The 115,343-nt window shown below is 72.3% G+C and carries 56 protein-coding genes (1 of these 56 running past the window's edge); 25 read left to right on the top strand and 31 right to left on the bottom strand.

The annotated features are described in order from the left end of the window. A protein-coding gene (locus M8I34_RS19820; protein ID WP_250050766.1) for a right-handed parallel beta-helix repeat-containing protein crosses the window boundary here: on the bottom strand, positions 1-1,234 show its 5' portion. It extends 473 nt beyond the left edge of the window; the window shows 1,234 of its 1,707 coding nt (coding positions 1-1,234); its start codon is at positions 1,232-1,234; its stop codon lies off the left edge, out of view. A gap of 272 nt (positions 1,235-1,506) precedes the next feature. Between M8I34_RS19820 and M8I34_RS19815 the strand changes: the two genes are divergently transcribed. Continuing rightward, complete coding sequence (locus M8I34_RS19815; RefSeq protein ID WP_250050765.1) at positions 1,507-2,034, top strand: GNAT family N-acetyltransferase; 528 nt, start codon at positions 1,507-1,509, stop codon at positions 2,032-2,034. 132 nt (positions 2,035-2,166) lie between these two features. On the opposite strand, the gene M8I34_RS19810 is transcribed toward M8I34_RS19815, so the two are convergent. The 3 genes from M8I34_RS19810 to M8I34_RS19800 all read right to left on the bottom strand — a co-directional run bounded on the left by M8I34_RS19810 (position 2,167) and on the right by M8I34_RS19800 (position 6,303). Further along, complete coding sequence (locus tag M8I34_RS19810) at positions 2,167-2,715, bottom strand: FABP family protein (protein ID WP_250050764.1); 549 nt, start codon at positions 2,713-2,715, stop codon at positions 2,167-2,169. Positions 2,716-3,071: 356 nt separating this feature from the next. Next, entirely contained in the window at positions 3,072-3,863 is a 792-nt protein-coding gene (locus tag M8I34_RS19805) for an alpha/beta fold hydrolase (protein WP_250050763.1), read from the bottom strand. Between the two features lie 148 nt (positions 3,864-4,011). Then, positions 4,012-6,303: a transporter substrate-binding domain-containing protein gene (locus tag M8I34_RS19800; protein WP_250050762.1), complete on the bottom strand. Its 2,292-nt coding sequence runs from the start codon at positions 6,301-6,303 to the stop codon at positions 4,012-4,014. 784 nt (positions 6,304-7,087) lie between these two features. Here M8I34_RS19800 and M8I34_RS19795 point away from each other — a divergent pair. The 3 genes from M8I34_RS19795 (at position 7,088) to M8I34_RS19785 (ending at position 9,427) form a co-directional block, all read left to right on the top strand. Next, positions 7,088-7,414, top strand: a complete 327-nt coding sequence (locus M8I34_RS19795) for a plasmid stabilization protein (RefSeq protein ID WP_250050761.1) — start codon at positions 7,088-7,090, stop codon at positions 7,412-7,414. A gap of 91 nt (positions 7,415-7,505) precedes the next feature. Further along, positions 7,506-8,645, top strand: a complete 1,140-nt coding sequence (locus M8I34_RS19790; RefSeq protein ID WP_250050760.1) for a PP2C family protein-serine/threonine phosphatase — start codon at positions 7,506-7,508, stop codon at positions 8,643-8,645. Between the two features lie 341 nt (positions 8,646-8,986). Next, positions 8,987-9,427, top strand: a complete 441-nt coding sequence (locus tag M8I34_RS19785; protein ID WP_250050759.1) for a hypothetical protein — start codon at positions 8,987-8,989, stop codon at positions 9,425-9,427. A 360-nt stretch (positions 9,428-9,787) separates the two neighbouring features. On the opposite strand, the gene M8I34_RS19780 is transcribed toward M8I34_RS19785, so the two are convergent. Both M8I34_RS19780 and M8I34_RS19775 read right to left on the bottom strand, forming a co-directional pair. Continuing rightward, positions 9,788-9,988, bottom strand: coding sequence for a hypothetical protein (locus tag M8I34_RS19780; RefSeq protein WP_250050758.1), 201 nt, complete (start codon positions 9,986-9,988; stop codon positions 9,788-9,790). Between the two features lie 437 nt (positions 9,989-10,425). Then, complete coding sequence (locus M8I34_RS19775) at positions 10,426-11,298, bottom strand: polysaccharide deacetylase family protein (RefSeq protein WP_250050757.1); 873 nt, start codon at positions 11,296-11,298, stop codon at positions 10,426-10,428. 188 nt (positions 11,299-11,486) lie between these two features. Here M8I34_RS19775 and M8I34_RS19770 point away from each other — a divergent pair, with 188 nt between their 5' ends. Both M8I34_RS19770 and M8I34_RS19765 read left to right on the top strand, forming a co-directional pair. Then, the gene (locus M8I34_RS19770; protein ID WP_250050756.1) at positions 11,487-11,900 is read left to right on the top strand and encodes a MerR family transcriptional regulator; all 414 of its coding nucleotides are present in this window, start codon (positions 11,487-11,489) and stop codon (positions 11,898-11,900) included. Between the two features lie 616 nt (positions 11,901-12,516). Beyond that, the gene (locus M8I34_RS19765; RefSeq protein ID WP_250050755.1) at positions 12,517-15,420 is read left to right on the top strand and encodes a BTAD domain-containing putative transcriptional regulator; all 2,904 of its coding nucleotides are present in this window, start codon (positions 12,517-12,519) and stop codon (positions 15,418-15,420) included. A gap of 65 nt (positions 15,421-15,485) precedes the next feature. Here the strand turns inward: M8I34_RS19765 and M8I34_RS19760 are convergent, their stop codons facing one another. The 6 genes from M8I34_RS19760 to M8I34_RS19735 all read right to left on the bottom strand — a co-directional run bounded on the left by M8I34_RS19760 (position 15,486) and on the right by M8I34_RS19735 (position 27,517). Beyond that, positions 15,486-21,560, bottom strand: coding sequence for a non-ribosomal peptide synthetase (locus M8I34_RS19760; protein ID WP_250050754.1), 6,075 nt, complete (start codon positions 21,558-21,560; stop codon positions 15,486-15,488). A gap of 29 nt (positions 21,561-21,589) precedes the next feature. Beyond that, positions 21,590-21,796: an MbtH family protein gene (locus M8I34_RS19755; RefSeq protein ID WP_234341304.1), complete on the bottom strand. Its 207-nt coding sequence runs from the start codon at positions 21,794-21,796 to the stop codon at positions 21,590-21,592. Positions 21,797-21,892: 96 nt separating this feature from the next. Continuing rightward, on the bottom strand, positions 21,893-22,669 hold the full coding sequence (locus tag M8I34_RS19750) for a thioesterase II family protein (protein WP_250050753.1): 777 nt from the start codon (positions 22,667-22,669) through the stop codon (positions 21,893-21,895). Between the two features lie 172 nt (positions 22,670-22,841). Then, on the bottom strand, positions 22,842-24,659 hold the full coding sequence (locus tag M8I34_RS19745; protein ID WP_250050752.1) for a non-ribosomal peptide synthetase: 1,818 nt from the start codon (positions 24,657-24,659) through the stop codon (positions 22,842-22,844). Continuing rightward, complete coding sequence (locus M8I34_RS19740; RefSeq protein WP_250050751.1) at positions 24,656-25,690, bottom strand: TauD/TfdA family dioxygenase; 1,035 nt, start codon at positions 25,688-25,690, stop codon at positions 24,656-24,658. The genes M8I34_RS19745 and M8I34_RS19740 overlap by 4 nt, the downstream gene beginning before the upstream one ends. A 537-nt stretch (positions 25,691-26,227) precedes the next feature. Further along, positions 26,228-27,517 carry an MFS transporter gene (locus M8I34_RS19735; RefSeq protein ID WP_250050750.1) on the bottom strand — a complete coding sequence of 430 codons (1,290 nt, stop codon included), beginning with the start codon at positions 27,515-27,517 and terminating at the stop codon, positions 26,228-26,230. 94 nt (positions 27,518-27,611) lie between these two features. Here M8I34_RS19735 and M8I34_RS19730 point away from each other — a divergent pair, with 94 nt between their 5' ends. Beyond that, positions 27,612-28,628 (top strand): LuxR family transcriptional regulator, encoded by a 1,017-nt coding sequence (locus M8I34_RS19730; RefSeq protein WP_250050749.1) that lies wholly within the window; start codon positions 27,612-27,614, stop codon positions 28,626-28,628. Positions 28,629-28,647: 19 nt separating this feature from the next. Here M8I34_RS19730 and M8I34_RS19725 read toward each other — a convergent pair whose 3' ends face one another. Beyond that, the gene (locus tag M8I34_RS19725) at positions 28,648-29,940 is read right to left on the bottom strand and encodes a condensation domain-containing protein (RefSeq protein ID WP_250050748.1); all 1,293 of its coding nucleotides are present in this window, start codon (positions 29,938-29,940) and stop codon (positions 28,648-28,650) included. A 228-nt stretch (positions 29,941-30,168) separates the two neighbouring features. Between M8I34_RS19725 and M8I34_RS19720 the strand changes: the two genes are divergently transcribed. Beyond that, complete coding sequence (locus tag M8I34_RS19720; RefSeq protein ID WP_250050747.1) at positions 30,169-30,996, top strand: hypothetical protein; 828 nt, start codon at positions 30,169-30,171, stop codon at positions 30,994-30,996. Positions 30,997-31,121: 125 nt separating this feature from the next. Here the strand turns inward: M8I34_RS19720 and M8I34_RS19715 are convergent, their stop codons facing one another. Both M8I34_RS19715 and M8I34_RS19710 read right to left on the bottom strand, forming a co-directional pair. Further along, positions 31,122-33,320: a hypothetical protein gene (locus tag M8I34_RS19715; RefSeq protein WP_250050746.1), complete on the bottom strand. Its 2,199-nt coding sequence runs from the start codon at positions 33,318-33,320 to the stop codon at positions 31,122-31,124. A gap of 141 nt (positions 33,321-33,461) precedes the next feature. Next, positions 33,462-35,936, bottom strand: a complete 2,475-nt coding sequence (locus M8I34_RS19710; RefSeq protein ID WP_250050745.1) for a SpoIIE family protein phosphatase — start codon at positions 35,934-35,936, stop codon at positions 33,462-33,464. 254 nt (positions 35,937-36,190) lie between these two features. Here M8I34_RS19710 and M8I34_RS19705 point away from each other — a divergent pair, with 254 nt between their 5' ends. Both M8I34_RS19705 and M8I34_RS19700 read left to right on the top strand, forming a co-directional pair. Then, positions 36,191-37,411: a cytochrome P450 gene (locus tag M8I34_RS19705; RefSeq protein WP_250050744.1), complete on the top strand. Its 1,221-nt coding sequence runs from the start codon at positions 36,191-36,193 to the stop codon at positions 37,409-37,411. A gap of 59 nt (positions 37,412-37,470) precedes the next feature. Further along, positions 37,471-38,091, top strand: a complete 621-nt coding sequence (locus M8I34_RS19700) for a TetR/AcrR family transcriptional regulator (RefSeq protein ID WP_250050776.1) — start codon at positions 37,471-37,473, stop codon at positions 38,089-38,091. A gap of 134 nt (positions 38,092-38,225) precedes the next feature. Here M8I34_RS19700 and M8I34_RS19695 read toward each other — a convergent pair whose 3' ends face one another. After that, complete coding sequence (locus tag M8I34_RS19695) at positions 38,226-39,092, bottom strand: dienelactone hydrolase family protein (protein WP_250050743.1); 867 nt, start codon at positions 39,090-39,092, stop codon at positions 38,226-38,228. A 209-nt stretch (positions 39,093-39,301) separates the two neighbouring features. Next, positions 39,302-39,874 (bottom strand): TetR/AcrR family transcriptional regulator, encoded by a 573-nt coding sequence (locus tag M8I34_RS19690; protein ID WP_250050742.1) that lies wholly within the window; start codon positions 39,872-39,874, stop codon positions 39,302-39,304. A 130-nt stretch (positions 39,875-40,004) separates the two neighbouring features. On the opposite strand from M8I34_RS19690, the gene M8I34_RS19685 reads away from it, so the two are divergent. Then, positions 40,005-40,796 carry an SDR family oxidoreductase gene (locus M8I34_RS19685; RefSeq protein WP_244416602.1) on the top strand — a complete coding sequence of 264 codons (792 nt, stop codon included), beginning with the start codon at positions 40,005-40,007 and terminating at the stop codon, positions 40,794-40,796. A gap of 123 nt (positions 40,797-40,919) precedes the next feature. On the opposite strand, the gene M8I34_RS19680 is transcribed toward M8I34_RS19685, so the two are convergent. Beyond that, positions 40,920-41,723, bottom strand: a complete 804-nt coding sequence (locus tag M8I34_RS19680) for a lysozyme (RefSeq protein WP_374210944.1) — start codon at positions 41,721-41,723, stop codon at positions 40,920-40,922. Between the two features lie 490 nt (positions 41,724-42,213). On the opposite strand from M8I34_RS19680, the gene M8I34_RS19675 reads away from it, so the two are divergent. The 3 genes from M8I34_RS19675 to M8I34_RS19665 all read left to right on the top strand — a co-directional run bounded on the left by M8I34_RS19675 (position 42,214) and on the right by M8I34_RS19665 (position 47,812). Beyond that, on the top strand, positions 42,214-43,542 hold the full coding sequence (locus M8I34_RS19675; protein WP_250050740.1) for a DUF3103 family protein: 1,329 nt from the start codon (positions 42,214-42,216) through the stop codon (positions 43,540-43,542). A 322-nt stretch (positions 43,543-43,864) separates the two neighbouring features. Continuing rightward, positions 43,865-44,923 carry an alcohol dehydrogenase catalytic domain-containing protein gene (locus tag M8I34_RS19670; RefSeq protein ID WP_250050739.1) on the top strand — a complete coding sequence of 353 codons (1,059 nt, stop codon included), beginning with the start codon at positions 43,865-43,867 and terminating at the stop codon, positions 44,921-44,923. Positions 44,924-45,181: 258 nt separating this feature from the next. Next, positions 45,182-47,812 carry a LuxR family transcriptional regulator gene (locus M8I34_RS19665; RefSeq protein WP_250050738.1) on the top strand — a complete coding sequence of 877 codons (2,631 nt, stop codon included), beginning with the start codon at positions 45,182-45,184 and terminating at the stop codon, positions 47,810-47,812. 136 nt (positions 47,813-47,948) lie between these two features. On the opposite strand, the gene M8I34_RS19660 is transcribed toward M8I34_RS19665, so the two are convergent. After that, a complete protein-coding gene (locus tag M8I34_RS19660; RefSeq protein ID WP_250050737.1) occupies positions 47,949-48,665 on the bottom strand; it encodes an FCD domain-containing protein in 717 nt (238 codons plus the stop codon). A 330-nt stretch (positions 48,666-48,995) separates the two neighbouring features. Here M8I34_RS19660 and M8I34_RS19655 point away from each other — a divergent pair, with 330 nt between their 5' ends. Next, a complete protein-coding gene (locus M8I34_RS19655) occupies positions 48,996-51,626 on the top strand; it encodes a helix-turn-helix transcriptional regulator (protein WP_250050736.1) in 2,631 nt (876 codons plus the stop codon). Positions 51,627-51,871: 245 nt separating this feature from the next. Here M8I34_RS19655 and M8I34_RS19650 read toward each other — a convergent pair whose 3' ends face one another. Further along, positions 51,872-54,655: a LuxR family transcriptional regulator gene (locus tag M8I34_RS19650; RefSeq protein WP_250050735.1), complete on the bottom strand. Its 2,784-nt coding sequence runs from the start codon at positions 54,653-54,655 to the stop codon at positions 51,872-51,874. 237 nt (positions 54,656-54,892) lie between these two features. On the opposite strand from M8I34_RS19650, the gene M8I34_RS19645 reads away from it, so the two are divergent. Further along, positions 54,893-55,423, top strand: coding sequence for a hypothetical protein (locus M8I34_RS19645; RefSeq protein ID WP_250050734.1), 531 nt, complete (start codon positions 54,893-54,895; stop codon positions 55,421-55,423). Between the two features lie 236 nt (positions 55,424-55,659). Further along, on the top strand, positions 55,660-55,818 hold the full coding sequence (locus tag M8I34_RS41935) for a hypothetical protein (protein WP_250050733.1): 159 nt from the start codon (positions 55,660-55,662) through the stop codon (positions 55,816-55,818). Between the two features lie 13 nt (positions 55,819-55,831). Here M8I34_RS41935 and M8I34_RS19635 read toward each other — a convergent pair whose 3' ends face one another. Then, positions 55,832-56,755: a helix-turn-helix transcriptional regulator gene (locus tag M8I34_RS19635; protein ID WP_250050732.1), complete on the bottom strand. Its 924-nt coding sequence runs from the start codon at positions 56,753-56,755 to the stop codon at positions 55,832-55,834. A gap of 208 nt (positions 56,756-56,963) precedes the next feature. Between M8I34_RS19635 and M8I34_RS19630 the strand changes: the two genes are divergently transcribed. After that, positions 56,964-57,815 carry an oxidoreductase gene (locus M8I34_RS19630; RefSeq protein WP_250050731.1) on the top strand — a complete coding sequence of 284 codons (852 nt, stop codon included), beginning with the start codon at positions 56,964-56,966 and terminating at the stop codon, positions 57,813-57,815. A 283-nt stretch (positions 57,816-58,098) separates the two neighbouring features. Here the strand turns inward: M8I34_RS19630 and M8I34_RS19625 are convergent, their stop codons facing one another. Then, positions 58,099-59,184, bottom strand: coding sequence for a DUF5937 family protein (locus tag M8I34_RS19625; RefSeq protein WP_250050730.1), 1,086 nt, complete (start codon positions 59,182-59,184; stop codon positions 58,099-58,101). A gap of 169 nt (positions 59,185-59,353) precedes the next feature. Here M8I34_RS19625 and M8I34_RS19620 point away from each other — a divergent pair, with 169 nt between their 5' ends. Then, on the top strand, positions 59,354-60,610 hold the full coding sequence (locus M8I34_RS19620) for an MFS transporter (RefSeq protein ID WP_250050729.1): 1,257 nt from the start codon (positions 59,354-59,356) through the stop codon (positions 60,608-60,610). 15 nt (positions 60,611-60,625) lie between these two features. On the opposite strand, the gene M8I34_RS19615 is transcribed toward M8I34_RS19620, so the two are convergent. Further along, positions 60,626-61,108, bottom strand: a complete 483-nt coding sequence (locus tag M8I34_RS19615; RefSeq protein WP_244416592.1) for a hypothetical protein — start codon at positions 61,106-61,108, stop codon at positions 60,626-60,628. A 268-nt stretch (positions 61,109-61,376) separates the two neighbouring features. On the opposite strand from M8I34_RS19615, the gene M8I34_RS19610 reads away from it, so the two are divergent. The 4 genes from M8I34_RS19610 (at position 61,377) to M8I34_RS19595 (ending at position 68,251) form a co-directional block, all read left to right on the top strand. Continuing rightward, positions 61,377-62,132 (top strand): dienelactone hydrolase family protein, encoded by a 756-nt coding sequence (locus M8I34_RS19610; protein ID WP_250050728.1) that lies wholly within the window; start codon positions 61,377-61,379, stop codon positions 62,130-62,132. Between the two features lie 621 nt (positions 62,133-62,753). Then, positions 62,754-64,232, top strand: a complete 1,479-nt coding sequence (locus M8I34_RS19605) for a Dyp-type peroxidase (RefSeq protein WP_250050727.1) — start codon at positions 62,754-62,756, stop codon at positions 64,230-64,232. 6 nt (positions 64,233-64,238) lie between these two features. Beyond that, entirely contained in the window at positions 64,239-66,368 is a 2,130-nt protein-coding gene (locus M8I34_RS19600) for an FAD-dependent oxidoreductase (protein WP_250050726.1), read from the top strand. After that, complete coding sequence (locus M8I34_RS19595; RefSeq protein WP_250050725.1) at positions 66,365-68,251, top strand: alpha-keto acid decarboxylase family protein; 1,887 nt, start codon at positions 66,365-66,367, stop codon at positions 68,249-68,251. Before M8I34_RS19600 ends, M8I34_RS19595 begins: the two co-directional genes overlap by 4 nt. A gap of 257 nt (positions 68,252-68,508) precedes the next feature. Here M8I34_RS19595 and M8I34_RS19590 read toward each other — a convergent pair whose 3' ends face one another. The 7 genes from M8I34_RS19590 to M8I34_RS41340 form a co-directional block, all read right to left on the bottom strand. After that, positions 68,509-69,093 carry a GNAT family N-acetyltransferase gene (locus tag M8I34_RS19590; protein WP_250050724.1) on the bottom strand — a complete coding sequence of 195 codons (585 nt, stop codon included), beginning with the start codon at positions 69,091-69,093 and terminating at the stop codon, positions 68,509-68,511. A gap of 624 nt (positions 69,094-69,717) precedes the next feature. Further along, the gene (locus M8I34_RS19585; RefSeq protein ID WP_030077941.1) at positions 69,718-69,921 is read right to left on the bottom strand and encodes an MbtH family NRPS accessory protein; all 204 of its coding nucleotides are present in this window, start codon (positions 69,919-69,921) and stop codon (positions 69,718-69,720) included. A 281-nt stretch (positions 69,922-70,202) separates the two neighbouring features. Continuing rightward, on the bottom strand, positions 70,203-90,275 hold the full coding sequence (locus M8I34_RS19580) for a non-ribosomal peptide synthase/polyketide synthase (protein ID WP_250050723.1): 20,073 nt from the start codon (positions 90,273-90,275) through the stop codon (positions 70,203-70,205). 11 nt (positions 90,276-90,286) lie between these two features. Further along, positions 90,287-108,922 (bottom strand): non-ribosomal peptide synthetase, encoded by an 18,636-nt coding sequence (locus M8I34_RS19575; protein WP_250050722.1) that lies wholly within the window; start codon positions 108,920-108,922, stop codon positions 90,287-90,289. A gap of 156 nt (positions 108,923-109,078) precedes the next feature. Further along, positions 109,079-110,434 carry a serine hydrolase gene (locus tag M8I34_RS19570; RefSeq protein WP_250050721.1) on the bottom strand — a complete coding sequence of 452 codons (1,356 nt, stop codon included), beginning with the start codon at positions 110,432-110,434 and terminating at the stop codon, positions 109,079-109,081. Positions 110,435-110,614: 180 nt separating this feature from the next. Next, positions 110,615-111,823: a cytochrome P450 gene (locus tag M8I34_RS19565; RefSeq protein WP_250050720.1), complete on the bottom strand. Its 1,209-nt coding sequence runs from the start codon at positions 111,821-111,823 to the stop codon at positions 110,615-110,617. 1,190 nt (positions 111,824-113,013) lie between these two features. Then, on the bottom strand, positions 113,014-113,145 hold the full coding sequence (locus tag M8I34_RS41340; protein WP_284050535.1) for a hypothetical protein: 132 nt from the start codon (positions 113,143-113,145) through the stop codon (positions 113,014-113,016). 481 nt (positions 113,146-113,626) lie between these two features. Between M8I34_RS41340 and M8I34_RS41930 the strand changes: the two genes are divergently transcribed. Next, positions 113,627-114,124, top strand: a complete 498-nt coding sequence (locus M8I34_RS41930; RefSeq protein ID WP_329180008.1) for an STAS domain-containing protein — start codon at positions 113,627-113,629, stop codon at positions 114,122-114,124. A 189-nt stretch (positions 114,125-114,313) separates the two neighbouring features. Here M8I34_RS41930 and M8I34_RS19555 read toward each other — a convergent pair whose 3' ends face one another. Further along, positions 114,314-114,628: a hypothetical protein gene (locus M8I34_RS19555; RefSeq protein WP_250050719.1), complete on the bottom strand. Its 315-nt coding sequence runs from the start codon at positions 114,626-114,628 to the stop codon at positions 114,314-114,316. 285 nt (positions 114,629-114,913) lie between these two features. Between M8I34_RS19555 and M8I34_RS19550 the strand changes: the two genes are divergently transcribed. After that, positions 114,914-115,267 (top strand): hypothetical protein, encoded by a 354-nt coding sequence (locus M8I34_RS19550; protein ID WP_250050718.1) that lies wholly within the window; start codon positions 114,914-114,916, stop codon positions 115,265-115,267. Positions 115,268-115,343: the final 76 nt, after the last annotated feature.

Genomic DNA, 115,343 nt, shown 5'->3' with positions numbered 1-115,343 from the left:
CGCCGACGCCGAAGCCCAGCACTCCGCGCTCCGCCGCCACGCCCTTGAGCGTGACCCGGGACTGACCGAGGACGGCCACCGCGGCCATGTCGAAGTCACGGAACCCCGCGTCGGTGACCTCGGCCGTCGTGCCTCCGTTGCCCCGGGTCTCCACGCCCGACGGACAGCGCTCCACACGGACTTGCTCGAACACGGCCCTGGACTCGTCGAGGACCCGCAGTGCGGTACCCGTCAGGTCCTCGATGTCCACCCGGGTGAAGCGGCCTCTGGCGGCGTCGGTGACGGCAATACCGACGTTGCCTCGCGCAATGCGGCAGCCGTGGACCTCCGGAGCGCCGCCCTTGGTCGAGAACACCGCGACATTGCCCGCGTCGAGGACCTCGCAGTCCTCGAACCTGCCACGTCCTGACGTCTGGACGTTGATGCCGGTATCGCGGCACTCTGTGAACGCGCAGCCGCGCACCACCGGGTCGGCACCACTCGCCACTCCGATCCCATGTTCCGCATCGGTGACGCGCGTGCCGTCCACGGAGCCCCTGGACTGCTCGATGAACATGACTGCCTCCGCGTGCACGGCGTTGATCACGCAGCCGCTCACGGAGAGCTCCGCCCGCGTGTCCGCCATGAGGGCCGCCTTCCCGGTGCCGGTCAGCTCGCACCCGGTGACCTGGGCCCGCGCATCGCTGACGCGCACGCCGTGGATCCGGCTGCCCCCGATCCAGCTGTCACGGACCGAGACATCGGCGCCTTCGATCACCGCGACGGCATTGTCGGCGGCGTCGGTGAACCGGCACCGTTCGACGAGCCCGCCGGATCCGGAGAAGAGGGTCCGGCCATAAAGGATCACGCTGTCCCGCAGCGTCACGGAGGTGTTCGGCCTCGCGTGCACGCTGACGCCCTTGTGCGCACGGACCTCCGAGTGTTCGAGCGTGAGCGTTCCCGCATGACAGCCGACAACGTCGGCATCCCGTCCGATCAGCACGAGGCCGTGCACACGAACCGCCCCGAAGGCGTCGAGGACGGCACCGCTGGGCCGGCTCACCACCACGGAGCCCAGGCCGCCGATCGCGGCCAACTGGACCTCGCCGCGGACCGTGAGCGCCTCCTCGTAGCGGCCGGGCGCGATCTCGACCAGCGCCGCTCGGCCCCGTCCGGCCGCAGCGGCGAGAGCAGACGTGATGTTGGCGTAAGCACGACGACCACCACCCGGCGAGACCAAGTACTTCGCGACCATTCCCGCCTTCTCCCCCACGCCGCTCGCTTGGAGCCGCCGATGCTACCCGAGCAGCTGAACGGCGGCGGCTACTCAGCACGTTGACGCCGACCATGGCCCGCTGGACGCCCCCTACCCCGCCGCCGGGATCCTGTCCAGCCTGCCCGAACCGACAATTGCCGCCTTCGTGCACGGCGGGGCGGGGAGGGGCGGGGCTGCAGAGCCTGGCGCGCAGGAGGGCTGAGGACGAGGACTTGGAACCGGAGCCCTCTGAATTCGGCGTCGTACAGCTCATGAGCGACAGCATGCGAGTGCGAGAGGCATCGACCGAGGATGTGGAAGCGATGACGGATATCCACACCAGAGCCCGCAGTGCCTACTACACCGTGGGCGGGGTGGCCGCAGAGGAACTGGCCGACGTGGCTGCACGTGACAAGCGGAAGGACAGGTGGGCAAGGGTTGTTCGGTCGCCGGACATGACCGCACTGTGCGCGGAGGGCCGGGAAGGCAGGGTGGTAGGAGCCCTCGCGATGGGACCGCCGAAGGACGCGGACGTCGACGCCTCGGTCTACCGGCAGTTGTTCCAGATCCACGTCCATCCGGACGCTTGGGGACGCGGGGCAGGCGGTGCGCTGCACAGCGCATTCACCGACAGGGTGGTGGCGGGCGGGTTCGCCAGTGGGGTTTTGGAGGTGTGGGAGGCCAACGTCCGGGCCCGGAAGTTCTACGTCAAGCACGGCTGGGGTGCGGACGGCGGGCGACGGCCCGGGCCCGGAGGAGCCGACTACGTGCGGATGCGATTGCGATTGCGATTCGGCTGAAGGGAAGGGACGTCTCTGCTTGGCTCCCGTCCCGCAGCCGGCGCCGGCGCCGAAGTCAGACCCGCACCCGCAGACCCGGCCCGGCAGCCCCGGCCCGCGCATCCGCACCAGCGCACGTACCCCTGGCGCGGCCTAGCTGCCGGCCCCCCGTCGGAGTTGGGCCGAAAGGTGGTGTTGCAGCGGCTGGCCGACGGCCGCGAGGTCGTGGACGAAGGTGAGTGTGTCCTCGTCGGTCAGGGTGTAGCGGCGGCGGGTGGCGTTGACCTCCTTGGCGGTGGGAGCGAGAGCCACCTCATGGGTGGTGAGGTCGACCACGCCGTCGCCGGCACGGCCGACCGAGATCTCCGCGATGCCGGTGGGCTGGGTGATCAATGCCTCCACCCGCCCATCGGGCTGTAGCCGCCACCAGCCGCTCTCCCGGGCCGACGGCCGCAGCGGGGTGTCGTCGGCATCGAGCAGCCAGGCGCGCGCCTCGTAGTGGAGGAAAGGACGCCCGTCGTGGCTGAAGGTGACCTCCTGCGCGTACGTGAACTCCTCGGCCAGCGTCGGGTACCCGCCACGGCCCCGGCCGGCCCAGGTGCCCAGGAGCCCGGTCACCGGCGCGAGCAGTGCGTGCGGCGCAGGTGCTTCGTCCGGCCGCAAGGCGTCGGGATACGGGTGTTTCGGGGCGTGGTCGGACATGAGGTGCGCTCCTGGGTCGAGGCCGGTAACGAGTGGAAGCCTAGGGCGTCGATCCACCGGCGCGCCGGGCAGCGGAGGGCGCGCCACGCGGTTACTGCCGTACGCACATCCCCGTTCAGAGCTTCGCCACCGCCACGGACAATGCGGCCCGGACGCTCTGCCAACGTGCCCACGGCGGCCTCAACGGCCTCACCCCGAACGAGTGGCACTCCTACCTCCCCGCCCTCGCCGCCCTCCCTACCGCGCCACCTGCTGCACCCGGTTACTGAACCCTCGGGCGATGAGGGCTGGTCACGGCGTTCCGCGGGCAACTCACTCGCCCGGTCCGGCAACCGTCAGGCGCCTGGCCCGCCTCCCTAGCCGTTCAGCAGACTGCGGAGGTGGTTTGCGACGGCTACGGGCTGTTCCGTCGGCGCATCGTGCCCGGACATCACCTCTGTCAGGCGGCTTCCTGTGATGCCTTGTGCGAGAGCGGTGGAGTGGTCGGGAGTGACGAGGATGTCGTGGGACGCGGCGATCACCAGGGTGGGAACGCTGAGCTCTCGCAGTTCGGCCCGGACGTCGATGCGCAGGGCGAGGTTGATGTGCTGCCGCGTGCCGGGCGGCAGAGCGGCAGCGGTCTCCCTGGCCAGACGGCCGAGCTCCGAGGTGTCCAGCTGGTCGAGCGCGGCCGGGCCGCAGGAGAGCTGAAGGAGGTATCGGCCCAGCAAGGTGGGCTCGGCGTCCATCAGTTGTTGCCAGTTGTGCAGGGCCAGACGCAGCCGGGTGTCGGGGCGGGCGAAGCCGGTCAGCAGGGCCAGCGCGGTGACCTCGGCAGGGTGGCGTACGGCATGCCGTACGGCGATGGCGCTGCCCATGGAGTATCCGACGACCGCATAGCGTTCGAGTCCGGCCTGTGCGGCCGTCAGGGCAATGCTGTCGGCGAGGGCGTCCAGTTGGAGGGGCCCCTCGGGCAGGGCACTGTCGCCCGAACCCGGGTTGTCGATCAGGAGAACCCGGTGGTGTGCGGCCAGTTGTTCGGGGAGGCTGCCCCAACTGGTGGCGCCGCTCCCTCCTGCACCGTGGACCAGGACCACGGGGCTGCCCTGGCCCTGTTCGGTGTAGTGCAGAACGGCAGGGCGCTCGGCGGGGACGGCTGCGTCGGGCACGGGGGTCTCCTTTGTCCGGGGCGGGCCGGGCAGGCCGGTTCCACCGTAGGTGCCGACCGCTCCGTACGAGCAACCAGGTCAGGGGCCGGCTGAACACTTCCCGACGGCCGTACCGCCGCGGCGCCCACCCGGAGCGGCCCCGGCCGCCCTACGAGCCCCCGTTGACGACCGCCCGCTTCACCGCGCAGTCCCCGACGCGCCACTTCTTGAGGATCTTCCCGTACTCGCCGTTCCTGATGAGGCGGTCCAGGGCTTCCCGTACGGCGTCGCGCAGGGCCGTGTTGGTCTTGGCGACCGCTACACCGTAGGGGATTGGTTCGAGCTGCTTCCCGCTGAGTTCGAGGGCGGTGCCGCCTGCGCGGGTCACGGCGGTGTGGGCCGCGACCGGGAAGTCGTCGAGACAGGCCACGGACCGGCCCTTGGCGACATCGTCGTAGACCTCAGCCGGCGAGTCGAACTCCCGGATCTTCGCCTTCTTGGTGACCTGCCGGTTCACCTCGTCCAGGTAGTCACGGGCGAGCGTGCCGCGCTGGACGGCGACGCTCCTGCCGGACAGGTCCTCGGGGGCCTTGACGCCCTCCGGGTTGCCCTTGCGGACGACGAGCACGAGCCCGGCCTCGAAGTAGTCGACCAGGTCGACGCCGCTGCCGGTCTTCGTGCCGTCCGTGCGCCCCTCCTGACGCTCCTTGGTGTCGGCCATCGCGGACATGACCAGGTCGAAGCGGTTCACGTGCAGGCCGGTGAGGAGGGCGTCGAAGGTGGCGTTCACGAACGTGACGCGCAGGCCCAGCTCACGGCCGAGGGCGTGCGCGAGGTCGATGTCGAGACCGGCGGGCCGGCCGTCCCTGACGAACTCCATGGGCGGGTAGGCGATGTCCGAGCCGATGGTGACGATGCCCTTGTCGCGCAGCTCCTTCGGCAACCGGCCGGACGGGCTCCCGATGGCTGAAGGGTTCCCGCCCGGCTTGGAACCGCCGGACGGTTTCCTGCCGCCGCCGGGTTTGCCCCCGTCGCTCGTGCTGCCGCCGTCCCCGCCGTCCGGCTGAAGCGTCCAGGCCAGGGCCCCGCCACCGACTCCGACCCCGACGACGGACAGCGCGGCGAGCAGACGGCGTCGGCTCGGCCCCGGGGAGATGGGCTGCCCAGGGGACGCGGGTTGCTCAGGGGACACGGTCTGCCCAGGGGAAGCGGTCTGCCCAGGAGAGTGCGGAGGCCGGTTCGGCGGGACGGCGTACGGCCCCAGTGGCGGAGCGGGACTGTGGCGCTCCTGCGGCGGAGTGGCAAGGGCGGGGCCATACCCCTCCGGGGACGGAGTGGCGAGGGCGGGGCCGTACGGGCCCGGGGACGGAGTAGTGGCGGGCTGCGGAGGCGCGGGGGTGCCCGCGGGCGGCGACACCTCGTCGTACGACAGCGGGGGCGGTGCGCCATCCGCCGTCGTACGGGTCGGCAGCCGGTCGTAGGGGACGTCGGCGGGCCCCTCGGCCGGGGAACGCAGCTCGAACATGTCCGGGGACCTGGGATCGCTGAGCTGCGCGGACAGACGGCGGAGCGCTACGGCGACGGGGTCCGGCAGCCAGTCGCCGTAGGGGCCAGGTGCGCCCACCCGCTCCATGAGGGCGGGCAGAGCGGGCCGCCGCTCCGGCTCCTTCGCCAGACAGGCCGCCGCCAACTCCCGCAGACTGTCCGGGAGTTCGTCGAGCCGCGGCTCCTCGTGCACGGTGCGGTACATGAGGACCTGCGGATCGGCGTTCCCGTAGGGGCCGCCGCCCGTCGCCGCGTACACGATCACCCCGCCCAGCGCGAACACATCCGCCGCGCCCGTGACCTTGGGACCCGTCATGACGAGTTGCTCGGGCGCCATGAACCCCGGGGTGCCGAGGGCGGTGCCGGTAGTCGTCAGGGCCGTGTCCGCGGCGGAGTGCGCAATGCCGAAGTCGATGACGCGCGGGCCCTCGGCGGTGAGCAGGATGTTCGACGGCTTGAGGTCGCGGTGCACCAGTCCGTGCGCGTGCACCGCCGTCAGGGCGTGCAGCAGGCCCGCCGTCAGCAGTCGCACCGCGCGCTCGGGCAGCGGCCCGCAGTCGTGCACGGCATCGGTCAGCGAGACACCCGGCACGTACTCGGTTGCCATCCAGGGCACGTCGTCGTGTGGCGCGGCATCGACCACCGGCGCCACGAACGGTCCGCCCACCTGCTGGGCGGCGGATACCTCCCTGGCGAAACGAGCACGGAAGCCCCGGTCGTCGGCGAGTTCGGAGCGCGCGGTCTTCACCGCCACCGGCCGCCCGTCCGCCGCGCGGCCGAGATAGACCCGTCCCATGCCGCCGCCACCGAGCAGCCCGATGATCCGGAACGGGCCGATCTGCTGCGGATCATGCTTCGCCAGCGGTCGCACCAATACCCCCACCCGTGCCAGCAGTTGTCCGACACCATTCTGCACGGGCCCGGATGCTCCGGCGGAGGCTATTTGGCGATGATGCCGGGCGGTGATGCCGGGCGGTGGCCGGGGGGACGCCATGTCCAAGGAGGCACGCGATTCCCGCGCACGCTCCCGTCCCCGGCCCCGTCCCCGGGCGCCCCGTGCCCCGCGATCCGCCAGGCCCGCACCGGCACGACGTCGCCGACACGAAGTCGCCGGCACGACGCCCCGGCGCCCTCCGCCGCCCTCCGCCGCCCTCCGCCGCCCTCCGCCGCCGCGAGGTCGTACCTGGCCCGCACGTCGTGCGGCACGGACACCCCGATTTACTTTCAGCGCGAGGGCGTCACGGTCACCGGCGCACACGCACCTCCGCCGGTCTCCCGGCCGCTCCACCGGTCTCCCGGGCATCGCCCCGCACCCGGCATGCACCTGGGGATCTGGGGATGGCGGACATCTGATGCTGTCTGATGCCTCTGACGCCGTCTGATGTCGGTTGCCCGCCACACCATGACCCGATCGGCGGAATGCGTCGGCGCCGAGGACGGCGTCCTGGCTACCGCCCGCACGATCGCCCACGTCAGCGGGGATTCCCTGCCGACCGCGGCACCGAAACCCTCCCGAACGGTGGCAGGCGCAGGCGACCGCCGCGCCGGGTGGTCAGTGCGACGTGCCGGTCCTGTCGTGTCGCGTCCGGCGGCGTTTGGGAGTGGAGTGGGAGTGCACGCCCGTGAGCTGGAACATGCGCCGGCCGCGGGCGCGCCGCACATCGCCGAGACCGACAGCACAGCGACCGAGGAGCTGCATCATGCCTGCTGGGGCGAGCAAGAAACGCGAGCGGCAGTACGAGCACATCAAGGAGAACGCCAAGGAGCACGGGGTCTCCGAACGCCGCGCGAAGGAGATGGCCGCGCGTACCGTCAACAAGGAACGTGCACGCTCCGGCGAGGCGAGGTCCGCGAGCAAGACCTCCACCCGCGACCCCAAATCCGCCCCGCAACGCGGCGGCGAACGCTCCCACAGCGGGCCTCAGGGCCCCACCAGGGACCAGTTGTACGAAGAGGCCAGGAAGAAGAACGTCGACGGCCGCTCGTCCATGAACAAGGAGCAGCTGCGCAGGGCCGTCGGACGCTGATTTCACCCGCGATGTCGGCCGTTTGGCCGCTGTGGAGTGTCACCGCGGACAGCTCCGCTGTCGCGGGCCTGCCGGAGGGCAGAATGGCCTGATGAGGGTGTTGCCGGTGTTGTCCCAGGTACGCCGTTGGGTTCCCGCCGTGGTGATCGCTCTCGCGGCGTTGGTAGATCTGCTGACACCTCCTTCGGTGTCGTCCACTCCCCTGCTGGCCGTGGCGCCGGTGACGGCAGCTTCGCTGCTCAGCCCGGCGGGCATCATCACCATCGGCATTACGGCGATGGCCGTGCAGGCGGGCCTGGCGTTCGTCGACGGGTCCTACGCCTGGCAGGGCGACGCGGCCGTCCAGATCACCCTGGCGGCCGTCACCGCACTCGCCGTCGGCCTGAACCGGTCCCTGCGCACCCAGCACGTCAGCGCCAGCCGGGCCCGCTATGCCGCGGAGGTGGCCCAGCGCGCCGTGCTGCCCACACCTCCGAGCCGGCTGGGGGACCTGCGGATCGCCGCCCGCTATGTGCCGGCCGAGGACATGGCGCTGATCGGCGGCGATCTCTACGTGATGCAGGAGACGCCGTTCGGGGTGCGCGCCATGGTCGGCGATGTGCGGGGCAAGGGCCTGTCCGCCGTCACGGCGGTCAGCGTCGACATCGGGGTCTTCCGCTACGCAGCCGACCACGAGCCCGACCTGCCCGCGCTGGTGAACTGCATGGAGGAGGCCCTAATGCGCGAAAGCCAGCGCCGGGAGGGCCTGGACGCGACCGAGGGGTTCACCACAGCACTGATCGTGCAGTTCTCCCCTGACCTGGACCAGGTCCATATCGTCAACCGCGGCCATCCCGCCCCTCTGCTGCTGCACGCGGACGGCCGAGCACGCGTGCTGGCACCGGAGGAGGAAGCACCGCCCCTGGGCATCGCAGCCCTGGGGCCCTGGACGTCACCGGTGGAGACGCACCCGTTCCCGCCCGGGTCCATGCTGTTGTGCTTCACCGACGGCGTCACCGAGGCCCGCGACCCTGCCGGCACCTTCTACGACCCCGCGCAGCGGATCCCCCACATGGTGCAGTCCTATCTGCGCCAGACCAGCCATTTCCCGGAACCCTCGACGGTCCTCGATCTTCTGGCCCGCGACGTCAGCCGTCACAGCGGCGGCGCCCCCCAGGACGACCAGGCGCTCCTCGCCCTGCACCGGCCCCCGCCGCAACAGGATCTCCTCGCCCGTCCCCTCGGACAGTAACCACCGGCCGCCGAGCTCTTTGGCGCCGCGTGGGCGCCATGCGGTCTGCGGCGCCATGCGGTCGGGGGTGCCATGCGGCCGGCGGCGCTCTGCGGTCAGGTCGGCGGCGCTCTGCGGATCCAGGCCCCCTGCCGATCCGGGTGCCTGCGGATCCGGCCTCCTGCGGGAACGGAGAGGGAGAAGGGGGCACCGGCCCGACCCGGTCCCGCAGCAGCCTGGACGAGCCGCCCGGGGGCAGCGGCCGGCGTGACTTCCCGGACGGGAGGGCCATCGGCGTGCTGTCCCGTGGTACACGCGAGCCGCACACCCTGAGTCGGGGCGGATCGAAGTAGAAAGTCCGCATGCATGACAGTGACCAGTCGGCAGCCACCGGGCCTGATCCGGTGCTGTGCGACCTGTGCGGAGTAGCCGCCCCTCCTGCCTCACAGCTCTTCAGCCTGGTGCCGGACTCTTCCGTCATCCACCCCTACGATCCGGAGCAGGACGGCCTGCGACGACTCGTGGCCTGCGGCCCCGATCACCTCGGCGAGCTCCGGCAGCAATACCGGCAACGTCCGTACGTCAAGGAAGAGCTCTGGGCCGGCAAAATCGGCCGTGCCCTCGGCTCCCAGCCGGATCTCGACGAAGAAGAGCTGGCCGAGGTGACGGGCCTGAACTTCCTTCAGATCGAGCGCACCCTGACCTGGGAGAGCGAACGCTTCCTGAGCGATCAGACCCCACCGGGCGATCATGAACGGCCAGGAGACACCCCCGGCACGACGGACGACAAAAGCACAGGCTGACGCCGGCCACCGGCCTTCTCACCACGTATACGTCATCGCCGCCACCGGCCACGTGCTCCCACCGACCGTGTGCACCCACCGGCCGCGTGCACCCACCGGCCGCGTGCCCTCACCGGCCGCGTGCGCTCACAGGCACCACCGACCTCGCAAAGCCAGGGCCGGACGGTCGGACCGGGGTGATGCAGGCCTCAGCCCGGACGCCTTGCGGCCTTTTGCGGCCTTTTGCGGCCTTCCGGAATATCGGCGCTATCGACGCTTCCGTCCGGCAACGCCGCTCGCTGCGCGTCCAGTTCAGGGGGCCGAGCATGACGCCCGCACGGACCGGCTCGAAGGTTCAGGGGCCGGCCGAACCGCTCCGTCTCAGTTCGTCCGACGGGACCGGCTGGAGGCGCTTGCGGCACGGGAGGAGGTGGCAGGCATCTCGAACTCGTCCTCCGGGTCGGCTTCGACGTAATTGTCCCCGTAGGCCGGTTCGATGAAGACGTTGGCGTAGTCGGGCTTTGCGGGACGAGGGACATGGGCAGCGACCTCGTTGTGCTGCTGCGGTGCTGAAGGGGACATGAGGTTCCTTGGTGTTTTACGGCTGTAAGCGGTGGTCAGGCTGCGATGGGTGGCTCGGTCGGGCCCACCTCGGCGAGGGTCTGGATGCGGTGCGGGCCGGCCATCACGTCGGGGCCGATGCCGCCCAGATGTCGGCGAGGTGCAGCTTCGCCGACGTGGCCGTGGAGACGATGCTCTCGGGCCCGTCCGGTGGGACGTCGTACCGGGTGTCAGTGTCGGCGAGGGGCTGTGAATCGCTCCAGATCCTCTATTCGATGATCATGTTACGTGATCGGGCTCGGCAAAGCGCGTCAGACGACGCATGGGGTGAGCCCTCCCACGTTCGGATGGGCGGACCGCAGGCCCGGTGCTCTCCGCGCGAGTGACTTCGCGAGGCGTTTCGAGGAGGCGGCCCCGGTGAGCGTAGCGCGGGAGACGCTCGTGGGGCGCATCGGCGGTCAGACTGTTTCCGGTGCCGTGGTAGCAGCGTAGTGCTCGGCGATCTCGTCGCTGGTCGTGAGCCACACCCCCGGGTGGTTGGCGATGTACTCGAGCGCCTGGTCCAGGTACCTGTGCCGGAAGGGCTGGTTGATGACGAACGGGTGCAGGACCAGCGACATCACGCGACCACTGCCCTCCGCATCGGCGTAGAGCTGGTCGAGCTGATCTTTGACGAGCTGGAGGAAGTCCGGGCCGCTCAGGCTCTTGCCGACGAACAGCTGGACGTCGTTGACCTCGATGGAATAGGGCACGCTCAGCATGCCCGGCACGTTCAATCGGTAGGGCTGATCGTCGTTGGCCCAGTCGAGCACGTAGTCCAGGCCCAGCTCGGCGAGCAGCTCGGGCGTGCGGAAGGTCTCGGTGAGCGCCGGGCCCAGCCAGCCGCGCGGCTTGCGTCCGGTCGCCTTCTCGATGGTGCCGATCACCTCGGCCAGGTAGGAGCGCTCCTCTTCGGGGGACATACCGGCCTGGAGGACGGAGTTGTTCTTGCCGTGGGCGGCCCAGACCCAGTCCCGTTCCCGGCCCGCTCGGATGATCTGCGGGTAGCGCTCGGCAACGTCGGAATTGAGCATCACACTTGCGCGCATCCGGTGCCGGTCGAGGCTCTCGATCAGCCGCCAGATGCCCACCCGGGGCCCGTAGTCGCGCCAGCCGTAGTTCAGTGGGTCGGGTGCCAGAGCCTTGGTATCGGGAAAGATGCTCGTCGAGGGGCGGTCGATCCGGTAATGCTCAACGTTCAGCCCGACGTAGAAGGCGATCCGCGCGCCGTTCGGCCAGCGGATCGGTTCGCGCTCGATGATGGGGCTGTAGTCGAAGAGTTGATTGTCCATCAGTTCTCGGTTCACATCTCTCGTGACGGTTGAACACTGCGGTGGGGTAGTGGGGTTGGGCATCGGCGTTCAGCCCTGCGATGGGCCCCTGTGGGATGCGGTGGGGCCCTGCGGGCTGCGGCGCATGTGTATCGTCGAACCCTCACATTGATGAGAATGTCAATGCGGTGATAGGTGAGGTGGGCCATATGCGCATCGGAGAGCTGTCGGACCGCACCGGCACCCCCCGCCGGCTGTTGCGCTACTACGAGGAACAGGGCCTGATCGCCGCCGGTCGCAGCGCCAACGGCTACCGCGACTACGACGAACGCTTCGTCGACCGGGTCCTACAGATCAGAGGGCTGCTCAACGCCGGACTGCCGACGCGCATCATCAAGCAGATCCTGCCCTGCCTCGACAAACCCCGGGCCATCTACTTCCCCGATGCCACACCGGAAATGATCGCCACGCTGACACACGAACGGGACAGGATGACCGACCGCATCCGGTGCCTGACCCGCAACCGTGACGCGATCGGCGAGTACCTCGACGCGGTGCTGGACTACAACCGTGCCGATGCTGAGGTCGCGGCATCCGCAGAGCCGTCATCCGACAGGCTCTAGCAGCCTGGCGCACACCGATCCGGTTCAAGGGAGGCGGGCCCACACTCCGATCGGTGCCGACGAGGCGGAACCGGGCGCCGGGTCGTTAGCGGGACATCAGCCGGGCGTGAGCCAAACGCCAGCGGGCCCGGCCAGGCTGGTGTCACAGCGGGAAAGCGACTTTGCGAGGCCGGCACGATCACACGGGGGAACCTCAACATGCGCGCATCAGGTCGTCCCAGGCGTCCACCGGCACCGGAGACGGCGCTTCCGGTTCCGGCTCGCAGGCCGGCTCCGGCCAGGTGACCACCGTCGGGTCCACTCCGCCGTGAACCTCTTCACCGACGGCGCGGCCACTCACACCTGTGGGCGTCAGCCGGTGCCGTAGTGGTCCGCGACAACGGTTTTTCGGTGGGCATTCAACCCTGCTCGTGCGTCCCGGCACGGCAACACCGGCTTTCTATCGGTTAGTTGGTATACAGGAGCAATGTCACACTTATCCGCACTACACGGAGTGGCCCACCTCCGGCTGCTCGGTCCCGTCGAATATGTTTCGGCTGACGGAACGGCAGGACGGCCCGGAGCGCCGGGGCCACAGGCCGTGCTGGCGGCGCTGGCGCTCCGTGCGGGGACCCTGGTGACGATCGACCAGCTGGTGGACGGTCTGTACGACGATGATCCGCCTGCCTCCGCCCGCCGAGTGATCGTGAACTACGTCCATCGGCTGCGGACATACCTCGACCGTGCGCACGCCGCGGGCGGGGAGGGCGGCGCCGTTGCGGGTGGAGACGGTGGGGCCACGGTGATCGGGACCATGGCGGACGGCTACGTGCTGCGACTGCCGGCCGAGCGTGTCGACGCTCTGCTGTTCGGCCAACTCACGCTGCGGGCCAGGCGTGCGGCCGCGCAGGGCGATGCCGCGTACGCCGCATCCGTCCTGAAGGGGGCACTCGGTATGTGGCAGGGCCCGGCGCTGGCCGGGCTCCCCGGGCCCTACGCACAGGAACAGCGCCGGGCGCTGGCCGAACAGCGGGCCTCGGCGACGGAGCACCACTTGGAGGTGTCGCTGGCGTGCGGGCGGCACGAGGAGGTGGTGCCGGAGATCCTGTGCGCCCTGGAGGCCTATCCGTACCGGGAGCGGCTGCACGGTGCGCTGATGCTGGCCCTGTACCGGTCGGGGCGGAGCGCCGATGCGCTGCTGGCCTACGATCATGCCCGCCAGGTACTCGCGGACGAGATGGGCATCGATACGGGCCCCGCCCTCGACGAGCTGCACGCCGCGGTTCTGGCGGGTGACCGGACTCTGTTGGCGGTTCCTGATACGGCGAGGGTCACTGCCGCCCCGGCCGACGTGCAGGTGCGGCCGGCCGTCCCCGCGCTGGGGGTGCCCGCCCAGTTGCCGGCCGTACCGTGCGACTTCACCGGGCGGCACGAGGAGGTCTGCACGCTGGTCGCCGCGCTCAGCGGGCATGCCGCGCACCCCGTCGCGGTCATCACAGGGATGGGCGGCGTCGGCAAGACCGCACTGGCGCTGCGCACCGCGCATGCGGTCACGGGGTCCTTCCCCGACGGCCAGTTGTACGCCGAACTGCGCGCACCGTGCGGAGCCCCTGGTGACCCGGCCGACGTTCTGGCCGGTTTCCTGACCGCACTGGGCGTGCCGCACGAGCGCCTGCCGGCTTCGGTGAGCGACCGCGCGGCACTGTTCCGCACCCTGCTGTCGGACCGTGCCGTGCTGGTGGTGCTGGACAACGCCGCCGGCGTCGCCCAGGTCGAACCGCTGCTGCCCGGCGCCGACCAGTGCGCGGTACTGGTCACCGCCCGTGAGCTGGCGGCGCTGCCGGCCGCCGTCAAGGTGTCACTGAAGGGCCTCGGACCCCACGATTCCGTGGAGCTGATCGGCAAGGTGGCCGGTATCCGGCGGATCGAGGAGGAGCCGGACGCCGTCGCGGCACTCGCCGCCGCCAGCGGCTATCTGCCGCTGGCGCTGCGGGCGATCGGCGCTCGGCTCGCGCTGCGGCCGTCCTGGCCCGTCGCCACACTGCTGTCCCGGATGTCCGACCAGGCCAGGCTGCTCGGCGAACTGCGGGTGGGTGAGCTGACGGTCGAGGCGGTGTTCGAGCAGTCGTACGCGCAGCTCTCCCCGCAGCGGGCCCGGGCATTTCTGGAATTGTCCCTTCCGCACTGCGTCGAGTTCGGTGTGAAGGGTGCCGCCGCGGTTCTCGAACTGCCGGAGCGGGAGGCGGAGGACGTACTGGAAGCCCTGGTCGACGCGGTACTCCTGGAGACCCGCGCACCGGGCCGTTACCGCTACCACGATCTGGTCGGGGCGTACGCGCGGGCTACGGCCCGAGTGGCGCTGGCCGAGGAGGAGCGCCGCCATGTGATGCGCCGGGCGGCCGACTTCCTGTGTGCCAGTGTCGCCGGAGCGGTCCTGGCGACCCAGCCGCTCGCCGGCCGGCTGACCGCTGAGCTGCGGCCCCGGCGGTCGGCGGGCGAGGACGTGGGGACCGGTCAGGAGGCGATGCGGTGGATACGGGGCGCGCTGCCCACCGTGGCCGCGGTGGCGGAGCAGGTGGCCGGCAGCGGAGACCCGGAGGCGGTGGCACTCGCCGTCGACGGGCTGATGCTGGCCCCCTGCTTCGAGGAGACCGTGCCCCTCGGGACGCTGGCGCCGGCGGCCACCGCTCTGGTGCGGTCCGCGGTGGCGTACTGCGACGAGGACGTGGTGGGCACGGCTCATTACGCGGCCGGGGTGATCCTCAAGAAGCACTCCTCGCTCGACTGCCTCGACCGCTCACGGGCGCACCTGCTGAAGGCGCTGGAGATCTTCGGTGATTCTCCCGCGCCCGCCGAGGGCCACCGGCCCTTCCTGACGGTTCTCTTCACCCATGCGATGCTGGCCCAACTCGATGCCATGCGCGCCGACTTCACCTCGGCCCGCGCCCATGCGGAGCGGTCGGTGGAGATGGCGGTGGTCACCGGCGACCAGGGGCTGGTCACACGGCGGCGCACCCTCCTGCTCCAGATCCGCGCCCAGGACCCCGACGGCAGGAGGGACCTGGCCCGGATCCGCGAGCAGTGCCGGGAGCTGGCCGGTCTGCTGACCTGCGGCAATGACGTGAAGTGGCTGATCCGGGTGATGACGACGGAGGCGGACACCCTGCTGTACGGCGGCCGGCCCGCACAGGCGGCCGCGCTCTACCGCCAGGTGTTGCAACGCACCCGGACCAGCGGCCATGCCAGGAACGAGACCGAGTGCCTGTACCGGCTCGCCGAGGCACTCCTGCTGACCGGCGACACCCATGCCGCCGTCGACCATGCGCGGCAGGCCCTGCAAGGCGCTCAACTCGCCCAGGAACACCTGCTGATGGCGCGCAGCCACCAGGCTCTCGGCAGGTCCCTTCAGGCCGTCCGGGCGGAGCGGGCCGTCCGGGCCGGGCAGGAGGACGGGGAAGCGGCGGATCATCTGGAGAAGGCCGCGGAACTGTACCGGGTTCTCGGTCTCCCTACGGGTTCCGGGGCTGCCGTCGGTCACTGACCTCGTCCCGCCCGGACACCGCTGGGGGTCCGGGCGGGACGCGATCAGCTGCGCTGTGTGTGACCTCACTCCCTGTGCCCGGCCAGCCAGTTGGCCAGCACCGGGCCGATCTGCGCGAGCTGTTCGGGACGGGTCAGCTCGCCGTGCGTGCCACGTACGGGCGTGACGGCGAGCCGGCCCGTCACGTGGGGCCGCCACGCCTGCGGCCGCCGCATGCCCGGGGCCCAGCCCTCGGTGGCCTCGAAGAACAGCACATCACCCCGGAACGAGCGCGGAACGAATCCGCTCTGGAGGCGACTGTTGCGGGCGAACACCCGGACCATGGCCGCCAGGCCCTGTTCCCCGAGCAGGGCGAGCGGGCCGGCCGTGGAGTCCGCCTGGTGCCCGAGGGAGTCGAACAGGGCCTGCCGCAGTTCTTCCGCGTCCTGTGCGTCGTTCCCGTGCGTCCCGGGTCCGCTCTTCTTCGCCCTTCCCTTGCCGTGACCGTCGACGGTCAGGCTCGACGGGTAACTGTCCATCAGTACCAGCGAGTTGACCTTCCGCCCGGCCTCCTGGAGCCGTACCGCCATCTCATGGGCGACCACCCCGCCGAAGGACCAGCCGAGGAGCGAGAGGGGGCCGTCCGGCTGTAGCGACCTGATCTGCGCGAGGTAGGCCTCCACCATCTCCGTCATGCTTTCCGGAGCCGCATCGGGCTCGGTGAGCCCGTGTGCCTGGAGGCCGTACACGGGCTGGTCGGGTGCCAGGTGGCGGAGCAGCCCGGAGTACACCCAGCTGATTCCGGCCGCCGGGTGGACGCAGAAGAGCGGCTCGGGGGGTGTGGCGCCCCGTGTACGGGACGGCGTGGCCGCCCGGCGTACGGAGCGCAGCGGGAGCAGGACGGCGAGGGAGTCGTCGGGCGTGTCCTGGGAGAGCCGGTCGGCGAGTCCGGCGACGGTGGGGGCATCGAACAGGGTCCTGATGCCGAGCTCGGCGCCGAGCACCGACCGCGCCCTGGCGATCAGCCGGGTGGCGAGCATCGAGTGGCCGCCCAGGGCGAAGAAGTCGTCGTCGATGCCCACGTCGGGCGCTCCGAGGACCTCGGCGAACAGCCCGCACAGCAGCTCCTCGCGCACCGTTCGCGGGCCTCGGCGGTGCTCCGCCGTCCCGTCACCCGGTGCCGGCAGCATCCGCCGGTCGAGCTTTCCGCGCGAGGTCAGCGGCAGGGCGTCCAGGAACACGAAGGACGAGGGCACCATGTGGCGGGGCAGTGCCGCCGTGGCGAGGCGGCGCAGCTCCCGGGCGTCCGCCCGGTCCTGCTCCGTGGGAACCACATAGGCGACCAGCTTGCGCTCCCCCGGCCGGTCCTCCCGGACGATCACGGTCACCTGGCGGACCGCGTCGTGTCCGGCGAGCACCGACTCCACCTCGCCGGGTTCGATCCGGAAGCCGCGGACCTTCACCTGGTCGTCGGTGCGGCCCACGTATTCCAGGACACCGTCGGCGCTCCAGCGCGCCAGGTCCCCGGTCCGGTACATGCGCTCCCCCGGCTCTCCGAACGGGCAGGCCACGAACCGCTGTGCCGTCAGCCCCGGCCGGCCCAGGTAGCCGCGGGCCGTCCCCGCTCCGGCCAGATACAGTTCGCCGACCACCCCGGCGGGCAGGGGCCGCAGGCCCGCGTCGAGGACGTACATACGGTTGTTGCCGATCGGCCGGCCGATCAGCGGCCGCTCGTGTTCCGCCGCCGCGCCGAGCGACACGTACACGGTGCACTCCGTCGGGCCGTAGGAGTTGAAGCCCTCGGTCCCGGAAGTGGCGCGGAGTTCGCTCCACAGCGCCTGGTCGACGGCCTCGCCGCCGAGCTCGACGATGCGCGGTTGCGAGGGCTGCCCTGCCGACAGCATGCCCGCCGTCATCAGCTGCCGGCAGTACGTCGGCGAGATCTCCATGTAGTCGATGCCCGCTGCGCCGATGTACTCGACCATCGCCTCCGGGTCGCGGCGGACCTCGTCGTGCACGAGGTGCAGTTCATGGCCGCCCAGCAGCCACAGGACCGGTTCCCAGGAGGAGTCGAAGGTCAGCGGTCCGGTCACCAGGGCACGGAACCGGTGGTCCCCGGCGGCCGCCACCTGAGGCGCGAACACCGCGAAGTGGGCGTGGAACAGGTTGCTGAGATTGCGGTGCTCCACGGCCACCCCCTTCGGCCGGCCCGTCGAACCCGAGGTGTAGATGACGTAGGCGAGATGGTCCGGGCGCAGCGGTACAGGCCGGTCCGCAGGGTGCGGGTCGACCGGCGCGTACCGGCTGAGGGACTGGAGCATGGCGGGGTCGTCGAGGACCAGCACCTCAAGAGAGGGGTCGGCCCCCGGACGGAGCCGGGCCGCGTTCTCCCTGTCGGTCAGCAGGAAGGACGGCGCGGCGTCCGCCAGCATCAGGGCGATCCGCTCCGCGGGGTACTCCACGTCCATGGGCACGTAGCAGCAGCCCGCCTTGAGCGCGGCCAGCAGCGCGACGATGTGCTCGCCGGCCCGTGGGAGCAAGGTGGCCACTCGCTGTTCCGGCCGGATGCCCTGGCTGATCAACAGCCAGGCCAGCCGGTTCGCACGGGCGTTCAGCTCACGGAAGGTCAGGGTGCCGTCGGCGTCGACCACCGCCGTGGCATCGGGGCTGTTCCGTACCTGTTCCTCGAAGATCTCGTGCACCGGCCGGTCGTCCGGCAGCGGAAGAGCGGTGTCGTTCCACCGGGAGAGGATGCGGACCCGCTCCTGCGGGGAGAGCAGTTCCATCGCGCCGATGGGAGTGTCCGGGGCGGCGCCGGCGGTGGTGAGGAGGCGCAGCAGCCGCTGGGTCAGGGCCTCGGCGGTGGCACGTTCGAACAGGTCGGCCGAGTAGTGCAACAGGCCGTCGACACCGCCGGGGCTGCCGTTTGCGCCGTGCCGTTCGGTGAAGGTGAAGTCGAGGTCGAATTTGGTGGGGGCGGTGTCGAGGGGTTGGGGAGTGATGGTGGTGCCGGGGAGGTCAAGGGTGCCTTCGGCGTTGTTCTGGAGGACGAGCATCGTCTGGAAGAGGGGGTGGCGGGCGGCGCTCCGGTCCGGATTCAGCTTCTCCACCAGCTGCTCGAAGGGCAGATCCTGGTGGGCGAACGCCGCCAGGTCGCCTTCCCGGGTCCGGGCGAGCAGCTCACCGAACGACGGATCACCCGAGGTATCCGTCCGCAGCACCAGCGTATTGACGAAGAACCCGACGATATCGTCCAACGCCTGATCCGTCCGGCCCGCCGTCGCCGTACCCAACGGGATGTCCGTACCGGCCCCCAGCCGCGTCAGCAGCGCCGCCAACCCCGCCTGAAGCACCATGAACAACGTCGCACCACGCTCACGCGCCAGCGACTCAAGACGCCCATGGAGGCCGGCGGGCAGCTCGAAGCGTATGAGGCCGCCGGAGTGGGTGGGCTGGGACGGACGGGGCCGGTCGGTGGGGAGAACGAGTTCCTGTGGAAGATCCCCCAGGGCCCCGGCCCAGAATTCGGCCTGCTCCTTGCCCACGTCCGCCAGCAGCTCACGCTGCCACAGCGTGTAATCCGCGTACTGGACCGCCAGTGCCTCCCACACAGGAGCACTGCCGGTGAGGCGGGCGTGATAAGCCATGGACAAGTCATGTAGGAGAGGCACCAGCGACCAGCCGTCGCTGGCGATGTGGTGCAACGTCAACAGCAGTACATGCTCATCGGGTGCGGCCGTGAACAGCGTGACCCGTAGGGGAAGTTCCTCGGCGAGGTCGAAGGGTGTGAAGGCCGCGGCGTGGAAGCGGGCGGAGATCTCGTCGGCGGGGCACGGCACCACGGTGACCTCGACGGCGGCCTCGTCGGGGGCGAGCAACTGCTGGCGCGGTTCGCCGTCGTGCGCGGGGAAGACCGTGCGCAGCGCCTCATGGCGCCCGACCACGTCGTTGACAGCGGACTGGAGGGCGTCCACGTCCACCGGGCCCCGCAGGTGGAAGGCGAACGGCGCGTTATAGGTCGGGCTCTGCTCCAGACGGTCCAGGAACCACAGCCGCTGCTGCGCGAACGACAGCGGCACCACCGCCGGCCGCGCCCGCGCCGTGACCGCCGGCCGGGCCGCGGCCCCCTCGGCCAGCAGTTCCGCCAGCCCCGCGGCCGTCGGGGACCCGAAGAACTCCCTGACGCCCAGCTCCACGCCCAGCACCGAACGGATCCGGCTCAGCAGTCGAGTGGCCAGCAGCGAATGGCCGCCCAGGGCGAAGAAGTTGTCCGCCACCCCCACCGTCGGCACACCCAACACCTGGGCGAACAGCTGACACAGCACCTCCTCCCGCGCCGACCGCGGACCACGCTCGCCCCTCCCGGCCCGTCCGGGGCCGTCCCCGGCCGTCGCACCGGCACCCGCGGCACCGTCAGGGTCGGACGCGCGGCGGGCGGGGAGACGATGCCCGGCCGTCCGGTCCAGCAATGCCCGCTCCTGTGCCCGTGACGCGAAGATCTCCAGCGAACCGATGGCGGTGTCCGGCGCGTCCGCTGCGGCGCCGAGAACGCGGATGAGGAGGCCGGTCAGGGTCTCCGCGGTGGTGCGGTCGAACAGATCGGTGGCGAACTGGAGGATGCCGGACATGCCCAGGGGGCGTTCGTCGGCGTCCCGCTCCTCCGTGAAGCTCCAGCCGAGGTCGAATTTGGAGGGGGCGGTGTCGAGGGGTTGGGGGGTGATGGTGGTGCCGGGGAAGTCGAGAGTGCCCTCGGCATTGTTCTGGAGGACGAGCATGGTCTGGAAGAGGGGATGCCGGGCGCTGCTCCGGTCCGGATTCAGCCTCTCCACCAGCTGCTCGAAGGGCAGATCCTGGTGGGCGAACGCCGCCAGGTCGCCTTCCCGGGTCCGGGCGAGCAGCTCACCGAACGACGGATCACCCGAGGTATCCGTCCGCAGCACCAGCGTATTGACGAAGAACCCGACGATATCGTCCAACGCCTGATCCGTCCGGCCCGCCGTCGCCGTACCCAACGGGATGTCCGTACCGGCCCCCAGCCGCGTCAGCAGCGCCGCCAACCCCGCCTGAAGCACCATGAACAACGTCGCACCACGCTCACGCGCCAGCGACTCAAGACGCCCATGGAGGCCGGCGGGCAGCTCGAAGCGTATGAGGCCGCCGGAGTGGGTGGGCTGCGGGGGACGCGGCCGGTCGGTCGGAAGCGCCAGCTCCTGCGGAAGGTCCTGGAGCGCCTCGGCCCAGAAATCCGCCTGCTGCCCACCCACCTCCGCCAGAAGCTCACGCTGCCACAGCGTGTAATCCGCGTACTGGACCGCCAGCGCCTCCCACGTCGGCGCGGTTCCGGTGCGGCGGGCGCGATAGGCGGCCGACAGATCGCGCAGCAATGGAGCTTCCGACCAGCCGTCGCTGGCGATGTGATGCAACGTCAACAGCAGTACGTGCTCATCGGGTGCGACCGTGAACAGCGAGACGCGCAAGGGCAGTTCGACCGCCAGGTCGAAGGGGGCGAACGCCGCGTCATGGAAGAGGGCGGCCAGCTCCTCGGCGGCACACGGCACCGCCGCCACCTTCACCGTCGCGTGCTCCGGTGCCAGGATGTCCTGGAAAGGCTCGTCGTCGCGGACGGGGAAGACCGTGCGCAGCGCCTCATGGCGCCCGACCACGTCGTTGACGGCGGACTGGAGGGCGTCCACGTCCACCGGGCCCCGCACCCGGAAGGCGAACGGTGCGTGGTAGGTCGGGCTTCGTTCGAGACGGTCCAGGAACCACAGCCGCCGCTGCGCGAACGACAGCGGCACCACCGCCGGCCGCGCCCGCGCCGTCACCGCCGGCCGGGCCGCGGCCCCCTCGGCGAGCAGATCCGCCAGCCCCGCCACGGTCGGCGAACCGAACAGCTCGCGGACGCCCAGCTCCACACCCAGCACCGAACGGATCCGGCTCAGGAGCTGGGCGGCCCTCAGCGAATGGCCGCCCAGGGCGAAGAAGTTGTCCGCCACCCCCACCGTCGGCACACCCAGCACCTGGGCGAACAGCTGACACAGCACCTCCTCCCGAGCCGTCCGCGGGCCACGCTCGCCCCTCCCGGCCCGTCCGGGGCCGTCCCCGGACGGGATTGTGGCGTCGGTCTGCTCCGCGACCGCGGGGCTCTGCGCTTGCGTCATGGTGCTCCTTCCTTGGAGACGGAGAGGGGTCAGTTGCCGGCGGCGGGCTGCGGCGACAGATCGCGCCAGTGCTCCTCGATGTGGTCGAGGCAGGCCTGATATCCGTCGGCGCCCCGGGTCACCGTCCAGCCCTGCGGAGGTGCCAGGTGCGACGGCCAGAGGGAGTGCTGGTGGTGCTGGTTGACCAGGACGAGATAGGTGCCGTCGACGTCTTCGAAGGGGTGCGTGTGCGTCACGGGGAATGTCCTTTCAGGTGGCATGGAGCGGTGTGGGGCGGAGCGGGGCGCGCGAGGGGCCATGACGGAGGAGCGGACGGGTCCCGTCCGGCGGGCTCAGACTGCGACGTGTGATGCCGGTGCGGTGAGCGGTGCGATGCGGGTCGGCAGCTGCCGCCAGATCTCCGGGGTGTAGAAGTGCCCGCCGGGCAGCACATCGTGGCGGTACGCACCGCGTGCGACCCGGCGCCACTGGTTTCCGGCGTCCGGCTCGATGACGTCGTCGTCCGTCGCGGAGAGCATCTGGACGGGCAGGCCCACCGTGGTCCCCGGCCGGCACCGGAACGTGTCACGGACCCGGATGTCCGCACGCATCAGCTCCACGGCCATCTCCTGGAGTCCCGGGTCCGCAAGGACGTGTTCGGGCATCAGGCCGTTGGTGCGCATCCAGTCCAGCAGCTCGCCGTCGGTGTCCTGGCGCGCCGGGAACATGTCCCGTGGAGTCAGTCCGCGGTCGGGTGCGTTGCACGAGGAGACGACCAGCGCCTCCGGTGCCGGGCCGGCCGCATCCTCGATCCGCGCCGCGACGTCGAAGGCCATCCATCCGCCCATGCTGTGGCCGAACAGGACGTACGGCCCGTCGGCCGCGGAGAGCACGGCGGCGGTGGCGTCCGCGGCGAGTTCCTCCCAGTCGGCCGCGTACGGCTCCAGGAAGCGCCCCTCCCGGCCGGGGTAGCAGATGGCGGACAGGGCCACCTCGGCGGGCAGGCTGTCGCTCCAGGAGTGGTACGGCCCGGTGCCGCCGCCGCAGAAGCCCAGGCAGACGAGCGTGCGCACGGTGTGGTGGTCCGGTGGTTTGATCGGGATGACGGTGGTGTCCTGAGGTCCGGCCATCGTGGCCCTCTCCCTGTCTGTGTGGAGGCTCGGTGGTGTCTCTTCGGCGTCTCTGTGACGTCTGTGGGGTGACGGATCGCGGTGTCCGCGCAGGCGACGCGGTGACACGGTGGCGCGCGGTGTTCGCGGCGGCGCGCGGTGTTCGCGGTGGCCGCCGGAGGATGCCGGCCCGTCAGCGGCCGGCGCGCAGGCTCCCGACGTGCCGCGCCAGATCCCTCAGCCGCGGATGGCGGTAGACCTCACGGGCCGACATGGCGACCCCCAGCTGCTTCTTCAGCCGGGCCACGACACGCAGGGCGATCAGCGAATGGCCACCCATGGCGAAGAAGTCGTCGTCGGCCCGGATGTGCTCACGGCCGAGGACCTCGGACCATACGGCCGCGATCAGCGTCTCGGCCTCGCCCTCCGGAGCGCTGTCCGGGGTCGCCGAGGCCGGTTCGGGCGCGGGCAGGGCGGCGAGATCGACCTTGCCGTTCACGGTCAGCGGCATCGCGTCGAGTGCGAGGTAGGCGGTCGGGAGCATGAACTGCGGCAGCACGGCGGCCAGATGCGCGCGGAGCGTCCCGGGAGTGGCGGTGCCGGTGGCAGGCGTGTCGCCCGCGGCACCTGTCGCCGCAACGTAGTACGCGGCGAGCTGTTCACCGGCGGCTGTGTCCCTGTGCAGCGTGACCACGGCGGCCGCCACGCCCGGATGCGTTGTCAGCGCGGCCTCGATGTCGCCCAACTCCACCCGGTATCCGCGGAGTTTGACCTGACGGTCGCTGCGTCCCCGGTATTCCAGGGAGTTGTCGGGGCGCCGTCGCACCAGGTCTCCCGTGCGGTACATCCGCGTGCCGTCGGCGGCGAACGGGTCGGCGACGAACCGCTTGGCGGTGAGCGCGGGCCGGTTCACGTAACCGACGGCCAGCTGCCGTCCGGCGAGGTAGAGCTCGCCCTCCTCGCCGAACGGCACCGGCCGCAGCGCGGCGTCGAGGACGTGGGACCGTATTCCCGGCAGGGGACGTCCGATGTGCGGAGCGGAGTCCTCGATCCAGGAAGCGGTGGCGTCCACCGTGCACTCGGTGGGGCCGTAGAGATTGACCGCTTCGAGACGCCGGGCGTCGTGTGCGGCCGCCAGCTCCCGCCAGGTACCCTCCGGCACCGGCTCGCCGCCCATGAACAGCCGGAGCGGTCGTCCCTCGGTGGAGCGTACGAGCAGGTCGTCGCGGAGCAACGGCCAGTGCGACGGGGTCAGGTCGAGGTCGTGCACCCCGTGCTCGTCCAGGACCGCCCGCAGCAGGGCCGGGTCGGTGCGTTCCTCCTCCCCCAGGACGACCACGGTGTCGCCCCGGCACACCCGTGCCCACTGCTGGACCGAGGCGTCGAAGGAGACGCTGGCGTTCCAGGCGACGACCCGGTGCCGCTGGTCGTAGAGGCCCGCCTCCTCCAGCCCGGCGACCAGTGCCGCCACCGCGCCCCGGGTGGTTTCGACGCCCTTCGGTACGCCCGTGGAGCCGGAGGTGTAGATGACGTACGCCGGGGCCTGAGCGGAGACCGGTACGGGCGGCGCCGGAGTGTGCTCCGGGGCCTCCGGAGGGGGCACGACCGGAACGGGGCGGACACCTTCCGGCCACACCGGCGCGTCGCTTCCGCCGGTCAGCACCACGTCGATGCCCGCGTCGCGGACCATCGCATGCAGGCGTTCCTGTGGATATGCGGGGTCGAGCGGTACGTAAGCGGCGCCGGTCCGCCAGACGGCGAGCAGCGCGACGACGAGGTCGGTGCCCCGGGGCAGGCTGATCCCGATCCGCCGGCCGGGCGCGGCCCCGTGGCCGGCCAGCACTCCCGCCAACCGGGCGGTGTGCCGGTCGAGTTCGGCGAAGGTGAGCGCACCGTGATGGCTGACCGCGATCCGGTCCGGGGTCGCCGCGACGGCCTGCTGGAAGCGGGTCAGCAGATCGACGGCGTGGCCCGGTGCGGTGCGACGGGGGTCTTCGAGGAGTTCGGTCATGCTGCCCGCTCCTCTCCCGGGGCGGGCGGCACGGTGGGCCGGCAGCCCGCGAGGGCGACGGGTTCGCCCATCGCGACGACGATGCGGCGGTCGCCGCGGAAGGGGTCGCGGCCATGGGTGGCCAGCACGTTGTCGACGAGCAGCACATCGCCCGGCTGCCAGGTCTCGCGCACCGTCGCGCCCTCGTAGGCGGCGTTGATGGTGTCGAGTTCGCCGCGCGTCAGCGGCACGCCGTCGCCGAGGCCGGTCTCGAAGGGCAGCCCGTCCGGCCCGAATTCGTCGAGCAGTGCCTCCCGGATCTCCTCGTCCAGCGACCAGGAGTTCCAGAAGGCCATGTGGTTGAACCAGACCTCCTCCCCCGTCTGCGGATGCCGGATGATCCCGGGCCGCAGTTGCCGCGTACGCAGTCCGTCCGAGGCGTCCCATGCGCAGGAGATGAGATTGTCCGCGCAGTACTTCTCGGCCTGCTCCCGGGTGTCGGCGGCGAACGCGGTGCGCCAGTCCAGGGAGATGTGCTCGGAGTAGTTGCGGGTCAGCAACCAGCCGGCCGAGCGCATCCGCTCGACGAGCGGGGAGGGTATCCGGCGGAGCACTTCGCGGCAGTCGGCGACCGGTGTCGCGCCGCCCTCCTCCGGCGCCGTCAGACAGGAGAACAGCAGCAGACCGGGGAAAGTCAGTGTGTAGCTGTTCTCGTTGTGCATACGGATCGGCTGGTTGGGCGGGAGATCGGTGGAGGAGTAGACGTCGTTCCCGTAGCTGCTGCGGGGGGTGGCCTTCTCACGGTAGGGAGTGCGGCGGGGCACCAGGACGTCGCGTACCTTCGCGAAGTCCTCGACGTCACGGACCGGGAGGCCCCGCAGGTACACCGCACCGTGCCGGTGCAGTGCCGTGCGCAGCTCCGCGTGGACCGAAGTCAGCCACTCACCTGCCTCGGCGGCGTCGGCGAACCGGGGGACGTGTGCCATCGCCGGCTTACCGGGTTCGAGGGTCCAGGCGGGGGGTCCCGCGGTGGTGGACCGGGAAGAGCTCATGGTTGTGCGCTGCCTCTCGTGTCGTTGTTGACGGATGTCCTCGGACGCTGATCGGGGGAGGTCACCCCCATCCGGTGTCGTTCCGGATCTCGGACGGGCGGGGCATGTTCTGCGCGGGGCCGGAGAGCGGGAACATGGAATTCCTTTCACGTCATGCGGAAGGGGCGGACGGTTCCGCGGGGGCATCGGTGCGGTACGCCGAATCGGCGCCGGAGTCGGCTCGGTTCACCGGACGCGGCACGGTCCGTCCCGCGTCCTGCGCACAGGACGTGCTGCCGAAATGCGCTGCGGAATTGCTCCGGACCCGGGTGCCGGTCGCAATTTCCGGCCGTGCCGACGCGTTTCACGTTGTCATCGGGAAAGGCATGCACCAAGAGCGTTCGGGGAGGGTGTTCATGCCTGTCGCATAAAGGAGAGGGGACAAAAGGGGCATCCGTGGTGGTGGGTCCGCGGCGGCCGGCGCCCGTCGACGCGGCATCGACGAGCCCGAACGGACACGGCCGAGGGGCACGGACGAGGGGCACCGCCGTCGTCCGGTCAGCTCGGTTCGGCCTCGCCGGTGGGCAGGTCGCGGCGGGAGCGGATCGGGGACCACAAAAGGATCAACGCGGCCAGCGGCATGCCTGCGGTCAGCAGCCACATCGTCGGCCGCACCCCCAACAGCGTGCCGAGGCCACCGGCGAGGAGCGCGCCCAGCGGCAGGGTTCCGTAGTTGAGGAACGCCGAGCAGGCAGTCACCCGGCCGAGCACACCGGAGGGGCAATACCCCTGGATGAAGCCTGCCTTGATGATGTTTCCCGCCACCACGCCGAGCGCGGCAGCACCGTAGCCGACGACGAAGAACGCCAGTCCGGCGCCGTCACGGGTGAGCGCCATCAGCGGGGCGAGGGCGGGCACACCCAGCTCGAACAGCAGCAGGGCCCGAGCGGTGCCGAGCCGGGCCGCACTCCGGCGCACCAGCAGCGCGCCCAGGACGCCCCCTGCGCCGCCGAGGCCCACCAGCGCCCCCACCGCGCCGGAGGACAGCCCGATGTCCCGCACCAGGAAGACGACGAGCAGGGCCTGGCAGCCCCCCAGGGCGAGGTTCGAGGTGGCTCCGAAGAGGGTGAGGCTGCGCAGATACGGATCGTGGGCGACCAGCCGCACCCCCTCCCGTACGTCCCCGAGCAGCGGCGCGCGGCGCCTTGACCGGGAGGCCGCTGCCGGCGGCTCGCGGTGCCGGATGCGGCCTATGCACAGGAAGGAGACCAGGAAGGTCGCCGCGTTCGTCAGCATGCCGTCGACCGCCCCGGCGGCCTGTGCGATCAGGCCGCCGGACCCCATACCGGCGATCTGCGCCGCGGCGGCGCTTCCGTGCAGCTTCGCGTTGCCCTCGGCCTGGTCCGGGGCGCTGAGCAGGGTGGGGAGGTAGGCGGTGTACGCGGTCTGGAAGAAGACGGCTGCCGAGCCCACCAGCAGGGCGACCAGCAGCAGCTGACCGATGCCGAGCACACCGAACCATGCGGCAACCGGCACGCTCAGGAACAGTGCGCACGAGACGGCGTCGCAGACCAGCATGACCGTGCGGCGGCGCAGCCGGTCCACCCAGACTCCGGCGGGCAGCCCGATGACGAGCCAGGGCAGCCAGGTCGCGGCGTTGAGCAGGCTCACCGCGAAGGTTCCGGCGTGCAGCACGGAGACGGCGGCCAGCGGCAGCAGCACACCCGTGACGGACACGCCGAACTTGCCCGCGGTCTCCCCGTACCACAGCTGCCGGAAGTCCCGGTGACGGCGTAACAGTCCGCCGCCCGCGCGGAACGCCGCCCGGTGCCCGGTCTTCACCGGCACGGGGAGGCGCCCGTCTGCTCCATGTTGACTGACTGTTGATCAAGCATGTCTAGCGTGCCTTCCGATCGGGGGATATCTCTGATGGGGCTGAGGGATGATGAATACGTCAGAACCACTGGGACGAATTGAGCTGAGCGAGGAAGCGGCGCGCGTATTCGGCTACGCCGCCCAGCGCGCCGTATGCGGCATCGAGGAACTCACCGCCGTGGGACTCGACAGTGCGGACGCGGAACGAGCGGTGAAGGAACTCGTGGAAATGCGATTACTCTGCCGCGCCGAAGGAGCGGCCGGCCGGTTGACCGTGGTGCCGCCCCGGACCGCCGCGGACCGGTTGCTGCGTCCCTTGGAGCGCCATGTGCGGGAACGCCATGAGGAGATCGAGCGGCTCCGCGAGACGTTCGCCTCGCTGCTCCCTGCCTACGAGTCGGGGCGGGCGCGTCGTTCGGACGCCGAGCCGATCGAGCTGCTCACCGACCTGAGGACCGTCCAGGAGACCATCGAGGAGTTGACGATCGGCGCCCGGCAGGAGGTGCTCACCGCCCAGCCGGGCGGTGCCCGTTCCGCCCGCGCGCTCCATGAGGCGGATGAGCGGGACCGGCGGATGCTCACGCGCGGCGTCCAGATGCGCACCCTCTACCAGCATCCTGCCCGCTACGACCAGCCGACGGTCGACCACGTCCGGCGCGTGATGAACCTCGGAGCGGAGGTGCGGACGCGGACCGACGGCCTGTGCCGGCTGCTGGTCTTCGACCACCGCGTGGCCCTGCTGGGGCTGCGGGACGACCCGGAGGCGGCCCTGCTGGTGCGCGAGCCGCATGTCGTGCACTACATACGGGTGTTCTTCGACTGTCTGTGGCGCGATGCCTCGCTCTTCCCGGTCAGTTTCGACTCGGCCGCTGCCGTCCGGATCTCCGGCGAGATCCAGGAGTCGATCGTCGCCATGCTGTCGGAGGGGCTGGAGGACAAGTCGATCGCGCGGCGCCTGGGGATGTCCGTACGCAGCTGTCAGCGCCACGCCTCGGAAATCATGAAGGCGGTCGGCGCGAAGAGCCGGTTCCAGGCCGGGTATGCGCTCGGGCGGCTGCACGCCGCCGCGCGGGACCGGGAGTGAGCCGGGGGTCGCCCGCACGTCACCGGAGCCGGCCCAGGGCTCGTACGGGGAGGCCAGGATCCACACCGGCCAGTTCGCGTACGAGCCCGCCGAGGCCCTCGGCGTGCCGGGCTGCTTCCTCCGCCGTGTAGTTGGCCGGGTTCGCTTCCACGCACACGCTGGTGCCGGCGTGCTCGGAGTGCACGTCGAAGTACAGGCCGAGGTCCGGGATGGGCCCGGTGACCAGTGTGCGTACCACGCCGGTGGCCGGCCCGAAGCGCAGATCGCGGTCGAAGTTGACGATATTGACCACCGGTCCGACGCTGTGGTGCTCCGGCGCCGCGGCGAGCGTGCGCCGGAACTCCTCGTAGCGGTAACGGTGGTGGCGCAGCGCCTGCCCGATCTGACGGCCCGTCCGCCGGAAGGTGTCGGTCACCGACCGCTCCGGCTCCACGGGCACCCGGAACGGCAGGAGGTTCGCCATCGGGGCGACGACATTGCGGAGCAGGCGGGTGGGCCGGCTCGTCGCGGAACAGCCGAAGGTCACCTCGTCGGCGCCGGTGACCTGCCACAGATAGAGGGCGGCGGCGGTGATCAGGAAGCGCGCGGTGGACACCTCCAGCCGCTCGCTCCGGGCTTGGACTGCGTCGACCACCTGCCTTGGCAGATGGTGGCTGTACTGCAAGGTGACGGGTGCGGGCGGAGCGTCCGCCCGGAGCCGGCCGGTGGCCGGCCAGTCGAGGGCGACCTTCTCCCAGAAATCCCGGTCGGCCGCATACAGCCGGCCGGCCCGGTAGGCACGGTCGTGCTCGACGGCGGCCGTGACCGGCGCGAAGGGGTTGGGTTCGCAGGGGGCACCGGTGTACATCGCGTGGTAGAGGGCCGCGGTCCTGCGGGCGACGGCGGCGGTTCCATGGCCGTCCGTGATGATGTGGTGGAAACGGCGGTACCAGAAGTGGCGGTCCCCCGATACCTTGATCAGGGCACCGGCCAGCAGAGAACCACAGGTCAGGTCGACCGGACGGGCCATCTCGGCGCGCATCCAGGCCACCGCTTCCGCGTCGGGGTCGGGCCGCTCACTCATGTCGAGGACCTCGAAGGACCATTCCGCGGGCGCCAGTTCCTGGTAGGGCGTGCCGTCAGTGGCGACGAGGAACCGTGCGCCGAGCGATCCCGCTTCGTCCACGGCGGTGCGGGCGGCGGCTTCTAGGAGCGTCGCGTCGACGGCGCCGGTGATTTCGTAGTAGTCACCCACGTTGTAGACCGGACTGCCCGGTTCGAGCACCTGCGATATCCAGATCTCCAGTTGCCCCGCGGTCAAAGGGGATTGCACGTTTCCGCTCCAGAGGTCTCGGGAACCGTTGTCCGCCCAGACTGGCAGCCGCGCCGGGCACCGCACAGGCCGTGCCGGGGGTGGTGTCTGCGCCAGTCGTGGACCCGAGGGGGCGTGGACCCGAGGGGGCGTGGACCCGAGGGGGCGTGGACCCGAGGGGGCGTGGACCCGAGGGGGCGTGGCGCCTCCCGCTCCGCGCCCCGAGAAACACGGGCGCATACTCGGGTGGTGAACATCGAGGACGCGGAACACGCTCGGCGCTGGTTGGCAACGCAAGGGGTGACCCAGGTCGGCAACGAGGTATGGGCCGAGCACGGAGCGCCTGAGATCTCACTGACACCGAACGAGGTGGCACACACCTGGACAAGTGCAGCGCTGCACGACCCCGACCTCGATGCGGCCGCCCGGCTGCGCCTCGCCTTCGGCCTTCTGGACTTGCTGGACGAGTACTGGGTGACGACTGAGATCGGCTTCGCGCTCAAGGACGAAGAAGAACAGGACCCGCTGCCGGCCGAGGCGTTCTGGGGCGGCTACCGGCAACGGTTGGAGGCTGCCGAGGAGCCCGAGGCGGTGACCTACTCGCTCTGGGTCGACTGGTTCGAGGACCGGGCCACGGCGGAAGCCGCCTTCGCCGAGGTGCTGGGCAACGACTTCGCGGAGCTGTCTGCCCGTTCTCTGCTCTCCGAAGCAGCCGAGGGCCCGCTGTGCCGCCGTGCTCAGCGCGTTCTCGCAGCCTCCGGCCCCGTGCCCTGGCCGGTCAAACACGCTGCCTACCGAACGGCGGCAACGGTCCCTGCGCTCCACACCGCGCTGTTCCAGGGCATCCTGCACAGCTACCATGATCTTTACGGAGATCTCGAACCCCGTGCGGCACTTGCTCTGTTGCGGCGGCTGGACCTTCCGCCGGGCACCGAACACCTCTCCGCGCTCTGCGCGGTTCTGGAGGCGGGCCACACGAACCACTACCTCGCCCCGAAAGCCTGGCAGTCCGGGCCCGGGCCCGTACAGCGGCTGATGCGAAGGTTCCGCCGGATGGTCGCGCCCGGGACGCGCTGACCGAGTTTGCGTGCGGTCGGCGCGCGTCCTGGAGGCAACGTCGAGGGCGAGGAAAGCGAAGGGACTAGTTCAAGGAGTGTGAGAAGGAAGCCCCTTCATGGCCTCGCCACGATGAACGATAACAGTCAGGCCGGGATCAGGTCGCGCAGATTTTCGGGCGTGAGGATCCGGGAATCCGGATGCAGACCCTCCGGGCGTTCCAGGCCTATGTAGGTGACCGGGCCCTCCGGGAGACTCTTGCCGTCCCACGGTGTCACGGTCGTGGCGTCGTCGGCCATCAGGTCGACGAGGTACCGGACCGTGAGGTAATCGCGCTCGACGATGCCGCGCAGCAACGTGGCGACCGACACCTGGTTTCCCTCGACCCGGTTGGCCTTCGGGGACCCCTTGAGGTGCAGGTGCAGCCACTTGGCGCGCCAGCGGCCGTCGCTCCCGCGCAGGAACGCCAGCGGAAGTGCGACCCTGCCCGGACCACGCAGCTCCGACTTCAGCCGTACGGTGCGCGGTTCGAACGGACGGCCCTGCTGGGCGGCGTCGCGCAACATGAAGCCGAAGAACGACTCCTCGACGTCTTCGAAGCCCTCCCCCGAGAAGACGTTCACCTGCGGGACGATGAACGTGCCGCGGACGGCGCCCATGCGCAGGTTGATGAACTCCGAGGCGCCCGCGGGCGCCTCGGTGATGTCGCCGGAGTGCTCGCCTTCGACCTCCGTCAGGGCGGTGTAGGACAGCCAGGACAGGGTCGAGTAGTCGGCGTCGAGCATCAGCGCCGACAGGTCGTAGTCCGTGGTCCGCTCTGCCTGCTTCCAGTAGACGAAGAAGCGCAGCAGTTCGCCGTCGACCGGCGAGACCGAGCCGCGGGGCAGCACACCGAGGCCGGACGCGGCCGCCTTGCCGCTGAGGGGAAGCGCGACATCGAGGACGTCGGGGTCGATCAGCAGCCGGCCGGGCGCCGGCAGACGGCGGCTGATTTCGGCGTCCAGGGCGGAGATCAGCCGCTTGCGTCCTTCGGGCAGCACGGGCGGCCGGTCGTCGGGGGCGACCCAGGCGCGGCCGAGGCGGTTGACGAAGACGCGGCGCTCGCCGGTCTCCTCGGGCCGGTTGTGGAGGTGTTCGCGCACCGACAGGACGACCCGGCCGGAGACCCGTGGGGCGACCTGCTCGGCGGCGGCCACGACGGCGCCGCGCTCCTCCTCGGTGAGGGCCATACGCAGCAGCCGGTCCAGGGCGCGGAAGAGTTTGCCGGGCGCGGCCCTCAGGAGCTCCACGGCTCCGGTGATGTCGTGCATCCCGAGCAGTTCCTCGACGCGGCTGTCGAAGGAGCGGGCCCGCCGCTCGCCCCGGGCCACGGCGAACACCGCGGCGGCGTGCGGCCATCGCGGGTACTCGTGCGGGTGGAGACGTTCGCCGAGGCGCTTGAACGGCTCGCGGTGCGCCTGTACGTCGGCGAGCTTGGCTGGGGCCGTGGTGACGAGCCCGTCGAGCGCCGCGAGCAGGGCGCGGCGCACCGGGCGCGAGAGGGCCCTGAAGCGGGTCGGTTCCTGGAGGGTCACGTCGCCTTCCGACAGCGCGCAGGCCAGGCGGAGCACGTCGGTGACGGTGTCCACCAGGAGGTCCGCGCCGACGCCCAGGCGGGCTTGGTTGATCAGGGCGCGGTTCTCGCGGATCGGGATCGCCTCGGGCTGCGGACCGTGTACGCAGTGTCCGGCGAGCACCCGCAGATCCGCCAGGTCGTCAGCGCCCAGCGGGGTGGTGCTGCCGGCCAGGGCCAGGTACAGCGCCGTGACCTCGTCGTCCAGAGGGCCGCCCAGGTGCAGCACTGTCATCCGGTCGCCCGCTGCCGCGATCAGTTCGTCGTGGGCGGCGAGCATCTCGGCATAGGTGTGGCGGTAGTTGCCGTAGGACGGCAGGGTGAGCAGGTCCACCACACCGCTGCGGAGCTGGGCAACCGTCCGTGCACGGGAGGCGTCCTCGGTCAGCGCCTCGACGATGCACTGCATCCAGAAGGCGAACGTGTCGGGCACGTTGGCCGGGAAGTCGATGAAGTAGACGTTGTGCTGGACGTGGTCCCCGGTCATCTCGCGGACGGTACGCAGCGTGCGCACCGCGATGTCGACCACCGCCCCGTCGGACAGCCCCGACAGACGCTCCAGCAGGTCCGCCGAGAGTTTGCAGCCCACCGACATCAGGGCGGCGTCGAACTGCCGCGCCGCGACGCCACCGTCCCCGTCGGCTCCTGCGGGTCCTGCGGGTCCTGCGGGTCCTGCGGGAAAGGGGAGGCGGTAGGTGTGCCGGATAACCAGTGATTCGAGACTGTGTCCCATTCCGGCATGATCGCAGAGCCACGGGGGCCGGCGCATAGGGGTTTCGGGTGGCGGCCCCCGTGCCGTGCACGACCGGGATGCATCCGACGGTGGACGGTGTACGGACCGGCGGGGCCGGCTGGCCGGGTGCCCTGGGGCCTGTCAACAGGCCTCCGTGTCACCGCCCTTGGCTTCGGTGAGGAGCAGGGCGATGTCGTCGGCACGGTGGGAGGATCGCCGGGCGTGACGCAGGAGCCGGTCGGCGAGGTCGTCCAGGTTGTCGGCACGGGTGTGGGCCAGGGACGTCCGCAGCCGGTCGATGCCCACGTCGATGTCGGTGCCGCGCTCCTCGACCAGGCCGTCGGTGTAGAGGGCGAGGACGGAGCCGGGCGGGAGGTCGACCGGGGTCTGCGGATAGGCGCTGCCGTGGTCCACGCCGAGAAGGGGGCCGACCTCCAGGTCGAGCACCTCGGTGGTCCCGTCGGGGTGGCGGAGCAGCGGCGGCGGGTGGCCGGCGCGGACGGCGTACGCGCGGTGGCCGCCGGGTTCGAGATGGAGGTAGCAGCAGCTGGCGAGGAGGCCGGCATCGAGGTCGATGAGGGTGTGGTTGGCGCCTGCCAGTACGTTGCCCGGCGAGTGGCCGACCGCCGCGAAGGCCCGTACGGCGCTGCGCAGTTGGGCCATGGTGGCCGCGGCGGGGATGCTGTGCCCCTCGACGTCCCCGATGACCAGGGACACGCCGTCGGCGGTGCGGATGACGTCGTACCAGTCGCCGCCGATGTCCATGCCGCTGGTTCCGGGCAGGTAGCGGGCGGTGGTGCGGATGTCGCGGAGTACGGGCAGCCGGTGCGGCAGCAGGGCCCGTTGGAGGCCGCGGGCGAGGGCGAACTCCTCGTCGTAGAGCCGTGCTCGTTCCAGGGCCTGGGCGATCAGTCCGGCGAGCGCGGTCAGGACGCCGCGGTCCTTGGTCGTGAACTGATGGACCTCGTCGAAGCCGAGCACGCAGGTGCCGACGGGACGGCTGGAGGCGATCAGCGGCAGGTACGCCCAGGAGCTCACCTCGCCCACGGGGATGCCCGGATAGCCCTGGGAGAGGTCCTGCTGCGACTCGATGAACAGCGGGACACCGGAGGTCAGGGTCTCCGTGCCGGGCAGGTGGGCGTGCAGCGGCATGCCCTCCAGCCAGTCGAGGAAGCCCTGGTGGTGGCCGGCGTGGAAGATCAGGTGCATCGCGCCGTCACGGACCACGTAGAGGGCCAGTTGCTGGCCGCCGAAGGCCGGGAGGAGCTGGTCGGCGACGACTTCGCAGACTTCGCGAGCGGTGACCGCCTCGGTCAGCGCGCTGCCCAACTGCAAGACGTGGTACATGACGCCCAGGCGCGCCGGTGTGGCGGCCGCAGGTGCCGGCGTGGCCGCCGCGGCCTGCGGTGCCGGGGCCGAGGGAGGCTGTCCGACGGGGACGGCCCGGCCGGTCACGCCGTCCGCGCCCGGATGGAGGGAGAAGGCCAGCCACTGGTCGGGCGGGCGGCAGGCGAGGAAGGAAGCCGGCGTCTGCGAGATCATCACGGACCGGTACCGGTCCTCGAAGGCGGGGTCGGCCAGCCACGGCAGGACGTCCCACAGACACTGCCCGAGCAGGGCCTCGCCAGGTAGGCCGAGCAGTTGCCCCAGGCTGCGGTTGGCGTAGGCGACCCGCCCGTCCGGGGCGAGGGAGAACAGCCCGTCCCGCAGCCGCTCGGCAGCCACGGCAGCCGCACGGCCGGCTCGCGCATCGATGACCACACCGACCAGATGGCGACCCGCCCGCTCTTCTCCCCTCTTCGGGACATGGCCCCACAACTCCACGGTGCTGTACCGCTCGCCGCCCTCCCCCTCGCGTATGCGCAGGGACCGCGCCGTGCACCGGCCTTCGGCGGCGGCCACGCGGGCCACGGCCCGGAAGGCGGCGCGGTCGCCGGGATGGAGGCGGGAAGCGAGCGTCTCCGCCCGGTCGTCGAAGACTCCGGGGTCGATACCGAAGATCGCGCAGAGTTCGTCGTCCCCGGTGAGGGTGCCGGTGAGAAGGTCCCAGTCGAACAAGCCGGCCCGCACCGAGGGGGCGGAGGGGGCCGGGGTCTCGACGGGGACCGCCTGCGGGTCGCAGTCGAGGGGATCGCCGGTACGGGCCCGGAGGGCCGCCAGGGAGGCGCCGAGCCGGTTGGCGATGGCCCGCAGCTGACGGCGCCCGCTCTTGGACAGCGTGTCACTGCCGTGTGGTGCCGCCCATACGACCGCCAGCGCCCCGAACGTCTCCCCGCCCGCGCCCACCGGTACGGAGCAGGAGCCGAAGGCGTAGGGCAGGGCCACCGCGAGCTGGGGATACCGGCGCGCCGTCTCATCGGCGCCGGCCAGGTGGATCGTGCGTCCGGAGCGGAACGCCGCGGCGACCGGAATCGGGCTGCTGACCGCAATACGGCGCCAGCCGCCCAGCAGGGACGGTGGCGCCCCGCAGCTCGCGGCGAGCACGATCGAACGGCGGTCGCGGGAGCGGAGAAAGATGCTCCCGGCGTACGCGCCCGACGCGTCCACGGCCTTGACGGCGGCCGCTGCCAGCATGTCCTCACGCTCCGCCGTCGCGTCCACGGACAACCCGCCCATGTTCCCAGTGTGCGCAGTGCCGGGCCCGTCGGCCCGATGGTCACTCAGCGCGACTTCATGGTTACTGGAATGCCGCCGCAGCCGGAGCGGCCAAGGGCCGGCCCCACCAGCCTCAGCCCCGACGCACCCCAGGCGACGCATGGAGCACTGCACTGCCCGCGGATTCGTAAGTCAGTCGATTGACTTACGACGGCTGGTTCGTTTGACTGCGGTACACACAGCCCGCCCGCATCGCTGAGCCCTGGAGGCCGTACGTGACCGAAGTCCGGGACACGGAGTCGTTGAGCTACCCGATCACCGCTCCGTCGGCGCTGGAGCCACCGGAGCAGTGGGCTGAGCTGCGGCGGACATGCCCGGTGGCGCGGGTGACGTTGCCGAGCGGCGACGAGGCCGCGCTGCTGACCCGGTACCGCGACGTCAAGGCAGCGCTCGCCGACCCGCGCCTGAGCCGCGAGGGGCTGGCCTCGCCCGGCGCCGCCCGCGTGGCGGCCGGTGACTCGGAAGGCATCTTCAGCAGCCCGATGGCGAAGGCGCTCAATGCCGAGGGCCACGAGCGGTGGCGGCGCATGGTCGGCAAGTGGTTCACGGCGAAGCGGATGTCGGCGCTGCGGCCGGCCATGGAGGCGATGGCCGACCAGCTCATCGACGAGATGCTGGAACGCGGCCGGCCGGCGGACCTGGTGACGCACCTGGCGTTTCCCCTCCCGGTGTTCGTGATCTGCCGCATGCTCGGCGTACCGGAGGGCGACCGGGACAGGTTCAAGAGCTGGTCCGACACCTTCTTGAACATGACCCGGTACACGCGAGCCGAGACGGAGGCCGCGCATCAGGACTTCGCCGGGTACATGTCCGGCCTGATCGCCGACAAGCGCGCACAGCCGGGAGACGACCTTCTCAGCCTTCTCCTGGACGGCGCCGATGCCGAGGGCGAGCCGATGTCGGAAGCCGGGCTGGTGGCCACCGGGCAGGCGCTGCTGCTCGCCGGCCATGAGACCACCGCGGGCTTCCTCGCCATGATGGTGGCGCATCTGCTGGCCGACCGTCGGCGCTGGGAGCGGTTGCTGGCCGAACCCTCGCTGGTCCGCCGAGCGGTGGAGGAGGTGCTCCGGTTCGACCCGAACGGCAGCGGCTTCGGCATGCTCCGGTACGTGCACGAGGACACCGAGCTCTCCGGCGGCGTGGTACCCCGTGGCACCACGGTGGTGTGCAGCATGGCCGCAGCCAACCGCGACGAGAGCGCCTGGGAGGGCGCGGACGACATGGACCTGGACCGCAGCCCCAACCCGCACCTCACCTTCGGTACGGGTCCGCACTCCTGCCTGGGCCAGCCGCTGGCCCGAACCGAGTTGCAGGCCGTGCTCACCGTCCTGCTGCGCCGGCTGCCCACCCTCGATCTCGGCGTCGCCGCCGAGGACCTGCGCCGCCACGAGGGGCTGCTGACCACCCCGCTGCGCGAACTGCCGGTGACGTGGTGAGCGGCGGCAGCGGCAGGACCGCCAGGGCCGACCGCCTCGCGGAGACCCGTGAGGCGATCATGTCGTCCGCGGAGCGGCTCTTCGCCGAGCACGGACTGTCCGCCGTGTCGAGCCGTCAGATCGGCGAGGCGGCGGGGCAGGGCAACGTCACCGCCGTCAGTTATCACTTCGGCGGCAAGCCCGGCCTGGTACGCGCCATCATGGTCAAGCACGGCGAGGCCGTCGACCGGATCCGGCAGCGGTACGTCGACGAGATCGGCGAGAGCCACGATGTCCGGGACTGGGTCGGCGCGCTGGTGCGCCCGGTACCGGTGCATCTGGGCTCGCTCGGCATCCCCTCCTGGCATGCCCGCTTCGCCGTCCAGGTCATGACCGACCCGCTGATGCGCGCGATCGTCACCGACGAGGCCCTGGTCCGGACGCATCTGCGGCAGACCCTCGACGGTCTGGGCCGCTGTCTCCACACACTGTCCGCCCAAGTGCGGGCCGAACGCGGGGACATGGCCCGTCATCTGATCATCCACACCTGCGCGGAGCGCGAACGCGCCCTGGCGGAGGGCGGCGCGCCGCTGCACTCCTCATGGGAGCGCACCGCCGACGCACTCACCGACGCGATCGTCGGGCTGCTCACGGCCCCTGTCACCACTCCCCACGACCACCTGGAGAACACCGGGCCCTGAGGACCACCGTGGATCATGTGCGAGACGGATGACGGGACGCCCGGGCACCTGGGCACCTGGGCACCTGAAGGCAAGCCCGGCAAAGGGGCCCGAGGAGGCAGTGCCGAAGTGGGGCAGCGATGGAGCCGCTCGGGTCACGCCCCTCCCCCAGCGGCCGGCGTCGCGTCAGAAGTGTCGTGGTGCTGCTCGAGCAAGCGCGTACGGAAGAGGTCGAGCACCTCGTCCAGGGCCGCGCGGGTCGGCTGGCCGGGTTCGTCGATGAGGTGCTCGGTCAGTACGGAGTGCGGCGGCAGCGCGGCATGGGGGTTCGCGGTGGAGTCGTCCAGTTCGACGGCGGTGAACGCAGCGCCGAGTTCGCGGCGCAGAAAGGCGAACCGGTCGCCCGGTACCAGCCGGTCCCCACGGAACCGCAGTCCCATGACCTGAAGCCCGTCACGCTCGCAGCGGCCCCGGACGGCGGCGAGGTCTTCGGCGGAGATATCGATCCCGCCGGCCCGGCTCTTGGTGAGGGCCAGTGGCAGGGACGGCTGGGACAGGACGGGGGCGAGAAGCCGCTCATCGGCGGCCATGGCCAGGGCGAAGCCGCCGGTGAGACACATGCCGACGGCCCCGACGCCGGGCCCGCCGCAGCGCTGGTGCTCCTGCGCGGCCAGGGCCCGCAGCCAGGTCACCACACGTGAGGATTTCCCGGTGGCCAGCACGGTGAACTCCCGGCTCACACAGACCTTCCCCATCGATGAGGCCGTGTAGAGACCGGACTTCAGCACGCCGCCGTCCGCGGGGTCGGCGTTGCGGCCGGGCGTACCGAAGAGCACCGGGAGCACGGCGGTGCAGCCGATGGCGGCCACCCGTTCCGCGAACTGAAGCACCTTGGGCGTGATGCCCGGTATTTCCGCCATCACGATGACCGCGGGCCCCGTGCCACGCCGCAGAATCCGGCGGGTGCTGCCGTCGTGGGTGAACGTGCCACGGTCGAAGCCGGTCAAGTCGTGGTCGGGCATGGATTACCACCGTCCTGGTCGGTCGCTGCTCGGGGTGGGCCGGGTGCCGCTCTCCGGCCGGGACATCTCGCCCGCCCCCGCCGGTGCGGTTCAGCGCGAGACTACCCAGCGGTTGCCTTCGGTGGTCGTAGTCGGCATGGCACTTGTGGTGCAGCGGGAACCACTGCCCGGCTCGGCCGCTCCTTTCGCGCCCGCGTCGCGGGCCCCGCTCAAGTTGCCTGTGGCGGAACGCCCGCGAGCAGGAGCAGCGCATCGACGAGGTCGTCGGTACTGGTGCCGGTGGCCAGGCGGCGCAGTTGCAGGCCGATGATGAGGGCGACGGTGGGGCCGGCCCGGCGTTCGGCGTCGGGGGTGCCGATCGCGCCCAGGAGGGAGGCGGCCAAACGGTCGTAGGCGGCGAAGCATTCCGCCGCGGCAGCACGTAGCTGGGGGTCTCGGCCGGCTTGGATGTAGAGCTCGAAGGGTGCGATGTGTTCGCTGTCGAAGGCCGTGTCGGCGGCGACCTCACCGATCAGGGTGGTGGCCTGCTCCGGGGTGGTGGTGCGGTCCGTGCAGTAGCGGGCGGCCAGGTCGGTGAAGCGACAGGTCTCCTGGTCGACAAAGGAACGCAAGCTCTCGCGCAGCAGGTCGTGTTGAGTTGCGAAGTGGTACGTGACCGAGCCGAGGGAGACGCCGGCCTCCTTGGCGATGCGACGGTTGGTGACCGCGGCGATCCCGTCGTCGCCGATGATCCGTAGCGTGGCCGCGATGATGCGTGCGCGGACCTGGGAGGTGTTCGGCATGGCGTCATCGTGCCATGGCCGGTCAGGGCGTCATCCACCTCGGTGTCGCCAAGGGTTGCTCCCGGGCGTCGCGGATTCCGCCGTCCTCCGCTACTGTTCGTTCGAACGAACAGTAGCGGAGGACGACTTGTTGAACATCAAGGGATCGACCGTTCTGCTGACCGGTGCCAGCGGAGGCATCGGCATGGCGCTGGCCCGGAAGCTCGCGGCCAAGGGTGCCCGCCTGGTGGTCACCGGCCGACGCGCCGACGTACTCCAGCAACTCGAAACGTCCTTGGGGGCCCGTGCACTGGTCGCGGATCTCAGCGACCGCGAGGCGGTCGAGGATCTCGCCGAACGAGCCGGGCCGGTGGACATCCTGGTCGCCAACGCCGCCCTGCCTTCCAGTGGCAACCTGCTCGACTACACGCCCCGGCAGCTCGACCGCTCGCTGGACGTGAACCTGCGCGCACCGCTCCTGCTGTCCCGGCTCCTGGCCCCGCACATGGTCGCTGCCGGCCGCGGCCACCTGGTCATGATCGGCTCGCTCTCGGGGCGGACGTCCTCCCCCGGCACCTCGCTCTACAGCGCCGCGAAGTTCGGCCTGCGCGGCTTCACCCATGGCCTGCGCCAGGATCTGTACGGCACGGGCGTAGGAGTGTCCATCGTGCAGCCGGGCTTCGTCCGTGAGGCCGGGATGTTCGCCGACACCGGCGCCGCGCCACCTGCCGGCATACGTACCGTCAGCCCGGAACAGGTCGCGGCCGGCACCGTGCGCGCGATCGAACGCGACCGTGCCGAAGTCAACATCGCACCGCTCGAACTACGCCTGGGCAGCGCCATCGGTGGGCTCTTCCCCTCCCTGGCGGCCGCTGCCCAGCGCAGGGCTTCTCCCGCCTCCCTCGTCCAGCAGGTCGCCGAGGCCCAGCGCCACCAGCGCTGACCCCCACGACTGACCCGCCACGGCTGACCGTCGCGCCACAGCGGCCCGACGGTCAGCCGCCGCAGCCCCTGTTCGGCGCCGCCGGCCGGCAGGGGCACCGCGGCGACCGCACAGGGGAGTCCGTCACCCCCGGGCGAATGCCTTCAGCTCGTCGTAGGAGCCGTTGAACCAGTTCTGGTCGCCGGGGAACGTACCGGAGTCGGCGTACTGCCAGAAGGTGTGAGCGGACCAGCCGGCCGGCAGAGTGCCGGGAGACGTGGCGTACCGGGCGACCCAGAGTGGGTTGGTGCCACCGAAACCGGTGTCGGCTCCGGTGCAGCGGGTCCACCAGTCGCTGGTGGTGTAGAGGGCGGGAGCGCGTCCGGTGCGCGCCTTCACCGCGTCACTGAACTCCCTGATCCAGGACACCATGTCGGATGGCCCGCGGCCGTAACAGGCGTCCGGGCCGTACGGGTTGTGCTCGAGGTCGAGCGCGGGCGGCAGCGTCCTGCCGTCCGCCGTCCAGTTCCCGCCGTGGTCGACGAAGTGCGTGGCCTGCTCTGTCGCGCCGGAGAGGTCCGGGCGCGCGAAGTGGTAGGCGCCCCGGATCAGGCCTGCGTCGCCGGCGCCCTGGAACTGCTCCGGGAAGGTCGGGCTCTGGAACGTCGTCCCTTCGGTGGCCTTGACGTAGGCCCAGCGGGCACCGTTGGCCCATGCGCCCTGCCAGTCGACGGTGCCCTGGTAGCGGCTCACGTCCATCCCGGGGACCTGTTCGGCCGCGGCCCCGGTCGCGGATCCGGTGCCGTGGACGGATGCCGCGGCGTGGGCGGGCGGCGGAGCGGTGAGGAGCGTCGCCGTGACGGTGACGGCGGCGAGAGTGGTGAGCAGGGCCGTGCGCACGGCCGTGCGCAGGGCACGAGGAGGACGCCGGAGCGGGGACAGGGGCATGTGGGGGGGTGCCTTTCGGTGGTGTGGTCCGGGGAGGGACCGGAGTGTGGGGTAGCGCCCGTGGGAGGCGAAGTTCCGTTGCGGCCAAGGGCGTTGCGGTCAGTGGCGTTGCGTCCAGGGGCGTTGCGTCCAGGGCGCGTGAAGCAGGAGCGAACATAGGTGGTGTGCTGCGCGGTTCACCGGACCCGTGAGGCGATCATGCGCGGCTCCGGTCGCGGGGTGCTCCTGAGCTGGGCTGATTCCCTTGCCGCCACGTGCAGTTGACCTCAGTTGAGTAGCGGATACCCACGACAGGTGGCCCGCGGATGGCCTTAATGGGTCCTCGGCGCGGCACGCGGAATGCGTCCGGGGCGGTGCCGCCCACAAGGCGGCGACGTCCCGCTGCCGCGCCGGAACGTGGACCGAGGCGGGCGCGGCATCCGAACGCGCCGCCGCGAGCAATGGAGAGAAAACCATGTACCGGTCTGGACTGATAAGGACGGCGGTGGCAGTGGCCGCGTCGTCCGTGTGCCTGGTGAGCGGCGCCGCGGGGGCGTGGGCGCAGCCGGAGGCACGTACCGCGCCGTCCGGGGCGCAGCCCACACGGGCGGACGCCGTGCAGCACGCGAAGCAGGCGGCGGCGCGGAGTCTGCGGGAGGCGTACGCCACCGGCCAGGTCAAGGACGTCATGGCCGGCACGCTGACCTCGGCGAGCGAGGTGAGTCTGGACCGGCTGCCGATCCGCTCGGCGGCCAGTGGCTTCCGTGCGTCGGTGGAGTCGTCCAACAGCGCGATCCTCACAGCCAAGGGACTGCCCGTCTCGACGGGCAACGTCCTTCAGGTGCGGCTCGCCAATCCGCAGGCGCGGGCCGCACTGGCCGAGGGCGTACAGCCGTTGATCGCCGCGGAGCCCTCCGACCGGCAGGCCACCTCGCTGACCGCCTACCGGCCCGACGGCACCGAGGTGAAGCTCGGCGCCACGGCGCCCGCGGACGTCCCGGTGCTGATCGTGGGCATCGACGGCGACCGGATCGTGGCGGCCGGTACGAAGGTGATGAGCGACGGCTTCAAGGCCGCCTGGCCGCGGGCGGGCACCGCCTCCGGCGGGGACCTCTCCACCCTGAAGCCGAAGACCTCGGCCGCGGCCCGCGCCGCCTCACGTACCGCGCCGATCCCCGGGCCGGACGGCCGGCAGGCGTCGGCGGCACGCACATCCGGAACCGGCACCGCGCCGGGAAACGGCACCACGTCCGGACACGGCACCGCCTCCGGAAGCAGCACCATCGGCACGGCCGGCGCAGCGCAGGGCAAGAACGTCACCCGCATCAACAACGTCCAACTGCACAAGAGCAACGAGGAGCCGTTCTGGAAGGGCGGTGCCGAGTCCTTCGCGGTCGTCAGCGGCTGGGACAAGAACGACAAGGCGTTCGCCGAGCCGGCCCTCCAGTTGCCCTACCTCGACTGGACGGGCGTCGACTACCACCCGAACCAGAACCTGATCGACTGGGGGCACTTCGGCTACGACTCCGCCGATCTGGTGTTCCTCGAGGAGGACGACGGCACCAACTACAAGGACCTCACCAAGGCGATCGTCGACGCGCTGCTGACGGTCACCGGCTACGGCACGACCGGCATCCCGCTCGCCAACACCATCATGGACGCCATTCCGGACAAGTGGTGGACCGATGACACCGACGAGCTGGACCAGGTGTACTCGGTCAGCCATGACGCCATCGCCAAGGCGCAGAACGCCGGTGCCCCCGGCCTGACGTACTTCGGCGCTTCTGGGGGGAGCAACCTCTCCATCGGGCTGAGCAACGCCTTCATCCCGAAGACCTGATCCAGGGGCCGGCCGGTTCCTGGGGCCCGGCCGGTTCCCGGGGCCCACCGCCCGGGGAAGGCCCGCCGGTGCCCAAGGAAGGCCCGCCGTTCACACGGCGGGCCTTCCGCGCGTAGTCGCGGTCGCGGCCGCGGCCGACGCGGAGTGCCCGTGCGGCGGCCACCCTCGCACCGCCGCCGGAAGAGCCCCGGCTTACAGAAGCTCCCGTGGAGAGTAATCTCGCTTAAAAGGGAGTTAATGGGAGATAGTTCCTCGACTCCCCTGCTCCCCTCAAAGTAGCTGACCGGATACTGCTGGACACGGGACGCAAGGGCGGAAGTCGATGCGAGCCTTCGTGCTGCGGGGGAACGGTGAGGTCGGGATCATGGAGAAGGCGGTCCCGGAGCCGGGGCCGAACGATGCGGTGGTGCGGACGACGGCCGCGATGGTGTGCACCACCGATGTGCACACGAAGAGGGGCGCCATGACCGTCGCGCCCGACGTCACGCTGGGGCACGAGGCGGTCGGTGTGGTGCACGCGCTGGGAGAGGCGGTCGACGGGCTGGACGTCGGGCAGCGGGTGGCGGTGAGCGGGGTGACGCCGTGCTTCGAGTGCGAGACATGCCAGCGCGGCTTCACGTCGCAGTGCGGCGGTGTGATCCTGGGTGCCGCCAGGTTCACCACCCGGGGGGACGGGAACATGGCGGAGTACTTCCTCGTCGGCCACGCCCGCGCCAACCTCGCGCCGATCCCGGACGATCTCTCCGATCACCAGGCGCTGTACGCCACGGACATGCTGTCGACCGGATTCGTCGCCGCCGAGCACGCCGGGCTCGACTTCGGCGAGACGGTGGCCGTCTTCGCACAGGGCGCGGTGGGCCTGTCGGCGACGATCGGCTGCCGGCTGCGCGGGGCCGGGCTGATCATCGCGGTGGAGTCGCTCCCCCCGCGGCAGGAACTGGCACGTCACTTCGGTGCGGATGTGATCGTCGACCACACGCGAGGCGATCCCGTCGCGCGGATCATCGAGTTGACGGACGGTCAGGGGGTCGACGCCGCCATCGAAGCGCTCGGCTCGCGTCGGACATGGGAGGCCACCTTCCGGGTGACCAAGCCCGGAGGGCGCATCTCGAACGTCGGCTACCACGGCGAGGACCCCGAGCCGCTGGAGATCCCACTGGAGCCCTTCGGCTACGGGATGTCGGACAAGCAGGTCTACGCGGGGCTGAATCGGGGCGGCCGCGACTGGCTCAACCGGATCTTCCGGCTGATGCGCACCGGCAAGGTCGACCCCACCCCGATGACCACGCACGAGTTCGGGTTCGACGACATCGTCAAGGCGTTCCGGATGATGGAGTTCAAGGAGGACGGCATCATCAAACCGCTCATCCACTTCGGCTGATGCGGACCGAGGGTCTGGGTGCGTGGATGCCTGGGTGCCTGGGTGCTGGATGCCTAGGTGGGAGTGCGGGGCCGCGGCCGCGGACGGTCGGGCCGCGGACGGTCCTGCTACGGGCGCTCGGGCTGCGATCGGCGACGGTCGGCGAAGCTCGGCGCGTATGCGCACCGAGTTGAGTAATGGCTCCCCTGGTCGGTGGCGAACCGGCCACCGAGACTGGCCGGGACCGATGATCACCTTCCGCCGCCCGCACAGGAATCGATGGAACCCATGCAGCTCTCCCCGTTCCCGCCGGCGGCGGATCATCAGCCGGTCCTCGCCACCTGCTCCCCCTTCGTCGGACGGGTCGGCGAACTGGAGCGGATCCGCCGGGTGTTGCTGTCCCGGCGGGGCCCGCGCGGTGTTCTGATCGCCGGACCGTCCGGCATCGGCAAGACCCGCCTGCTGGACGAGGCCCCGGCTCTCGCGCCCCGCCGGCGCCTGATCAGCCTGCACCCGCACGCCGAAGCCGCCGTATCAGGGCACGGCACGGACCCCCACCGCTCCCCCGCCACGGCCCGGACACTGGCCGAGCTCACACGTCTTGCGGAGCGTGACCCGGCGGACGCCTGGCTGCTGAGCGTCGACGACGCGCAGCTGCTGGGGCCGGAACTGTGGCCGCTGCTGCACGAGGCCGCCCGGCATCCGACGGGGAAACTGTTGGTGTCGGTGACCACCGACGGACACGGACTGCCGCCGGAACTCCTGGCGTTGTGGAGCGACCGGGCGCTGGTGCGCATGGACCTCCAGCCGCTGGACGCCACCGGCGTCAAGGAACTGACGGACTCGTTGCTCGAAGGGGGGCTCGGGCAGACCAGTGCGGCCCGGCTGGCCCAGTGGTGCGGCGGCAGCCCCCGTCTGCTGCGGGAGGTGGCCCGTGCGGCCGTCGAACAGGGTCTCCTGGTCCGGTCGGAGGGCTGCTGGCACTTCGCCGGTGACCGGCTTCCGGTGCCGCCCTCCGTGCTGGAGCTGGTCGAGCCGCAGTTGCGCGACCTCGACGAGGCGGGCCGTGCGGTGCTGGAGCTGGTGGCGCTGGCCGGCAGTCCGCGGCTGGCATCCGTCGAGCAGTTCTGTGACACCGGACAACTGGAGGAGCTGGAGCGCCGGAACCTGCTGCGCGTCGTCGACGGCAGCGCCGACCCGTCCGGTGCACCACGGGTGCGCATCGCCCACCCGCTCGCGTCGTACGCGATGTCGTGCGGCGTGCCGCCGCTGCGACGCCGTCGCCGGCTGCGGGACTGGATCACTGCCCACCAGGGGCTGACCGCGCTGATGGCCGACGACGGCTGCCTGCGCCTGGCCGAGTGGCACCTGGAGGCCCACGAGACGCCGCCACGGGCCCTGCTGGACCGGGCGATCGAGCAGAGCCTGCGCGACCCGGCGCTGCCGAGCGCCGTACGGCTGACCCGGGCGGCGTGGCGCCACTACCCCGGCACGGACACCGCCGAACTGCACGCACGGGCGCTCACCGCCAGTGCCGACTTCCCCCGGCTGGCAGCGTTCATCACCACGGTGCGCGCCTGCGGTCCCAGGTACGCCCGTGCACTGGAGCGGGCCGAGGCACACAGCATGCTGCTCCAGGCACGGTACGAGGAGCTGGACCGGTTACTGCCACGGCTGCCGGCCGGCGAACAGGCGTACTTCCGGATGACCTCCCGGTATTTCCAGGGCGGCTTCGGCGACGCCTGCGCGCTGGCGGGGGCCCTGCGCCGGAACGGACCGGCGGAACACGCGCTGGAAGCGGGCCTGATCATGATGGGCTCGCTGTGCCACATGGGCCGGCCCGAGCAGGCGCTGGCCCTGTACGCCACGCTCCGCGCCGAGTTGGACCGCGCACCGGGAGGGCCCACGAAGTTCCATGCCGACTCCCTGGAGGAACTGCACGCCTCCGCGCTCCACTACTGCGGCCGCTTCGACGAGGCGGAGCGGATCCACTGGCGGGAGTACGCCCAGGCCGTGCAGGGCCACCACGTCCGCGTCGACGCGCAGCGTGGTCTGGCCCTGGGGCATCTGCTGCACGACCGGGGCACCGTCGAGGCCGCACTGAAGTACTTCACGTTCACCTCCAGTTACCGCGTGGGGTGGCGGCAGTGGCAGGTCAAGGCCGGTATCCACGCGGCGCTCGCGGTCAGCTGCCTGCCGGCGGACCGGCGGCCGGACGACCCGCTGCCCGACGGGCTGACGGCAGGGGATGCCGGACACTGCGCGATGTTCCTTGCGGTGGTGCAGGCCCGGCGCCACCACGAGAGGGGTGACACCGGCGTGGCCGAGCGGGTGCTGCACGACGCGGTGGCGGGGGCGCTGGCGGACGGGGCGCACGCCGACGCCGCCATCGGGCTGCACGAGTGTGCCCGGCTGTCCCTGCCGGTCCCGGAGCGGGCGCCCGCCGATCTGCATCTCGAGGGCGCGTTCCTGCGGGCACGGTGGGCGTACGCGGAGGCGTACCGGTCGGGCGAGCCCAAGCTCATGGGGCGGGTGGCGCGCGCCTTCGCGGACATGGGGGCCGGCCTGTTTGCGGCCGAGGCGTACGCCGAACTCGCGCGCTTCCACCAGCGTGCCGGGGGCACCAAGGCGGCCACCGCCGCCACGGCCAGGGCCCGGGAACTGCTGCGCGGCTGCGGCCCGGTGGACACCCCGCCCCTGCGCTTCCTCGGTCACTCCGCGCTCCTGTCGGACCGGGAGAGGCTGATCGCCGGCCTCGCGGCGGGCGGTCTGTCGGACAAGGAGGTGGCCGAGCGGCTGAGCCTGTCGGTGCGCACCGTCAACAACCATCTGTACCGGGTCTACCGGAAGGTGGGTGCCGCGAACCGCCGGGATCTACGGACGCTGATGACACGGCGCAGCGGCGTATGAGGCCACACGGCCCCGGTGCTCCGTCCTGCCCATGACGGGCCGGGCGGGGCGTCGGATGTACGGGTGACGAGCCGGGCGGCGGCGTCGGGCGTACGGGTGGCGGGCGGGGCGGACCCGCCCGCTGCCGGGCGTGGTCTCAGCGGCGGCGGCGTCGCGCCGGCGGCTTGTCCCCCTGGGCACGCATGAGCGCTTCGGTGTCCGTCATGTAGGCCTCGACGGCCCCGCGGGCGGCGTCCTCGTCCCCCGCGGCCACGGCCTCCGCCACCGGATGGAGGCGGTCCGCGGCGGCTGCGGCGTCCTGGAACGGCTGGGCGAGCGCCTGTCGCACCGGAAGATAGCCGCCGAGCAGGGTGTTCGTCATGAGCAGATAGACGCGGTTGCCGGTGGCGCGGGCCAGGGTGCGGTGGAACTCGGCGTCGGCGAGCTGCACTTGGTCGCTGTCGCTGCCCGTGCGCACCGCGGTGACCTGCTGCCGCAGCGCCGCGACGTCCGTCGGGCCGGCCCGACGCGCGGCCAGGGCCCCGATCAATGCGCCCACTTGGCGGCGCACTTCGAAGATCTCGCCCAGCCAGGCGTCGTCGCGCAGCACCAGGACCGGCAGCAGCTCGGCCGTGCCCAGCCGCCAGAAGTCCCGCACCCGGGTACCGACGCCGTGCCGGGTCTCGACCAGCCCGGACTGCATCAGGCGGACGAACGCGTGCTTGAGGGTGGTGCGGTTGACCCCGTAGGAAGCGGCGAGTTCCCGCTCGGGCGGCAGCAGTGCGCCCACCGGGTGCCGCCCATCGATGATCGCGTCGCGCAGCCGACGCTCCAAGGCGTCGACCGTCGTGTCACGGGTGATCGGTTCCTCCACCGGCGCCCTCACCACTCTCCCCCACTAGCGCCGCCCGAGCGGCCGTCCGCCCGTGCCGTGCGCGCACCACCGTACAAGGCCGCCTCCCGGGCCCGTCAGGTGGCCGCGTCGTCCCCGCGTCGTCCGCCCCGGCCGTGCAGACGCGTTGACGGACGGCGGGCAGGTGGGTGACGCTACGTCCGTCCGGTCCATTGGCTCAGCCACTGGTCCTCTTTCGGTGACGGCGATTCGGTGACGGCGAGCCGCAGGGTGTCACCGGCTGGTCGCCGTACGGCGTCACGGCACCGCCGACGTGCAGGAAGCGCCTCAAGACGTGCAGGAAGCACCCCGATGAAGACCACGAGTCCGGCCGGCCGGTCCCGGCCCGAGCGCCCCTGGCCCCTGCTCGGCCGCGACGCGGAGCTGGACGAGGCGGCCCGCGCGCTGTGCGACCCACGCAGCAACGGTGTGCTGGTGGCCGGAGCGTGCGGCACCGGCCGCAGCAGACTGGCGTACGAGTGCGCGCAGTTGGCCCGCCGCCGAGGTCATCCGGAGTTGCGCGTCACGGCCACACCCACGGCCCGCTCGGTGCCCTTCGGCGCCCTGGCCCACCTGCTGCGGCCCGGCTCCGGCGGAGCCCCGCCCACGCTGCGCGACACCGGACCGGCCTCGGGGCGGCGGCCCGTGCTGCTCCTGGACGATGCCCACCACCTGGACGGGGCGTCAGCCGGGCTGCTCGCCTCCTGGCTGCGCACCGGCCGGGTGGCCCTGGTCGCCACCACCGACGCCACGCACCCTCCCGTATGGCCGGACCCTGCGCTGCACCGCGTCCATCTGCGGCCCCTGCCCCAGGCGGTGGTGACCGATCTGGTCGAACGGGTGCTGGGCGGGGCCGTCGAGCGCAGAGCGGTGCGCATGCTGCACCGGGCCAGCGGCGGACGGCCGCGGGACCTGCGGGAACTGGTGGACGGCGCGGTGCGGCACCGGACGCTGGTGGCGGAGGGCGGCCTGTGGCGCCTGGTGGGCCCGCTCTCGGCGACCCCGCGGCTGCGGGCACTGATCGAGACCCGGCTGCGGCACCTCGACCCGCAACACCTCGGCCTCCTCGAACGGTTGGCGGTGTGCGGGCGCCTCCCCCTGGACCCGCCGCACCGGGCCTCCGCGGACCTCCTGGCGGACGACGGCTGGGTACGTCTCGTCGAGGAGGGGCCGTACACCTGCGCCGAACTCGCCGGGCCGCTGTACGGGGACGTGCTGCGCGCGGCCCTGCCGGTGCAGCGGACCCGCCGGATCCTGCGGGACCAGACCGCCCGGTCGCGGGATCGGGACACCGGCCCTGCCGGGCTGCTGAGGTCGGTGCGCTGGCGACTCGACGCGGCCGACGGCGTCGGCCCGGACGAGCTGGAGCACGCCCTCGTGCTGGCCCGCCGGACCCACGACCACGCCCTCGCGCTGCGGCTGGCACGGCAGTTGGCGCGGATCCGTCCCCGTCCCCGTTCGCTGCTGCTGCTCGCCGAGGAGCTGTACGAACACGGGCACCCGCGGGAGGCGGAACGGGCGGTGCGGCGGGCGCTGCGCGAGTCCACCCGGGACGACGAGCGCTTGGCGGCCGTGGTGCTGCATGCTCAGAGCCTGGCGTTCGGTCTGCTGCGGGTGGACGAGGCGTTCACGGTCAATGCGGCGGCCCGGCGCGCGTTCGCCGGCCACCCGGACGAGGCGGTACTGGGGGCGAACGAGACCGCGCTGTGGAGCCTGGTGGGGGATGTGCGGCGGGCGGAACAGACCTGGCGGACGGTCGCGCCGGAACCGGGCTCACGGGCCGACGTGATAGCGGCGGTGCCACGCGTGTACTGCCTGACCGAATCGGGCCGCACCGGCGAGGCGGTACGGGCCGCCCGGCTGTCGCGGGCCGGCCGCCGGCCGTGCACCGCCGTGGACGCCATGGCGCATCCGGCGCTGCTGGTGGGCGCCGAAGCCCGCGCGCTGGCCGAGTCCGGGTCACTGGCGGCGGCCGAGGATCTGGCGCGGCAGGGGTACGACCTGGCGATGGACTCACACGCCGGCAGCGCCCAGACGTGGCTGGCGGAGTACCTGGGCTGGATCTGCTACCTGCGCGGCCGGTTGCCCGAGTCGCGCGTCTGGTACGGCAGCATGCTGGCGCACGCCCGTGAGGTGGGACTGCGTTCCGGGGAGTGGGCGGGGCTGTGCGGGCAGGCACTGACCGCGGCGGTGGGCGGCGACGCCGAGCGCGCCGAGCAGTGGTGGGAGGAGGCCGGGTCCCTGCGGCCCGGCCGCTGGTGGCGTCCGGAGGCGGCGCTGGTCAGCGCCTGGATGGCGGCGGCGGCCGGGCAGTTGGGGCGGGCCCGCGGGCTGGCGCTGGAGGCCGCCGGGGCGGCCGGCCGGCGCGGTCTGCTGACCGCGCAGTCGCACCTGTTGTGCGACGCGGCACGGCTGGGCGCGGCGGCGCAGGCCGAGCAGCCGCTGCGGGCACTGGCTGCCGGGTCCGACAGCGCCCTGGTGGCCGCCCGCGCCGACTTGGTGCGCGCGCTGGCCGCCGGCCGGGCCGACCTGCTGGAGCGGTGCGCCGGACGTCTGGCTTCCCTGGGGGCGGCGCTCCTCGCGGCGGAGGCCTGGAACGCGGCCGCCACCGCGTACCTCCGCGCGGGTGCCGACGCCTTTGCGCAGGGTGCCCGGGAGCGCGCCTTGACGCTCATGGGACCGGCCCCGAGTGCCCGCACCCCGGGGCTGGTGCCGCCGTCCGTACGCTCCCGGCTGACCGCACGCGAACTGGAGGTGGCACTGGCGGCGGCGAGCGGCCTCAGCAGCAAGGAGATCGCCGCCCGCTTGACCTTGGCGGCCCGCACGGTCGGCAACCATCTACAGCGGATCTACACCAAGTTGGAGGTCTCTGACCGCGCGGCACTGGGCGGGGTGATCCATGGTTGCGTCGTGGGGCCCGTCGTCAGGCCCGTCGCGAGGTGAACCGCGAGGTGAACTGCGGGCGGCGGTGCGAACGGGCCGGAGGTAACGGGCCCGTGGGTCGGTGGGGGGACGGGACGCCCGGGCCCGGAGCCCCGTCGTCGCAGCCCGGGGCCCGGTCGTCGTTGCGGGAGCCTGGTCGTCGCGCCCCGGGGCGGCGTTCGGCGGCCGCCGGAGGGGAGGTACGGGCAGCGGCCCGGCAGGCGCAGTGACTGCCACAATCCCCACAACCACCGCAGTCACTACAACTACCTCACCATGCGGGCGAGTTCGCCGCGCGAGGTGACGCCGAGCTTGGCGTAGGCCCGCTGAAGATGGTTGTCGACGGTACGGACCGAGAGCACCAGACGGGCCGCGATCTCCTGGCTGGTCAGTCCGTCCGCCGCGAGCCGCGCGACGTGCTGCTCGCGCCCCGTGAGCGGCCGTACCTCGGCACCACGTACCCGAGGAGCGGTGAGACGGTCTGCGCCGCAGCGGTCCAGCAGCCGACGGGCCAGTACGGCGGCGGCCGCGGCGGTCCGCGGGTCACCAGCCCGCTCGGCGGCGGCAGATGCCCCGGTGGCGGCTTCGGCTCCCATCATGTCCGCGCCCAGTTCCTCGCACCGCTGCGCCACGTCGCGCAGCCGCCGGTGGTCGTCGACGGCGAGTGCCGCGGCGAACCGTGCCCTGAGGCCGGCGAGGGGGCTGTCGCCGTCCGCGGCCAGTTCCGCCAGTCTGCCGCCGACCTCGACGGCGGCGCCGAGCCGCGCGGCGTCGGCCAGGAGCCAGCTCTCGTAAGAGGACATACCCGCCGCACGGGCCTGCCCGGCCGCTTCGGCGAGCACCTGTTGCGCCTCCTCGGTCGCGCCGTCCGCCGCCGTCTGCCAAGCGGTGGCGAGCTGCCGCATCAGCCGGGCGGCGTGCTGGCGCTCCCCCTCCGGGCACCAGGCCGTCTCCAGCGCGGTGCGCGCCCGGTCGGCGCGGCCCGTCTGGGCGAGCACCACGGCCAGTCCGGCGCCCGCGAAGGCCGTTGCCCGCCGCGCCTGTTGGCCACACGCCAGACTCAGCGCCTCGGTGAACCAGTCGTGGGCCGGCCCGAGGTGCCCGGCGATCAGTTCACAGCGGCCCAGGTGCGCGGCGAGCCAGATCTGCGGTGCCGGCGCCCGGGCTCCGACCGCCCGGGAGAACGCGGCCCGGCCCACCTCGCGCGCCTCCTGTGTGCGCCCGGCATCGGTCAGCGCCGCGACGCGGTAGATCGCGGGCCCGCTGCCGTGCGAGGAGGGTCTGCCGTGCCGACCCTCGCTCTCGGCGGCGGTCAACTCCTCGTGGACCACGCGCGCCAGCTCCACGGCCTGGCCGCTGCGGCCCGTATAGGACAGCGCGAGGGAACGCTGCAACTGTGCCCACATCCGAAGCCGCGGGACGGCGATCTTCTCCGCGTCGGCGAGCAGTCGCAGGGCATCGGGCACCCGTCCGCTGTACAGCAGGTAAGCCGCCTCATTGACCCGCAGCACCCGCCTGCCGCTCTCGTCCAGCCGGGCGGCGGCCCGGGTGTTGACCTCCAGGGTGCGGGCGGTGTCCCCGAGTCCCCAGTACAGGTTCTGGGTGCGCTCCATGGTGACCGTCAGCAGGTCCTCGTCCCGCTCCGCCAGGCGTTCCGCGGTGCGCAGGCACTCCTCGGCGGCTGCCCAGCGGCCGGTGTGGTGGTGGGCCTCGCCACGCAGCAGCCAGACCTCCAAGGTGGCCTCCCGCGCCGGGACCGTGGCGAGCAGACCGACGACCGTCGGGTAGTCGCATACGTGCCGTGCCATCCGGGCCGCGGGAAGCAGTGTGTCGAGGCCGACCGGCAGCCCGGCCGCCAGGCGCCAGGACGCCAGGCGCAACGCGTCCTCACGCCGCCGGGCGCCCAGTGCGGTGAGGTGAGCGGCCTGCTCCCGGTAGAGGGCACGGCGACGCGCGGCGGGGATGCCGCGGCGCAGCACCTGGCCGTACAGGGGGTGGTCCAGCACGCACACGGTGCGTCGTCCGTCCATGCGGACGCGTACCAGTCCCTGCTCCTCCAGCGTCTCGATGTCGTCGGTGTCGCCGGCCCCGTACTGAAGGGCGTCCAGGGGCAACGGCTCGCACAGGGCGAGGCGTTCGAGCAACCGGTGCTGGCTTCCGCTGCGGCTTTCCAGCCGGCTCCGGACGATCCCGGTCAGACGGCGGGTCCCGGCCGGCCGTCCGGTCAGCCGCCACAGCCCGTCCTCGCACCCGAGGACACCCGAGTCGAGGGCACCGACGACCAGTTCGCGCAGCACCAGCGCATTGCCGCGCGAGTCCTGGGTCAGCGTGCTCAACGCGGCGTGCTCCACCGGCCCGCCGAGGAAGCCGCGGACGAGAGCGGCGACCTCCCCCTCGCCGAACCCGCCGAGATCCATGCGTCTGGTGCTGTCCTCGTGCTCGAAGGACTCCACCACGTCCGAGGGCGGTGCCGGGGTACGCACCGTGCCGACCAGGAAGACCGCGCCCGTCCGGGCCAGGTGACCGAGCAGCACCGCGGAGGCGTTGTCCAGCAGCGGGAGATCGTCGACCAGCACCACGCCGCGCCGGGACCGCCCGTCCGAGCCGTGCGGGGTGAAGGCCTTCGCCGCGGCATGGAAGGTGAGGACGGGGTCGTGCACGGGCGCGTCCGGCGGCAGCAGATGCCCGAGGGCGCCGAGCGGCAGTGCGGCGTCCGCCGTGGTGGCGACCACCCGTTCGGTGCGATAGCCCTGCCGTTCCGCGTGGCGCAGGCACTCCTCCGCGAGCCGGCTCTTGCCCACGCCGGCCGGACCGTGCACCAGCAGGGCGGACACCGTACCGCCACCGAGGTACGTCTCGAACGCGGCCAACTCCTCGGACCGTCCCGCGAACGGCCACCGGTGACGCCGGCCGACACCCGCTGTGGACGCCCCCTCGTGACCGTTGGCCCCGTGGCCGTTGGCCTCGTGGAAGTCGGCCTCGTGGAAGTCGGCCTCGTGATCGTCGACCTCGTGGCCGTCCGGTGCCGAAGATGACCGGGCGGACGTCACACGATGCTCCCTCCCTGTCGTACCGCTGTCCCTGACCCCCGGACGTGACGACGGACGCCAGGCCCCGGCCCTCCCTCTCCCAGCATGATGCCTGCCGGCCGTCGGCGTATGAGCAGCCATTGCTCATACGGTGCCGACGCCGCCCGCCCACGGCCGCAGGCCGGGCCGGGGCCCTACCCGGTTGCCGGCGGCGTTCGTAGGGCACCGGCGGCGAGAGCGTTCGCATAGGGTCGCGGCATGGACTTGACCGGGAGGGTCTGGGGCGCCACCGGCCCGGAGCAGGAAGCACGCTATCCGTGTGATCACCTTGTGGAGGCCCCGTCCGAGGGGTGGATCCGGGCCGTGGACGTGTCGGCACCGGCCGGCCTCACCTTCCGTTGGCTACGGCAGCTGACCATCGCCCCGTACAGCTACGACTGGATCGACTTCCGCGGACACAAGAGCCCGCAGCAGCTCGTCCAGGGACTACCGGATCTGGCCCCGGGACAGCCGTTCCTCGTGTTCGAGATCGCGGACTTCGACACGGACAGGCACATCACCGGTGTCCTCCCGCCCCGGCTCGCCGAGCGGCACGGACAGATGGCGGTGAGCTACACCCTGCGCCCGCACGAGGGCGGCTGCCGTCTGGTGGTCAAGGTCGTTGCCGGGGTCAAGGGGTCACTCGCCCACAGGCTGCGCCGCAGACTTCTCGCCTGGGGCGATCTCGTCATGATGCGCAAGCAGTTGCTGACCCTCAAGAGGCTGGCCGAACGGGATGCCGACGGCTAGGCGACGCGCGGATCGTGACAGGTCGGTCGCCCGAGCTGGGGGCCGGGGCGTGACTTTCGGACCGCGCCGGGCCAGTAGCTCAGTGCGGCGGAGCGAGCGTCAAACCAGTCGTACCGTTCTGCCCGGCGTGGCACCATCGCCGGCATGCCCGGATCCATGACACCCGATCAGCTTGCCGCCCGACCTCTCGTGCGCTCGACGCGGCCGTCGCCGCGGGCCGCGGTCCCGGGCTCACGGTGACCGACGCGACGGTGCTCCATGACGTGTTCTCCGTGGTCGTGCACCTCGCTCCGTCACCCGTGGTGGTCCGGGTGCCCACCGTCCTGCCGTCGTACGCCGACCTCGACATCCAGGCGGCGCGACAGCGGGTGGAGCTGGACGCCGGGGTTCCATAACGCCCGTCCCGGCTCATGGGACGCGGCCACCATGGCCGACCGCTCCTCGCGGACCGGCGGGCGTCTCATGATCTGCGTGCTGCCCGTGCGACGTCTCGGGCTGCCGTATCCACGCGGCCAGTAGCCGAAGCGCCTCTTCGGAGCTGGAGCCTGCCTCGGCGGTGTAGACACTCAGCCGCTGGTCCGGGTCGGCGGGCAGGGTGAGGGACTCGTAATTGAGGGTGAGCGGGCCGACGACCGGGTGGTGGAAGTGTTTGCTGCCATGCGTGTGCCGATACACGTTCTGGTCGGCCCACCAGCGGCGGAAGTCCTCATCAGTGATCGAGAGTTCGCCGACGAGTTCGGCCAGCAGTGGATCGTGGGGATGGCGTCCGGCGTCGCGCCGGAGCGAGGCGACGATGTCCTGCGCGTGGGTGTCCCAGTGGGCATACAGCGAGCGGGCCGTCTCGTCGCAGAACATGAACCGCACCAGGTTCCGCTCGCGGGGCGGCAGCGCGTCGAAGTCGGTGAGCAGCGCACGTGCCATCTGGTTGGACGCAAGTACGTCCAGTCGCCGCCCCAGCACAAGGGCGGGGGTGTGCTCGAGGATCCGGAGCAGGTCGCGCAGCCCCGGGCGGACCGGCTGCGGACGCGTCGCCGTGCGGCGGGGCCTGCCTGCGGCGGGCTTGGCGAGCTGGAACAGATGGGTGCGTTCGACGGGATCGAGGCGTAGCGCGCGGGAGATGGCGTCCAGCACGGACTCGGAGACGTTCAGTCGGCGTCCGCGTTCCAGGCGTACGTAGTAGTCGACGCTCACGCCCGCCAGTTGCGCGACCTCTTCGCGGCGCAGTCCTGGCACTCGCCGAGAGCCGCCGTCGTCGGACAGGCCCGCCTGGCGCGGGGTGATCCGTGCCCGCCGGGAGCGGAGGAACTCACCGAGAGCTGTGTTGCGGTCCATGCCGTTCACGATAGGGCCCGAGAGCGCCCCGACGGCCCGCGAAAGGGGGACTGGCAGTCCCCCGGTCCGGCTGTCCCCGGGGCGAAGCAGGCTCCCCGGAAGCCGATCAGCAGCCGATTCCGGTGCTGAAGTGGAACGTGTCGAGAGCGACCGGGGCCCAACACCGCCCCGGTCGGCTTCTGTTCACATCGCAACGTAAGGAACTCCTGTGCCGGACACCAAGACATTCCTGATCACCGGCGTCAGCACCGGCCTGGGCCGCGCACTCGCGCGCGCGGCGTCGGCCGCGGGCCACCGGGTGGTGGGCACGGTGCGCACGCCCGCCGACGCACGGGCCTTTGAGGCGCTCGCCGGCGACACGCACGCCCGCATCCTGGACGTGACCGACCATGACGCGGTGGACACGGTCGTGGACGAGACCGAGCGCGACCTGGGCCCGGTCGACGTACTCGTCGCCAACGCCGGGTACGGCCATGACGGCCTCTTCGAGGAGTCGTCGATGGATGACCTTCGCCGTCAGTTCGAGGTGAACGTCTACGGAACCGTGGCCGTGATCAAGGCCGTGCTGCCGCACATGCGGGAGCGCCGTTCAGGCCACATCATCGCCGTCACCTCGATGGGCGGGCTGATCACCATGCCCGGCCTCAGCTTCTACCACGGCAGCAAGTTCGCGGTGGAGGGCATCCTCGAAACGCTCGGCAAGGAGGTCGCAGATTTCGGCATCCATGTCACCGCCGTCGAGCCGGGCAGTTTCCGGACCGACTGGTCGGGCCGCTCGATGATCCGCGCACCCCGTGTGATCGCCGACTACGACGAGCTGTTCGAGCCGCTGCGCGCCCGGCGCATCCACGGCAGCGGGCGCCAGCCGGGCGATCCGGACAAGGCCGCGGCCGCGGTGCTGCGCATCGTGGCGGCCGACCAGCCGCCGACGCGCCTGCTGCTCGGCACCGACGCGCTTCAGCTCGTCCAGGCCGGACGCGACGCCTTCGAGCGCGACATGCTGGCATGGGCCGAGCTGTCGGCCTCCACCGACTTCGACGACGTCAGCCGGTCCGCCTGACGTCACTCACTGCCGGGCTCCCGGCGCGGGGCCTCGACGGCGGCCGTCATCACCGAGCCGGACCGCTCTTGGACCACCACAGCCGGACCTGGTCGTAGCCGTTCACGCCACCCAGCGCCTCCTGGGGGCAACCGGGTGGAGGTGAAAACTCAAGTCAGGACCTGTCTTCAAAGTCGTTGTGCCGGTGAGCTGTTCAGGTGCGTCGGCGCACTTGCGGACTGCCGAGTCGGGCGGTGCTGTGGAGGCGGCGGTCGCCCGCTTTCCGGCGGGCCGAAGGTACTGCTCAGCGCAGTACGGCTGCCAGCAAGTCGGTCCCCAGCGCTGTCAGATCGGGCAGGTGGAGGGTGTGGCGGACGTAGCGTCCGTGCCGCCGGGCCGTGAGGAGGCCCGCGCGGCGCAGGACGGCGAGGTGGCGGGAGACCTCCGGGAGGGAGAGTTCCCAGGCGTGCGCCAGCTCACCGGTGGTGTGCGGGCCGCGGGCCAGGGTGCGCAGCAGCCGCAGTCGTACGGGATGTGCGAGTGCCTCCAGCCGTAGGGTGACCGTTTCCAGCGATACCGGCTCCGATGGGCTGGGCTCGGCCACGGGGTACTGCACCACCGGCTGCCACCCGGGCGCGTGGACCACCACCAGGTGCGGGCTGCCGAAGACACTGGGGATGAAGGTGACCCCGGTGCCGTGGGCGGCGGTCGCCTTGTCCTGAAGCTTGTCCACGATGATGCAGCCGCCGTCCGGTGCCAGGGTGACCGCGCCGGAGACCGAGGCGAGTGCCGCCCCGAGGCCCTGGCGCTTCAGCAGGTCGTTCTTCAGGCGCAGGTCGGTGGCGAGCTGCACGGCGGCGCCCGTCCAGGCGGCGTCGAAGAAGGCCTCGGCGCACTGTTCGAGGGTGTGGCGCACCCGTGCCCGCACGGCGGCCGGGTCCGCGAGCAGCCGTTCCGCGAAGGCTTCTTGCCGCACGCCGCGGGCCTGGGCCAGGTCCAGGGCCCGCTCGCGCGCAGTCGTGTCGGTGAGCGGCGAGGGCGCGACGAGGTGGGCCCGGTTGCCGCCGCACGTGGTGACGAGCGCGGCGGTCACATACGTTGCGTCGTCGATCCGGTCCACGTCGTCCAACTCCTCGGCGAGGGTCGGCCGAGGCCGGGCGGGGAGCAGGAAGTCGGCCTGCGAGGAGCGCCAGAGGAACTCCGCCTCCCGCAACCGCTCGGCCAGCTCCGGCCGCAGCCCGGCCCGGACATCGCCGGCCCAGCCGGCGCGCTGCGGATGATGCCCGGGTTCGGCCAGTACGTGCAGCATCGCGGTCAGCTCGGCCAGCGGGGAGGCGGCGAACCGCAGTCGCTCGGACGGCAGGCCGCTGATGTCGATCCTCAACGTCACCCCCTCATCATCACCGACCGGATGTCCGACACGGTCCCGCCGAGGACGAGGGCACGACGACGGCAAGGTCACGCCGACGACGAGATCAGGTCGACGACGAGGTCACGTCGCTTGACGGTGTCCGTCAAGCGACGTGGCCGGGCCGGCGGCCGACCGCACCGTTGGCGCCATGGCAACCACCACCAAGATCCGGCCCCGCGCCCTCGTCCGTGCCTCCGGAGGCCCCCGCTATGCCGTCGCCCTGGCCGTGGACGCGCTCGGCACCGGTCTGCTGCGGCCCTTTCTGCTGCTGTACGGGGTGACGGTGCTGAGGCTGTCCGCGCCGGCCACCGGCATCGCCATGACGGTCGGCATCGTCGTGGGTCTGGTGTGCATGCCCGCGGTGGGCCGATGGCTGGACCGGGGCGCCCGCAGCACGGTCGTGGCGGCGTCGATGCTGGTGCGGGCGCTGGGCGTGGCGCTGCTGCTGGCCACCCCGGCGGGGCACGTCTGGCTGTTCGCGACGGCGGCGCTCTTCCTCGGCATCGGCAACCAGGCATGGCCGGCCGCCCACGCGGCTCTCGTGGCCACGGTCGCCCACGGCCGGGAACGCGACGCCGCTCTCGCGGGAGGCCGCGCCCTGCGCAATGCCGCCCTGGGCGCGGGCGCGCTCCTCGCCACCGCATGCCTGGCGGGCGGTACCACCGCCTTGCAGGCGCTGGCAGCCGTCACCGGGCTCGCCTATCTCGCTGCGGCGGCCTTGGCGTGGTCGGTGCACCTGCGTGCGCATCCGGCCGCCGCCCCGGCCGAGGACACGGCCGACGGGCCCGCACCACGGATGCGCGCGCTGCTGGCCGCCAACGTGGTCTACGTCTTCTGTCTCAACGTCCCCGAAATCGCGCTCCCGCTGGTCCTGGTGACACAGTTGCACGCATCCCCGGTGTGGTCGGCAGCCATCTTCGTGGCCAACACGGTGCTGGTGGTCACCCTCCAGGTTCCGGTCACCGTCCTGATGTCCCGCTTCCCCCGGCGGACCGTGCTGGCTCTGGCCGGCGTGGTACTCGCCGCGTCCTACCTCGGCTTCCTCGCGGCCACCTCGCTGGGACACGGCTGGGGTGCCCCGGCCGTCGCCACGGTGTCCGTGGTCTGCACCATCGGCGAGATCATTTATGCCGGCAGCGCCACCGCGCTCGTCACCGCCCTCGCCCCGGCCCATGTCCTGGGACGCGCCCTCGCCCGCTTCGAGCTCTCCACGGGCTTCGGCCTCGCCGTCTCCCCGGCGGCCATCACCGCTCTCGCACCTCACGGCCCGGCCGCCCTCTGGGGCAGCCTCGCCGCCGCGACGCTCCTCTCCGCCTCCGCCGTTGCCACGGAGAAGGATCAGGGAACGCGGCTCGGCGGTTGCCAATCGGGCATACGCCGCGCGGGCATACGCCGCGCGGGCTGACGGGCTTCCCCCGTTTCAGCCCGACACCATCGGCGGCGGACCGGCCTGGGAGTCCTCTCCTTCGTATGCCGCCAGCGCGGCCTGGCGGCTCTCCAGTACCTCGCCGAGGTCCTCGGGGGCCACCCGGTCCTGCGCCAGCTTCATCCGGGCCTTGGCCTCCACGAAGGCCCATGCCTGCCGGGCGCGCTTGTTGGCCAGACGCCTGCTGTCACCCCGGAGGAAGGCGGCCCCGGCGGCGAACCCGGCAGCGATCAGGGCCACCAGCGCCGCGGGCACACGTGCGTCCACCGATGCCAGCCCCGCCGCTCCGGATACACCGGCGAGGAGGGCCGCGGGGAAGCCCAGGGCGATATCGACCTTGACCCAGAATTCCGCTCTGCGGTGCGCAAGGTCCTTCTGTCGCGTCGCTTCGTCACATAACCGCTCGACCTCGGCGCGCGGCCGGCGCGAGGGCTCGTTCCGGGAGAGTGACACGGTTCCGGGAGAGGTACTGGCCATGCCTGGATTCCAACACAGGGGAAATGCAAGGGACTTGTGCGGACGTGCACAGTCTTACGGGGCCTCCGTGGTGGGCTCCGGACAGATCGGCCGGCGCGGGGCGGCCCGAAGAGGGGCGTCCCTCCCCCGGCGCCGGGAGGCCCGCCCCGCCGTACCGGATGCTCCCTCCGTACAGACGATTACTGTGGGGGGATCCGCCGGCGTGGAACCGGCGGACGGGCGGCCCGCTTCTCGCGCGTCGCCCTGGAGCCCGACGAAAGGTGCGGACATGACAAGCGTGCACGGCGCCCCCCTGGACCTCCCCACCCCGGACGGTGTCGCCGACGCCTATCTCGCCCACCCCGACGACGGCGAGCCGCACCCCGGCGTCCTGCTGTACATGGACGCCTTCGGGCTGCGCCCCGCGCTGGAGGAGATGGCCAGGCGCCTGGCCGGGCACGGCTACACGGTGCTGGTGCCCAACGTCTTCTACCGCTCCGGGCGCGCCCCGGTGGTGGACCTGCCCGATTTCATCGACCCCTCCCAGCGGCCGGAGATCTTCGAGCAGCTCGCCCCGGTCATGCGGTCCCTCACCCCCGCCCCGGCCATGCGGGACGCCGGCGCCTACCTCGACTGGCTGGCCGCCTCGCCCCTGGTCACCGACGGCCCGGTGGGCACCACCGGCTACTGCATGGGCGGTGTCCTCGCCCTCCGCACCGCCGCCGCCCACCCCGACCGCATCGCCGCCGCGGCCTCCTTCCACGCCGGCCGCCTGGTCACCGACGACGAGGACAGCCCGCACCGGCTGGCCGGCCGTATCAAGGCGGAGCTGTACTTCGGGCACGCCGACCAGGACGGTTCGATGCCGGCCGACCAGATCAAGCGCCTGGAGCAGACCCTGGACGCCGAAGGCGTGTCCTACCGCAGCGAGCTGTACGAGGGCGCCCACCACGGCTACACCCAGAGCGACACCGCCGCCTACAACGCCGAGGCGGCCGAGCGTCATTGGCGCAATCTGCTGGAGCTCTTCGGGCGCCGCCTCTGACACCACGGGCGGGACCACCGGGGAGACGCCGTTCCGCCCGGGGGCCGTGCCCGCGATGCCCCGCCGACCCGCTCGCACGTTTGCCGCGGGTCGGCGGGGCATCGCCGTTGAAGGACCCGTCGACGGAGTGGGCGCGAGGGCTCCCGCGTCGGCAATCGCACCGAAGTGACCTGCACCCGGGCGGAGTTGGTGGTCGTCGTGGTCTGTGGAGCGGCCCACCCGACAGGAGACCGACGGAGGCTCGGCACAGGTCCCACTCCCCCGCTCGGCGCGCGCTCCCCTGACGCTCGGGGTGACGGCTGACCGGATCGTCCCGTCGGCCGGCTCGCGGGGCCGGTGCCGACCGCTCACTGCGTGCTGCCGTCCACCGTGGTGGGCCCGTGGTCACCGGTGCGGGTGACCCTGTGCCCCGGTTGGCGCCGGTGCTTTGCGGGGTGGCCGATTCGATGCTGGGCTGGTGTCACAAGCCGTGCACCGGCTGGCTTTGGTGTGCCCTTGTGTCCTTTCCGCATCACCTTCCGCATCACTTTCCGCCTCATATGCCGCCTCAGCGTGCCGGGAGCCGCATCCGCCTGCGCGCGCAGCTCCCCGACGCTCGCGAAGCTCCAGCAAAGGAGAGAAGTGACCACTACCTCCATGCGCCCGACGGCCGCCCCGGACATCGAGCAATTGCCGGAACCGCCACTGCGCAGATCCACGGAAATCCAGGGCAACATCCTGGCCGCTTTCAACAAGGACTACATGACGTTCCGCTACGTGCGCTTCCCCGACGACAAAGGCGCGGGGGGACGCGGCTGGCTGTCCGTCATGCTGAACACGGTCTCGGTGACCGAGGCGGTCGAGGACTTCAATGAGGAGTTCTCCCTTTCCCGCCGGGCCTACGGGCAGGATCCGTCCCTCACCGCCACCTGGGTGGGGGTGTCCTTAACTTTCCAGGGTCTGCTTCAGGTCGCCCGCGAGCCCGAAAAGGTGAAACAGGATCTGACCCACTTCGGTTCGTTCGTGAAGGGCGCGGACGGCATGGCGGCCAGCCTCGGGGACGAGGGGACGAGCGGCCCCGAGAACTGGCTTTTCGGCTCGGACCGCACCGACGTACACGCCGTACTGCTCGTCGCCGCGGACACCGAGGAGGCGCTCGACGAAAAGCTCAAGAACATCACCGCGGCGGATTCGGCGCACGGTGTGGTGCTGGTCCATCAGGATGACGGCCGTACCCTGACGGGCGACCTGCGCGGGCACGAGCACTTCGGGTACAAGGACGGCATCTCCCAGCCGGGAGTCAAGGACTTCCACCGCGAGGACCGGGACAACCCCGGATTCCGCGAGAACCGCGCGGGGGCCGTCATGGTCGAGCCCGGTGAATTCGTCTTCGGTCACAAGAGTGAGAGCGGAAACCCGCCCGAGGGACCCAAGTGGCTGGACAACGGTTCTCTTCAGGTGGTGCGCCGGCTGCGGCAGGACGTCTCCGCCTGGAATGACGCAGTGGTACGCGAGGCGGGCAAGTTCCGGCCGAGCGGCATCTCCCCCGAGCTGCTGGGCGCGTGTCTGGTCGGTCGGATGAAAGACGGCACGCCGCTCGCGCAGGGCGAAAACCCGGTGACCGGGGTCGGTCCCGGGCGCAATGACTTCACCTACGAGAACGACGGGCAGGGGAAACTGACCCCGTGCGCCGCGCACATCCGCAGAACGACTCCCCGCCGCTTCGAGCCCACCCAGCGTCACCGCATCATGCGCCGCGGCATTCCGTACGGTCCCGCGTACACCCGGGGCAATGACGACACGGACCGCGGCCTGATGTTCGTCTGCTACGGCACCTCGCTCGAGCGGCAGTACGAGTTCGTCCAGCGGATCTGGTCGAACAACCCGAACTTCGTGCCCGGAACCAGTGGTGCGCCCAACGGCATCGACAAGGTGACCGGCACCATCAAACAGGGGGATCCCGGCAGCCCGGACGCCCGTATCGCGCTGGCCGACGGCCACGAAGGCACCGTGTCGATGGACCGGTTCGTGCGGACCACCGGTGCGGTGTACGCCTTCACGCCCTCCATCACCACCCTGCGGCGGCTTGCCGCGAACCAGTCCCTGCACGAGAAGGTCTGAGCCGCCATGAATGACACCCGCCATGACCTGCACGGTCGGCCCACCGGAGCCGAGCGCGCCAACGAGAAGACCTATCAGCAGCTCGCCCGCGAACTCCTGCTGATCGGCCCCGAGCCGGCCAACGACGACCTCAAGCTCCGCTACCTCGACGTGCTGATCGACGAGGGTCTGGAGCGCCCCGCCACCCCCAAGCGCATCCTGATCGTCGGCGCGGGCATCGCCGGTCTGGTCGCAGGCGATCTGCTGACCCGCGCCGGGCACGATGTGACGATCCTGGAGGCCAACGCCAACCGGGTCGGCGGCCGGATCAAGACCTTCCACACCAAGAAGGGCGAGCCGCCGCCCTTCACCGACCCCGCGCAGTACGCGGAGGCCGGGGCGATGCGCCTGCCCAGCTTCCATCCGCTGACCCTGGCGCTGATCGACAAACTCGGCCTGAAGCGGCGGCTGTTCTTCAACGTCGACATCGACCCCACGACGGGCAACCAGACCGCTCCCGTCCCCCCGGTGGTCTACAAGTCGTTCAAGGACGGCAAGATCTGGACGAACGGCGACCCCAGCCCCGAGTTCCGGGAGCCGGACAAGCGCAACCACAGCTGGATCCGTACCAACCGCGCGCAGGCACGGCGCGCCCAGTACGCCACGGACCCGTCCCAGATCAACGAGGGCTTCCACCTCACCGGCTGCGAATCGCGGCTGACCGTCGGCGAGATGGTCAACCAGGCCCTGGAGCCGGTGCGCGACTACTACTCCGTGCTCCAGAGCGACGGGAAGCGGATCAGCAAGCCCTTCAAGGAGTGGCTGGACGGCTGGGCCGGGGTCATCCGCGACTTCGACGGCTATTCGATGGGCCGCTTCCTGCGCGAGTACGCCGGGTTCAGCGACGAGGCCATCGAGGCGATCGGCACGATCGAGAACATGACCTCGCGGCTGCACCTCGCGTTCTTCCACAGCTTCCTGGGCCGCAGCGACATCGACCCGACCGCCACGTACTGGGAGATCGAGGGCGGCAGCCGGATGCTTCCCGAGGCGCTCGCCAAGGATCTGCGGGAACAGATCGTGATGGGCCAGCGGATGGTCCGGCTGGAGTACTACGACGCGGGCCGCGACGGCCACCACGGCGGGCTCGCCGGGCCGGGCGGCCCCGCTGTCGCCATCCAGACCGTGCCCGAGGGCGACCCGTACGGAGAGGTGCAGACCTGGACCGGTGACCTGGCGATCGTCACCATCCCCTTCTCCAGCCTGCGGTTCACCACCGTGACCCCGGCCTTCTCGTACAAGAAGCGCCGCGCCGTCATCGAGACGCACTACGACCAGGCCACCAAGGTGCTCCTGGAATTCTCGCGCCGTTGGTGGGAGTTCACCGAGGACGACTGGAAGCGGGAGCTCGACGCCATCGCGCCCGGTCTGTACGAGTACTACCAGCGGTGGGGTGAGGATGACGCCGAGGCCGCGGTGGCCGTGCCGCAGAGCCTGCGGGACCTGCCCACCGGGCTGCTCGGCGCCCATCCGAGCGTGGACGAGAAGCGCATCAGCCCGAAGCAGGTGGAGTACTACCGGAACTCCGAGCTGCGCGGCGGTGTACGGCCGGCCACCCACGCCTACGGCGGCGGCTCCGCCACCGACAACCCCAACCGTTTCATGTACTACCCCTCCCACCCCGTCCCCGGAAGCCAGGGCGGCGTGGTGCTGGCCGGCTACTCCTGGTCGGACGACGCCGCGCGCTGGGACTCCTTCGAGGACCACGAGCGCTACGGCTACGCCCTCCAGAACCTCCAGTCCGTGCACGGCCGCCGGATCGAGGTCTTCTACACCGGTGCCGGCCAGACCCAGAGCTGGCTGCGCGACCCGTACGCCTGCGGTGAGGCGGCTGTCTACACCCCGCACCAGATGACCAGCTTCCACCTCGATGTGGTGCGGGCCGAGGGTCCTGTGCACTTCGCCGGTGAGCATGTGTCGCTCAAGCACGCCTGGATCGAGGGTGCGGTGGAGACGGCCGTACGTGCCGCCATCGCTGTCAACGAGGCTCCCGCGGCGGACGAGAGCGCCGTCGGCGGGCGGGCCGCGGCGCCCCGCGAGCGCCGGGAATCCACCACCTCACCGGACCGGACACGAGAGGACGTGCTGACGTCATGACCCCATCCAAGACCTGCACGGTGGCCGAGTACCTGGCCCTCAGGCTGGAACAGCTCGGCATCACCCATCTGTTCGGCGTTCCCGGCGACCACCTGGGCCCGTTCCTGTCGACGCTGCACGAGAAGACCGCGGTGCGCTGGATCGGCACCCCCACCGAGGGAGGCGCCGGCCAGGCCGCGGACGCGTATACGCGGGTGAAGTCCGCCGACGCGCAGATCACGCTCGGCGAGCAGGGCATCGGCGCGGTCGCGGTCACCTACAGCGTGGGCGCGTTCAACCTGCTCAATGCGATCGGCGGCGCCTTCGCGGAGTACGTACCGCTGATCGCGATCAACGCGGCCCCGTCGTACGAGTCGTGGCTCAACCAGCAGGCGATCGGCCTGCTCACCTCACACATGTCCCAGCGCCCCGAGAGCAACCTGGACGTCTACCGCCAGGTGACGGTGGACGCCCAGGCCATCTCCAATCCGGGCCTGGCCCCCACCCAGATCGACAGCGCGATCACCGCATGTCTCTCCCACCGCAGGCCGGTGTACCTGGAGGTCATGGATGACGTCTGGGAAGCGCAGTGTCCCGCACCGCAAGGCCGTCTGACGCGGCGGGAGCGGCCCGTCACCGCGAAGAACCAGCGCATGCTCGAACGGGCGGTCACGGCATGTGTGGACCTCGTCCGGACCTACCGCAACCCGATCCTGTGGGCCGGCGAGGAGATCGACCGCTTCCGGCTGTCCGACGAGTTCGAGAAGCTGGTCCGCGAGACCCGTATCCCGTTCTGCACCACCGTGGGCGCCAAGTCCGTGGTGTCGGAGTACACCCCGGGCTTCTCCGGCGTCTACAACGGCAAGGCCAGCAATCCGCAGGTCGCCGAGGTCTTCAACAACGCGGGCTGCCGTATCGGGCTGGGTTCGTGGGCGACCTCGAAGAACCTCGGCGGCGAGCGGTCGATCGGCGACGACTGGGCGGTCGCCGCCCACGACGGGGTGCGTGTCGGCGCCTCGTACTTCCCCGATGTGCAGCTCGCCCGGTTCCTCCCCGCGCTGCGCGAGCGCCTGGTGGCCGAGTTCGGAAGCGGCTCCTTCGCCGCGGACTACTTCGCCAGCGCCCATGGCGAGGGCCTCGACGTCCCCGACAGCACCGCCGCCTACCTGGCTTCCCAGAGCGGCGGGCCCTACCCGGAGACCGTGACGTACGACAGCTTCTTCCGCCATGTCAACGCCTTCCTCGACTCGCAGACCACTGAGCCCTCGGGCGAGCGCAGCAACCCGTTCACCGTGGTGTGCGACGCCGCGTTCGCGCTGATCGGCTCGATGAACCTGCGGATGGCGGAACGCGCCTCGTACGTGGCGCAGAACAGCTGGCTGTCCATCGGCTACTCGGTCGGCGCGGCCACCGGGGTGGCGCTCGGGCGGAGCCAGGCGGCAAAGCGCCCGATGGTCTTCGTCGGCGACGGCTCCTTCCAGGAGACGTGCCAGGAGATGTCCACCCATGTGCGGCACGGTCTGCGCCCGGTGGTGTTCATCCTGGACAATGAGGCCTTCTACGGCATCGAGCAGATGCTCATCCACCCCTGCTACTACAAGGACGGGGCACCGTCCTCCGACGGCGCCGACTTCTACAACGAACTGCACCCCTGGCAGTACGAGAAGCTCGCGGAGGTCTTCGGCTCCGCCAAGCACCCGATGCACGGCTTCGCCGTCCGTACGCACGACGAACTCGCCTCCCTGCTGCAACGGATCGCCGAACCCAGCGACAAGATCAACCAGGGCCCGGTCATCGTACGGGTGCAGTTCAAGCGGCACGACTATCCCGAGGCGCTCAAGTACAAGATCACCGAGAACTGTCCGCCGTCCGGCGGCGCGCTCTCCGAAGGGAACGTGGGATGACAGGGGTCGCGATGCCTCGGACCGGTTCCGGCGCGTCCCGACGGATTCCGGCGTGTTCTGACGGGCTCGGCTGAGCTCTGACGAACCCGGGGGTGGAGGCCCCCGTTTAAGGGCCGGTCCGGCGGTGCCTGAGGCCGCATCCAGGGTGGCGTGAGTTCCCTGGATGCGGCCATGGCCGGCCCGGCCCCCTCCCGTACCGCCGCCGCCTCAGGAGGGGAGCGCCGACGAGCGCCGGAGTCCGCTCCGGGCCGTGCGGGTCAGACGGCAGTGGGAGTGGGTGGCAGGACCGGTCCGCCGTCCCGCGGTCCGGCGGCGGGGCCCGCGCCGGGTCTCTCTCTGTCCGCGGTGGGAAGAACCAGCATCTTCGTCACCGTGCCGTCGTCCCCGACCACGTCGCGGACGTGCGCGAATCCCAGCTTCCTGCCCAGCGCCAGACTCGCGGCGTTCTCCGCGCCCACCATTCCGTAGACCTCGTCGAGCTTCAAGGTGTCGGCTGCGTAGTCCAGCAGACCGCATACCAGCTCGGTGCCCACGCCCTTCCCCCAGCTCTGCCTGACCAGGGCGGCGACCATCTCGTAGCCGTCGACGTTGCCCGTCTTCTTGATCTCCGCATGGCCCACATAAACGCCCTCGGCCCAGACACCCCACACATCGAACATGTTTTTGGGATAGATTTCGTTGAGAATTGCTGCGAATACGGCCCGGATCTCTTCTTCGGGTGACCGCTCCTGCCCCATCCAGCGGCAGACCTCTTCGTCACGGAGCAGGGCCACGAAGGCATCCTCGTCCTCGGGCCGGTAGGGCGAAAGAACCAGTCGTTCGGTACGCAGGATCGGGGTCATTCCAGGTTCCCTTCTCATCGTGAACGCCACGTGGTCTCGGTGGGGTGAAAGGCAATGCCGGTACGGGTGCAGGAGGGGCGTATTCCGGGTGGCGCAGGCAGCCCTCAGAGGGATGCTCAGGCCGCTTCCGGGCATACGCGGGCAGCCGTGAGGTGATCCGATGTCCGCTGAACTCCGTTCGGAGGAACGGGAGTTACCGCCTCATACGGTCGAACGCGGCGGCTCGCTGACGGAGCGGAGCGGCGCCGCGCCCTCCGGCCGGGCACGACGGCGCCTCGTCACGGACCGGCCATGGAGAAAATACCCCGCGATGCGCAGTTCCCTCACCCCGTAAAAGTCCCGAACTCCACTCTCAGGCATCCGGCCTGGGCGGCATGTCACTGGTATAGCGTAATAGGCGCCTATCGTCACTACTTTGCACCAAAACCGATATGCCGGGTAATGAAGATGTACGACATCATTTGCCGTAGGGCATCGGAACGCACGGATGATGCGAGGGGCTGCGGCCGCCGGGCGGCCGGGCAAAGGAAAGCGGCCACCAGGAAATCTCTCCTGGTGGCCGCGGTATTTCAGGGGGATGGGGGGCGAGCCCGGTTCAGTTGTGGCCCTGCGGGGCGGATCCGGTCAGGAGCCGACGTGGTCCATGCGTTCGCGCAGGCTGCGGGGCCGCATGTCGGTCCAGACCTCGTCGACGTAGGCGGAGCACTCGTCCTGGGTGCCTTCCTTGCCCACGGCGTGCCAACCGGCGGGGATCTCCAGGTCGGCCAGCCACAGCGAGTACTGGTCCTCGTCGTTGCGCAGCACCTGGTAGCGAGCGTTCTCGTCCATGTCACGTTCTCCTGTCGTGGATTGACTTGTCGGTCGGGCAGGTCATCGGGCGGTCGGGCGGTTCATCGGGCGGTCGGGCGATGGGTGGCAGCAGGGGCCGGGTCGTGTGATCCGGTAGTGCGGTCCGAGGGGGCCGGGCGGGCGGGTGATCCCGTTCAGGCTGCCGTCAACGGCCGGTGCGCGACGGCCTTTTCGGTAAACCGACGCGGCGAGGTACGCGAGCGTCGCCGGTACGGCGGTGGCCGCGACGAGCACGGCCGCACGGCCCCCGGCCCGCCGGCTCATGCGCTGTCCCGGGCGTGCTGGGCGATCCGGCGGAGTGCCTCGGCGAAGTCGCCGGCCACCGCCCGTACGGTCGTCTCCTCGTGTACGTCGGGTCGGTAATGCCAGGTGAAGGAGAGCCGGCCCTCCTGTACCGCGCCGACGGCCTCCAGCAGGTGGGAGCCGCCGTCGCGGGGGTCGTGGTCCTGGCCGAAGGAGCCGTGCTCGGCGCGTACCAGGGCGCCGGCGGTCCCGCCGGGCCGGGCGTCCCACTGGCCCAGGTAGTTGAACACGATCTGCCCGCGGCCGGTGCGGTCCAGGCGCTCGCGCACCTCGGCGGGGCCGTGGGTACGCAGGGCGCCGAAGCCGAGGCCGTTGCCGGGTACGGCACGCAGCTGGCGCCGTACCGACTTGACCAGGGCCCGCCAGTCCCGGGAGGCCGTGAGGTCGGAGGGATCGGTCACCTGGAGGCCGACCGGGTAGACGGTGGTGAACCAGCCGACGGTGCGGGAGAGGTCCACCCCGTCCAGGACGTCCTCGCGGCCGTGCCCTTCGAGGTCGATGCAGACCCGGTCGTGGCCGGTCCAACGCGCCAGGGACAGGGCCAGCGCGGCCAGCAGGACGTCGTTGATGCGGGTGCGATAGGCGGTGGGGGCCGCACGCAGCAGCGCCGTGGTGTCCGGCTCGTCCAGGGTCACGGTGACCGTACGGGACGCGCCGGCGGGGGTGCCGGTGTCGTGGTCGACGGGCAGCGGCGCGGGGGCCGCGGCCTCCTCCCAGTACGGCAGTTCGTGGTCCAGGCCGCCGTCGGCGACATGGGCCGCCAGGCCCCTGGCCCAGTCCCGGAACGCGGTGGTCCGTTCGCCGAGCGTGCTGGTCCCTCCCGTTACGGCCTGCTGGTAGGCGGTCTCCAGGTCGTCCAGCAGGATGCGCCAGGACACCGCGTCGACGACCAGGTGGTGGGCCACCAGGAGGAGGAAGGCGGGGCGGTCCGGGTCGCCGGTGAACAGCGCCGCCCGGAGCAGCGGACCCTGTCCGATGTCGAAGCCGGTGTGCAGGTCGTCGGCGGCCTTCTCCATGGCGGTGTCGGCTTCGTCGGGCGGCAGACCGGTCAGGTCGTGCCGGGTGAGGAGACCATGAGGGGCGGACGGTGGCGGGTTCTGCTGGCGCCAGTGGCCGCCGTCCTCGGTGAACCGCATGCGCAGCGCGTCGTGGTGCTCCAGCAGGGCGGCCAACGCCTTCTCCAGGGCCGCCGGGTCGGGGGTGCCGTCCAGTTCGAGCAGCGCCGACTGGTTGAAGTGGTGGTGGTTGGCCCGGGGCGTGGCGAAGAACCATGCCTGGATGGGGGTGAGCGGCAGGTCGCCGGTCACCGGGCCGCTGTCGGTCCGGTCCGGCCCGGTGGTGACGACGGTGGCGAGTGCCGCCACCGTCTGATGGGTGAACAGGTCCTTGGTGGCCAGGTGCAGTCCGGCCCTGCGCAGCCGGGACACCACCTGCATGCTGAGGATCGAGTCGCCGCCGAGGTCGAAGAAGTTGTCGTCGGCTCCGACGGTGTCGAGGCCGAGGACGTCGGCCCAGATCTGGGCGATCCGGCGTTCGGTGTCGGTGCGCGGGGCGATGTGCGGTCCGGTGGAGGCCGCTGACGGGTCGGGCTCGGGCAGGGCGCGCCGGTCGGTCTTGCCGTTCGGGGTGAGCGGCAGCCGCGCCAGGGGGACGAACACCGACGGCACCATGTGCGGCGGCAGGAGGCGGGCCAGATGGTCGCGCAGCTCCGGGACGGGCAGCGGCTGCGGCTGTGTCTGCGGCGTGCCGTCGGCCGGGACGACGTAGGCGACCAGCCGCCCGGGACCGGCGGGGCGCTGCCCGGCCGCGGCCCGTACGACGACCACCGCGTCCCGCACCTGGGGGCTGCGCCGCAGCGCGCTCTCGATCTCGCCGGGCTCGATGCGGAAGCCGCGCACCTTGACCTGTTCGTCGGCGCGTCCGGCATAGCGCAGATCGCCGTCGGCGCCCCATCGCACCAGGTCCCCGGTGCGGTACATCCGCTCGCCCGGGGCGCCGAACGGGTCGGCGACGAACCGGGCCGCGGTCAGACCCGGGCGTGCCAGGTAGCCGCGGGCGAGCCCGGCGCCGGCCACGTACAGTTCGCCGGTCACACCGACCGGCACGGGGCGCAGGGCGGCGTCCAGGACGTACGCCCGGGTGCCGCCGAGGGGGCGGCCGATGGGCGGGGTACCGGCTCCCGGGGCCAGCGGGCCGGTCCAGGTGGACACCACCGTCGCCTCGGTCGGGCCATAGGAATTGATCATGCGGCGGCCGGGGGCCCAGCGCTCCACCAGGTCCGCGGGGCATGCCTCGGCGCCGACGATCAGGGTGCGCAGATGCGGCAGGCCGTCGGCCGCCTCGGGCGGCACGGTGGCCAGTGCCGCGGGCGGGATCAGGGTGTGGGTGATCCGCCGCTCGGCGAGCACCTCGGCGAGCCGTTCGCCGAGCAGCGGTCCCTCCTCGCCCGCGACCAGCGTGGCTCCGGAGAGCAGCGAGATGCACAGCTCCAGGACGGAGGCGTCGAAGCTGGGTGAGGCGAACTGGAGGACCCGGTCGCCCGGGCGTACCTCGTACCGGGCGGCGGCCTCCGCGGCGAAACCTGCAAGACCGGTGTGGGTGACCACCACTGCCTTGGGGGTGCCGGTCGATCCGGAGGTGTAGATGACGTAGGCGGGATGCCCGTCCGTCAGAGGGGCGATGCGGTCCGCGTCGGTGGGCGCCGCGTCGGGGCCGTCGGTACGCCAGATGCCGGCGGGGTCGTCGAGGACCACGGTGGCCGCGGAGTCGCGCACCATGAAGTCCCGCCGCTCGGCCGGGTAGGCCGGGTCCACGGGCAGGAAGGCGCCGCCGGCCTTGGCCACGGCCAGCTGTGCCACCACCGACTCCGCCGAGCGGGGCAGCGCCAGCGCCACCACCCGCTCGGGGCCCACGCCGCGGCCGATGAGGTGGTGCGCCAGCCGGTTGGCCGCGTGCTCCAGCTCCGCGAAGGTCCGCTCGTGTGCGCCGTCGACGAGTGCCACCGCGTCGGGCGTCCGGGCCGCCTGCCGCTGGAACAGCTCGGGCAGGGTGGCAGGGAGCACCGCGCCCGGGGTGGCGCACCCGTGGGCCAGCAGTCGCCGCAGTGCGTCGTCCGGGGCGAGGGGCAGTGCGCCGAGGGGGCGGTGCGGGTCGTCGGCGATACCGGTCAGCAGTGTGGTGAGCTGGTCGGCCATCCGCTCGGCGGTGACGGTGTCGAACAGGTCGGTGTTGTAGGTGATCAGCCCGTGCAGCGCGCCGGAGTCGGTCTCGGCGAACTCCAGGGTGACGTCGAAGCCGGCGTGGTGGGTGTCCGGCTCGATGTCGCTCACCTGGAGACCGGGCAGGTCCAGCGCCGCTCCGGGCGCGTTCTGGAGCACGACCATGGCCTGGAAGAGCGGGGTGCGGCTGGTGTCGCGGAGGGGCTGGACCTCGTCCACCACCTGCTCGAACGGCACGTCCTGGTGCGCGAAGGCGTCCAGGACCGTCTCCCGCACCTGCGCCAGGAATTCCGGGAAGGCCAGGTCCGGGTCGACGTCCGAGCGCAGCACCAGCGTGTTGACGAAGAAGCCGATCAGGCGCTGGGTCTCGGCGCGGTCGCGGCCCGAGGTGACGGTTCCGACGGCGACGTCCCGCTGTCCGGACAGCCGGGCGAAGAGGGTCTGCGCGGCGGCGACCAGCGTCGTGAACAGGGTGGTCTGCCGGGCCCGGCCGAACTCCGCCAGCCTGCGGGCGGTCTCCGGCGGGAGGACGAGCGGGACGGTTGCCCCGCTCCTGGTCTGTACGGCCGGGCGCGGCCGGTCGGTGGGCAGCTCCAGGGGCTCGGTTCCGGCCAGGCGTTCCTGCCAGTAGCGCAGTTGCTCCTCGGCGGCCGCACCGTGTGCGGTGCGCTGCCAGTGCGCGACATCGGCGTACTGCACGGGCAGCGCCGGCAGTTCGGTGGTGGTGGCGCCGAGGGCGGCCCGGTAGAGATGGGCCAGGTCGCCGGTGAGCACCCCGGTCGACCAGCCGTCGGTGATGATGTGATGGAGGGTCAGCGTCAGGACGTGGTCGTCGTCCGCCAGCCGGATCAGCCCGGCCCGCAGCAGGGGGCCCTGGCGCAGGTCGAAGGGGCGGGTGCGGTCGTCGGACAGCAGCCGTGCCAGCTGCGCCGCGCGGTCGTCGGCGGGCAGCGCCGACAGGTCGTGCAGCGGCAGCGGTACGTCCTGGGGCGGGTGGATGACCTGGATGCCCTGGCCGTCCTCCGAGTCGAAGGTGGTGCGCAGCGACTCGTGCCGGGCCGCCAGCGCCGTCAGGGCGGCGCCGAGCGCGGCGGCGTCGAGCCGGCCGTGCAGCCGCAGGGCCAGCGGGGTGATGTATTCGGAGCTGCCGGGCGCGAACGCGTCGAGGAACCACAGGCGTTGCTGTGCGAAGGACAGCGGCGGCGCGGTGCCCCGGGGCGCGGGGACGATGGCGCCCCGGCCCGCGGGGGCGGTCTCCGGCTGCGTGAGCAACGCGGCGAGCGCGGCCGGGGTGGGGTGGGTGAACACCGCCCGCGGGGTCAGGTCGGTCCCGAACGCCTCCGCCAGCCGGGAGGTCAGCCGGATGCTGAGGATCGAGTCGCCGCCCAGCGCGAAGAAGTCGTCCTGTACGCCGACCCGTTCCACGCCGAGCACCTCGGCCCAGACCTCCGCCGTGCGGCGTTCGGCCTCGGTGCGCGGTGCGACCGGCTCCGGCCGGTCGGCGCCCGTACCGGGTGCGGGCAGGGCCGCCCGGTCCACCTTGCCGTTGGCGCTCAGGGGCAGTGCCGCCAGCGCCACGAACGCCGTGGGAACCAGGTAGTCGGGCAGGGTGTCCCGGGCGTGGGTGCGCAGCGCCTCGGTGTCGAGGCCGTCATGCCCCACCACATAGGCGACCAGCCGCTTCGTCCCGGACCGTTCCGCACGGGCCACCACGGCCACGTCCGCGACGCCGGGGTGGGCCGCCAGGGCACCCTCCACCTCTCCGGGCTCGACGCGGAAGCCGCGGATCTTGACCTGGTCATCGGTGCGGCCGAGGAACTCCACCGTGCCGTCGAGCCGGCGGCGGGCCAGGTCCCCGGTGCGGTACATCCGGGTGCCGGGCGGTCCGGACGGGTCCGCGACGAACCGGTCCGCGGTCGCGCCGGGGCGGCCGAGGTAGCCGCGGGCCACCCCCTCTCCCGCCAGGAAGAGTTCGCCCGCGACGCCCGGCGGCACGGGCCGCATCCGTGCGTCGAGGACATGGACCCGCATATCGTCCAGCGGGTGGCCGATGGGCACGGTGCCGGGGACCTCAGCGGCGTCGGTCATGGCGAAGGACGTCGCGAAGGTCGTGGTCTCGGTCGGTCCGTAGCCGTCCACGACGGTCAGACCGGGGCAGGCGGCCAGCACGCGGCGTACGGCGGCGGCGGGGACCACATCACCGCCGGTCCATACCTGGCGCAGCCCGGCGAAGCAGTCCGGCGCGTCCTGGGCCAGCAGCCGGAAGAGGCCGGCCGTCAGCCACAGCGCCGTCACCTCTCCCCCGGCGGCCGACCGCCGCAGCAGGGCGGCGTCCACCGCGCCCGGCGGGGCCACCACGATGCGCCCGCCGTTCAGCAGCGGCGCCCAGACCTCGAAGGTGGCGGCGTCGAAGGCCACCGGCGAGTGCAGCAGGACCCGTTCGCAGGCGGGTCCGGTGAAGCGGCTGTCGGTGGCGAGCGCCGCCACGTCGCGGTGGCGCACCCCCACGGCCTTCGGTGTGCCGGTCGAGCCGGAGGTGAACATCACGTACGCCAGCCGGTCCGGGTCCGCGGGCGGCAGCGCCGGCGCACCGGCCGGGTCAGCGGTCCGCGCGGCCCCCACCTCCTCGGCGGTCAGGCGGGCCGTGACGCCCGCCTGGTCGAGCAGGGTCCGGCGGCGCTCCTCGGGCGCGCGGCCGTCCACGGGCACATACGCGCCGCCCGCCTTGAGCACCGCCAGCTGCGCCACCACGAGTGCGGCGGAGCGGTCCATGAGCAGCGCCACCCGGCCCTCGGGGGCCAGGCCGTCCGCCCTGAGCCGGTGGGCCACCCGGTCCGACCAATCAGCGAGTTGACGATATGTCACATCATCCCCGTCGACGTCGACGAGGGCGATCGCGTCCGGGGTGCGGTGCGCCTGCGCGGCGAAGAGGTCCACCGGCGAGCCGCCCGGGGCGGGGCGGGCGGTGGTGTTCCACCGGCGCAGCACCGCGCGGTCGGCGGCGGTGAGCAGGCCCAGGTCGTCCAGGGAGCGGGCGGTGCCGTCGGCGACCGCGGTCAGCAGGGTCTCCAGGTGGGCCGCGGCCCGCTCCACCGTCGTGCGGTCGAACAGCGCCCCGTCGTAGGCGAGGTCGAAGCCGAGGCGGTCGGCGAGGTAGGCACGCAGGCACAGCGGGAAGTTGGTGGCGTCCTCGGCGCGTACGTCCTGGATACGGATGCCCGCGCCCGCGGCGGCCGCCTCGTCGAAGGGATAGTTCTCGAACACCACCATGCTGTCGAACAGCGCCTCGCCCGGGGGGAGTTCGCTGAGGGCCTGGATGCGGGCGAGCGAGACGAAGTCGAAGCGCCGGGAGTCGCTCTGCTGCTCCTGGAGGTCGCGCAGCCAGGGCAGGACGCCCCGGTCGACGTCGGTCCGGGCTCGCGTCGGCACGGTGTTGATGAACATGCCGACCATGGACTCCACGCCCGGCAGTTCGGCCGGGCGGCCGGAGACCGTGGTGCCGAACACCACGTCCTGGCGGCCGCTGTAGCGCGCCAGCAGCAGCGCCCAGGCGCCCTGCACCACCGTGTTGACGGTGAGCCCGTTCCGCCCGGCCGTCTCCCGCAGCCGGGCGGAGACATCGGGGGTGAGCTCCATGTGCACCAGCGCGTTCGACCGGGCGCGGTGCGCCTCGACGGGCGGCCGGTCGTAGGGCAGCGGGGTGCGGGCGGTGAACCCGGTGAGGGTGCCGGCCCAGTGCCGCTCGGCCTCCTCCTCGTCCTGCTCCCCCAGCCACTGGAGGAAGTCCCGGAACGGCCGTCGGGCCGGCGGCCTGACCGTGCGTCCCTCGACCGTCGCCGCGTACTGCGCGCACACGTCGGCGAAGAGCGCTCCGGTGCTCCAGCCGTCGAGCATCAGGTGGTGCGAGGACCACACCAGCACGATCTGGTCGCCGGGGAGCGCGGCCACCGCGATCCGGCTCAGCGGTGCGGTGGTCACGTCGATGCCGGCCGCGCGGTCCTCGGCGAGCAGCCGTTCCTGCGCACGGTCGCGCTCGGCGGGTGTCAGGGTCCGCCAGTCGTGGTGGACGACGGGCAGGACGGCGCGGCGGTGCACGACCTGCACGGGCCGGGGCAGGCCCTGCCAGCGGACGCTGCTGCGCAGCGCCGGGGTGTGGTCGGCGACCGTCTGCCAGGCCGCGGCGAAGGCGTGCGGGTCGGCGACCCCGGCGATCCGGACCGCCATCTGGTCGAAGTAGGCGCCCGCCGAGTCGACCAGCCCGTGGAAGAGCATGCCGGCCTGGAGCGGGGTGAGCGGATGGATGTCCGCCACCTCCCGTCCGTCGCCCGCGACCAGGTCCACCTGGTGCTGGTCGAGCCGGGCGAGCGGGAAGTCGGACGGGGTACGGCCGCCGGTGTCCGGCCGGGCGCAGTGCGCGATGAGGTCGGTCAGTGCCGCGACGGTCTCCTCGGCGAGGCGGCGCACGGTGGACTCGTCGTACATGGCGGGCGGGTAGGTCCAGCCGAGTTCGAGCCGGCCGTCCTGGACCACGCCCGTCACATCGAGCAGGTAGGTGCGGGTCTCGTCCGGGTCGGTGTCCTGCCCGGCCGGGGGCAGGGCGGCACGGTAGAGGCCGTCGTCACTCGGGCGGTCGCCGGACGCGATGTCCCACTGGCCGTGGTAGTTGAAGCCGACGCGCGGCGCGGGCGCGTCGGGCAGCCGGTTGTCCGGTGCGAGGTGGCGCAGCGCGCCGTAGCTCAGCCCCCGCAGCGGCACGGCGCGCAGCTGCTCCTTGACGGACCGGACGGTGTCGCGCCAGTCCTCGTCCGGGGCGACGGACAGGGCGAGCGGGAATTCGGCGGTGAACCAGCCGACGGTGCGGGACAGGTCCAGGTCGTCGAAGAGGTCCTCGCGACCGTGGCCTTCCACGCCGATGAGGACGGTGTCCCGGCCGCTCCAGCGGGCCAGGGTGCGGCCGAGGGCGCTGAGCAGGACGTCGTTGACCTGGGTGCGGTAGACGTCCGGGACCTGGCGCAGCAGGGCGTCGGTCTCGGTCCGGCCCAGGCGGACGGTGACGGTGGCGGCGGTGCCGTGGGTGTTGGGGCCGGGACGGTCGACGGGGATGCCGGCCGGAGCCCGGCAGGTCCGGGTCCAGTACGCCAGGTCGCCGTCGAAGGCGCCGGAGCGGGTGTGCCGCTCCAGGCGGGCCGCCCAGTGCCCGTAGCCGCTGCTCGCCGGGGGCAGGCCGGACGGCCGCCCGGCGGCGGCGTTGCGGTAGGCGGTCTCCAGGTCGCCCAGCAGGATGCGCCAGGACACGCCGTCCACCGCCAAGTGGTGGACGGTGAGCAGGAGTTGGGCGGGACGTGCGGGCCCGCAGTCGAAGAACAGGACCCGCACGACCCGGCCCTCGGTGACGTCCAGGGAGGTCTGCGCGGCGGCGGCCGCGCGCTGCACGGCCTCCTCCTGCCCGGGGGCGTCGAGGCCGGTCAGGTCATGGCGTGCGAAGACGTCCCCGGGGGCGGTGGGCAGTACCTCCTGCCGCCAGGCGCCGTCGGTACGGCACCACCGGGTGCGCAGCGCGTCGTGCTGGGCCACCAGGGCGTCGACCGCGTGCCGCAGGGCCGGCTCGTCGCTGTCCGGGGCCAGCTCCAGCCGGTTGGTCATGGTGAAGCGCAGTGCGTCCCCGGGCCGTCGGCCGTCGAGGTACCAGTGCTGGATGGGGGTGAGCGGCGCCGGTCCGGCCGGGGCCTCGGTGCCGTCGGCGGGCGGCGGGGTCACGGCGGCGGTGCGCAGGGCGAGTTCCGCGACGGTCTGGTGGCGGAAGACGTCCTTGGAGGTGAGGGCGAGCCCGGCCCGGCGGGCCCGGGAGACGATCTGGATGCTGAGGATCGAGTCGCCGCCCAGGGCGAAGAAGTTGTCCTCGACGCCCACCCGGGGGATGCCCAGCACCTCTGCCCAGATGCCGGCGAGGCCGGTCTCGGTCTCGGTGCGGGGGGCCACGTACGGCGTCCCGGCGTCGAGCTGGACGGGGGGTGCGGGAAGGGCGCGCCGGTCGGTCTTGCCGCTGCTGGTACGCGGAATCCGCTCCAGGGGGACGAACACCGCGGGGACCATGTAGTCCGGCAGGGTCCGGCGCAGCCGCACGCGCAGCTCCTCCGCCGGGGGCGTCTGCGAGCCGGTGGGCACCACATAGGCCACCAGCCGTTTGCGGCCCGCGTGTTCGGGGGCGACCACCACGGCGTCGCCGACCTCTGGGTGGCCGAGCAGGGCGGCCTCGATCTCGCCGGGCTCGATGCGGAAGCCCCGGACCTTGACCTGTTCGTCGGTGCGCCCCAGGTACTCCAGCAGCCCCTGGCCGTCCCGGCGCGCGCGGTCGCCGGTGCGGTACATCCGGGCGCCGGGCGGGCCGAACGGGTCGGCGACGAAGCGTGCGGCGGTGAGGCCGGGCCGTCCCAGGTAGCCGCGGGTGACCTGGGCGCCGGCGAGGTACAGCTCTCCCGGCACCCCGACCGGTACCGGCCGCAGGGCGCCGTCGAGCACATAGGCCCGCAGGTTGCGGCCCGGACGGCCGATGACGGGACGCTCGGCGTGGTCGGTGAAGCGGCCGTACACGGCGTCGACGGTGCATTCGGTGGGGCCGTAGACGTTGTACGCGGTGACGCCCGCGGTCTCCCGCAGCTCCCGCCACAGCGGTGAGCCGACGGCCTCGCCGCCCACCAGGACGATCCGGGGCCGGTGGTGGTCACCGGTGAACAGTCCGGCGGCCATCAGCTCGTGCAGGAAGGACGGGGTCACGTTGACGCAGTCCAGGCGGCGTTCGGCGATCTGCCCGACGAACGCGGCCGGGTCCAGGCGCACGTCCTCGTCGACGAGGTGGACCTCCTGGCCCAGCGCCAGCAGCAGCGGGCCCTCCCACGAGGTGTCGAAGGAGAAGGCGGCGCTCAGCGCGAACCGCAGCGGCCGTCCGTCGGTGGTGTGCGGGGTGACGAGCCCCGCCAGGTGGTCGTGGCAGAGGTTGACGAGCTGGCGGTGTTCGACGGCGACGCCCTTGGGGCGGCCGGTGGAGCCGGAGGTGTAGTTGAGGTAGGCGGTGTGGGCGCCGCACAGGGCCGAGGTGCGGTCGGCGTCGGTGGGGTTGTGTCCCGGCTGCCGGTCCAGGGGTGCGTCGCGCAGCACGTCGGCCGTCAGGAGGGTCTGCGGTGCGGCGTCCGCGAGGAGGAACGCGACGCGTTCCGCGGGCAGTTCCGGGTCGACGGACAGCTGGGTGCCGCCCGCCTTGAGGACGGCGAGGAGCGCCACCAGCATGTCCGAGGTGCGCGGCAGCTGGACGGCGACCACGCGCTCCGGGCCGACGCCGAGCGAGATGAGGTGGTGGGCCAGCCGGTTGGCGCGCTCGTTCAGCGCGGCGAAGTCCAGTGTGGCGTCCCGCGCCACCAGGGCCGTGGCGTGCGGGGTGCGGGCCGCCCGGTCCTCGAAGAGGTCCACGAACGTGACGTCCGGTACGGGCAGGGTGTCGCCCTGCCACTCCTCCAGCACCTGCCGCCGCTCCGTGCCGGACAGCAGCGGCAGTTCGCCCACCGTCCGCCCGGGGTCGTCCGCGACCGCTTCCAGCAGCAGGCGCAGCCGTTCGGTCGCCCGCTCGACGGTGGCCGTGTCGAAGAGGTCGGTGTTGTACTCGACGAAGCAGGTGAGCCCGCCGTCGCGCTCCACGAAGTCGAAGCCGAGGTCGAAGGCGGCGTGCCGGCCCGGGGGCTGGAGCGTTTCGACGTCGAGGCCCGGCAGGTCCGGTGCCTCGCCGCCCAGGTTGTGCAGGGCCACCATGACCTGGAACAGGGGGGTGCGGCTGGTGTCGCGCTCCGGCTGGAGCACATCGACGAGCCGCTCGAAGGGCACGTCCTGGTGGGCGAAGGCGTCCAGCACGGTGGTGCGCACCTCGGACAGCAGCGCGGTGAACGGCAGGTCGTCGGGCACCCGGCTGCGCAGCACGAGGGTGTTCACGAACATCCCGACCAGGTGCTCCAGTTCGGGACGCTCGCGTCCGGACGCGACGGTGCCGACCGCGACGTCCTCCTGGCCGGCCCAGCGGGCGAGCAGCACCTTGCAGGCCGCGAGCAGCGTCATGTAGAGGGTGGCGTCGGCGCCGCGGCCGGTCTCCCGCAGCCGGTCGGTCAGCGTGGCGGGCAGCGAGAACTCCAACAGCGCGCCGTTCTTGGTCCGCACGGCGGGCCGCGGGCGGTCGGTCGGCAGCTCCAGCGGGGCGGCCTCGGACAACTTCTCCTGCCAGTAGGCGAGTTGCCCGGCGTCGGCCTCGGCCGCGCGGGTGCGCTGCCAGGCCGCGTAGTCGGCGTACTGGAGCGGCAGCGGGGGCAGGTCGGGGCGGCGGTCGTGCAGGGCGGCCGCGTACAGCTCGCCCAGGTCCCGGCCGAGCACCGCGGTGGACCAGCCGTCGGTGACGATGTGGTGCAGGGCCAGGGTCAGGACGTGCTCGTCGGCGGCGAGGTGGACCAGCCGGGTCCGCAGCAGCGGCCCGTTGCCCAGGTCGAAGGGGGTGGCACCCTCGCGTGCCAGCAGCGCGTCGAGCGCGCGGGGGCGGTCGTCCGGCGGCGTGTCCGACAGGTCGTGCCGCGGCAGGTCCACCGGACGGGGGGCGTGGACCTGCTGGCGGGCGTGGCCGTCCTGCTCGGCGAAGGTGGTGCGCAGCGGTTCGTGGCGGGCCACCAGGGCGTCCAGGGCGGTGCGCAGGGCCGCTTCGTCGAGCGGACCGCGCAGGCGCAGCACGAAGAAGGTCAGATACTCGGTGCTGTCCGGCTCGAAGCTGTCCAGGAACCACAGACGCTGCTGGGCGAACGACAGCGGCAGTGCGGCGGCGCGGTCGGCGGCCGGGATCGTGTCGTCCGGTGCCCGGTGCGCCGCGGCCGGGTCCGGCAGGGCGGCGGCCAGCGCGGCGACGGTGGGGTGGGTGAACAGCAGACGGGGAGAGAGCTCGGCGCCGAGGGCGGCGCGGAGCCGGGAGGTGACGCGGATGGCGAGGATCGAGTCGCCGCCCAGCGCGAAGAAGCTGTCCTCCACGCCCATGTTCCCGGTGTCCAGGACCTCGGCCCACACCCGGGCGACGAGGCGCTCCGCGTCGGTGCGCGGTGCGGTGCGGTCCTCGCCGGCGGCGAAGCCGTCCGGACCGGGGGCGGGCAGGGCCCGGTGGTCGAGCTTGCCGTTGACGGTCAGCGGCAGCGCGTCCAGGGGGACATAGGCGGCGGGCACCATGTGCGCGGGCAGGGTGTGTTCCAGGTGGGCGCGCAGCGCGGCGGCGGACGGCGGGGAGCCCTGTCCGGCGGCCACGACGTGGGCGACCAGCCGCCGTACCCCGGGAGTGTCCTCGCGGACCCCGACCACGGCCTCGGCGATGTCCGGGTGGGCGGTCAGGGCGGCCTCGATCTCGCCGGGTTCGATCCGGAACCCGCGGATCTTGACCTGCTGGTCGGCGCGGCCGAGGTACTCCAGGGTCCCGTCGGGCCGCCACCGGGCCCGGTCGCCGGTGCGGTACATGCGGGTGCCGGGCGGCCCGAACGGGTCCGCCACGAACCGCGCGGCGGTCAGGCCGGGACGGTTCAGATAGCCGCGGGCCAGGCCCTCCCCGGCCACGTACATCTCGCCCACGGCGCCCGGCGGCACCGGGTCGAGTCCGGCGTCGAGGACACGGACGCGCAGGTCGGGAATGCCGCGGCCGATCGCGCTGGCGGTGGCCCCCGTCACGGTGGCGCGGTCCAGGGGCGCGTAGGAGACATGCACGGTGGTCTCGGTGATCCCGTACATGTTGACCAGGACGGGCGCGGTGTCCGGGTGCCGCTCGTACCAGTCGGTGAGCCGCGCCGGGTCCAGCGCCTCGCCGCCGAAGACCACCCGCCGCAGGGCCAGCCGCGCCCCGAGCTCCGGGTGTTCGGCGTCCGCGCGCATCAGGGGGTAGAACGCCGAGGGCGTCTGGTTGAGCACGGTGACCCGCTCGTCCGCCAGCAGGCGCAGGAACTCCTCGGGGGAACGGGTGACGTCGTGCGGGACGACGACGAGCCGGCCGCCGTGCAGCAGCGCGCCCCAGATCTCCCAGACGGAGAAGTCGAAGGCGTAGGAGTGGAACAGCGTCCACACGTCGTGCTCGTCGAAGGCGAACCAGTCGTGGGTGCGGGTGAACAGCCGCACCACGTTGGCGTGCGGGACGACCACGCCCTTGGGCAGACCGGTGGAGCCCGAGGTGTAGATGACGTAGGCGGGGTGCTCCGGCAGCGGGCGGCGGGCCGGGGCCGGGCCGGTGGCGGGGCGCCGGGCCAGGTCGGCGCGGACCTCGGGGTCGTCCAGGAGCAGCCGGGGGCAGGCGGCGGCCCCGAGACGTCCGGCAACGGCACCGGTGGTCACCAGCAGGGCCGGCGCGGCGTCGGTGAGCAGGTGGGCGATGCGGCCGCCGGGCAGTTCCGGGTCGACGGGCAGGTAGGCGGCGCCGGTCTTCAGCACCGCCACGATCGCCACGATCATGTCCGGGGAGCGGGGCAGGGCGAGCGCCACGAAGCGCTCGGGGCCGGCTCCGTTCTCGGCCAGCCGGTGGGCCAGCCGGCCCGCCCGCGCGTCGAGTTCGGCGTACGACAGCGAGGCGCCCGCGCAGGTGACAGCGGTGGCGTCGGGCGTACGGGCCGCCCGGTCCTCGAACAGGTCGATCAGGGTCGGCTCGGGCCGCCCGTGCTCGCTGCCGTTCCAGTCCACCAGCATCCGCCGGCGCTCCTCGGCGGTCGTCCACGCCAGTTCGCGCAGCGGCCGGTCCGGTCCTGCGGCGATCTCCGCGAGCAGCAGGCAGAGCCGGTCGGCGAGCGCGTCGGCGGTGGCGGCGTCGAAGAGGTCCGGGTCGTAGGCGAGGTCGAAGCCGAGGCGATCGCTGTGGTGGGCGCGCAGGACCAGCGGGAAGTTGGTCGCGTCCCGCGAGGCGACGTCCAGGATGCGGACCCCGGCACCGGAGGTGCGGGCGTCGTCGAACGGATAGTTCTCGAAGGCGACCATGCTGTCGAACAGCGCGGTGCCCGCCGGTACGTCGCTGAGCGCGGCCAGCTGCGCCAGCGAGACGGCCTCGAAGCGCCGGGATTCGGACTGGGCGTCCTGGAGGTCCCGCAGCCAGTCGGCGGCCGTGCGGTGCCCGTCGACCCGTACCCGGGTGGGCAGGGTGTTGATGAACATCCCCACCATCGATTCGACGCCGTGCAGGGCGTCCGGGCGGCCGGAGACGGTGGTGCCGAACACCACGTCCGGGTCTCCGCTGTAGCGCGCCAGCAGCAGCGCCCAGGCGCCCTGTACGACCGTGTTGAGGGTGAGTCCGCTGCGCCGGGCGGTGTGCAGCAGCTCCCGGGACAGCTCGACGGGCAGTCCCGCGGTCCGCACCGCGGCGGAGCGGGCCCGGTGGGCCTCACGGGGCGGGCGGTCGCAGGGCAGCGGCGTCGGTGTGGCGAAGTCCGCGAGGACGGTGCGCCAGTGTTCCTCGGCGGCGCGGCCGTCCCGGCCGGACAGCCAGCGCACATAGTCGCCGAACGGGCGGCGTACGGGCGGCGTCGGCGCGCGGTCCGCGACGAGTGCGGCGTACTCCTCGCACACCTCGGTCAGGACCTGCGCCAGGCTCCAGCCGTCCAGGATCAGATGGTGCGAGGTCCACAGCAGATGCAGCTTCCCGTCGGGCAGCCGGATCAGGGTGAGCCGCATGAGGGGCGAGGTGCCGAGGTCCAGTCCCAGGGCCAGGTCCTCGGCCTGGATCCGGGCGAGTTCGGCCGTCCGCCGCTCGTCGTCGAGGTCCCGCCAGTCCAGATGGACGGTGGGCACCGTCACCCGGCGGTGCACGATCTGGAGCGGTACGGGCACGTTCTCCCAGACGACCGAGGTGCGCAGCACCGGCGTCCGGTCGACGACCCGCTGCCAGGCGCGGGCGAACGCGCGCGGGTCGGCGACGCCGTCGAGCAGCAGGGTGGCCTGGTCGAGGTAGACGTCGTCCGCCCCGCCCATCAGGCGGTGGAAGAGCATGCCTTCCTGGAGCGGGGTCAGCGGGAGGATGTCCTCGACGGCCCGCCCGTCCCCGGCCAGGCGGTCCACCCCGGCCTGGTCGAGCCGGGCGAGCGGGAAGTCGGAGGGGGTGCGGCCGCCGGCGTCCGGCCGCTCGCAGTGGGCGGCGATCGCGGCCAGCGCACGGGCGGTGCCGTCCGCCAGTTCCCGTACCGTGCTCTCGTCGTGCACCTGGTCGCTGTAGTGCCAGGTGAGCTCCAGCACGCCGTCGGCCACCACGGCCGAGACGTCCAGCAGGTGGTCGAGCGCTTCACCGGCGGCCATGTCCCGGCCGGGGACCTCACCGGCGGGCGCGAAGTCCCGGCCCCGCGCGCTCTCCCACTGGCCGTGGTAGTTGAAGCAGACCTGGGGCAGCGGCAGTTCGCGCAGCGCACGGGCGGCCGGGTCGGGCGAGCCCAGGCGGGCCAGCGCCTCGTAGCCGAGGCCACGGCGGGGGACGGCCCGCAGCTGTTCCTTCACCGTCTTGAGCGTGGCGCCCCAGTCCGGTTCCCGCGACGGGCCGTCCAGGGTGAGGGTCACGGGGTACTGGGTGGTGAACCAGCCGACGGTCCGGGACAGGTCGACGGTGTCATCGGCAGCGGCAGCAGCATCGCCGTCGTGACCGTCGTTGCTGTCGTGACCGTCGATCTCCTCCCGGCCGTGCCCTTCCAGGGCCACCGTCACCCGGTCCGTGCCCGCCCAGTCGGCGAGCACCCGGCCCAGTGCGCTGAGCAGGACGTCGTTGACCTGGGTCCGGTACACGCCGGGCACCCGGCGCAGCAGGGCCTCGGTGGTGTCGCGGTCGAGGTGGGTGCGTACGGTACGGACCGAGCCGGCGAGCGCGGTGCCGGGGTGGTCCACCGGCAGCGGGGTGCGCGCCGTCTCCCCCTGGGCTCTCCAGTACGCCAGGTCGTCGTCGAGTCCGCCGCCCTGGACGTGCCGGGCCAGGTGGGCCGCCCAGGTGGTGAACGCCGTGGTAGTGGGCTCCAGTTGGACCGGCTCGTCGGCGGCGGCCAGACGGTAGGCGGTCTCCAGGTCGGCGAGCAGGATGCGCCAGGAGACGCTGTCGACGGCCAGGTGATGGGCGGTCAGGAAGAGCTGTGCCCGCGCGTCCGGCTCCGGCAGGAGCAGGGCGGCGCGCAGCAGGGTGCCGGTGGCGGGATCGAGGTCCGCGCGGGCGGCGTCGGCCGCCGCGGTGAGCGCGGCGTCCCGGGCGGCGCCGGTGGTCCGGGACACGTCGTGCCGGGCCAGCAGGCCGGGCGCCACGGCGTCGACGGGCTGCTGGTGCCAGGTGTCGCCGGTACGGACGAACCGGGTGCGCAGCGCGGGATGGTGGGCGGCCACGGCGTGCAGGGCCCGTTCCAGGGCGTCCGGGTCGAGGTCGTGCGGCAGGTCGAGCAGCATCGACATGCTGAAGTGCCGCAGCGGTCCGTGGGTGGCGAAGAACCACTCCTGGATGGGGGTGAGCGGGGCCGGTCCTGTGTCGTCCGGCCGCTGCGCCGCGGGCGCCGGGGCGGTGCGCAGCTCCACGGCGGCGGCCAGCTCGGCGACGGTCTGGTGCAGGAAGACGTCCCGGGAGGTCAGGCGCAGTCCGGCGGCGCGGGCCCGGGAGACCGCCTGGATGCTGAGGATCGAGTCGCCGCCGAGCTCGAAGAAGTTGTCGGTGACCCCCACCCGCGCGATGCCGAGCACCGTGGACCAGATCCCGGCCAGTTCTCGTTCGGCGGGGGTACGCGGCGCCACGAACTCCCGCTCGCGCGGGGCCGCTTCGAGGTCGGGGGCGGGCAGCGCGCGGCGGTCCAGCTTGCCGCTGGTGGTCAGCGGCAGGGCGTCCAGGACGACGAAGGCCGCGGGCACCATATGGCCGGGCAGGGTGCGCTGAAGGGCCGCCCGCAGCTCGGAGGCGGCGGGGCGCCCGGTCCCGGCGGCGGGCACCAGGTAGGCGGCGAGCCGGGCGTGGCCGCGCTCGTCGGCGACGGCGACGACGGCGGCCTCGGTGACGGCCGGCAGGGCCGTGAGCGCCGCCTCGACCTCGCCGGGCTCGATGCGGTGGCCGCGGATCTTGACCTGGTCGTCGGCGCGGCCGAGGTAGTCGAGCCGTCCGTCGGTGGTCCAGCGGGCCAGGTCGCCGGTGCGGTACATCCGGCTGCCGGGCGGCCCGAACGGGTCCGCCACGAACCGCGCGGCGCTCAGGCCGGGGCGGTGCAGATAGCCGCGGGCGACCTGGTCGCCGGCCAGGTACAGCTCACCGCCGACACCGGGCGGCACCGGCTGGAGCCGGTGGTCGAGGACGTGGGCGCGCACATTGGCCAGCGGCCGTCCCACCACGGGCCGCCCGGTGCCGTCGATGCGGCAGGCCAGCGCGTCGACCGTGCACTCGGTGGGTCCGTAGAAGTTGTACGCGGCGACGTCGGGCAGAGCGGCGAGGTCCCGCCACAGCGCGGGGCCGACGGCCTCGCCGCCCAGCATCAGCAGCCGGGGGTGGTGGCGGGGGTCGGTGAGCAGCCCGGCGGGGAGGAGCTGACGCAGGTAGGAGGGGGTCAGGTCGAGGAAGTCGACGCGGTGCTCGACGACGTACTCGACCAGCGCGGCCGGATCGAGCCGGGTCGCCTCGTCGACCAGGTGCAGCGGGTGGCCGTCGGCCATCAGCAGCACGCCCTCCAGCGAGGTGTCGAAGGAGAACGACGCGGTCAGGGCCACCCGCAGCGGGCTGCCGCCCGCCTCGGCGACGAAGCCGTGCCGGTGCCCGGCCAGCAGGTTCATCAGCGACCGGTGCTCCACGGACACGCCCTTGGGGCGGCCGGTCGACCCGGAGGTGTAGATGACGTAGGCGGTGTTGCCGGGGTGCAGCGGCGCGCGGCGGTCGGTGTCGGTGGGGTCGCTCGCGGGGGCCGAGGCGGGAACCGCGCGCAGGTCCGCCTCGTCGAGCAGCAGCGCGGGACGGGCGTCGTCGAGCAGGAACCGCAGCCGCTCCTCGGGCAGTTCGGGGTCGACCGGCAGGTAGGCGGCGCCGGTTTTGAGGACGGCGAGGATCGCCACGATCATGTCGGCGGTGCGCGGCAGCCGCAGCGCGACGAGCCCCTCGGGGCCCGCGCCCCGGTCGATGAGGTGGTGGGCGAGCCGGTTGGCACGGGCGTTGAGCGCGGCGTAGTCCAGCGTGGTGTCCCCGGCCACCAGTGCCGTCGCGTGCGGGGTGCGGGCCGTCTGCGCCTCGAAGGCGGCGGGGTAGGTGGTGGGCGCGACCGGCAGTGCGGTGTCGTTCCACTCGGTGGTCAGCCGCCGCCGCTCGCGCTCCGACAGCAGGGACAGTTCGCCCAGCGGCCGGTCCGGTTCGGCCGCCACGCCCCCGAGCAGGAGGACCAGTTGTTCGGCCATCCGCGCGGCGGTCGAGGCGTCGAAGAGGTCGGTGCGGTACTCCAGCAGCCCGGTCAGCCCGTCCCCGTCCGGGACGAACTCGACGCTCAGGTCGAAGGTGGCCGCGCGGCGGGGCACGGTGACGGTGCCGGCCGTCATGCCCCGCAGGGCGGGGGCCGCGGGCGGGGCGGGGTGGAGCAGGACCATGACGTCGAAGAGCGGGTTGCGCCCCGCTTCCCGTACCGTCCGCACGGCTTCCACGATCCGCTCGAAGGGGGTGTCGTCGTGGGCGAAGGCATCGAGGACGGCGGTGGCGGAGACGTCCAGCAGCTCGCGGTAGGAGCGTGCGGTGTCGACGGGAGCGCGCAGCACGACGGTGTTGACGAAGAGGCCGACCGCGCGCTCCAGTTCGGTGCGTCCGCGCCCGGGGGTCAGCGACCCGACGGCGATGTCGTCCTGTCCCGACCAGCGGGCGAACAGTGCCTGGCAGGCGGCGATCAGCGCGGCGAACAGGGTGGTGTGCTGCTGTGCCGCCACCTCCCGCAGCCGGACCGCCGTGGCCGCCGGGACGCGGAACTCGTGGACCGCGCCGTCGCCGGCCTCCTCGCCGCCGCGGGGGCGGTCGAGCGGCAGCGCCGGCGGCACGGTCCCGTCCAGCTGCTTGGTCCAGTAGGAGAGCTGCTCCTCCAGCAGGGCGCCGGACAGCCGTTCGCGCTGCCATACGGCGAAGTCCGGGTACTGCGTGGCCGCCGGGGCGGGCGCGGGCGTCTCCCCGTGGGCCAGGGCGTCGTAGTGCGTGCACAGTTCGTCCAGCAGCACGCCCATGGACCAGCCGTCGGTGACGATGTGGTGCGCGGTGAGCAGCAGGATGTGCTCGTCGTCGGCCACGCGTACCAGCAGGGCCCGCAGCAGCGGACCGGTGCGCAGGTCGAACGGGCGGGAGTACTCCGCCAGCAGCAGGTCGTCCAGCGCGCCCGTGCCGGTTCCGGCCCCCTCCCCCGCGTCGGGTGCGGGGCCCTGTCCTGCCCTCAGGTCGTGTACCGGCAGCGGTACGGGCGCGGCCGGGTGCACGGTCTGCACGGGACGTCCGTCGACGTCGTCGAACGTGGTCCGCAGCGACTCGTGGCGGGCCGGCGCGGCGTCCAGCGCCCGGGACAGCGCGGCCCGGTCCAGGGTGCCGGTCAGCCGCAGCGCCACCGCGCTGTTGTAGCGGGAGTCGCCGGGCCGGAGCTGGTCGAGGAACCACAGGCGCTGCTGGGCGAAGGAGAGCGGCAGGGGCTGTGACCGGTCCGCGCGCGGGATGCCCTGCCGGGCCTTGGCGGCCGGCGGTGCCTGCCCCGCCAGGCGGCGGCGCAGCGCCTCCTGCAACTCCTGCGGCAGGGCCGCGGCACGGTCCTTCTTGGCGTTCGAAGACGTCATGTCGTCGTTCCTCACCGTTCGTTGTGGTCGCTGTTGCCGCGGGCGGCGTCTTCGAGTTCGCGCAGGACGTGTTCCTCCACCAGGTCCGCAAGGGCGGCGACCGTGCGGGCGGTCAGCACGTCCCGGGGGGTGAGGGCCACGCCGAAGGTCTCGTTGGTCCGGGAGGCGATGAGCAGGCTGCGCAGCGAGTCGCCGCCCAGGGCGAAGAAGTCGTCCTCGACGCCCACGGTCGTCTCCAGGGCCTGGGCCCACACGTCCGCGAGGAATTCCTCGGTGGGGGTGCGCGGGGCGACGTGCGCGGCGGGCTCGTGCGGGTCCGGGCCGGGCGCGGGCAGGGCGGCGCGGTCGGTCTTGCCGTTCTCGGTGAGCGGGAAGCGCTCCAGGACGACGAAGGCCGAGGGGACCATGTGGCCGGGCAGTGTCCGGGCGGCGTAGGCGCGCAGCTCCGCGCCGGCCGGGACGTCGGTGTCCGGTGCGGCGAGCAGATGGGCCACCAGCCGCGGCGTGCCGGGCTCGTCCTCCCGTACGGTCACCACGGCGTCCCGCACGGCCGGGTGGCTCACCAGGGCCGCCTCGACCTCGCCCGCCTCGATCCGGTGGCCGTACAGCTTCATCTGGTGGTCGGTGCGGCCCAGGTAGTGGAGCTCGCCCCGGGCGTCGCGTCGGACCAGGTCGCCCGTGCGGTACATCCGGTCGCCCGGTGCGCCGTACGGGTCGGCGGTGAACCGGGTGGCCGTCAGTCCCGGGCGGTGGAGATAGCCGCGGGCCAGGGAGGGCCCGCTGATCCACAGTTCGCCCGGGACGCCGTCGGCGACCGGTCGCAGCCGCCCGTCGAGCACATGGACCCCGCTGCCCTGTCGCGGGCGGCCGATGGGGGGCGCCGCGCCGTCGGGCAGGAGCGGTCCCGACCAGGTGGCGACGACCGTGGCCTCGGTGGGCCCATAGGAGTTGATCATCCGGTGGTGCGGGGCCCAGCGGCCGACCAGGTCGGCGCCGCAGGCGTCCGCGCCGACGATGAGCGTGCGCAGGTCCGGCAGCGTCCCCGCGGTGGCCGGCGGCACGGTGGCGAGCGCGGCGGGCGGCAGCAGGGTGTGGGTGATGCGTTCCCCGCGCAGCACCTCGGCCAGGTGCTCGCCGAGCAGTGGTCCGGGCGGCGGCACCACGAGGCGGGCACCGGCCGGCAGGGCCATGCACAGCTCCAGTACCGAGGCGTCGAAGCTGGGGGTGGCGAAGGCCAGTACCCGGTCGCCCGGCCGCACTTGGTAGTGGTCGGCCTCGGCGGCGGCGAAGCCCGCCAGGCCGCGGTGGGTGACGACCACGCCCTTGGGGGTGCCGGTGGAGCCGGACGTGTAGATCACATAGGCCGGGTCGTCGAGGTCGAGCGGGCGGACGCGGTCCCGGTCGGTGGGCCGGTGGCCCGGTGCGGTGTCGTCCTCGGCGGCCAGGAGGTCTCGTACCTCGTCGGCCTCCAGGGTGACGGCCGGGGCGGCGTCGCGCAGCATCAGCGCGATCCGCTCGGCCGGGTACCCGGGGTCCACCGGCAGGTAGGCGGCGCCGGCCTTGGCGGTCGCGAGCTGGGCGACGATCATGTCGGCCGACCTCGGCAGGACCAGGGCGACGACGTCACCGGGGCCCGCGCCCCGGGTGACGAGATGGTGCGCCAGACGGTTGGCCCGTGCCTCCAGTTGCGCGAAGGAGAGCCGGAGGTCCGGTGCGGTCACCGCGGGGGCGTCCGGCCACCGGTCGACGGCCGTCTCGACGAGCGCGGCCAGGGTGGCCGGCGGGACCGTGTCGGCGGGCGGCCGCGCGGTCAGCCGCTCGTGCTCGTCCGGCGGCAGGATGTCGAGCGCGTCCACGCTCGGCGCGCCGCCGGGTGCCGCCAGGGCACCCAGGGTATGCACCAGCTGGGCGGCCAGCGACGCGGCGGTGGACTCCTCGAAGTACCGCGGGTCGTAGCCGAGTTCGACGCTCAGGCGGGTGTCGGGCGAGACCACCACGGTGAGCGGGTAGTTGGTGGCCTCCAGGGCGTGCAGATCACGGACGCTCAGGCCGTGTGCGGTGGCCGCGGTGTCGTTGATCGGGTAGTTCTCGAAGACCACCAGGCTCTCGAACAGCGGTGAGCCGGCGGGCAGTTCGCTCCAGGCGCGCAGCTCGGACAGCGGGACGTGGTCGAAGCCACGGGCGTTGGCCTGCGCGGACTGGAGCCCCCGCAGCCAGTCGGCCGGGGCCGCACCGCCGTCCACGTCGCACCGCACCGGCAGGGTGTTGATGAACAGGCCGGTGATGGAGTCGGCGCCGGTCAGGTCCGCGGGCCGGCCGGAGACCGTCGTGCCGAAGCACACGTCGCGCTGTCCGCTCCAGCGCGACAGCAGCAGGCCCCAGACCCCCTGGACGACCGTGTTGAGGGTGAGGTGGTGGCGCCGGGCGAAGTCCTGGAGTGCGGTGCTCTCCTGCTCGCCGAGCCGCTGCGAGAGCCAGGTGCCGGCACGGGTGGCGGCGCCCGGGGCCGGGCGGCGGTCGTAGGGCAGCGGGGTGGGCGCGGACAGGCCCGCCAGTGCCCGGCGCCAGTGCTCCTCGGCCGGGGCCGTGTCGTGGGCGGCGAGCCAGGCGGCGTAGTCGGCGAACGGCCTGCGGTCCGGCAGCTCGGGGTCGGTGCCCCGGGCGAGCGCCGCATGGCAGGCGAAGACGTCCGAGAGGACCTGGAAGACGCTCCACCCGTCGAGCAGCACATGGTGGAAGGTCCATACGACCCGTACCTCTGCCGGGGAGAGCCGGATGAGGGTGAGCCGCAGCAGCGGCGCCCGGTCCAGGGCGAGCCCGCGGTCCCGGTCGTCGGCGAGCAGCCGCTCCAGTGCGGTGTCGCGCTCGTCCTGCGCCAGGGCGCTCCAGTCGAGTGCGGTGACGGGCAGGGTGACGGCGCGGTGGACGGTCTGGAGGGGCACCGGCACCTCGTGCAGGACCACCGCGCTGCGCAGCACGGGGGTGCGGTCGACGACGTGCTGCCAGGCGGCGGCCAGCAGCCGGGAGTCGCGCACGCCGTCCAGGACGAAGGTGGCCTGCTCGACGTAGAGCCCCTGGTCGGGCTCGTCGAGCCCGTGGAAGACCAGTCCGGTCTGCGTGGGGGTCAGCGGATAGACGTCCGTGACGTCCCGGCCGTCGCCGACGAGCCGGTCGACGGTCTCCTGGTCCAGGCCGGCCAGCGGGAAGTCGGAGGGGGTGCGGCCCCCGGCGTCCGGTTCCGCGCAGTGCCGCACGATCTCCCGCAGCTCGGCGGCCATCTCCTCGGCCAGCTTCGCCACGGTGGTCCGCAGGTGCAGGTTCTTCGAGTACGACCAGGTGAACTCCAGCCGTTTGTCCGTCACCAGCCCGACGACGTCGATCAGGTGCGGCCGGTCGGCCGCCCGGTCCATGTCGCCTTCCAGCGCGCCGTACGGTGCGTGCAGCAGACCGCCGCCCCCGGACGCGCTCCAGTCCTGCTGGCCGAGGTAGTTGAAGGCGATCTGCGGGTCGGCCGGGAGCCCGGTGGCCGCCGGGGTGCGCAGATGGCGCAGCGCACCGTGTCCCAGGCCGTGGCGGGGCAGCGTCCGCAGGCCCTCCTTGGCGGACTTCAGCGCCGTGGCGAGGTCCGCGTGCGGCGGCAGGTCGAGCGCGACCGGGAACATGGTGGTGAACCAGCCGACGGTGCGGGAGAGGTCGACATCGTCGAAGATCTCCTCGCGGCCGTGGCCCTCCAGCCCGATCCGTACCCGGTCGTGCCCGGTCCAGCGGGCCAGCACCCGGCCCAGGGCGCACAGCAGGACGTCGTTGATCCGGGTCCGGTAGACGTCCGGGACGTCCTGGAGCAGCCGTCGGGTCTCCTCGGCCTCCAGGCGGACGGTCACGGTGTCCTCGGAGTCCGCGGAGTTGCGGCCCGTGCGGTCGATGGGCAGGTCCGGATGGCCGTCCGGCCCGCTCCAGTGGGCGAGTTCGTCGTCGAAGCCGCCGGCGGCGGTGTGGTCGTGCAGCCGCTGCGCCCAGGCGCGGAACGAGGTGGTCTTGGGGCCGAGCGCGGCCCGGCCCCCGGCCCGCACGCGCCGGTAGGCGGTGTCGAGGTCCTCCAGGATGATGCGCCAGGACACCGCGTCGACGACCAGGTGGTGGGCCGCCAGTACCAGGACCGGGCGGTCCTGGTCGCCCAGGTGGCACAGCGCGGTCTTCAGCAGCGGCCCGCCGGCCAGGTCGAAACCGGCGCACAGGTCGCGGGTCAGCGCGCGCAGTTCATCCGCGCGCTCCTGCGGCGCCCGGCGGGAGAGGTCGTGCACCTCCAGTGCGGGCGCCGCACCGGGCGCCGCGCCGTACTGGCGCCAGTGGCCGTCGCCGGTGGCCTCGTAGCCCATGCGCAGGGCGTCGTGGTGCTCCAGCACCGCGGCCAGGGCGGCACGCAGCGCGCCCTCGTCGACCTCGGCGGCCAGCTGGAAGGAGAGCGACTGGGTGAAGTGCCCGGGACTGTCCGGCACGTTGTCGAACAGCCAGTGCTGGACGGGGGTGAGCGGCACCTCGCCGACCACCGGGCCCTGTTCGGCGGTGGACACCGCGACCGGCAGTTGCTCGGCGGCCGCGGCCAGCGCGGCGACGGTCTGGTGGACGAACAGATGGCGCGGGGTCAGCGCGAGGCCCGCGCGGCGGGCCGCGGAGACGATCTGGATGCTGAGGATCGAGTCCCCGCCGAGCGCGAAGTAGTTGTCCTCGGCGCCCACCTGGTCGACACGCAGCACGTCGGCCCAGATCCCGGCGAGCACCTTCTCGGTGTCCGTGCGCGGTGGGACGTAACCGGCGGCCGGGGCGGCCCAGTCGGGTGCGGGCAGGGCGCGCCGGTCGAGTTTGCCGGTCGCTCCCAGCGGCAGCCGCTCCAGGGGGACGACGACCGCGGGGACCAGGTGGTCGGGCAGGCTCTGCGCGAGGAAGGCACGCAGCGCGGCGGGATCGGCGCTCGCCGCGCCCCGTGCGACCACATAGCCCACCAGGCGCTTGTGGCCGTCGGTCTCGACGACCCGCGCGGCGGCCTCGGCCACGTCGGGGTGCCGGGCCAGCGCGGCCTCCACCTCACCCAGTTCGATGCGGAAGCCGCGCACCTTGACCTGGTCGTCGGTCCGGCCGAGGTACTCCAGCTGCCCCTCGGCGTCCCAGCGCACGAGGTCGCCGGTGCGGTACATCCGCTCGCCGGCGGGGCCGAACGGGTCCGCCAGGAAGCGCCCGGCGGTCAGTCCGGGCCGCGCGAAGTACCCGCGCGCCACGCCGGTGCCGGCGAGGTAGAGCTCGCCGGGGACCCCGACCGGGACCGGCCGCAGGTACGGGTCGAGGACGTAGGCGCGGGCGCCGGCGACGGGGCTGCCGATCGGCGGGGTGCGGTCCGGGTCCGCGGGGTCGCAGTACCAGGCGGTGGCGTAGACGGTGGCCTCGGTGGGGCCGTAGATGTTGGCGACCCGGCAGCCCGGGACGGCGGCGCGGACCTCGCGGACGGTGCGGGCGGCGAGCCCCTCACCGGCCAGCACCACGGTGTCCGCGGTGACGTGGACGGTGTCCTCGGCGAGGAGCTGGCCCAGGGCCGAGGGGACGGCGCTGAGCAGGCTCGCGGTCCAGGGGGCGGAGCGTTCGGCCAGGGCCAGCAGGTCGCTCACGATCTCGACGCAGCCGCCGGACAGCAGCGGGCTGAAGATCTCGAAGACCGACACATCGAAGTTCAGCGAGGTGGAGGCCACGACGTGGGACAGGCCCCGGCCGCCGAACTCGGCGGCCGCCCAGTCGGCCAGGGACACCACCGAACCGTGGGTCGCCACCACGCCCTTGGGCAGGCCCGTCGATCCCGAGGTGTGGATGACATAGGCGGGGTGGGCGGGCAGCAGCGCACCGGTCCGTTCACCGTCGACGAGGTCGGCGGCGGACTGCGCGGCGAGCCGGTCCGCCCACGCGGGGTCGTCCAGCACGATCCGGGTGGCGGGCCCCGCCGGCAGCCGGCCGGCCAGTTCGGGGGTGGTGAGCACGATGTCCGGTCCGATGTCGTCGAACAGGAACGCGACGCGCTCGGCCGGGTACTTGGGATCGACCGGCAGATAGCCCGCGCCGCTCTTGAGCACGGCCAGCAGGGCCACGATCAGGTCCGCGGTGCGCGGCAGCGCGAGGGCGACGAACCGCTCCGGGCCCGCGCCCGAGGCGATCAGCAGCCGCGCCAGCCGGTTGGCGCGTTCGTTCAGCTCCCGGTAGATGAGGCGCTCGTCCCCGGCCAGCACGGCCGCGGCGTGCGGGGTGCGGCTCGCCTGCTCCTCGAACACCTCGGGCAGGACGCGCCCCGGCTGCGGGGCGTCCGGCCCCCCGAACTCCCGCAGGACGCGGTCGTGTTCCTCCTCGGTGAGCAGCGGCAGGTCCCCCAGCCGGCGGTCCGGATCGGCCGCCATCTCCGTCAGCAGGACGCGCAGGCACGCGCCCAGCCGCTCGACCGTCGTGGCGTCGAAGGCCGCCGGGTCGTAGTCCAGGGCCACGGTGAGGCGTTCGCCGGGGGCGACGATCACGCTCAGCGGGTAGTTGGTCGGCTCCAGGTCGCGTTCCTGCTGGATGCCCAGGCCGTGCCGGGAGAGGGCGTCGCTGTCGAAGGGGTAGTTCTCGAAGACCACGATGCTGTCGAACAGGCTCGTCCCGTGGGGGACTTCGCTCCAGGCCCGGAGGTCGGTCAGGGAGACGAAGTCGAAGCGACGGGACTCCGACTGCGCCGTCTGGAGGGCGCGCAGCCAGTCCAGCAGCGCGCGCTGCCCGTCGACCCGTACCCGGGTGGGCAGGGTGTTGATGAACAGACCGACCATGGACTCCACACCGGGCAGCGCGGCGGGCCGCCCGGAGACGGTGGTGCCGAAGACCACGTCGTCGTTGTTGCTGTAGCGGGACAGCAACAGTCCCCAGGCACCCTGGAGGACGGTGTTCATGGTGAGGCCGGACTGCTGTGCCATCTCCCGCAGCCGCGCGGAGTCCGTCTCGTCCAGCGTGACGCGGACCGAGCCGGAGGACGAGGCGCGGTGGGCCTCCAGGGGCTTGCGGTCCCGCGGGAGTTCGGTGGGCGAGGTGAATCCGGCCAGCGCGGTGCGCCAGTGCTGTTCGGCCTGTGTGGTGTCCTGCTCCGCCAGCCAACGCAGGTAGCCGGCGAAGGGCGGGCGGGAGGGGACCTGGGGGCGGCGGTCGCCGGTGAGCGCCGCGTACCGTTCGCAGACCTCGTCGAAGACCTGGGCCGCGCTCCAGCCGTCGAGCAGGATGTGGTGGAAGGTCCAGACGAGCCGGACCCGGTCGGCGGACAGCCTGATCAGGGCCAGCCGCATCAGCGGGGCGGCGGCGAGGTCGAGACCGGCCGCCCGGTCCTCGGCGAGCAGGGTGGTCAGCGCGCGCTCGGCCGCGTCGGCGCTCCGCCCGGACCAGTCGTGGTGGGTGACGGGCACGGTGGCACGGGGCTGGACGACCTGGAGCGGCTCGGCGGTCTCCTCCCACACCAGCCGGGTGCGGAGCATCGGGTTGGCGTCGGCCGTCTGCTGCCAGGCCGTGGCAAGCGCGACGGGGTCGGTGACGCCGGAGAGCACCAGCTGGACCTGGTTGAAGTAGGTGTGCGAGGCCGGGTCCATCAGGCTGTGGAACAGCATCCCGGCCTGCATCGGGGTCAGCGGGTAGATGTCCTCCACGGCGCGGCCGTCCGCCGCGACCCGGTCCACGGACGCCTGGTCGAGGCGGGCCAGCGGGAAGTCGGAGGGGGTGCGGCCGCCGGCGTCCGGTCCCGCGCAGTGGGCGACGATGTCCTCCAGCGCCGTGAGCATGCCCGTGGCCAGCGCGGTGACGGTCTCCTCGCGGTGCACTCCGCTGCTGTAGTACCAGGTCAGTTCGAGGCATCGCTCCTCGACCCGGCCCACCACGTCCAGCAGGTGCGGCCGGCCGGACTCGGGTGCGGCGGCGCCGTCCAGTCCGCCGCGCACCGCGCGGATCAGCCCGCCGTCGCCCGACCAGTCGAACCGGCCGAGGTAGTTGAAGCTGATCCGGGGCTGGGGCGTGGCGGTGAGTCCGCCGTCGGTGCCGAGGTGCCGCAGCGCCCCGTGGCCGAGACCCCGGCCGGGGACCGCACGCAACTGCTCCTTGACGGACTTGAGCGCCGCGGCCCAGTCGCCGGCCGGCACGTCCAGGGCGACGGGGAACAGGGTGGTGAACCAGCCGACCGTACGGGACAGGTCGACGCCGTCGAAGAGGTGGTCCTCGCGGCCGTGCCCTTCCAGACCGACGGCGACGGTGCGCTGTCCGGTCCAGTCGGCCAGCACCCGGCCGAGCGCCGTGAGCAGCACGTCGTTGATCTGGGTGCGGTAGACGGCGGGCACCTTCTGCAACAGGTCGCCGGTCCGCTGGCGGTCCAGACGGACGGTGACCGAGCGCAGGTCGGCGATGGTGTTGCTCCCGTCGGCGTCGACGGGCAGCGGCGCCGCGCAGTGTGCGGCCACCGCGCTCCAGTGCGCGCTCTCGCCGGCGAACCCGCCGGTCTCGGTGTGCGCGTGCAGCCGCCGGGCCCATTCCTGCACCGAGGTGGTCCGGGCGAGCGGGCTGACCGGCCCGCTGGTGCGCGCCTGCTGGTAGGCGCTCTCCAGGTCCTCCAGCAGCACCCGCCAGGAGACCCCGTCGACCACCAGGTGGTGCACGGTCAGGAACAGCCGCGGCGGGCGGGTCGCGTCACTGGTGAACAGCCGGGCGGCGAGCAGGGGTCCGTCCGCCAGCCGGAAGCCGGCGTGCGCCTCGGCCATGGCGGCCTCGGCCGCGGCCGCGCACTCCTCGTCGTCCCGCCCGCTGAGGTCGTGCACCTCCAGCCGCGGTTCCGTCGCGTCCGGGGCCGGGCAGTGCTGGTGCCAGGTCCCGTCCGCCCGCTGCGCGAAGCGGGCCCGCAGGGCGTCGTGGTGGGTCCACAGGGCGTGCAGGGCACGTTGCAGGGCCTGCGGATCGGGGTCCTCGGCCAGTTCGATGACGACGGACTGGTTGAAGTACCCCGGGCGTTGCGGCCGGGCGTCGAGGAACCAGTGCTGGATCGGGGTGAGGGCGACGTCCCCGGTCACCGGGCCGGTGCCGGCGACGGGTGCGGCGGCACCGGTGGCGGCCGCCAGGGCGGCGACGGTGGGGTGACGGAACAGGTCCCGGGGAGTCAGGGTCAGGCCGGCCCGGCGGGCCCGCGAGACTACCTGGATGCTGAGGATCGAATCGCCGCCCAGCATGAAGAAGTTGTCCTCGACCCCCACCCGGTCGACGCCCAGCAGTGCGCACCAGATCTCCGCGAGGATCCGCTCGGCCTCGGTGCGCGGCGCGAGGTGCTCACCGGACGCGGCGGCCGACCAGTCGGGGGCGGGCAGCCTGCGCCGGTCCACCTTTCCGTTGCGCGTGAGGGGCAGCGCGTCCAGGGTCACGAACGCGGCGGGGAGCATGTAGTCGGGCAGTTCGGCGGCGAGGAAGGCACGCAGATCCTCCGCCTGCGGCACCGTCGCGCCCGGGGCGGGTACGAGGTAGGCGGCCAGGCGCTTGCGGCCGCCGTCCTCGGGGACGGTCAGTACTGCTTCGGCGACCGCGGGGTGGCGGGTGAGCACGGCCTCGATCTCCGCCGGTTCCACGCGGAAGCCCCGGATCTTGATCTGGTCGTCGGCGCGCCCCACGAAGTGGAGTTCGCCGTCGGCGCTCCAGCGCACGATGTCGCCGGTGCGGTACATCCGGGTCCCAGCCGGTCCGAACGGGTCGGCCAGGTAGCGTTCGGCTGTCGCGCCGGGGCGGCCGCCGTAGCCGCGGGCGAGCCCGGCACCGGCGATGTACAGCTCCCCCGGGATGCCCGGCGGCTGGGGCTGCAAGGCGTCGTCCAGGACGTAGACGCGGGTGTTGTCCAGGGGCCGTCCGATGGGCAGGGCCGCGGGCAGCGGGTCACCGGAGCGGAAGATGCGCCGGGTCGCGAAGGTGGTCGTCTCGGTGGGGCCGTAGCCGTCGACCACGGTCAGGCCGGGGCAGGCGTCGAGGACGCGGCGTACCGCGGCACCCGGCACGGCCTCGCCGCCGGTCCACACCTCCCGGGCACCCCGCAGGCACTCGGGGTCCTCCTGGGCCAGCAGGCGGAACAGCCCGGCGGTCAGCCACAGACAGCTGACGCCCTGTTCGGAGACCGCCCGGCGCACCGTGGTGGCGTCCACGTCGGCAGGCGGGGCCAGGACGGCCCGGCCGCCGCGCAGCAGCGGCACCCACAGTTCGTAGGTGGCCGCGTCGAAGGCCTGCGGGGAGTGCACCAGGACCCGGTCGTGTCCGTCGAAGGCGCGGTCGAAGGCGAGCGCCACGACGTCCCGGTGGCGCACCGCGACCCCCTTGGGGCGGCCGGTGGAGCCGGAGGTGAACATCAGGTAGAGCACGTTGTCGGGGTGGAGGACGGGCAGGGGTGCGCCCTCCACGTCGGCGGTGCCGGACGGCGCGGGCGGTGCGCCCTGGTCCGTCACCAGCAGGGTGTGCCCGCCGGGAGCCACCTCGCGGGCGGTCTCCTCCCATGCGCAGTCGGTGAGCACGAGGTCCGCCGTGGTCTCCCCCAGCACCTGCCGCAGCCGCTCCCGCGGGGCGCGGCCGTCCAGCGGGACGTACACACCGCCCGCCTTGACGAGGGCCAGCTGGGCGACGACCAGTGCGGCCGACCGGTCCATGAGGACGCCGACCGGGGACTCCGGACGCACGCCGAGCCCGGTCAGTCTGCGGGCCAACGCATCGGTACGGGCGTCGAGTTCGCGGTAGGTCAGGCAGACACCGTCGGCGTCCAGGGCCGTGGCGTCGGGGGTGCGCCGGGCCTGGGCGGCGAACAGCTCGGCCACCGTGCCCTCGGGCAGTGCGGCGGAGGTGTCGTTCCACTCCTCGACCACCTGGCGCCGGCGTGCCGCGCCGAGCACCGGCAGCCGCGCGGGCGGGCGCCGGTCGTCGGCGGCCATGCCCTCCAGCAGCACCGTGAGGTACTCGCCCATCCGCTCGACGGTGGCGGTGTCGAACAGATCCGGGTCGTAGCCGAGCCGCAGGGCCAGTTCCGGGCCGGGGTAGGCGACCAGGCTGAGCGGATAGTTGGTGGTCTCGATGCCGTCGAGGCCGCTCAGCCGCAGTCCGTGCGCGGCGGCGAGGTCGCCGCCGACGGGGTAGTTCTCGAACACCACGATGCTGTCGAACAGTCCGACCCGCTCGGGCAGGTCGCTGAAGGCCTTCAGCCGGGCGAGCGGTACGAAGTCGAAGCGCCGGTCGTCGGTCTGGATCTCCTGCACCCGGCGCAGCCAGTCCGTCAGGGTGCCGTCGGAGGGGACGGTCAGCCGGGTCGGTACGGTCGCGATGAACAGGCCGTTCATGGCCTCGACGCCGGGCAGTTCCGGCGGCCGTCCGGACACGGTGGTGCCGAAGACGACGTCGGGCCGCCCCGTCTGACGGGCCAGCAGCAGCGCCCAGGCCCCCTGCACCAGGGTGTTCATGGTCAGGCCCGCGCCCTTGGCCAGCTCGTCCAGCCGGCCGGAGGTGCCGGCGGACAGGGTGACGCGCACCGCCTCGGTGGACTCCGCGCGGTGGGTCTCCCTGGGCTCACGGTCGTAGGGCAGTGCGGTGGGCTCGCTCAGCCCGTCGAGCCGGGTTTGCCAGTGCCGTTCGGCCTCGGCCCAGTCGCGGTCTTGCAGCCAGGCCACGTAGTCGCGGAAGGGCCGGCGGCCGGGCAGGCCCGGGTCCGCGGGTGTGGCACCCTCCCCGGCCGCCGCGTCGCGCAGCGCGGCGTGGCACCGGAAGACGTCGGAGAGCACCTGGAACAGGCTCCAGCCGTCCAGCACCAGGTGGTGGAAGGACCACACCACCTGCACCTCGGTGTCGGACAGCCGGGCCAGGACCAGGCGCAGCAGCGGGGCGGTTTCGAGGTCGATCCCGCGCCGGCGGTCGCGGTCGAGCAGTTCCCGCAGCCGGGCCCGGCGCTCGCCGTCCGGCAGGGCGCGCCAGTCCAGGTGGGTGACCGGCACGGTGACACCGCGCTCCACTACCAGCAGCGGCTCGGGCACGTCCTGCCATACGACGCGCCCGCGCAGTACCGGGGTGCGGTCCGTCACCTGTTGCCAGGCCGCGGCCAGGGCCTGCGGATCGGACACACCGTCCAGCACGAAGGTGAGCTGCTGGAAGTAGACGCTCTGGTCGTCCTGGGAGAGCCGGTGGAAGAGCATGCCGGCCTGGGTGGGGGTGAGCGGGTGGATGTCCTCGACGGTGCCGCCGTCGCCGGCCAGCCGGTCCACCGTCGGCTGGTCGAGCGCGGCCAGCGGGAAGTCGGAGGGGGTGCGGCCGCCGGCCCCGGGCCGGGCGCCGTGCCGGGCGATGTCGCCCAGCGCCCGGGCGAATTCCCCGGCCAGCCGGGCGACGGTCTCCTCGTGGTGGAGGTGCGCCGAGTAGAACCAGGTGAATTCCAGCGCGTCGCCGTCCAGCCGGCCGACGACCTCCAGCGCATGCGGCCGCGGCGCCGCGGGGTCGGCGTCGAGCGCCAGCTCACGGTGCGGACCGCGGTAGAGGCAGCCGTCGCCGCCCGGCAGGCCGAACTGGCCGAGGTAGTTGAAGCTGATGCCGGCGGTCGGCAGCTGCGGCAGGCCGTCGGGCCGGGTCAGATACCGCTGGACGCCGTAGCCCAGACCGCGGCGGGGCACGGCACGCAGCTGCTCCTTGACCGACTTCAGCACGGTGCCCCAGTCCGCGTCCCCGGCGACGGCGAGGGCGACCGGGTAGCGGGTCGTGAACCAGCCGACGGTACGGCTCAGGTCCACGTCCGTGAAGAGTTCCTCCCGCCCGTGGCCCTCCAGGTCCACCGGGACCCGGTCGTGTCCGGTCCACTCGTGCAGCACCCGCCCCAGCGCGCTCAGCAGCACGTCATTGACCTGGGTGCGGAAGGCCCCGGGCAGGGTGTGCAGCAGGACGGAGGTGTCCCCCGGGGTGAGGCGCACGGTCACCGAGCGGGCCGACGCATAGGTGTTGGCGCCCGCGAGGTCGGCCGGCAGCGCCGGGTCGCAGGTGCGGGCCAGCGTCGTCCAGTAGTCCGTCTCGTCCTGGAAGCCGCCGGTTTCGGCGTGCCCGGTCAGCCGGCCTGCCCAGTGGCGCAGCGGGGAGGACTTCGGCGGCAGCGCGGCGCCCTCTCCCCCGCGCTGGGCGCGGTAGGCCCGGTCCAGGTCCTCCAGCAGCAGGCGCCACGAGACGCCGTCGACCACCAGGTGGTGGACGGCCAGGTGCAGGACGGGGGGCCGCCCGTCACCCCGGTCGTGGAGCACCGCACGCAGCAGGGGGCCGCGGCGCAGGTCGAACGGGCCATGGTGCGGGGCGTCGTCCTCGGGACCGGTGTGGCGGCCCAGCACGCATCCGGGCGCCTCGCCGTCGATGTGCTGGCGCCACCGGCCGTCGCCGTCCGGCACGAAGCGCGAGCGCAACGCGTCGTGGTGGGCGACCACGTCGTGCAGGGCGGCTTCCAGCGCCGTGGCGTCCAGGCCGTCGGCCAGCTCGACGGACATCGTCTGGCCGAAGTGGCCGGCCCGCTCGGCGTCGCTCTCGAACAGCCAGTGCTGAATGGGCGTCAGCGGCGCCGGGCCGGTGGCCTCCGCCTCGGGGCCCGGGCCCGGGGCCGGCTGCCCGGCGGCGGCCACACACTGCGCGAGGGCGGCGACCGTCTGGTGCCGGTAGACGTCGCGCGAGGTGACGGCCAGACCCGCCTGCCGTGCCTGGGCGACGACCTGGATGCTGAGGATCGAGTCGCCGCCCAGCGAGAAGAAGTTGTCGTCGACGCCGACGCGCTCGACCCGCAGGACATCGGCCCACACGGCGGCGAGCGCCCGTTCGGTGGCGGTGCGCGGCGCCACGTAGTCCGTCGTGCCGTCGGCCGTCCAGTCGGGGGCGGGCAGCCGGGCGCGGTCCAGCTTGCCGTTGGGGTTGAGCGGCATCGCGTCCAGGACGACGACAGAAGCGGGGACCATGTAGTCGGGCACGCTGCGGCCCAGGGCGCGCCGGATCGCGCTCGGGACGAGGTCCGCCCCGGGCGCCGGGACGACATAGCCGATCAGCCGCTTGTGGCCGCCGCTCTCCCGGGTGGCGGCGGCCGCCTGGGCCACCCCCGCACAGCGCAGCAGCGCCTCCTCGACCTCGCCCAGCTCGATGCGGAAGCCCCGCACCTTGACCTGCTGGTCGGCCCGGCCCACGTACTCCAGCTCACCGTCGGAGGTCCACCGCACCAGGTCGCCGGTGCGGTACATCCGGCTGCCGGGTCCGGCGAAGGGGTCGGCGAGGAACCGGGCGGCGGTCAGCCCGGGACGCCTGAGGTACCCCCGGGCCAGGCCCCCTCCCCCGAGGTACAACTCACCCGTCACCCCCGGGGGTTGCGGCCGCAGCATGCTGTCCAGGACGTAGCAGCGGGTCCGGGCGACGGGGCGTCCGATGGGCGGGGCCTGCTCGGGCGTGCCGTCGCCGGCGAACCATGCCGTGGCGTACACCGTGGCCTCGGTCGGGCCGTAGATGTTGGCGACCTGGGAGGACGGCATCGTCTCCCGGATCTCCCGTACGGTCTGCGCGGGCAGCGCCTCGCCCGCCAGGACCACCGTGTCGGCCGTGACGGTGCCGGCCCCCCGGGTGAGCATCCGGGAGATCACCGACGGCACCCCGCTGATGAGCCCGGCCTGCCGCGGCGCGTCGTCCGGCCGGTCGGCGAGGGCCGGCAGATCGGCCACCACTTCGATGCTGCCGCCGGACAGCAGGGGGCAGAGGAGTTCGAAGACGGACACATCGAAGTTGAGCGAGGTGGAGGCCACCACATGGGTCAGCCGCTGCCGGCCGAACTGTGCTCCCGCCCAGACCGCCAGGTCGGCCACGCTGCGGTGGGTGACCACCACGCCCTTGGGGCGGCCGGTCGAGCCGGAGGTGTAGATGACGTAGGCGGGGTGGCCCGGATCCAGCGGCCGGACCCGTTCGGCATCGGTGAGGTCGTCCTCCGCGTGCCCGGCCAGCCGGTCCGCGGTCTCCGGGTCGTCCAAAACCAGCCGCTCGGTGCCCTCGGGCAGGCAGCCGGCCGTGTCCCGGGTGGTCAGGACGAGGGCCGGAGCGGCGTCGGCGAGCATGAAGCGGATGCGCTCGGCCGGGTAGCCGGGGTCCACCGGCAGATATCCGGCACCCGCCTTGAGCACCGCCCAGAGGACGGCGACCAGGTCTGCCGAGCGCGGCAGGGCCAGCGCCACCAGGGTCTCGGCGCCCACTCCACGGGCGGCCAGCAGCCGGGCGAGGCGGTTGGCGCGCCGGTTCACCTCGTCGTAGGTGAGCTGGGTGTCCCCGCAGACGACGGCGGTCCGGCCGGGGGTGCGGGCGGTCTGCGCCTCCAGGAGTTCGGGCAGCGTGGTGTCCGGGCCCTCCTGCTGCGGGGCGTTCCAGGCGTCGAGCATGGTGCGCCGCTCGTCGTCCGTCAGCAGCGGCAGTTCGGCCACCCTCCGGTGCGGTCCGTCCGCCATGCCCGCCAGCAGGAGGTGCAGCTGACGGCTCATCCGGGCCACGGTCGGGGCGTCGAACAGGTCGGTGTTGTACTCGACGGTCAGCCCGAAGGACCCGTCGCCGCGCGGCAGGAATTCCAGCACGAGGTCGAACCGTGCGGCCGGGCGCGGCAGCGGGTGCTCCTCGATCCGTACGCCGCCGGCCTCCCGCGGGTGCACCATCGCGGTCTGCTGGACGACGAGGACCTGCACCAGCGGGGTGCGGCTGGGGTCCCGCTGCGGTGCCAGCTCCTCGACGACCCGGTCGAACGGCACGCTGTCGTGACTGAAGGCGTCCAGCAGCGTCGCCCGCATGGTGTCCAGGAACCGGTCGACGGTGGCGGCGGGGTCGACGTCGCTGCGCAGCACCAGGGTGTTGACGAAGAAGCCGGTCACCTCCTCCAGTTCGCGCCGGCTGCGTCCGTTGGTGACGGTGCCGAACACGATGTCGCGCTGGCCGCTGTAGCGGGAGAACAGCACCGAGGCCGCCCCGGCGAACAGGGTGAAGACGGTCGTGCCCTTGGACCGGGCGAGTCTGCCGAGGCGTTCGGCCAGGTCCGCCGGCAGCTCGTGGCGGTGTGCCGCGCCGGAGGTGGTGCGCACCGGCGGCCGGGGCCGGTCCGTGGGCAGGTCCAGCTGCGGTATCCCGCTCAGATGCCGCTTCCAGTACGCCAGGTCGTCGGCGTGCTGGGCGGGGGTGGGGTGCTCGCGCTCCCACACGGCGAAGTCGGGGTATTGCAGGATCGGTTCGCCGAGGCCGTCCGGGCTCCCGTCCGCCTCGGAGGCGTACAGCGCGGCCAGTTCACGGACCAGCACACCGACCGACCAGCCGTCGGTGACGATGTGGTGCTGGGCCAGGAGCAGCAGGTGCGCGTCGTCGGCGAGCCGGAGCAGCAGGGCCCGCGTGAGGGGCCCCTCGCTCAGGTCGTAGGGGGTCTCCAGCTCCTCGGCGAGCAGCCGCTCGGCCTCCGCGTCGCGGCCGTCGGCCGGGAGGGCGCTGAGGTCGGCGGTGCGCAACGGCAGCGAGGCGGTGCCGTCGACCCGTTGCACGCCCTGTCCGTCCACCGTGGTGAAGGTGGTGCGCAGCGCGTCGTGGCGCGCCGCGAGCCGGTCCAGGGCGCGGCCCAGCGCACCGGCATCCAGCGGGCCGCCCAGCCGCACCCCGACCCCGGTGTTGTACTCGGTGCCGCCGGCCGTCAAGTCGTCGAGGAACCACAGTCGTTGCTGGGCGCCGGACAGCGGCAGCGGACGGTCGCGCGGGACCGGGGTGACCGGTGTCGCCGGGTCCGCGGCGGCCGGGTCGCCCAGCAGCGGCACCAGCGCGGCGATGGTCCGGGCGGTGAACAGATCACGCACGGACAGCCGGTCGCCGAGTACCTCCCGGATGCGGGACAGCACCCGTACGGCCAGGACGGAGTCGCCGCCGAGCTCGAAGAAGTCGTCCCCGGTGCCGATGCCGCGGACCGACAGGACATCGGACCAGATGTCGGCGAGGGCCCGCTCGGCGGGTGTCCGGGGTGCCACGTGACCCGCGTCGGGGACACGGGCCGGGCCGGGCGCGGGGAGGGCACGCCGGTCGATCTTGTGGTGCGCGGTCAGCGGGAACGCGTCGAGGACGACGACGGCGGACGGCACCATATGGACCGGCAGACTGCGCGAGACCGCGGCGCGCAGCTCCGCGGGCTGCGGAACCCGGAGGGGGTCGCCCGGCGTCACATAGCCGACGAGCCGCTGCCGCCCGGGCTCGTCCTCGCGCACGATGACCACTGCTTCGCCGACGCGCGGGTGGCGGGTCAACGCCGCCTCGATCTCCCCGAGTTCGATGCGGAAGCCGCGTACCTTGACCTGCCGGTCGGTGCGTCCGAGGAATTCCAGCTCGCCGCCCGCGGTCCGGCGCGCCAGGTCTCCGGTGCGGTAGAGCCTGGTGCCGGGCGGCCCGTACGGGTCGGCCACGAAACGCGCGGCGGTCAGGCCGGGGCGGCCGAGGTAGCCGCGTGCCACCCCGCTACCACCCACGTACAGCTCACCGCTGCTTCCCGCCGGCACCGGCCGCATCGCCGCGTCCAGCACATGGACCCGGACATGCGGCAGCGGCCCGCCGATCGACGGGGTGCCGCCGCCGACGGCCAGCGGTCCGGTCCAGGACGCCACCACCGTGGCCTCGGTGGGACCGTAGGAGTTGATCATCCGGCGCCCCGCGGCCCAGCGGTCGACCAGCTCGGCCGGGCAGGCTTCGGCTCCCACGATCAGGGTCCGCAGCTCGGGCAGGCCGTTGCCGTCCGACGGGGCGGGCACGGTCGCGAGCGCGGCCGGCGGGATGAGCGCGTGGGTGATGCGGTGGTCCCGCAGGACGGCCGCGAGTTCGTCCCCCAGCCACGGCCCCTTGGGCGGCACGACGAGGGTCGCGCCGGACAGCAGGGAGATGCACAACTCCAGGACGGAGGCGTCGAAGCTCGGGGACGAGAACTGGAGGACGCGGTCGCCCGGCGTGACGTCGTACTGCGCGGCGGCCGCCGCGGCGAAGTCGCCCAGACCGGTGTGGGGCACCGTCACCCCCTTGGGGGTTCCGGTGGATCCCGAGGTGTAGATGACGTAGGCGGGGTGCTCGGCGTGGAGCGGCGCGAGCCGGTCGCCGTCCTGCGGAGCGTGGTCCGGCCCCGTTGCGGGCCGGGTCTGCGCCGGGTCGTCGATGACCGCGGCCGGCGCGGCGTCGGACAGCATCAGGGTGCGGCGCTCGGCGGGGTAGTCCGGGTCGACCAGCAGGAACGCACCGCCCGCCTTGGCCACGGCGAGTTCCGCGACGACGAGTTCCACCGAGCGGGGCAGTACCACCGCCACCGTCCGCTCCGGCCCCACCCCGCGTCCGATGAGGTCGTGCGCGAGGCGGTTGGCCAGGGCGTCGAGCTCACGGTAGGACCAGGTCCGCCGGCCGTCCGTCACCGCGGGGGCATCCGGCGTGCGGGCCGCCCACGCGGCGAAGAGGTCACCGAGCGATGACCCGGGCACCGGACGGACCCGGCCGCCCTCAGGGACCGGGGGAACGGTCCGGGCCTGCGGCGATGCGGGCTCCGGGGCTGAACTCTCGTGCTGGTCCGTCATGGAGGTCGGTCCTTCTCAGCGGGGACGGGGCGTGCATGCGGCAGGGCATCGGGCAGCCCGACGGAGCGGTGCCGGGCGGTACTGGCCGGAGCAATCGGGCGATCCGGGTGCGAAGGAGCGGGGAGACGCACCAAGTTCGTCCGCGGCGGGCCCGATTCAGGCGGTGGCGGTACGGCGTGCCGTGCGACCGGAGATCTGGAGGCGGTCGATGGCGCCGCTGTCCGGATCACGCACGAAGCGTCCGCCGGGAACCCGGCGGCCCGACGCGGGATCCACCAGGTCACAGGTCAGATCCGCGTAACAGACCAGGGGCGCGGGGGTGTCGCCGTTCACGGTCAGCGCCAGGGAGCCTTCCGCGTCCGTCATGACCTGGTACTCGACCGTTCCGTTGTGGTACGTCCCGGCGCACTGGGGAAGTGCGACGGCGCGGCCGCGGTCGAGCGGGCGCGCGGCCGACGGGACCTGCACCCCGGTGATCAGGGCGATGTCCTCGGCCAGTTCGTGCCACAGGTCGGTGCCGTTGTTGGCATTGCTGGTGAAGGCGACCACCGCGCCGCTGTCCGGTTCGGCCCGCAGATGGCAGGAGGTGCCCTGGGCGTTGCCGTCATGGCCGCACCACTGCTGGGTGCCCTGCTGGAAGAGCGCGAGGCCCAGGCCCCAGGCGTCCGCCAGCACGCCCGGAGCGGCACCCGGTACGGGGCGCCGCATCTCCTCGGCGTCCTCGGGCGTCAGCACCGCGCGGGGGCCGTGTCCGATCACGGCGCGGCCCAGCGCGACCAGGTCGAGCGCGCTCGCCAGCAGGGCACCCGCCGGGGCCTCCACCGGCGCCAGGGTCTGCTGCACCGGGCGCACGCGTCCGGCGGTCGCGTTCACGGAGTGGCCACGGGCCACCGGACGCGTCGGCGCGGCATCGCCGAGGAAGGAGGGCACGGTCCCCAGGGGTTCCAGGACCAGCGCGCGGACGGCTTCCTGCCAGGACATGCCCGTCACCGCTTCGATCAGCCGGCCGGCAGCGACGTATCCGGCATTGGAGTAGGAGAAACCGGTGCCCGGTGCGCACACCGCGTCCCGGCCGGAGCAGTGCGCGGACAGATAGCGGGCGGGGGTCAGCGCCGCCGCGTCGTCGGAGTCGGGCCCGGTCGGCAGACCCCCGGTGTGGCTGAGCAGCTGCCGTACGGTGAGGTGGGGTGCCCGCCGCAGCTCCGGCACATGCGTGCCGACGAGATCGGTCAGCGCGAGGTCTCCGTCGGCGGCCAGGAGCATGACGATCGCGGCCGTGTAGGGCTTGGTGACGGAGCCCAGCGGCACCGCCGTGTCCGCGGTGAGCCTCTCGCCCGTGGCGACGTCCGCCTCGCCCGTCTGGACCGTGTACGTCACCGAGTCGACCTGCACGGCGAGTTGGGCCCCCGGCACCTGGTGGGCACGCGCGAGCGTGTCCAGGCGTTCTTGTAAGAGGCGACGTATGTGTGTCGGCTGCCGGCTCGCGACCGGTGCGCTCGAAGCATGCGGCATGAGAAAGGAACTCCCGGAACTCGAAACACGGGGGAATGACACGCTGCCTGCCGTGAAACCAACGCGCTCACGGCGTGGGCGAACCAGCCCCTGGGCCTGATCGCCGAGGGCACTCGGCGACCGATCTCCTCACGCGCGCCCGGCCCGTGCAGCCGGGCGCGCCCTCCTGTGCGAACGGCGCTATGCCCTCCGCACCTCCAACGGCAGACGGCGCGCGCTGACGATGACGGCCGGGTTCTGGAACTCGACCTCGCGGCGGTTCGGGACGGTGATGCAGGAGAAGCGGTCCAGCAGTTGGCGCAGCGCGATGCGCGCCTCCAGCCTGGCCAGGGGGGCACCGAAGCAGAAGTGGATGCCGTGGCCGAAGGTCAGATGCGGGTTGGGATTGCGCCTCACCTGGAACGTGCCGGGATCGGCGAACCGTGCCGGGTCGCGGTTGGCGGAGGCCAGGTTGGCCATCAGGATGGAGTCGGCGGGCAGGGTCCTGCCGCCGAGTTCGACCTCACGGGTGGTGCGGCGCCCCAGCTCGGGGAAGGGCGGCAGCCAGCGCAGCACTTCCTCGATGGCGTCCGGCAGCCTGCCCGGGTCCGCGCGCACCAGGGCGGCGGCCTCGGGGTACTGGTCGAAGCTGAGCACGGCGTTGCCCAGCAGGGCGGTGGTGGTGATGTGCCCGGCGACCAGCAGCAGGGCCACGAACCCGACGATCTCCTGGTCCGCCATGCCCACCCCGTCCACTTCGGCCTCCAGCAGCTTGCTGGTCAGGCCCTCCCCGGGATGTTTCCGGTGGTGACGGATGTGTTCGAGGATGTAGCCGTTCATCTCGCGCACGGTGGGCGCGATGGCCTCCAGCGCGCGCTCGACATCGCTCATGTCCAGCGCGTCGCCTATCTCGTCCCCGCCGAAGAGGGTGGCCGCCCACTCCTGGAACAGCCCGCGGTCGCTCGCCGGCACCCCGAGCAGCTCGGCTATCACGAGGATGGGCAGCGGATAGGCCAGCGCGTCCACCACGTCGAACCGGTCGCGGTCCTCGACGGCGTCGAGCAGTTCCGCGGTGATGGCGTGGATCCTGGGTTCGAGTCCGGCGACGACGCGGGGGGTGAACGCCTGACTGACGAGAGTGCGCAGCTTGCGGTGCTCCGGCGGGTCCATGCCGACGAAGTTGCCCTGGCGGAAGGTCTCGAAGTCCGGCTGGGTGGGGGTCAGCCCGGAGAAGTCCGAGGAGTAGGTCGCCGGGTCGGCGAGCACGGCGGCGACGCTCCGGTGGTCCAGCACCTGCCAGAGGTTCTGCCGCTCGTCATGGCGTACGGGGGCGGCCTGGCTCAAGGCGCTCCACCGGCCGACCAGATCGTCGAAGGCGAAAGGTGCCTCTTTCAGTTCGTTGCTGGTCACCGGTACTCCCTGAAGTGCGGGTCCGGGAGGGCTCGTTCCTCCCCGGCAGTTAAGGCGCTGGACTGGTTGGCGGCCATACCCCTCGAAAAGCGGATCGCCGTGTGACGCAACAGGTTTACTATCACAGCCCTTTCATGACCTTGACGGCCTTCTGATTAATTTTGTACTTCCTGTGCGCGAATTGACGAAGCCAGGTTTGAGCGCACGGCTGTCACGATGCCGGTGCGGTATCTCCAAAAGGGCATCAAGAGTCCCCGACGACACGACCGCTCATGAAGAAAAGCGAACGTGAACACCGGTTAAAGGCATGCCGATATGGTCAACCGCCGGACCCCGCAACGAACGACAGCACAGGCTCCTGAATCCGGGTTTTGTCGGCGCGAGCACGGCGGCGCCGGCCATCACTGGACAGTGATCGGCGTCGACGGCTCCGGGATACCACGGCGCGGGCGGTCAGCGGCGACAGCAACAAATAAGCAGCCGTGACGGCCGGCCGGAACACCACCGCGAGCGGAACGTCGGCTCATTACGGACAGAGCCGGGCGCGGAATTCCGCATACCGAGACCCTTCCTCACCCTGGGCGCAGGCCGCTGAGAGCATGCCGACGGACCCGCCTCACGAATCGATGAAAAAGCCCGCAGAACCCCTCCCCGGCCATTCACCGTTGCACGGACATACGGCAGCGGAGCCGCCGTTGACCATCTCGTTACCACACATCCCCCACTGAAAACCCCCTCGCACATGGCACGCGTCAGGCACCCCGCGCAAGTAAAAGGGTGGCGATCCGCACACGAGCCACCGGCACCCAAAAGGGAACGAGAGAAACGTAAACATTACCGGTAGGTACAGTTTGCTGTTGTCAGCGAGCCGGACCCCCGAGCGCTTTCACGCCAGTCCAGCTTGACCGACAGTCTTCACTCCCCGTCATATAATAGCAACCCCCCGCAGTCTGACTGAGAGTGATTTTTAAACCCATTTGCCTTCGCCGGCCAGCGGCCGTTGTTACTCCTGAGGCAAGCGAGTTCGACTATCCGTTCGAACTGAACGCGGGGAGAGGAGCATTGGGTACTTCCTGGAGAGCGGAACAGCTCTCCAAGGGCAGCACCCGCCATCCCCGCCGCACGATGATGCCACCACCGCTTTCAGCAAGAAGCAGACCTTGGCAAACCACTGCGGGGAGAGCAAGCCCTCAAGAGCAGATCCGGGCCAGGACCACGGCCGGCGCCGTGAACTCGAAGACGTTCACCGGGCCGACGGCCCGCATCGAGGCCGAGCAGGCCAGACCGTTGCCACGGCGCCCATGGGCCATCGTGGCCGGCATCCACGGTTACTCGTCGGCCAGGGCATCCCCTCCCCCATGGCCGACTTTCGACGGTCGCTTAATTGGCTGGAATCCATGCCTTGCGGCCGAGGCGGATGCCCGGGTAATTGCCCTGCCGCTTACGCAGAAAGAGAGGCCGAATTACTTGCCGGCGCGCAAGCAACTGGGCGACGAGGCACCGGACATGCCCGCATCATGCGCAACCCGGCTGCCGGCCACCCGAGTTGGCCTGCCGCTCGCCGAGTCACGTGCACGACGACGGCGGCGGCGTGCGGGGCGCCCGGCACGAGCGGGACAGCTGCCGAATCGAGGGCCCCGCGCCACGGTCTCGCCGTCGAGCGCCGCAGGGCACAGCGACGCGCATGCACCGCCCGCACGCCCCGTCGTCACTCCCGGTGTGCCGGTCGGAGGACATGCCGACGGTTACGATTTGGCGACGGGTTGTGGGACAGTGAGGTGACGGAACAGCCTGGTTCGGCTCGTGAGCCTCACTCGCGCGGCACTCCGCGAGGCGGGATGTGGCCCCCGGCAGCTACCTGCCGTGGCGGCCCGTGAACTCCGGACCACACGCGGCGCCCGCCGTGTGCCCGCAGTGTTCGGCTGCTCGAGGCTGCCACCCCAAACCTTTGAGGGCGTTATTCCTTTCAGCATCAGCACCCAGTATCTGGATGACACCGTACTGCTCATGGCCTGCGGTGAGATCGACCGCGCCGCCGATCCCGCATGCGACCGCGCCCTCGCCTCACTGCCCGCGACGCTGTCCAGTGTGGTCCTGGACATGCAGCAGGTGCCGTTCATGGACGTGACGGGCCTGCACTTCCTGTGCGGTCTGCACCAGCACACCACCCGCCATCGCACCCGCCTGCACACCCGCGGCTGGCAGGCGCAACCGCGGTACGTCCTGGATTCGGCCCTGCACCTCGACTTGCAGGGCGCGGACCTGAACACCGTGGTGCGCGCGGCTCTCGACCGGCATTAGGGCCTGTCGTCCCCTGTGGGGCTGTTGAGCAGCCCGCGGACGTGGGCTGCGGGCCAGGCCGGCGAGCGCCGGGGGCGATACGGGCCGGGGCGCTGCCGCGAGGTGACCGCCGCCGCGGCCCGCCCCGGCCCGCTCCTCCCCTACCCGAGTAACAGACCGTCACGCATGGGGACTTGCGAGCCGAGACCCTCAACACGCCCTGATCTGCTGCCCCGTGAGTATTTCTACTCCCAAGTCGGTTTTGCCGAGGGCTACTTCAGCGGGCAAACGGGTACTTGCGTACCCGATCACGGCCTCGGCCTCGATCGAGGCCACCGGTAACAAGCCACCGCGCTCGGCGTCCACCCGCGCCAGGAGTAGCACCGCGATCGCGCCGATGGTCCAGGAAATGCAGCGCTGCCGGACCCGCAACGAGCTGTTGACTGAATAGCGGTCTTCCTTGGCGAGGCGCCGCGGGCCACGACGAAGCAATGCCCCCCATCCGGAATTCGATGCGCTATGCATATATGAGGGAGAAGACGTCACCGCCGGGCCGCCCGTGGGCAACCGGCGGCGGACGGCGAAGACCGCATCGCGGCAGAACTGGCAGACCGGATTCCGCCCGCCTCTGCTCCCCCCTGTCCCGAGAGTCGACTTTCCCCTCACACCACCCATAAAGCTGATCTTGCGGCCTTCTCAAGTGGTGCGCCGTGACAAGACAGCCGAGTGCGGGTCATATGTCGCTACTACTGCGATTCAGGAGGCCGGCGCTGTGTCGTCCTTCGCGGTAGGCCGAAAGGAACATGCCCCATGCGCACTGCCCGCACCCTGTTCGCCTCAGCCGTCATCACCGCGGTTTTCGCGGTGACGGCTCCCACCGCGACCGCCGCGCCCACGGTCGAGGACAGCGCCACGGTCAGCGCGACCTCGGCACACGGCGACGGCGACGACCATCACCGGAGGGGCGACCGTGACCGTGACCGCGACCACCACAGGTACGGCCACCACAGGCACCACCACTGCAAGCACGGCCACCACAGGCACCACCACTGCAAGCACGGCCACCACAGGCACCACCACTGCAAGCACGGCCACCACAGGCACCACCACCGCCACCACCGTCCGGTCGGCGGTATGCACACCGGGGGCGGGGCCATGCGCTAGGACCGGGATCTGACACCAGGGCCGAACCGCCCCGCCTGACGGCAGGGGCCGGCATCGGCTCAATCGGCTCTCCACC

Origin of the sequence: Streptomyces sp. MCA2 (assembly GCF_023544705.1) — a bacterium.
GTDB lineage: Bacteria > Actinomycetota > Actinomycetes > Streptomycetales > Streptomycetaceae > Streptomyces > Streptomyces decoyicus.
This window is presented reverse-complemented; position numbering and strand designations above follow the sequence as displayed.

Bases quoted from the DNA above. Each gene is read 5' to 3' on its own strand.
- M8I34_RS19645 (WP_250050734.1), top strand. From the start codon at position 54,893: ATGGACTTGACCGGGAGGGTCTGGGGCGCCACCGGCCCGGAGCAGGAA.
- M8I34_RS19780 (WP_250050758.1), bottom strand. From the start codon at position 9,988: ATGTCCCCTTCAGCACCGCAGCAGCACAACGAGGTCGCTGCCCATGTC.
- M8I34_RS19680 (WP_374210944.1), bottom strand. From the start codon at position 41,723: ATGCCCCTGTCCCCGCTCCGGCGTCCTCCTCGTGCCCTGCGCACGGCC.
- M8I34_RS41340 (WP_284050535.1), bottom strand. From the start codon at position 113,145: ATGCCGGCCACGATGGCCCATGGGCGCCGTGGCAACGGTCTGGCCTGC.
- M8I34_RS19610 (WP_250050728.1), top strand. From the start codon at position 61,377: ATGACAAGCGTGCACGGCGCCCCCCTGGACCTCCCCACCCCGGACGGT.
- M8I34_RS19810 (WP_250050764.1), bottom strand. From the start codon at position 2,715: ATGTCCGACCACGCCCCGAAACACCCGTATCCCGACGCCTTGCGGCCG.
- M8I34_RS19575 (WP_250050722.1), bottom strand. From the start codon at position 108,922: ATGACGGACCAGCACGAGAGTTCAGCCCCGGAGCCCGCATCGCCGCAG.
- M8I34_RS19770 (WP_250050756.1), top strand. From the start codon at position 11,487: ATGCGCATCGGAGAGCTGTCGGACCGCACCGGCACCCCCCGCCGGCTG.
- M8I34_RS19590 (WP_250050724.1), bottom strand. From the start codon at position 69,093: ATGACCCCGATCCTGCGTACCGAACGACTGGTTCTTTCGCCCTACCGG.
- M8I34_RS19655 (WP_250050736.1), top strand. From the start codon at position 48,996: ATGAAGACCACGAGTCCGGCCGGCCGGTCCCGGCCCGAGCGCCCCTGG.
- M8I34_RS19785 (WP_250050759.1), top strand. From the start codon at position 8,987: ATGCATGACAGTGACCAGTCGGCAGCCACCGGGCCTGATCCGGTGCTG.
- M8I34_RS19665 (WP_250050738.1), top strand. From the start codon at position 45,182: ATGGAACCCATGCAGCTCTCCCCGTTCCCGCCGGCGGCGGATCATCAG.
- M8I34_RS19580 (WP_250050723.1), bottom strand. From the start codon at position 90,275: ATGACGTCTTCGAACGCCAAGAAGGACCGTGCCGCGGCCCTGCCGCAG.
- M8I34_RS19745 (WP_250050752.1), bottom strand. From the start codon at position 24,659: ATGACCGAACTCCTCGAAGACCCCCGTCGCACCGCACCGGGCCACGCC.
- M8I34_RS19595 (WP_250050725.1), top strand. From the start codon at position 66,365: ATGACCCCATCCAAGACCTGCACGGTGGCCGAGTACCTGGCCCTCAGG.
- M8I34_RS19600 (WP_250050726.1), top strand. From the start codon at position 64,239: ATGAATGACACCCGCCATGACCTGCACGGTCGGCCCACCGGAGCCGAG.
- M8I34_RS19690 (WP_250050742.1), bottom strand. From the start codon at position 39,874: ATGCCGAACACCTCCCAGGTCCGCGCACGCATCATCGCGGCCACGCTA.
- M8I34_RS19700 (WP_250050776.1), top strand. From the start codon at position 37,471: ATGTCGTCCGCGGAGCGGCTCTTCGCCGAGCACGGACTGTCCGCCGTG.
- M8I34_RS19715 (WP_250050746.1), bottom strand. From the start codon at position 33,320: ATGGGACACAGTCTCGAATCACTGGTTATCCGGCACACCTACCGCCTC.
- M8I34_RS19585 (WP_030077941.1), bottom strand. From the start codon at position 69,921: ATGGACGAGAACGCTCGCTACCAGGTGCTGCGCAACGACGAGGACCAG.
- M8I34_RS19775 (WP_250050757.1), bottom strand. From the start codon at position 11,298: ATGGACAATCAACTCTTCGACTACAGCCCCATCATCGAGCGCGAACCG.
- M8I34_RS19615 (WP_244416592.1), bottom strand. From the start codon at position 61,108: ATGGCCAGTACCTCTCCCGGAACCGTGTCACTCTCCCGGAACGAGCCC.
- M8I34_RS19555 (WP_250050719.1), bottom strand. From the start codon at position 114,628: ATGCATAGCGCATCGAATTCCGGATGGGGGGCATTGCTTCGTCGTGGC.
- M8I34_RS19815 (WP_250050765.1), top strand. From the start codon at position 1,507: ATGAGCGACAGCATGCGAGTGCGAGAGGCATCGACCGAGGATGTGGAA.
- M8I34_RS19750 (WP_250050753.1), bottom strand. From the start codon at position 22,669: ATGGCCGGACCTCAGGACACCACCGTCATCCCGATCAAACCACCGGAC.
- M8I34_RS19730 (WP_250050749.1), top strand. From the start codon at position 27,612: ATGATGAATACGTCAGAACCACTGGGACGAATTGAGCTGAGCGAGGAA.
- M8I34_RS19620 (WP_250050729.1), top strand. From the start codon at position 59,354: ATGGCAACCACCACCAAGATCCGGCCCCGCGCCCTCGTCCGTGCCTCC.
- M8I34_RS19710 (WP_250050745.1), bottom strand. From the start codon at position 35,936: ATGGGCGGGTTGTCCGTGGACGCGACGGCGGAGCGTGAGGACATGCTG.
- M8I34_RS19790 (WP_250050760.1), top strand. From the start codon at position 7,506: ATGAGGGTGTTGCCGGTGTTGTCCCAGGTACGCCGTTGGGTTCCCGCC.
- M8I34_RS19740 (WP_250050751.1), bottom strand. From the start codon at position 25,690: ATGAGCTCTTCCCGGTCCACCACCGCGGGACCCCCCGCCTGGACCCTC.
- M8I34_RS19550 (WP_250050718.1), top strand. From the start codon at position 114,914: ATGCGCACTGCCCGCACCCTGTTCGCCTCAGCCGTCATCACCGCGGTT.
- M8I34_RS19795 (WP_250050761.1), top strand. From the start codon at position 7,088: ATGCCTGCTGGGGCGAGCAAGAAACGCGAGCGGCAGTACGAGCACATC.
- M8I34_RS19670 (WP_250050739.1), top strand. From the start codon at position 43,865: ATGCGAGCCTTCGTGCTGCGGGGGAACGGTGAGGTCGGGATCATGGAG.
- M8I34_RS19635 (WP_250050732.1), bottom strand. From the start codon at position 56,755: ATGGACCGCAACACAGCTCTCGGTGAGTTCCTCCGCTCCCGGCGGGCA.
- M8I34_RS19760 (WP_250050754.1), bottom strand. From the start codon at position 21,560: ATGACGCAAGCGCAGAGCCCCGCGGTCGCGGAGCAGACCGACGCCACA.
- M8I34_RS19570 (WP_250050721.1), bottom strand. From the start codon at position 110,434: ATGCCGCATGCTTCGAGCGCACCGGTCGCGAGCCGGCAGCCGACACAC.
- M8I34_RS19695 (WP_250050743.1), bottom strand. From the start codon at position 39,092: ATGCCCGACCACGACTTGACCGGCTTCGACCGTGGCACGTTCACCCAC.